This is a genomic window from Curtobacterium sp. LFS079 (genome assembly GCF_047977865.1).
In the GTDB taxonomy this organism is placed as follows: domain Bacteria; phylum Actinomycetota; class Actinomycetes; order Actinomycetales; family Micrococcaceae; genus Arthrobacter.
Genome location: NZ_JBFPFO010000001.1, coordinates 111158 through 224231, shown reverse-complemented (window position 1 = coordinate 224231; position 113074 = coordinate 111158). Strand labels below are relative to the sequence as shown.

Genomic DNA, 113074 nt, shown 5'->3' with positions numbered 1-113074 from the left:
CACAGGGTGTTCCATGCGCTGCAGGACGTTGGCGGTGTCGTAGACGATGCCCGTCACGTCCGGGCCCACAGCCTCCACAAGGCGGACCAGTTCGAAGCTGGTGATCTCCTCGTGGGTCTCCAGGTTCATGTGGATGCCCAGGTCCCGGGCGATGGGGGCCAGCCGCTTGAGGAACTTCTCCGTCGCAGCCAGCTGGTCGCTCCAGTCCACATCGGTGCGGAAACGGTCGTAGGCGAAGCGGCCGAAGTAGGAGCCCTTGAAATTGGCCGTCGCCACCCACAGCTCACGGCAGCCGATGGCGGCACTTGCCTCCATCATCCGGCGGAAGCCGAGCACGATATCCCCGCCTCCGATGGCCCGCAGCTCGGGGGCCTCCGGATTGGCGTAGGGGTTTACCTTGCCCAGGCCCGTCTCCAGGTACAGGTCCAGCTCATCGGCCCGCTGCCGGATCTCCTGCAGTTCAGCGGAGTCCAGGGTGGGGCTCATGTCCAGGACGGTCCGGAAGAACAGGCCGTCCATGCCCAGCTCGTGGGCGTGGGAGACGGTGGCCAGCGGGCCGCGCTTGGCGGATTCCGGAATCTTCTTGCCGTCGACCCCGACGCGGACGCGGTGGGTCTGGGTTCCGGCGGAACCGTTGACGTCGGTCATCATGCAACCTTCTCGTTGATTCGTTCCAGCGCGCGCTGGCGGGCGATGGTCGGGTTGGGGTTCGGTACGGCGGCCAGCAGGGCTTTGGTGTACGGGTGCGACGGCGCCGCCAGCACCTGCTCGGAGGGGCCTTCCTCAACGATCTGGCCGGTCTGGATGACGGCCACCTGGGAGCAGATCTGCCGCACCACGGCGAGGTCGTGGGCGATGAACAGCACCGTGAAGCCAAGCTCCTCCTGCATGTCCTGCAGCAGGTTGAGCACCTGGGCCTGGACCGATACGTCCAGGGCGGAGACCGGCTCGTCGCAGACCAGGAGCTTCGGCCCTACCGCGAGCGCCCGGGCGATCGCGATGCGCTGGCGCTGGCCTCCGGAGAAGGAGCGCGGGTACCGCTCCAGGTCGCGGGTGCTCAAGCCCACCATGGTGAGCAGTTCCGCAGCCCGCTCGCGGCGTTGCGCCCTCCCGGAGGCGAGCTTGTGGACCAGGAGTCCCTCGCCCACCAGCTGCTCCACGGTCATGCGCGGATTCAGGCTGGAAGTGGGGTCCTGGAAGACGAACTGGACCTCACGCCGGATCCGCTTGAGCGTGTCCCCCTTGGCTTCGGGGATGTTGATGCCGTCGTAGGTGATCGTGCCGCTCGTGGGCTTTTCCAGGCCCATGATGCTCTTGATGATGGTGGTCTTCCCGGAGCCGGATTCCCCCACGAGGCCGGTGATGGTTCCGGACTCGACCGTGAGATTGATGTCCTTGAGGGCCCTTACGGGCTCCCGTCCGAGGGCGTGGAAGGTCTTGCACACGTCACGCAGTTCAAGGAGGCTCATGATCCTTGTTCCTTTCCGGAGTCGCCGTAGAGGTGGCAGGCCACGACTCCGCCGTCGGGCGAGGGACGGAGTGCCGGCGATTCCACGAAGCACAAATCGAACGCCTTGGGGCACCGCGGGTTGAACGCGCAGCCGGTGGGGCGGCTGAGGGGGTGCGGCGGCGCCCCCGGGATGGTCAGCAGGCGCGGGACCGTCTGGTCGATGCGCGGCACCGCCTGGAGCAGCCCTTGGGTATACGGGTGGGCCGGGTTGCTGAAGAGCGAGTCCACCGTGGCCTCGTCCACCTTGCGGCCGGAGTACATGACCGCCACGCGGTCCGTGAACCCGGCCACCGTGCCGAGGTCGTGGGTGATCAGGAGCACGGCCAGGCCGCGTTCCTTCGAGACCTTGTCCATCAGGGTGAGCACCTGCTCCTGGACGCGGACGTCCAGGGCGGTGGTGGGCTCATCCGCGATGATGAGGGACGGCTCGGAGATGAGCGCCATCGCCAGGACGACCCTCTGGCGCATGCCGCCGGAGAACTCGTGCGGGTAGGCCCTCATGCGGGACTCGGCGTTGGCCACGCCGAGCTCCTCCAGGACGGACTTGGCCCGGCGCTCGGCTTCGGCGCGGTTCACTCCGGCGATCCGGAGCGGCTCCATCACCTGTTCCCCGATGGTCATGAGCGGGTTGAGCGCGCCCATGGGGTCCTGGAAGACCATGCCGATCTTGTGCCCGCGGACGGCGACCATCTGCTTCTCATTGAGCTTCAGGAGGTCCTGTCCCTGGAAGTCGACGGTTCCGGAAAGCCGGAAGTCAGGGTCCAGGCGCATGATGGCACGGGCCGTGACGGACTTTCCGGAGCCCGATTCGCCGACGAGGGCCACCCGGTCGCCGGGGGCCATGTCCAGGCTGAAACGGTCGACGAGGCGCACGGCGAGTTCGTCGGACCCTGCCTCGATGGTGAGGTCCCGCACGGACAGCAGGACGCCAGGTTCAGGACGGCGTCCGCCGGTCTGTTCTGCTGGGGTGTTGGTCATAGTTTTCATTTTCCGGTCCTACCGTTTGCGGAGTGCAGGATTGAAGCGGACCTGGAGGATGTCACCCAGGAGGCCGAACGCCGTCGCCGTGATGGCGATGGCGATGCCGGGGGTGAACGCCGCCCACCATGCGGTGGCGATGACACCCTTGGCGCTGGTCACCATGGCGCCCCATTCCGCGCTCGGGGGCTGTGCGCCCACGCCCACGAAGGAGAGGCCACCGAGGATCAGGATCGTGTTGCCCACGTCGCCGGCCCATTTGACCACCAGGACGTCCAGGGAGTTCGGAAGGACGTGCCGGAGCATGAGCCGGGTCCGCGAGACGCCCAGGACACGGGCGTTCTCGACGAACGGCTGGCTCATGGTTTCCTTCATGACGCCGCGCAGCACGCGGGCCGTGACAGGCCAGCCGGTGAGGATCATGGCGATGATCGCCGAGCTGAGGCTCGGACCGAGGGCGGCGGCGACACCGAGGGCGAAGATGATCGGCGGGAACGCCAGGGCGGCGTCGACGATGCGCATCAGGACTTCGTCCGCCCACTTGCCGCCGAGGGTGGCCAGGGTTGCCACCAGGACGCCCACGAAGGAAAAGCCTGTGACGATTGCGACGGCGGACAACAGGGAGGACTGTGCGCCGGCGATGATGCGCCAGAAGACGTCGCGGCCCTGTTCGTCGGTGCCGAGCCAGTGTGCGCTGCTCGGCGGAGCGAGCGCGCTCAGGATGTCGGAGCGGTAGACCATTGCATCCGGGGCGATCAGGGGCCCGACGACGGCGAGCAGCAGGAGGAGCGCCACCACGGCCGGGACGACCAGCTGCATGCCTGGGAGCCCGCTGATGGCGCGGCGCCAGTTCCGTCGCTCGGGGGCGAATACGGGAAGGGTTGCGGCCACGGTCATGCTCCTAACTGGCCGGCCCGCAGGCGCGGGTCACGGATCAACTGCAAGATATCTACGACGAAGTTCGAGACGACCACCAGCGCACCGATGACGAGGACTCCGCCGAGGACTGCGAAGGTGTCCTTCTGGCCCACGGCGTTGGTCAGGTAGGAGCCGATTCCCACCAGGCCGAACACGGACTCCACCAGCACCGCGGCACCCACCATGGCTCCGAACTGGATGCCGACCAAGGTGATCGAGGGACCGATGGCGTTGGGCAGCACGTGCTGCATGACCAGCTGCCGCCGGGGGACACCCTTGGCACGGGCGACAGTGAGGTGTTCACGCGCCAGGACCTGGATGAGCTCGGCCCGCAGCATCCTGTAGAGCTGTGCCCCGAAGGGCAGGGCGAGGACGACGGCCGGCAGGATGAGGTGTTGGAGACCATCCCAGGCGGCCAGGGGGTTCCCGGCCAGGAGGGAGTCCAGCACCACGGAACCGGTCCGGGTCGGTACGTGCATGCTGCGGGACAGGCGCCCCGAGATGGGGAACAGCTGTGCCTTGGTGCCCAGCCCGTACTGCAGGAGCAGGGCGAGCCAGAAGGTGGGGAGGCCGGCGCTCACGATCACGAGGATCTTGAAGGTGTAGTCGGTCTTGCCGTCCCGGTGCAGGGCCGAGACCGTGGCCAGCGGGACCACCACGGTGACCACGATGAGCACGGCGAGCAGGACCAGTTCGATGGTCTGGGGCAGCACCTGCTGGATGCCTTGGGTGACCGAGACGTGGGTGGTGATGGATGTTCCCAGGTCGCCGTGCAGGAGGCGGCCGATGAAAGCCACGAACTGCACGGGGATCGGCTGGTCGAAGCCCAGGCTGTGGCGGATCGCTTCCACCTGTTCGGTGGAGGCGTTCTCACCTGCGGCCACGCGGGCTTCGTCGCCCGGGATGAGCTTGACCATCATGAAGACGAAGGCACTCAGGCCGACCAGCGTGATGAAGGAGGACGCAGCCTTTCTCAGCAGGAAGACTGCCGTCTGCTGTTTCGGGTTGTTGGCCACTTTTGTCACCCCACCCGGACGTTGAAGTAGGACATCGGGGTGGCCGACCAGTCGAAGACGATGCCCTTGAGGTCCTTGCGGTAGCCCACGGGGAACGTCACTTGGTAGAGGTTCGCGGAGACGGAGTCGGACGCAACCTGGGTTTCGACCTGCTTGTAGACCTCGCAGCGCTTGGTCGGGTCGGAAATGGTGCGGGCCTGTGCCAGGAGGCCATCGACTTTCGGGTTGGAGTACGCGCCCTTGTTGGTGCTGCCGATGTTCTTGGAGTTGTACAACTTATCCAGGCTGGCGCCGGGATCCGGGGTCAGGATGTAGTCGTTCAGCAGCATCAGGGACGGGATGGTGGACGGGCTGGAGAGCGTCTTCAGGTAGTCCGGGTAGGCGATCGGCACGAGGTTCACAGTCACTCCCAGGTCCTTCAGATTGGACTGGAAGAGCGTGGCGAGCTGGGTCTGCACGGAGTCGACGGACTGGTAGCGGAGCTCCAGGGGCTGGGATCCGAGGCTGGCCAGCAGCTGCTTGGCCTTGTCCTTGTCCTGGGCCGACGGTGCGGAGTTCTCCGGACGGCAGGTGAAGGCGTCGGAGATTGTGCCGGAGGAGATGGCGCCGTTGCCGTTGAGGATCTTCTGGAAACCGCCCGCGTAGTCAAAGGCCAGCTTGAGGCCCTCGCGGACCTGCGGGTTGGCTGTGGCGCCGGTGGAGGTGTTGAAGAACAGCTGGGTCTGGCCGGAGGTCTTGAGGAAGGCGACATCCACGTTCTCCCCGCCCTTCAGTGCGGCGGCGTCGACGGCCGAGATGCCGAATGCGACGTCTACGTTGCCGGCCTTCAGTTCGTCACGTTCCGTGGCGCTCTCATCGATGCGGCGGAAGACGATCTGCGTGGGACGCTTCTCGTCGAAGGCCCAGTACTTGTCGTAGCGGGCGACCGTGGCGCCGTCGGCCGAAGAGGTTCCGGTGCCCTGGAACGGGCCGGTCCCGGCTTCGTGGGACTGCAGCCAGCCCTGGGCGTCGTCAGAGCCTGCGTTCTTGGAGACCACGTCGGCCTCCATGATGTAGACGTTGGCCAGCCCGTTGATGAAGAAGGCGTTGGGGGCCTTGAGGTTGACCACCACGTGCTTGTCGTCCACCACCGAGGTGGACGCGTAGCCCTGCAGCTGGGATGCGACGCCCTGGCCGAGGCGGGCGTACCGGTCGAAGCTGAACTTGACGTCCTTGCCGGTGAGCGGGGTGCCGTCGTGGAAGGTCACGTTGTCGCGGAGGGTGAAGGACACCGACTTGGCGTCGGCCGACACCTTGAACTCGGTGGCGAGGGCGCCGACCATGGTGTTCTTGGCATCGAACTTCACGAGCGGCTCGTAGACGACGTTGTCAACCATGTTGGTCTGGGCGTAGTCGGAACGCAGCGGGTCCATGGTGTTGAACTCGTGCTTGAACGCGGCGACGATCGACGTTGCACCGCCGCTGGCGTCGCCGCCACCGCCGCCGGCGCCACCTGCGGTGCAGGCCGTCAGCATCGACGCAACGAGGGGAACGGTCAGGATGGCCGCACGGCCGATGGTCCGTGAGCGGTGGGAATTTGAGATCATTTGGGGGCTCCTGGGAGACTTTTCAGTGGGGTTCTGAGGGGTTGAGCGGCACGGAGATGCTGCTGTTTTGTTGTCGCCGAACAGGCGGGTCCTTGGGGCAGGTCCGCTGAGCGAAGATGTTCTTTTGTTGGTTCCGGCGGGTCGGGGCGCCTTCGATCCTGACCCGCCGGGTACGGGGATCAGAGTTCCCAGATTCCGCGGGGGGACTCGGTGATCCATTCGGCGCCGTCTTCCGTCACAAGGGCCATGTCGCCGGCGACGATGCAGCCCAGTCCGGGAACGGTGAAGTTCGGGTGGACTTCGATGACCATGTTGGGTTCGATCAGAACGCCGTCGGGGTCGAGTGACTTGTCCCGGAGGGGGTTCAGGTCCCGGGCCATGCCGGGCTCGACGTAGCTGAGGCCGAGTCCGTGGCAGCTTTGGAATCGGAAGGGGTCTGTCTCCCTTGTATAGGGAGCGTGCTGCGCGTACAGCTCCTCGATGACGTCGATGACGCGGTGCAGTGGCTCACCGGGGCGCATTGCCGCGAGGGCGGCGTCCTGGATGTTCAGGAGGATCTCGCCGTACTCCGCGAGCTCCCGGCCCGGCGTTCCCCTGACTCCCATCCTGAGGCACTGGCCGAAGTATCCTTCGTAGGCCGTGGTGGTGCCCATCTGAACGCGGTCACGCGAGGTGACCTCCGTGGGCAGTTCCATGAACTCGAAGTACGTGGTGGGAGGAGCCTCTCCCACGGACAGCCAGCAGTTGGCCAGATCGGCGCCGAGGAGCCGGCCGGTGTGTTCGATCTCCGCCATGATGGAGGGACCGGAAGCTCCGGTGCGGGTCGACTCCGCGAAGGCGGCCGCGACCATCGCGTCGGAGATCTTCGCGGAGATGCGGAACATGTCCACCTCCTCCGGTGCCCGGGTCAGGCGCAGGCGGTCCAGCAGGGCGTCCGCGGCGACGGTTTCGTAGCCGCCAAGTTCCTGCTCCACCGCGAGGTAGCTCGCGTGGTTCAGCTCATCGGTGCCGATAAGGCCCACCCGGGATCCGGGGGTGATCCCCGTGTCCGACAGGAACCTCGCGGCGGCGCCCGGGTGGGATCGTTGCTCGCCGGCCTGGATGATCTCTCCCAGCCAGCTGGAGCGCAGTCCGAACTCGCGGGTTTCGTGGTTGCCGAAGGTCAATACGGCCGCGCCCGATGCAGTGAGCACGACGGTGGAGGGGGTCGGCTTGGAGGCGAATCCCGCCAGGTACTGGACGTATCCGGTGGTCCGGGTCCGGGAGCCCAGCAAACGTGGGCTGGCGAAGACCACCAGGGCGTCGATGCCCTGGGCCTTCAGCGCGGCGCGGACCCTGGCGATGCGTTCCTTTAGGACAGTGACGGGAAGCTTGGCAGTGAAGCGCTCCAACACCGTGGCAGCGCTGTTCTGCGGGGTCATTCGATACCGTCCAGGGTGATCCCGGGGCGGGTGGATTCGGTGCCATTTCTGGCGATCAGTGCTGGGGAAACGCGGAGCGGAATGAACGTCGCTCCCGTCTCCCATAGCGCCGAGCTCGCCTTCGGCGCTGCAGAATCTGAAATGTTCATGATTCAGAGCCAATCTGTCTTCGTTGACGTCCCAGTGAGGGGTGGATTCAATGTAAGCCTCATCACATTTTTCCGCAAGAGAGAATCTAAATTTCACATAGCGAAATTCTTACCCTGCGAGAAACAGACCGGCCCGGGCACGCCAGAAGCGCGGATTTCCGCGGAGGGACCCTGAATACTCGCCGCCGGATCCTGCCTGCCCCTGCACGCCGCGGGCATTCTCGACGATTGTGACCGGCGGCAGGTACGGTCACAATCGGTGCCGCCGGGGATAAGGTGTCCACATGAACGGCATGTCCGAAACGGTCACGATCGGCGTCCTGCTCGCCGCTGGCGCCGGGACACGGCTCGGCCTAGGCCCCAAGGCGCTCCTGCCGTTCCGCGACCGGACCTTGGTGGAAGTGCTGGCCGATGTGCTGCTCGACGGCGGCTGCGGTGAGGTTATTGTGGTGCTCGGCGCCGAGGCGGACACCGTACGTTCCCTGCCCGGCCTCGCGCGCCACCGGACTCTTGAGAACCCCCAATGGCACGACGGCATGGCCAGCTCCTTCCGGACAGGGGTCGCTGCCGCGGCCGCCGGTACCAACGTGATGGTGGCCCTGGTTGACCAGCCGGGCCTGAGTCCGCAGGTGGTTGCGCGGCTGCTGGCCAGGCACCGCCCGGGCCGTGTTACCGCCGCCGCCTACCCGGACCTCTCGGGCGCCCTCCGCCGGGGACACCCGCTGATCATCGATGCCGCCTTGCGCGGGCAGGCGGCGGAGTCCGCGGCCGGCGACGTCGGAGCGCGGCACTTCCTCAAAGCCCACCCCGGGTTGGTGGACCTGGTGGATTGCGGCGACCTCGCCGACGGCGGGGACGTGGACACCAAGGCGAACCTCCACCTGCTGGACTGAGTTCCCGGACGGTTTCCCCAGCGCTTTTAAAGCAGTCTCCAGAGTCATTGAAAGTCATTGACAGCACCCTTCCCGGGGCCTACCTTGAACCCGTCACAAGAGTCTGATCCCTTCCGACAGGTCTCAGTCGGCTGGCCCCCACGAATGAGTGCTTTTGGCTAACCTTCGGAGTATTTGAGCGGCGCACGAAGCCTGCGAATACACGCAGACTCAACGGGAGACGTCCAGACACCGCGGGTGATCGCACACCTGGGAGCCACGTTTTCGGCTCAGCTCTTCAATTCACGATTGGAGAGAACAATGATCCGCACCATCGGCACCTTGGCAGCCACCGCCGCCCTGGTTGCAGGAACCGCGGTCGCCGCATCGGCGACGACCAGCACCACAACACACGGCACCGTCATTGACGCGGCAATACCTGTTACCTGCGTGGGCCCTGGCCTTACGAGCTACACCGGCACCGGTCGCTGGATACAACACCTGACAGTCAACAATGCGGACGATACTTGGTACACGGAAACAACCGAAGGCAACGTCACGCTGTGGACCACAACCCTCGACGGCCAGCGCACCTCGTGGACCGGGCACGTCCAGGAATGGTTCGGCGATGAAGAGAACAACAAGAACACGGTCCAGCATGCCACGTTCAACTTCCAAGGCGTCAGCACCACCGACCCGTCCAAGACCCTGAGCATGCACGCCGCGTTCACCGCAACCACCAACGCCAACGGCGTGCTGGTCGTCAACAACCAGACGGTTACCTGCAGCTAGACCCCGGCAACCCTCCGCGCTCTGCACGAGAGCGGTGCGAACATCTACATCCAGGACTGAGGAGGGGACTTTCCCGTTAAACGGCTCTCCCCGGCCGCCGGAATCCGGTGGCCGGGGAGAGCCGTTTAAGGGTTACTCAGCGCGAGTGCGCCCCCGCGTAGGCGGTGGGTGTGGCGAGCCCCGCATCCTTCAGCCCGAGGTAGATCTTGTCCCGGGCGATCGGCAACTCGGCGAAGCGCACCCCTGTGGCATTGCGGATGGCGTTCGCGAGCGCCGGCGCCACCGGGTTGAACGGGCTTTCGCTCATCGACTTCGCACCCAGCGGACCGAGTTCGTCGTTCGTTGAGGCGAAGTACACCTCGCTGCGCGGCACGTCCGCGAAGGAGGGGATGTGGTACTGCCGGAGGATGTCCGTGGTGACGCGGCCGGCGTCGTCCACTTTCACTTCCTCGTACAGCGCGACGCCGATCGCCTGCGCGATCCCGCCTTCGATCTGCCCGCGGCATTGGCGCGGATTGACCACGACGCCGGCGTCGGCCGCCTGCACGCTCTGCAGGATCCGCAGCTCGCCGGTGCCGGTGTTCACGGCCACGCGGAAGCCGTGGACGTTGAACGCGACCGAACGCGGGGTGCCGCCCCAGCGGCCCTCGGCGGAAAGTTCGACGCCGGCCCGGTGCGCCGCACTATAGACCTCGCTGAGCGGAAGCCGCGTCATGGGGGCACCCGGCCGGGCGCAAAGGACCCCGTCGCCGTCGAGCACGCAGTCCGCCTCCGGGGCACCGCTCAGCGCGGACGCCACGGTGCGGATCCGGCGGGCCAGTTCCTGGGCTGCGAGCAGCGTTGCCTGTCCCGCCACCACGGTCCCGGCGGAACCGAAGGCTCCGGTGTCGTGCTCAACGAGGTCCGTATCGGACTGCCGCACCGCCACCTGCGGGGCCCGGGTTCCCAGGGCAGTCGCCGCGAGCTGGGCGTGCACCGTGGTGGTGCCGTTGCCGAATTCTGCGGTCCCGACGGCGGCACGGTACGTGCCGTCCGGCAGCAGGCTCAAGCGCGTGTGGGCGTAGTGGCCACGCGGCGGAACGGTGTCGATCATGGACAGGGCAGCGCCGGTGCCGGTGACCCATTCAGGGCCGGGCTCGTCCAGGCCGGCGTTCCGGTAGCGCTCTCCCCCGCGCTCGAGCGCGTCGCGGACCAGCTTGATGCATTGTTCGAGGCCGTAGCTGCCGTAGTGCACGTCCTCTTCGGGCTCCGGTTGGGTGGAGAGCATGTGGTCGCCGGGGCGGACCATGTTCTTCAGCCGGAAGTCGAGGGGGTCCATGCCGATGCCTTCGGCGAGCTCGTCGATGGCGGATTCGATCGCGAAGATCATCTGGCTGAGCCCGTAGCCACGGAAGGCGCCGGCCGGAACGGTGTTGGTGTAAACGGCCCGGGCGTCCACCTTCTTGTTGGCGCAGTTGTATACCGCGAGGGATTCGCCGCAGCCGTGGAACATGACCCCGGGCGCATGGTTTCCGTAGGCCCCGGTGTTGGTGACCACGTCCAGTTGCAGCGCGGTAAGCAGGCCCTCCCTGTTGGCCCCGGCCTTGAGCTTGATGGTGAACGGGTGGCGCGTGGTGGTGGCGGTGAATTGCTCGGTGCGTGTGAACTCCACCTGCACGGGCCGGCGCAGCTTCAGCGCGGCGAGGGCCACGAGGTCTTCGGTCAGCACCTCCTGCTTGCCGCCGAAGCCGCCGCCCACCCGCCCCGCGACCACCCGGACGCGGTCCTCGGGCAGGTCGAAGACCCGGGCCAGGGTGCGCTTGACCAGGAACGGCACCTGGCTGGAACTGCGGACCACCAGGCGGTCCTCGTCGTCGAGCCAGGCGATCGAGGCATGCGTTTCCATGGCCACGTGCTGTACGCGCTGGGTGCGGTAGGTCTTTTCGTGGATGACATCGGCGGCGGCGAAGCCCGCAGCCACGTCGCCGAGTTCCGAGTGGACCTCGGCCACCACGTTTTCCAGGGGCCGGGAGATCCGGCTGGCTTCGCCGTCCTTGTCGCCGTGCACCGACGGAGCCCCGGGCTGCAGGGCCTCTGCCGGGGTGAAGACGGCGTCCAGCAGTTCGTATTCGACCTCGACGGCGCGTGCCCCGGCTTCCGCGGCGGAGACCGTGTCGGCGACGACGGCGGCAACCCGCTGCCCGATGAAGCGCACCACGTCATCCAGCACCCGGGTGTCGTCGGGGTCGTCCGTGTAGAGCTCGTGCTGGGCGCTGGAGAACAGCTGCTCCGGGGCGTCCTCGTGGGTGAAGACGGCCACAACACCGGGAACCCGCAGGGCCGCCGCGGTGTCGATGGACACGATCCGCGCGTGGGCGTGCGGCGAGCGCAGCAGCTTCAGGTGCAGCAGGCCGGGAAGCTGCTCGGGCGGGACGTCGAGGGTGTAGCGGGCGGTGCCGGTGACGACGGCGTGCCCCGCCGGGGCGGGAACGTTGTCGCCGAGCTGGCCGGAACCCGCGGAGACGGCTGCGCCGGAACCGGCGCCCGCGATTGCACCGGTGCCGCAGACGGCGTCGGCGATGGAGCGGTAGCCGGTGCAGCGGCAGAGGTTGCCTTTGAGGCTGCGGGGCAAGTTGCCTTTCTGCTTCTCGTCGAAGGTGGCGGCGGTCATCATCATGCCCGCCGTGCAGAAACCGCACTGGAAGCCCTGGTTTTCGAGGAACTGCTCCTGCACCGGGTGCAGCTCCCCCTCGGCGCAGCCCGCGGAGGCGGGCAGGCCTTCGATGGTGGTGACCGAGTGACCCTCGGCGCGCACCGCTGGATAGATGCAGCTGTGCACCGGGGTGCCGTCCACGTGGACCGTGCAGGCTCCGCAGTCGCCGCCGTCGCAGCCCTTCTTGACGCCGAAGTTTCCCTGTTCGCGCAGGTAGGTCCGCAGGCACTGGCCCGGGCGCGGCGCCTCGCCGGCGGGGGTTCCGTTGATCTCAATTGCCATTCGGGGCCTCCTTCGTGGGGGCGGAAGACTGTGCGGCGGGGGTCTGTGCTGCGGGGACCGGCGCAGCGGGGACCGGCGCAGCGGGGATCGGTGCAGCGGGGATCGGTGCAGCGGAAGGCTGCGCGGAAGTGGCGTGCGGTTTTCCGGAAGGGCTCCAGAAATCGCCGGACACCCGGATTCCTTCGCCCAGGAGTTCCGCGCGGATTTCCTCCGCCAGGCGGAATGTCATGTCGCGGCGCCAGGCGGGCAGGCCGTGGATGTCGTCGTGGTACAGCTCCGCCGGGATGGAGCGCTCGACGGCGGCGGCCAGCTGCCCGGCGTCCGGCAACTCCCCTGCGGCGAAGCGCAGCTGCACTGGGCGTTTGGTGGCGGCCGTGACCGTCAGGACCAGTCCGCCGTCGGGATCCAGCCGGCCGGCCAGCAGCACGCCGGAGCGGCCGAGGTTGCTCAGCGAGAGCCGCCGGAATGCCACCTTGGCGGACAGCGCGGACGCCGGCAGGAAAATGCTGCGCAACAGCTCGCCTGGAGCCAGGCAGTTCCTGGCGTCACCGGTGACGAAATCCGCCACGGGGACCGTGCGGGTGCTGCCGCCGGAGCCGAGGACGGTGGCAGTGGCGTCGAGCCCGGCGCACAGGGAGATCATGGGCCCGGCGGGCAGGGAGGTGCATATGTTCCCACCCACGGTGGACATGTTCCACACCTTGAAGGAGGCAACGAAGGAATCGCAGCACGGCCGGACAAGGTCCAGCGCGGGCCAGTTGCGGCCGGCGACGGACGCGGAATCCGGCAGGGCGTAGAGCTCCGCCACGGTGCAGGTGGCGGCGAGTTCGATGCCGGCGTTGCCCACGGTTACCGGAGTCCAACCGGCTTGTCCGAGGTCCAGCAGGCGCCGCAACGGCCCGCCGTCGGAGACGGAACTGCCGAAGGCGAAGCTGCCGTAGGAGAACAGGACCGTTCCGCCTGCCAGCCACGCGTCGCCGTCGCGCCATTCGGCCGGGTCGGTGGTGGGCACCACCGCCTCGATGGTGTTCATGTCCATGGCTGTGCCTTTCGGGCCGTCTCTGTTGAAGTTGTTGCGTGGATGGGGCCGCTGCCGTCCCGGAGGGGCGCGGCCGGGGCGTTGCCGCGGGACGCGATGATTTCCGCCGTGACGGACACCGCCACCTCGGCGGGGGTGACCGCGCCCAGGTCCAGGCCGATTGGCGAATGGAGCCGCTGCAGGGCCTCGGCCGTGGTGCCTTCGGCCAGCAGCGAGTCCACGCGCTGGCGGTGGCTGCGCCGCGAACCCATGGCACCCACATAGGCAAGGTTCAGGTCCAGGGCAGTCCGCAGCAGCGGAATATCGAACTTGGGGTCGTGGCTGAGCACGCACACCACGGTCCGTGCGTCGATCCGGCCGGCGGCGGCCTCGGCGGCGAGGTAGCGGTGCGGCCAGGTGGTGGCCAGCTGGTCGGCGGCGCGGAAGCGTTCCTGGCTTGTGAACGCCGGCCGGGCATCGCACAGGGTCACGTGGTAGCCGAGCAGCTTGCCGGCCGGGATCAGGGCCGCGCCGAAATCGTTGGCGCCGAAGACCAGCATGCGCGGTGCCGGCAGCCGGCTTTCTACGAAAAGCGTGAGGGGTTCCGTTTCCGGATCACAGCCGCCGGGCGATTCGAGCCGCACCAGCCCGGCCCGGCCGCCGCGCAGCAGCGGTTCGAGCTGGGCAGCAGCCGCGCTGAGCACCTCGGGATCGTTGCCCAGCAGGTGCGCCAGTTCCGGCGAAGCGGCGGCGCGGAAGGCTGCGGGGTCATCGACGACGACGGCGCCCGGGGCGTCGAGCCTGCGGATGAGTGCCAGGGCCGCGCCTGCGTCCCTGCCGGCCAGCGCGCCCAGGCCCGCGAGTTCGGCCGGGTCGGCCGGCTGGATGTGGACTTCCAGCTCGCCGCCGCAGCTGAGCCCGGCGGCGAACGCGTCCTCGGCACTGTAGCCGAACAGCTCACGGCGGCTGCCGCCGTCGCGCATCGATTCAAGCGCCGCCTCGACGACGGCACCTTCGACGCAGCCGCCGGACAGGCTGCCCAGCACCTCGCCGTGTTCGGAAACCAGCATCGAGGTGCCCGTGGGCCGCGGAACGGAACCGCCGCAGGCCACGATGGTGGCCACCGCGCAGCGCTGGCCGCTCAGTGCGGGTTGCCAGCTGCCAAGTGTCGGCATCAGATCCAGCATGGAAAACACTTCCTTTACCGTGACGTTCCGGGCGGGAGGCCCCGCCCGGAACGGTTCGCGATCCTGCCCCTAGTCTTGTTCTTCCCCCCGGTTCTGGGAAGAAGGCAGGCTGGGCAGGCGCCGGCTAGACGCCGAGCAGGGTGTTGATGGGGCCGCGCGCAAAGTAGACCAGGAAGCCCACGGTGACCACCCACATGAGCGGGTGGACTTTCCGGGCCCGGCCGGAGGCGGCGCTCACCACGGCGTAGGAGACGAATCCGACGCCGATGCCGTTGGCGATCGAGTAGCTCAGCGGCATGGTGACGATAGTCAGGAAGGACGGCAGCGCCACCGAGAACTTGGTGAAGTTGATCTCCCGGATCTGGGCCATCATCATCGCCCCGACCACCACGAGGGCCGCGGCGGCCACCTCGATGGGGACCACGGAGGTCAGCGGGGTGAAAAACATCGAGCCCAGGAACAGCAACCCGGTGACCACGGAGGCCAGGCCCGTGCGGGCGCCTTCGCCGATGCCGGCGGCGGAGTCGATGTATACGGTGTTGGACGAGCCGGAGGTGGCCCCGCCCATCACGGCCCCCATGCCCTCGACGATGAACGCCGACTTCAGCCGCGGGAACGTGCCGTCCTTGTGGGCCACGCCGGAGCTCTTGGCCAGGCCGGTCATGGTGCCCATCGCATCGAAGAAGTTGGTGAACACGAGCGTGAACACGAGCATGGTTGCTGCCAGGCCGCCGATCCGGGCGAAGGAGCCGAAGAGATCGAAATGGCCCACCAGGCCCAGATCCGGCATAGCCACCAGTTGCCCGGAGAGCACCGGGGTGTTCAGGTGCCAGCCGCCGGGGTTGTCCTTGCCGCCCGGGCCGAGGTGCATCACGGCTTCGACGACGGCGGCCAGCACCGTGGTGGCCACGATCCCGATCAGCAGCCCGCCCTGGATCTTGCGTGCCACCAGGATGCCCATGACCAGCAGGCCGACGACGAACACGAGGGTCGGCACGGCGGTGATGGAGCCGTCCGTACCCAACTGCACCGGCGGCCCGCCCGCCGTGGGGCGGATGAAGCCGGAGTCCACAAAGCCGATGAAGGCGATGAAGAGCCCGATGCCCACCGTGATGGCGGCCTTGAGTTCCTTGGGCACGGCCTTGAAGATCGCGGTCCGTGCCCCGGTGATGCCGAACAGCACGATCAGGATGCCGTTGATGACCACCAGGCCCATGGCTTCGGGCCAAGTGACTTCCTGGATCACGGCCACAGCCAGGAAGGAGTTGATGCCCAGGCCCGCGGCGAGGCCGAACGGGAGGTTCGCGATGAGGCCGAAGACGATGGTCATGACGCCGGCCGTGAGCCCGGTGACGGCACCGACCTGCGCTGCGGGCAGCCAGCCACCGACGACGTCGGCGGGGGCGTTTGCTGCCGAGAACCCGCCCAGGATCAGCGGATTGAGGATGACGATGTACGCCATCGTGAAGAACGTGACCACGCCGCCGCGGAACTCGCGGGCCAGCGTGGAGCCACGCTTGGTGATCTGGAAGAAGGAATCCAGGAAGGAGGTGGGCGGCGCCGGGTTGGGGACCGGCGTCGGGTTGGCCGCTTTGGCGGCTTCCTTGGCGGCCTTGGCAGCCGCTTGCTTCTCTGCGGAGTTGTCCAGGATTGTCATTTCAGACACCGGGTCCTAGTAGTCGATCCTGGAATCGAGGGTGTTCCAGGTATTGAACGGCTGGAGGATGTCCGGAGCGCCCTGGGCGAGATCGAGTTTCCGGACCGGCATGAGCTGGTCGCGGTCCTTGTTGTCGAAGTATTCGTAGAAGACTGCGTCGTCGAAGCCGACGGAGGCGGCGTCATGCCGGTCCGCGGCGAAGACCACGTTTCCGATCCGTGCCCAGAGCGCCGAAGCCAGGCACATGGGGCAGGGTTCGCAGCTCGTGTAGAGGGTGGCGCCGCTCAGATCGAAGGTTCTGAGTTCGCGGCAGGCGTTGCGGATGGCGGTGACTTCAGCATGGGCCGTGGGATCGTTGCTGGCCGTGACGCGGTTGACGCCTTCGAAGGCCCTGCCGTCCGCCGTGACGACGACGGCGCCGAACGGCCCGCCGCTGTTCAGGACATTGGCAGTTGCCAGTTCGATGGAGGTGGCCAGGAAATTTTCGGCCGTGACGGTTGTACTCATTGTGCGACTTCCTTTTGCTGTGGAAGCGCTGGTGACCGAAAAACACCAAGGGAACGGAACTGTGCCGCGGTTACCAGGCTTCAGCATTTGCGATGAAGGTTGAGTTACGCCTGGTAGATAGCTTCCCGGAGTCCGGGTGCCCGCCTTTGGCAGTTAGAGATTAGCATCGCTTTGTGAGCCGCGCCATAGTTTTTTGAAAACTTAATTTCGTCATGTGAAATCTGCGTTTCGCGGGTCTCACTTTGCAGGAAGCCCCTCCCGCCCTAAGCTGGCGCTACCTGGATCAGCAGACAGGGCCTAACTGAGCTGGCACGCTTTCCGTAAACAGCCGAAGGAGACCCTCATGGCCCCCATCCCGCCCAAGGCACCTGCCCCGTCCAGGCTCTGGATCAAGAACCCCCTCGCCGTCTTCACCGCCAACGCACTCGACGCCGGCGGCGGACTGGTGGTCAGCGAAGGACGAATCGCCGAGCTCGTGCCCGCCGGCGGGCAGCCGTCCGCTCCGTGCGATGAGACCTTCGACGCCCGCCGGCACGTCCTGCTGCCGGGCCTGGTCAACACGCACCACCACTTCTACCAGACCCTCACCCGCGCCTGGGGGCCGGTGGCCAACGCGCCGCTGTTCCCCTGGCTGCAGAACCTCTACCCGGTCTGGGCTCGGCTGACCCCCGAAAGCCTGGAAGCTGCCGTCGAGGTCGCCCTTGCCGAGCTGCTGCTCTCCGGCTGCACCACCGCGGCGGACCACCACTACCTGTTCCCCGCCGGGATGCAGGACGCCATCGACATCGAAGCCGGCGTGGTGCGCCGGATGGGCATGCGCGCCACCCTCACCCGCGGTTCGATGACCCTGGGCGAGGACGACGGCGGGCTGCCCCCACGTTCCACCGTGCAGCGCCCTGAAGAGGTCCTGGCCGACAGCGAACGGCTGATCCGGGAGTACCACGAACCCGGCGAAGGCGCCGTCATCCAGATTGCGCTGGCGCCGTGCTCGCCGTTCTCGGTCACCAAGGAGATCATGGCCGAAAGCGCGGCCCTCGCCGAAAAGTACGACGTCCGCCTGCACACGCACCTGGCCGAGACCCTGGACGAGGAGGACTTCTGCCGCGAGATGTTCGGCCTGCGCACCGTGGACTACCTGGAAAGCGTCGGCTGGCTGGGCAAGCGCACCTGGCTGGGCCACGGCATCCATTTCGACGACGGCGAGATCGCCCGGCTGGGAGCCGCCGGCACCGCCGTCGCGCACTGCCCGACGTCGAACATGCGGCTGGCGTCCGGCACCGCGCGCGTGCTGGAGCTCGAGGACGCCGGGGTCCCGGTGGGATTGGGCGTGGACGGATCGGCATCCAACGACGCCTCGAACATGATCCTCGAGGCCAGGCAGGCGCTGTACCTGCAACGCCTGCGTTATGGCGCCGACGTTCCGGTGGAGCGGGCGCTGGGCTGGGCGACCCGGGGATCGGCGGCGGTGCTGGGGCGCACCGACATCGGGCAGCTGGCACCGGGGCTGCAGGCGGACCTGGCCATGTTCACCCTGGACGAGCTGCGGTTTTCCGGCAGCCACGACCCCGTGGCCGCACTGCTGCTGTGCGGCGCGGACCGGGCCGACCGCGTGATGGTCGGCGGAACGTGGCGGGTGGTTGACGGCGCAATCCCGGGCCTGGACGTCGCGGCGCTGATGGCGAGGCATTCGGCGGCGGCCCGGAAGCTCATCGCCGGCTAAGGGCGTACCTCCGCAAGCGATCGGCGGGATGATGCTTCAGCGCAGGCGAGCCGCAGCGGCCAGGTTTCCCTTGGCTCGATAGCAGCGCGCAGCCTCCGCAAGAGCGGCGTCACCACCGGCACGGTCGCCGCGGGCGAAGCAAACGTCGGCCACGATCCGGTGGATATCACCGCGCAGGTTCGGCATCTCGGCTGGCGCCCATCGAAGCGCCTCGAAGGCAAGATCAAGTGCCTTGTCCGGGTCGCTCGAGGCCACGGCCATCGCGGACGCCGCTGCCGAGAGGGCCTGTGCCTCTACGCCCTCGGCAGGTGCGGTCGCGGTTGCCCGCGCGGCAAGCCCGGCAGCCTCGTCGAGGCGCCCCATTTCGTGCAGGAGCAGCGACAGACGGGCGGCGGCTGCCGGCAAATTGTCGCTCTCGCCGGTGCGTCGAGCATGGTTGAGACGGGTCCGCAAAGCCGCCTCGGCCGCGTCGAGGTCACCCGCGAGGAGCTCGGCAGTTCCGCGGGCCGCTGCCACGAACATGAGCAGACGCGGCGCGTGCAGGTCCTCCTGCACCGCCCGCTGCGCTCGGTCGAGCAGTTCCCGGCCCTCGTCGAAGCGGCGCTCCATCGCGCAGAGGACGCCCGCGTGCATAAGCAACCCGGGGTGCTCCATGCCGGGGAGAGCGAGGGCATCGATCTCGGCCAGGCACTGTTGCGCCGGTACCGGACCGGTGGCCAGCACTTCGGCGAGCATCCAGCGGGTCGCCAGCCGCTCACGCACGTCGCCAGCCCGGTCGGCGAGCACGATGGTGGCCCGGAATGCCCGCTCCGCTTCGGTGAGGCGTCCCTGCCTCAGCCGGACACAGCCCTCCAGAAAGATCGCGCGGCCGCGGCCGCCGTCGTCGCCTCGCAGGGCGGAGAACGATTCCGCCTCGGCGGCTTCCCGCTCGATCGACGACAACGGCACCGGGTCCGGACCGATGATGAACTGGATTCGGGCGTGCTCGAGCCGGGCCGCCCGTGCGGCGACCTCTTCGCCCGCGGCGTCGGCACTCCGGGCGAGCTCGAGCAGGAGTTGCTGTGCTTCCGCGAACCGGCCGAGCACGAGCTCGACTTCGGCAAGGCTCTGGGTGAGCGTTGCCCGCGCCGGGTCGCCGCTTGCCATCATGGCCCGAGCCCGGGAGAGCAGATTCTGGGCCGCGCCCTGGTCGGACCTGGCGACGGCGCGTCCTCCCGCGCGGGAAAGGTGTGCAGCCGCTTGGGTCGCCAGGGACCCGTTGTCGGCGCGGATGGCTCGAAGGCTGATCACCGCCTGCTCCAGGTGGTAGCCCACGACTTCGTCGAGCTCCGGTGGCCGCTGCGGTGCGCCACGAAGGAGCCACTCGGCGTAGCGCCGGTGGAGCGCGGCGCGGTCCGGGTGAGTCAGCGAACGGTACGCCGCCAGCCGGATCAGCACGTGTCCGAAGCGGACGCTGTTGTTCCCGCACGTCAGCAGCCGCCGGCGCTCGAGGGCGGAGAGATGCCGCTCGACGTACGCCGTCGCCTCGTCCGGCAACAATGCAGCCAGCGCGTCGCGGCCACAGTCGTCGCCGACGACGGCGGCCACTCTGAGCAGATCCCGCTCGCCGGGTCCGAGCCGGTCCAGGCGCGCTGCGAGAAGCGCCCGGAGCGACGCCGGGAGTGCGTCGAGGTCTGCCTCCTCCTGCGCTGCGAGGAGCTGTTCGGCGAACAGCGGATTCCCGTGGGCGCGGTCGACAATGGCGGTGACCGCCTCGTCGTCGACCCCTGGCGCCCGGCCCCGCAGCAACGTCGCCACATCATCGGCGGGGAGCGGCCCGAGGAAGAGCGCGTCGGTCCAGTCGGGGCGTTGGTCGAGCAGCTCGGGACGGCCGAGGCAAAGCACGAGCAGCCGGCCTTTCCCGGACTCGACGACTTGGTCGACGAGGTCGAGCAGTGTCGGCTCGGCCCAGTGCAGGTCGTCGAGGACCAGCAGGAGGGGTTGCCTGGCGGAGAGCGCATCCAGCAACCGGACCGTTGCAAGCAACATGGCGGGCACATTGTCCGTGCCCGCGGCCAGACCCAAGCCAGCGGCCACAACGGCGGAGTCCTCTGGCACGAGCTCGGCCAGCGCCGGCCACCCACGGTCGCCGGCGGCGTCAAGGAGAGCCTCACGGAGGGGCAGGAACGTGATGCCCTCGCCGTACGACGCACAGCGACCCCAGGCCACTAAGGCCTCGCCATCGACGCTTTCGGCGAAGTCTGCGGCGAGCCGGGTCTTGCCAATGCCGGCCTCGCCCACCACCGTGAAGCGCCCGGGCACGCCGGCCCGGCCGGCCGCGCGGAATGCAGCGCGTATCCTGGCCAACTCCTCCGCCCGTCCCACGATCGCGGAGTCACGGCGGAGCCTGCCGTGGGAGTCGTCCATCATCCCGATGACCCGCCACGCTGCGGCCTCACCCGGCACGAGTACCACAACGGCCGCACCGCGCACGAGCTGCAGCGTGCGCGGGCCCACAACGACGTCACGGTCGCGTACGAGTCGCTGGAGCCGGAAAGCGGAGGTGACCGCCGGACCCGACACCATGTCCGCGAGCAACCCTCCCGATCCACTCACCACGATGTCGCCGGTTTCGACGACGACCCGCGCGGCATGGCGAACGACGGGCTCCTCGACGGTAGCGACCCGGTCGCGGACCTCGACGGCGGCACGCACCGCTCGCACGGCGTCGTCCTCGTGCGCCACCGGGAACCCGAAGAACGCGACCGTCCGGCCACCCACGACCGGCTCCACGCGTGCGCCATGGGCCTTCAGCACCGCAGCGGCAACCTCGTTGGCACGCGCACCGGCTGCTGTCAGGGCTTCGGCGTCCACGTCGTCGTCCGCCGCAGGCACGATCTCGAGACCGACCACCGTGACCATGCGGCGTTCGTGGGGCAGCCAGCCTTCGGCCATGCCCCGCGCCGGGGGCAGCCCCCTGAGGGAAGGGTCCTGGCGGAGCACCGCGGCCTCGATCTCGCGCAGATCGGGACCGGGCTCGATGCCCAGCTCGTCCACGAGCAGGTCCCGGGCGGCGCGGTACACCGCGAGCGCATCGGCCTGCCGACCCGCGCGGTAAAGGGCGAGCATCTGCAGGCAACGCAGCCGCTCCCGGAAGGGATGTTCGGCGACGAGCTGATCGAGCTCGGTGACCAAGCCGTGCTCCCGGCCGATCTCGAGGTCTGCCTCGATGCGCGCCTCAAGCGCGGACAGCCTCAGTTCTTCCAAGGCAGCGATGGTGCCCTGGGCGAACGGATGGAAAGTGAAGTCGGCCAGTGCCGGGCCGCGCCAAAGTGCCAGTGCCTTCGCGAGGAGTCTGGAGCGCGGCTCCGCCGGCTGGCCGGCAGCCTGGTCGAGGAGCTGCCTGAAACGACCGGCGTCAACATCCCCCGGGCTAATTGCCAGCCGGTAGCCGCTTCCCTGGGTGACCAACAGCGTCGAGCGTCCGAGGGCATCCCGGTCAGGCTCAAGCAGCTTACGCAGTTTCAAGACGTGCATTTGCACGACGGTATTCGCGGTGTGAGGGGGCTGCTCGCCCCACAGCTCGTCGACAAGACGCTCGGAAGGGACGACGTCGCCGGCATGCAGGACCAGCATCGCGAGGAGGGCACCGGCGCGTCCGCCCGGTACGTCGAGGCGCCGGGTACCTTCGCGAACCTCCATCGGCCCGAGGATGCGGAATTCCACCGACAGCCGCCTTCGCCAGATTCTCCCGTGCACCAATTTAGCACCGCCGGATCCCCGCCGGATCCGGCTTTAGCGAGGCGTTAGCGGCAGGGCAGACCATGAAGACACCCAACAAGAGAAAGGAGAGACACCATGAACGGAACATTCGTATACGTCGGCAATTGGACGATCAAAGAGGGCAAGGTCGAGGACGCGAGGAAGTACCTGGCTGAGCACACCGAGTTCGTCGAGATCAACGAGCCGCGGCTCATTTCGTTCAACTTCTACATCGACGAGGAAACCCGCCGCGTGACCTGCGTCCAGGTCCACCCGGATGCAGACTCCATGGCGACCCACATGGCGCTGATCAGCAAGCACCTCTCGGGTGGCATGGATTGGATGGACACAATCGAGCTGGAGCAGTACTACGGCGAGAAGTCGCCGCGGCTAGCCGAGCTACTGGAGCCGTGGTCGGGCCCGCAGATCCCCGAGCGATACCTTCCGGAACGCTTGGCGGGCTTCACCCGCAGCACGGTCCGCTAAGGAGGTCCTCGAGACCGAAAGCCGTTGAGCTGGCACAGATTCCGCCGGGCGCGGAAAAGCGGGCGGCACCTCCCCAGATGCCGCCCGCTTCATGGCTCTGTTGCGCAGAGTCCGTACGTCTCCCAGGGGCAGGACCCTAGGGACGCTGCCGGCCGAACACCGGGAGCGCACGGAGCCAGCGGGAAAATCCGCCGGCGGTGCGGTCGCAGTCGGCCGGAATGTAGAAGTCCGGGTCCGTGGAGCCGAACGGCAGGTACAGCTCCTGGCCGGGGGCCGGGAATTCCACGACATTCTTGTTCTCCTGCTGGTCCATCTGTTCCTCCTCGTTCGCAGTCCACAGTTTTTCCGCATTTCGGAAAACTTTTTCTGTTATGTGAAAAGGGTAAACAGCCTCGCGCACCGCGTCAAGAGCCGTCCGCGAGCCGCGCGGCACCGTCGGGTCATATTCGGAAAGTTGCCGGCGATTTGGTGACCCCCTTCACAAGAACGGAAACCCGCGCTAGTCTTTTCAGCAACTCGTGACTCAGGTCACGAAACCTGGGAGCAGCAGGCAGGGTCGTAATGAGCTGGCATCGATGGATGCCGGCTCTTTTTTGTTGCCGGCGTCCGCCATAACAGGCGCCGCGAGGCGCACGACACCAGACGGTGGACGGCACCCGCCCACCAGGAAAGTTGAGACAGACCATGAGCAGCAAGATCGTCCTCGGCAAGAACCAGTACGGCAAGGCGGAAAACCGCGTCGTCAAGATCACCCGCGACACGGACCGCCACGAGATCGAAGACCTCAACGTCACTTCCCAGCTCCGCGGCGACTTCAGCGCAGCCCACCTCGAGGGCGACAACGCCCACGTGGTCCCCACCGACACCCAGAAGAACACCGTTTACGCCTTCGCCCGTGACGGCATCGGTTCCCCGGAGCAGTTCCTGCTCCGGCTGGCCAAGCACTTTACGAGCGAATTCGACTGGGTGACCGGCGGCCGCTGGGAAGCCGAGCAGTACGCCTGGGAGCGGATCATCGCCAACGGCAAAGAGCACAACCACTCCTTCGTCCGCAAGGGCCAGGAAGTCCGCAACGCGGTTGTGGTCCGCGAAGGCGATTCCACCTATGTCATCTCCGGACTGAGCGACCTCACGGTCCTCAAGTCCACCCAGTCCGGCTTCGAGGGCTACCCGAAGGATAAGTACACCACCCTGCAGGAAACCTCGGACCGCATCCTGGCCACCGCCGTTTCCGCCCGCTGGCGCTACAACAACGACGCGGTCACCGAAGGCAAGATCGACTACAACGCTGCCTACGAGTCCGTGAAGGCCCTGCTCCTGGAAGGCTTCTCCGAGCAGTACTCCAAGGCCCTGCAGGAAACCCTCTTCCAGATGGCGCAGAAGGTCCTGGACGCCCACCCGGAGATCGACGAACTCCGCTTCTCCACCCCCAACAAGCACCACTTCGTGGTGGACCTGAGCCCCTTCGGCCTGAACAACCCGAACGAAGTGTTCTTCGCGGCAGACCGTCCGTACGGCCTGATCGAAGCCAACTTCGAGCGCGACCTGATCTCCGACCCGGGCAACGCCTGGGATGGCATCGCCGGCTTCTGCTGAACCAACGCCCCCGTCAGCTCCAACTGACTCGCAGTAAGGGCCGTTTTGGCCACCCAAAACGGCCACAACTGCGAGTCAGTCGGGCTTCGCCATACCCAAAAGCCGTTCTTCGGCTCGGATTGTTAGCCAGACATATCAGCCAGACAAAGGTGTCTGCCCCAAATCAGGAAGTCTGCCATGAACACCAAGAAGAAAACCCGCCCCGCAGGGAGTGCCAGCGCCCGGCCCGAAGACCAACGCCTCTCAATCGGCAGCACCTTCGCCTACGGATTCCAGCATGTCCTGACCATGTACGGCGGAATCATCGCTCCGCCCCTCATCATCGGCGCCGCCGCTGGAATGTCCGCGCAGGACATCGGCCTTCTGATCGCTGCCTGCCTATTCGTCGGCGGGCTCGCCACCATCCTCCAGACCGTGGGCATCCCCTTCTTCGGATCCCAGCTGCCCCTCGTCCAGGGCGTCTCCTTTGCCGGCGTCTCCACCATGGTGGCGATCGTCAACGGCGGTGGCGGCATCCAGGCGGTCTTCGGCGCCGTCATCGTCGCGTCACTGATCGGCCTGGCCATCACCCCCCTGTTCGCGAAGATCATCAAGTTCTTCCCGCCCGTAGTGACCGGCACCGTGATCACCACCATCGGCCTGACCCTGATGCCCGTGGCCGCCAACTGGGCCATGGGCGGCAACGCCAAGGCGGCCAACTACGGCAGCGTGGCGAACATCGGCCTCGCCGCCGCCACCACCGCCGTCGTACTCCTGCTGAGCAAGGTGGGCAATGCCGCCATCTCGCGGCTCTCGATCCTGCTGGCCATGATCATCGGCACCGTCATCGCCGCCGTCACCGGCATGGCCGATTTCTCCAAGGTGGGCCAGGGCGACATCGTCGCGTTCCCGACCCCCTTCGCGTTCGGCATGCCCACCTTCGAGATCGCGTCGATCGTCTCGATGCTGATCGTCATCCTGGTCACCCTGACCGAGACCTCCGCGGACATCATCGCCGTCGGTGAAATCGTCGACACCAAGGTGGACTCCAAGCGCATCGGCAACGGCCTGCGCGCCGACATGCTCTCCAGCGCCATTTCGCCGGTTTTCAACTCCTTCACGCAGAGCGCCTTCGCCCAGAACGTCGGCCTTGTGGCCATCACCGGCGTCAAGAGCCGCTTCGTGGTCAGCGCCGGTGGCCTCATCCTGGTGATCCTCGGCCTCCTGCCCGTCCTAGGCCGCGTAGTCGCGGCGGTTCCGACCCCCGTGCTCGGCGGGGCCGGCGTCGTGCTCTTCGGCACGGTGGCCGCCAGCGGCATCCGCACCCTGGCCAAGGTCGAATACCGCAACAACATGAACCTGATCGTTGTGGCAGCGTCCATCGGCTTCGGCATGATCCCGATCGCCGCTCCCAAGTTCTACGACCAGTTCCCGTCCTGGTTCTCCACGATCTTCCACTCCGGCATCAGCTCGGCGGCCGTCATGGCCATCCTGCTGAACGTGCTCTTCAACCACTTCAAGAAGGGCAACTCGGACAACCAGTCGGTGTTCGTGGCCGGCACGGCACGCGTGGTGACCGAGGCCGACCTCGCATGCCTGGCGAACGGCGACCGTTTCGAAAACGGCAAGCTGATCGACCGCGACGGCAACGAGGTCCCCATCAAAACATCCGCCGAGCACTAGGAGGTTCATCGACGAAGCTTCATTTTTGAATGGGAAGAGCCGCCGGACACCAAGGTGTCCGGCGGCTCGCTTCGTGAGACGGTTGTTTCATGAGGATCGACGAGCGCATCGGACGGCACTATCCGGAGCTGGGGCCGCAGGAACAGAAGGCGGCAGACACCCTGCTCGACCACTTGGGCGACCTCGCCGTGTACAACGCCGCCGAGCTCTCAAGGCTCAGCGGCGTTTCCAAGGCCACCATGAGCCGGCTGTTCCGGCGCCTGGGCTTCGCGGACTTCAACGAGGTCAAGGAGCACACCCGGACGCTGCGCGCCAGCGGGGTCCCGGTGGCCGCCCATGAGGACGGCGACCCCGCCGCGCACCTTGCGTACGAACTGGAGAATCTCCGCCGCACCTTTGAACAGCTCGACGCCGGCCGGCTCGCCGCCGCCACGGAAGCGCTGGCCACGGCCAGGCAGCTGCTCGTGATCGGCTTCCGCAACAGCTTCCCCCTCGCGCTGCACCTGCGGCAGCAGCTGCTGCAGTGCCGGGGAAACGTGGCCGCCGCCCCGCAGCCGGGGCAAAGCATCGGCGAGGAACTGGCAGGGTACGGTGCGGACGACGTCGTACTTCTGCTGGGATTCCGACGGCGGCCGGCGGCTTTCGCTGCTGTCCTCGAGGCGGCTGCGGCCCGCGGCGCCACCACGGTGCTGATCGGTGATCCGAGCGCCCGCCGCTATGCGGCCCGGGCGGGCATCTGGCTGGAGTGTCCGGTGGACAGCGTCTCGGCCTTCGACAGCTATGCCTCGGCCATGAGCCTCATGAGCGTGCTGGCCAACGGGGTGCTCGCTGTCCGTGCCAAGGCCGGCCGGGACCGGATCCGGGAGGCGACGGCCATCTTCGGCGCCCTCGGCGAACTGGAGTCCTGAGCCCCGCAATTCCGCGCGAACGTACACTTGGGGCCCTGAATTCGCAGATTCCAGGGCCCCAACTGTACGTTCGCGCAATTTCGTAATACACAGACTCTTCTTCCAGCCGAAACAGCCATGTAACATCCGTTCCACAAGCTTGAGCTCATGAAACGGACGATCCGTTCAAGGACCTCCTCCCCAAAGGAACAACATGGCTGAACTTGAGACCGCTGCCGGCATCGGCGCCGTCAAGCCCGGGTATGACCACCGCCTCGCCAACGAGGACCTTGTTCCCCTGAAGGAACAAGGCTGGGGCGCCTACAACATCTTTGCCTTCTGGATGTCCGACGTGCACAGCGTGGGTGGCTACGTCACCGCCGGCAGCCTCTTCGCCCTGGGCATCGCGAGCTGGCAGGTGCTGCTGGCCCTGCTCATCGGCATCCTGATAGTCCAGGCCTTCACCAACCTGGTGGCCAAGCCGAGCCAGAAAACCGGCGTGCCCTACCCCGTCATCAACCGCGCCATCTTCGGCGTCAAGGGAGCGAACATCCCGGCGATCATCCGCGGCCTCATCGCCATCGCCTGGTACGGCGTGCAGACCTTCCTCGCTGCCGAATCGCTGAACATCATCTTCCTCAAGTTCATTCCCGGCACCCACGCCCTGGCCACCGAGTACTCATTCCTGGGACTTTCCGCCCTCGGTTGGATCTCCTACGCCATCCTCTGGGTAGCGCAGGCCGCGGTGTTCTGGAACGGCATGGAAACCATCCGCAAGTTCATCGACTTTGCCGGCCCCGCCGTGTACGTGGTCATGATCGTCCTGGCGATCTACCTGGTGTCCCAGGCGGGCTGGGACAAGGTCAGCCTGGACTTGTCCGCGGGCGAGCCCCTGGACTTCTGGGGCTCCATCCCGGTGATGCTCAGCGCCATCGCGATCGTGGTGTCCTACTTCTCCGGACCGATGCTGAACTTCGGCGACTTCGCCCGCTACGGCAAGTCCTTCAAGGCAGTGAAAAAGGGCAACCTGCTCGGACTCCCGGTCAACTTCCTGTTCTTCTCGCTCCTGACCGTCATCACGGCGTCGGCCACTGTTCCGGTGTTCGGCGAGCTCATCACGGACCCCATCCACACCGTGGAGCGGATCGACACCCCGTTCGCCATCCTGCTGGGCGGCCTGACCTTCGTCACCGCCACCGTGGGCATCAACATCGTGGCCAACTTCATCTCGCCGGCGTTCGATTTCTCCAACGTGGCCCCGCACCGGATCAGCTGGCGCACGGGCGGCATGATCGCCGCCGTCGGCTCGGTGATCCTGCTGCCGTGGAACTGGTACAGCAACGCCACCGCCATCCACTACACGCTCGGGGTGCTCGGCGCACTGATCGGCCCGCTGTTCGGGGTGCTGATCGCCGGGTACTACCTGGTGAGCCGGCAGAGGGTGTGGGTGGACGAGATGTACACCATGGATCCGGCCGGCAAGTATTGGTTCAAGAACGGCTACAACCCCAACGCCATCCTGGCCGTGGTCCTCAGCGGCGCGGTATCGATCGCCTCGGTCATCATTCCCAAGCTGCTCCTCGACACCGGCGCCACCACGGTGGATGCCACGTGGCTGGGCAACTACAGCTGGTTCCTCGGCTGCGGCCTGGGCCTGGTGCTCTTCCGTGCCCTCGAGACGAGGTCGCCCATGATCAACCTCGACGCCGATGGCGAGGACGTGAACGACGGATCCCTTCCCGAGGCCTAGGCAGTTGGCCGAACGTACAGTTGAGGCCCTGGATCCGGAGAATTCAGGGCCTCAACTGTACGTTCGCGCCGGGTTGCAGACGCAAAAAAGGGGGGTCAGTTCCGGTTCAGCTCCAGCGAAATCGCCTGGGCCGCTTCGCGCAGCATGGGCACGGCGCGGTCGGCGAAGCCCTGGTCCACGCGGGTGACGGGGCCGGAAACGGAGATGGCCGTGGGCGTCGGGGCGTTGGGAACGGCCATCGCGAAGCAGCGGACGCCGAGTTCCTGCTCTTCCTCGTCGATGGAGTAGCCGCGTTCCCGGATCAGCTTGAGGTCGCGCAGCAGCGCATCGATGTCCCCGATGCTCTTGGCCGTCGGGGTGGGCATGCCGGTGCGCGCCACGATTCCGCGGACCACCTCGTCATCCAGCTGCGCCAGGATTGCCTTGCCAACGCCGGTGTCGTGGGTGTGGGCGCGGCGGCCCACCTCGGTGAACATGCGCATGGAGTGCGGCGACGGGACCTGTGCCACATAGATGACCATGTCCGAATCCAGCACGGCCATGTTCGACGTTTCACCCAGGCGGTCCACCAGGGACTTCAGCTGCGGGCGGGCCAGGGCGCCGAGCTGCTTGTTGGCGCCGTCGCCGAGGCGGATCAACCGCGGCCCCAGTGCGTAGCGGCGGTTGGGAAGCTGCCGGATGTAGCCCAGCGCCACCAGGGTGCGCAGCAGGCGGTGGATGGTGGGCAGCGGAAGATCGGTCGACGACGACAGTTCGCTGAGCGTGACGTCACCGCCGGCATCCGTGATCAGTTCCAGCAGTTCGAAGACGCGCTCGACGGACTGCACGCCTCCCGAGGGCTTTTCGGCCATTCCGTTGTCTCCTATGGCTCGGAATCCGACAACTCTTATCCGCATCGTGAGAAAAGTTGTATAGGTCTTCAAGATACCGCACCAAACCCCCCTTGCGGTCACCTTCGGCGGAAAGCTTGTGTTTCCACTTTGTAGATAATAATATCCATAATACGAAAACACTAGCGAGGTACACCGGTCCTATTCGGACCCGCAACAGGAGGACATTCAATGGCGAACCCGGGCCCCGGAAACTCAATCACCTTGCGCGTCGCCGCGCCGTCGAGCTTCACTGCCACCAGTGAGATCGCAGCGGCCGTCGCGGCCGCCGGCGCAGCCGTTACGGCGCTGGACGTCACCGAGTCCCACCACGACACCATCGTCGTAGACGTCACGTGCAACACCACCGGCGAGGAGCACGCCGAAGAGATCAAGAACGCCCTGAACGCCCTCGACGGCGTCAAGGTCCAGCACGTCTCGGACCGCACCTTCCTCATGCACCTTGGCGGCAAGCTCGAGGTGGTTCCGAAGGTGCCGCTGCGCAACCGCGACGACCTGTCCCGCGCCTACACTCCCGGCGTTGCACGTGTCTGCCTGGCCATCGCCGAAGACCCGTCCGCCGCCCGCAACCTGACCGTCAAGCGCAACACGGTGGCCGTCGTCACGGATGGCTCCGCCGTCCTGGGCCTGGGCAACATCGGCCCCGCCGCCGCCCTGCCGGTCATGGAAGGCAAAGCCGCCCTCTTCAAGCAGTTCGCCAATGTGGATGCATGGCCGGTCTGCCTGGACACCCAGGACACCGAGGAAATCATCCGCACCGTCAAGCTCCTGGCCCCGGTCTTCGGCGGCGTGAACCTCGAGGACATCGCCGCTCCCCGCTGCTTCGAGATCGAGGCGCGCCTCCGCGAAGAACTCGACATCCCGGTCTTCCATGACGACCAGCACGGCACCGCAATCGTCACCCTGGCCGCACTGGTCAACGCCTTGCGCGTGGTGGACAAGAAGATCGCGGACGTCAAGATCGTGGTCTCCGGCGTCGGCGCCGCCGGCTCCGCCATCATCCAGCTCCTCAAGGCGCAGGGTGCACAGCACATCGTGGCTGCCGGCCGCTCCGGCGCCATCCACCACGGTGAAAACTACGACGACCAGCACCGCACCTGGATCGCGGAAAACACCAACGAAGAGGGCTTCTCCGGCAGCCTGCACGAGGCCCTCGTGGGTGCGGACGTATTCATCGGCGTCTCCGCCCCGAACATCCTCGGCGAAGAGCACGTGGCATCCATGGCCGAGGACGCTATCGTGTTCGCCATGGCCAACCCCACGCCCGAGGTGGACCCGACCATCGCCTCCAAGCACGCCGCCGTCGTGGCCACCGGCCGCAGCGACTTCCCGAACCAGATCAACAATGTCCTGGCCTTCCCCGGCCTGTTCCGTGGCCTCCTGGACGTCGGCGCGAGCGACATCACCCCGGACATGCTGGTCGCCGCCGCCGAGGCAATCGCCAAGCGCGTCGCTGACGATGAGCTCAATGCGAGCTACATTATTCCCAGCATTTTCGACCCGCACGTGACGGCCGATGTCGCAACAGCCGTTGCGAACGCAGCACACGCCGCCGCTCAGTCCACTGCAGCCGTTCCGGCCGCCGCACACTAGGAAGGATCCTCTCCATGGCTCTTACCGTCACCGATCCCCAGCCGATCGAACGTGCCGAAGAAATCCTGACCCCCAAGGCCCTGGCCTTCGTCGAGGAACTCCACAAGCGCTTCGCGGGCACCCGTTCGGAGCTCCTGGCGGCCCGCGCCGCCAAGCGCGAGGAAGTTGCCCGCACAGGCCGCCTCGACTTCCTTCCCGAGACGAAGGAAATCCGCGACGGCGACTGGAAGGTCGCCGAGGCACCGGCAGCGCTGCAGGACCGCCGCGTCGAAATGACCGGCCCCGCTTCCCCGGCCAAGATGGCCATCAACGCCCTCAACTCGGGCGCCAAGGTGTGGCTCGCCGACCTCGAGGACGCCAGCACTCCCACCTGGGCCAACGTCATCGACGCCATCCTGAACCTCCGCGATGCAGCTGCGGGCACCCTGGCCTACACCTCCCCCGAGGGCAAGGAATACCGCCTCCGCACGGACGCACCGCTGGCCGTCGTCGTCACCCGCCCCCGCGGCTGGCACATGGACGAGCGCCACCTGCTCCTCGACGGCGAACCGACCGTGGGCGCGCTGGTGGACTTCGGCCTGCACTTCTTCCACACCGCCAAGCAACTTCTCCTGAACGGCCACGGACCGTTCTACTACCTGCCCAAGATGGAGAGCTACCTCGAAGCCCGCCTCTGGAACGACATCTTCGTCTTCGCGCAGGACTATATCGGCATCCCGCAGGGCAGCATCCGCGGCACCATGCTGATCGAAACCATCCCGGCCGCCTTCCAGATGGAAGAGTTCCTGTACGAACTGCGCGACCACGCCTCGGGCCTGAACGCCGGGCGCTGGGACTACCTGTTCAGCATCGTGAAGTACTTCCGCGACGCCGGCGACTCCTTCATCCTGCCGGACCGCGCCTCCGTGGTCATGACCGCGCCGTTCATGCGTGCGTACACCGAACTGCTGGTCAAGACCTGCCACAAGCGCGGTGCCTTCGCCATGGGCGGCATGGCCGCCGTCATCCCGAACCGCCGCGAACCGGAAGTGACCGCCCAGGCCTTCGAGAAGGTCCGTGCGGACAAGACCCGCGAAGCGAACGACGGCTTCGACGGTTCCTGGGTAGCGCACCCGGACCTGGTCTCCACCTGCCAGGAAGTGTTCGACTCCGTGCTCGGCGACAAGCCGAACCAGCTCGACAAGCAGCGCCCGGAAGTCTCCGTCACCGCCGAACAGCTCCTGGACGTCCCGTCCGCCGGCGGCGAGGTCACCGAGGCGGGCATGCGCCTGAACCTCTACGTCGCCGTCGCCTACACCGCGGTGTGGCTTTCCGGCAGCGGCGCCGTCGCGATCCACAACCTCATGGAAGACGCCGCGACGGCGGAAATCTCCCGTTCGCAGGTCTGGCAGCAGATCCGCAACAAGTCCGTCCTGGCCGACACCGGGAACACAGTCACCCGTGAGCTCGTCACCAGGATCCTGGGCGAGGAGACCGAACGGCTGCGCGGCGAAGTGGATGCCGAGGCATTCACCAAGTACTACGAGCCCGCCAGCCGCCTGATCGCGGACATCTGCCTCTCCGAGGACTACACGGACTTCCTCACCACCCCCGCCTACGAGCTGGTGTAGGGATGGCAGCACACTCCCTCAGCGCGGCGGACCTCGCAGCCATCGATTCACGGCTGGCCGCCACGGACCAGTTGCTGGAACGCAACTACCCCGGCGACAGCGGCAGCCGCCAGCCCGTGCACACAGTGTACGTTCCGGCGGACCGCTTCACGCCGTCGCTCGCTGCCGAATGGGGCGCCCAGGCGCTCGCGACGGCGGAAGAGCACGGCGGCCTTGAGAAGCTCGGCGCGCTGCTGGGCCAGGAGCCCGGGCTGGCGGCCGCCGTCGCCGGCCGGGTCGCGGCCAAGCTGCGCAGCGAGCCGATCGAGGACCTGCGCCTGGACTTCGAGGACGGCTACGGGGACCGCGGCGACGAGGCGGAAGACGTGGCTGCGGTGGCTGCGGCGCAGGCCGTCAGCGAGGCCGTGGCCGGCGGTTCGGCCCCGCCGTTCATCGGCATCCGCTTCAAGTGTTTCGAGGCGCCCACCCGTGCCCGCGGCCTGAAGACATTGGACCTCTTCGTCTCCACCCTGGCCTCCGCGGGCGAACTGCCCGAGGGCCTGGTGCTGACGCTGCCCAAGGTCACCACGGTGGCCCAGGTCGAGGCCATGGACTTCGCCGTCTCCCGCTTGGAGGAAATCCACTCGCTGCCGGCCGGCCGGCTGCGCTTCGAGGTCCAGGTGGAAACCCCGCAGCTGATCCTCGGCCCGGAAGGCACCTCGCCGGTGGCGCAGCTGCCGCACGCGGTTCCCGGGCGCATCAGCGGCCTGCACTACGGCACCTACGACTACTCCGCGTCGCTGCAGATCTCGGCCGAGTACCAGTCCATGGAGCACCCCGTGGCTGACTTCGCCAAGGAAGTCATGCAGCTGGCCGTAGCCGGTACGGGCATCCGCCTTTCGGACGGCTCCACCAACATCATCCCCGTGGGTGACAACGTGGAGAACGCCTGGAAGCTGCACGGCCGCCTGGTCCGCCGCTCCCTGGAACGCGGTTACTACCAGGGCTGGGACCTGCACGCCAACCAGCTGCCCAGCCGCTTCGCCGCCACCTACGCTTTCTACCGTGAAGGTCTTCCGGCCGCGGCGGCACGGCTGCGGAACTACGTGGAACGCACCGAGGGCGGCGTCATGGACGAACCGGCCACGGCACGCGCGCTCGCGGCGTTCATCCTGCGGGGCGTCCAGTGCGGCGCGGTCGGTACCGAAGAGGTGCTGGCGCTTGCCGGCGTCGAACTCCCCCGGCTGACCGTCCTGGCACACCCGCGACTCGCCACCACTTCTAAGTAAGGAACTCCTGCATGAGCGACTACTACTACCCCACCGGCGGCCTGCCGCCGCAGACCCACCTGACCACCGAGCGCGCGATCGTCACCGAGGCCTACACGGTCATCCCCAAGGGCGTCATGACGGACATCGTGACAAGCCTGCTGCCGGGCTTCAGTAAGACCCGTTCCTGGATCATCGCCCGCCCGATCTCCGGCTTCGCCACCACCTTTTCCCAGCTGATCGTCGAGGTGGGCCCGGGCGGCGGCGCGCCGAAGGCCGAGTTCGAGGCCGGCGTCGAAGGCGTCATCTTCGTGGTCAAGGGCACCCTGAACCTGGACCTCAAGGGCGAGAAGCACATCATGGAGGAGGGCGGCTACGCCTACCTCGCCGCCGGTGACGAGTGGGGCGTGGAGAACACTTCCGACGACATCGCCACCTTCCACTGGATCCGCAAGGCCTACGACCGCCTGGAAGGCTACGAGGCGAAGTCCTTCGTGACCAACGAGAAGGACGTGGAGGGCACGGCGATGCCGGATACCGACGGCGTCTGGAAGACCCAGCGCTTCGTGCCGTCCGACGACCTGGCACACGACATGCAGGTCAACATCGTGACCTTCCAGCCGGGCGGCGTCATCCCGTTCCCGGAGACCCACGTCATGGAGCACGGCCTGTACGTCCTGGAGGGCAAGGCAATGTACCTCCTCAACAAGGACTGGGTCGAGGTGGAAGCCGGCGACTACATGTGGCTGCGCGCCTTCTGCCCGCAGGCCTGCTACGCCAGCGGTCCGGGCCAGTTCCGGTACCTGCTGTACAAGGACCAGAACCGCCAGATCAAGCTCACCGGCGCACCGCTGCCGGGCTGATCCGCGTTTGCCTTAGGCGCCGCCCAACTGGCTCGCAGTTTGGCCGTTTTGAGCCCAAAACGGCCACAACTGCTAGTTAGTTGGGCGGTTTCGTTTCTCCCCACGGCGCCCGGCCCAGACGGCCCCTGCCCAGAACGCCAGGAGCAGCAGTCCGGCGACGGCGGTCAGGTAGCCGTTTTGCGTCATCGGGCCAACAAGGGCAGCGCCGCTCGTGCTGAACGGGTTATTGGCCAGCGGTGCATAGGCGACCCAGCCGAACTCGAGGGCCTGGGTGCTTCCGATCCAGGCGATCACCACGCCCGTGATGACTACCGCCGCGCCCAGTAAAGGCACGACGACGGCGGCCGCCGCCATTCCGTTATTGCCCGGCTTGCGCGGTTCTTCCGGATTGTTGTTTTCCCCCAAGGATTCCATGCCCGCCAGCGTAGCAGCGGGGTGCGTGCAGGGCCTCTACTCTCCTGGCCCGCCGGCAATCCGGTAGGACTCCTCCAGCAGTTCGCGGAGTTCGACGACGTCGATCCCCGGCAGGCGGACCAGCACAAGTTGCGGGGAACGCTCGTGATGAGGGGTCCAGAAATACGTCTCAGGCTCGATACCCGCTAGCGCCTCGCGTTCCTCGGATTTCACGGTCAGGACCCCGTCCTCCCATATCCGGGCCATCAGCGTCTTGGCGAACCAAGCCGGCCGGCCCCAGCTGGGCCGCTCGCTCACCCCGGGCAATTCGAGGCAGATCCTGCGGACATCGTCTTCGCTGGCCATGCACCTTACTGTGGCACCGCTCCCGCGCCCCGCACAACAGCCCGTCCCCGCCCTGCTAGGGTCACTGTGCATGGATGAAAATTTGGGGAAATTCATCAAAGACTTCGGCGCCTTGGTCCAACTGACCCAGTCCGGAAGGGAAGAGTTTCCGGACGGCAACCAGCTGTTCCAGGCGCTCACAAACCATCTCGGAACCGCCGCGACGGAGTTGTCCGTCGTGGTGGAGGAGATCCAGGCCCACCGCCTCGTGGACGTGGACATCCTGATGGAAGCCGTTGCCGGCAGGGAGCCCGGGCACCGCCTGCTAGGGATCGGCGGCGGAAACCAGCGCAACCACATGTCCCTGAGCGACATCCTCCAGCACTCCCGGATGTACCCGTCGTTTCCGCTGGCCCGGCCGGATTACGCCAACCTGGCCATCGGACCCGACGAGCAGCGCCAGGTGGTCGCACTGGGCCTGTGGCTCTTCAGCTACGACGGCGCACCGCTGGCCGTCCTGCAGCGCGAGGCCAATCCGCAGTACGGCCGGCACACGGCTACGCTGGAGGTCATCGCCGAGGAAGCCGGGACGGCCGCGGCCTTCCTCTCCGAAATCCGCAGCAGCCTGGAGCACAACAGCGTTTTCAAAGGCCAGGTCATCGCCCTGACCATGGGCGACTACGGCCCCACCATGGGCGGGGTCACCTTCATCCGGCGCCCGGAACTGGGCAAACGGGATGTCGTTCTCCCGGACGGGCTGCTGGACCGCGTTGAAGACCACACCCTTGGCATCGCGCGCCAGGCACCGGTCCTCCAGGCGCACGGCCAGCATCTCAAACGGGGACTGCTGCTCTACGGGCCACCGGGCACCGGCAAGACACACACCGTGAGGTACCTGCTGGGCCAAAGTGAAGGCACGACGTCAGTGCTCCTCTCGGGCGGCACCCTCGCCAGGGTTTCCGAAGCGGCGCGGATCGCACGGGCGCTCGCTCCGTCGATCGTGGTGCTCGAGGACTGCGACCTGATCGCCGAGGACCGCAGTTTCGGCCACGGCCCGCAGCCCCTGCTCTTCGAGGTGCTGGACGCCATGGACGGACTGGACAGCGATGCCGACGTCGCCTTCGTCCTCACGACCAACCGGGTGGACATGCTTGAACGCGCCCTGGCACAGCGGCCCGGACGGGTGGACCTCGCCGTCGAGATCCCGCTGCCCTCGGACCATGAACGCGAAAGGCTCCTCGAGCTGTATTCCCCGGGCCTGGGCTTTTCGGAAGCCGCACTCAAGGCGGCGTCGGCCCGCACCGCCGGGACCACGGCGTCGTTCGCCAAGGAACTGGTGCGCCGCGCGGTGGTAGCCGCGGCACTGGCCGGTGAGCCGCCGTCGGACGCCCATCTGGAGGTCGCGGTGGAGCAGCTGATGGCCGATAGTGAGGCACTCACCCGCAGCCTGCTGGGCAGTAACGGACAGGGTCCCGACGACGGCGCCCCGGCGGCATACTTTCCCGGTCCGCCGCCGTTTCCTGGACAGAGTTTTCCTGGACAGAGTTTTCCTGGACGGAGTTTTCCTGGACGGTGAGCAGTTGCTCAGTCCGCAGAATCCTCCGCGGCATCCTCCGGCGAACCACCGGGTCCTGGCGGGGTCCAGCTGAGCTTGACGGTGACGCCGTCGTTGTCCTCGTCGATCTGTAACTGCAGTTCCTCGCCGAAGAGGAACTCGTTCTCGAAGGTCTGTCCGTCAATTCGGGCAGCCTCAAGGAGCCTGTCCATGGCGGTTGCCATGGCCCGGCCCCAATCGTGGGGGTGCTTGCTGGTTGCCTTTTCGAGCGCGGAGTAGCTCGCCATGGATTCAATTGTTCCCCGATGTGGCCGGTTCTGCCAGACCACCGGCCGAACTAGGAGTCCCCTCCCGCGCGATCTCCGATCGGCACGTTGCTGCGGTGGGTCATCCCGCGGTCCAGCTGCATGGCGCTTGTCACCAGCGCAAGATGGCTGAAGGCCTGGGGCATGTTGCCCAGTTGCCGGTGGGCCGCCGGGTCCCATTCCTCGCTGAGGAGTCCCACGTCGTTCCGGAGGGAGAGCAAGCGCTCGAACAGTTCGGTGGCTTCTGCCGCCCGGCCGATACCCAGCAACGCATCCACCAGCCAGAAAGAGCAGGCAAGGAAAACACCTTCCCCTCCAGGCAGTCCGTCGTCGGCCTCCTCGTTGCGATACCGCAGCACGAAACCGTCCACGGTCAGCTCCCTTTCGACGGCCTCGATCGTGCCGATCACCCGCGGATCGTCATACGGCAGGAAGCCCACCTTGGGGATCAGCAGCAGGCTCGCGTCCAGCTCCCGGCTCCCGTAGGACTGCACGAAGGTGTTGCGCCCAGGGTCGAAACCTCGCTCTATGACCTCCCTGTGAATGGTGTCGCGCAGGGCTGCCCAATGCTCCAGCGGACCCGGCAGCCCGTTCTCGCTGATCCCTTTGACCATGCGGTCCACGGCAACCCAGGCCATCACTTTCGAATGCGTGAAGTGGCGCCTCGGTCCGCGCATCTCCCACAATCCGTTATCCGGCTGGATCCAGATTTCTTCGAGATGGCTCATCAGCGCCAGCTGGAGGGGCCAGGAGTCGTCAACCTGCCCGCCGTCGACGGCCAACAGGCTCGCCCTGGTCAAGGAAAGGCAATCCAGCACCTCGCCCCAGACGTCCAGCTGCAGTTGTTCGGCGGCCGCGTTGCCCGTGCGCACGGGCAGCGATCCCTGGTAGCCGGACAACCAGTCAATGCCGCCCTCCGGCAGCCGGCGTTCACCATGCAGCCCGTACATGATCTGCAGGTCCGCGGGGTCGCCGGCCACGGCGCGCAGCAGCCAGTTCCGCCAGGCCGCGGCTTCCTCGGTGTACCCCGCGGCAAGCAGGGACTGCAGCGTCAAGGTGGCATCGCGAAGCCAGCAGTAACGGTAGTCCCAGTTCCTCGGACCGCCGATCTGCTCCGGAAGGGACGTGGTTGGCGCAGCGACGAGCCCGCCCGTAGGCGCGTAGCTAAGCGCCTTCAGCGTGATCAGGGAACGTTCGACGGCGGCGTGGTGCGGACCGGCGTCCGTGCACCGCGCGGACCATTCGGTCCAGAACTGCTCGGTGTCCGACAGTGCGGCAGCGGGGTCGACGAAGCGCGGGCGCGGCAGGTGGCTGGGGGCCCACGTCAGGACGAACGGGACCATTTCACCTTCCTCGACAATGAATTCGCTGACGGTCCGCATGTCCATGCCCTTGAGGGGCGCCGTGGTCCTCAGATAGGCCGCATCCGGGCCTGCGACGGCACCGATGCCGTGCCGATCCCGCCGGACCCACGGAACAACATGCCCGTAGTCGAAGCGAAGGACCAGTTCCCCGCGCATCCGTACAGTGCCCCGGATTCCCTCGACAATGCGGACAATATCGGCAACTTCATCCCGCGGCGGCATGAAGTCGGTCACCCGTACGTGGCCCTCGGAGTTCTCCCATTCGCTTACCAGCACCAGGGTTCCCTTGCGGTAGCTGCGCCTGGTGCAGGCGGCGCCGTCCGCGGGTGCCAGCAGCCAGCGCCCGGCATCCGGCGTATCCAGCAGGGCGGCAAAGCACGCCGGGGAGTCGAAATGCGGCAGGCATAACCAGTCGATCGAGCCTTTGGTGCTGACGAGGGCGGCCGTGTGCAGGTCGCCGATCATGGCGTAGTCCTCTATGCCGACAGCACCGTCGGAAGCCGCCGCGCTGCCGTTCACCGCGCTGCCGTTCACCGCGCTGCCGTTCGCCGCGCTGCCGTTCACCGCGCCGCCGTTCACCGCTTCGTTCCCAGGAAAGATCCGACGGCGGCGATGGCCCGCTCCGTGATCGCCGCCCTGTCTCCGCCGCCGTCCACCTCCACCACGATGCCGCGCTCTGCATACGCGGTCACCACCGGCAGGGTTTCCTCCTGGTACAGCTCCAGTCGACGGCGGATCACCGTGGCGGTGTCATCGCTGCGTCCTTGTTCCCGGGCCCGTTGGAGGAGCCGCTGGACCAGTTCCTCCTCATCGAGGGCCAAGTGCACGACGGCGGCCAACCGTTTCCCCTGTGCCGCCAGCATGGCGTCGAGCGCCTCAAGCTGGGCCACGTTGCGCGGATAGCCGTCCAGCAGGAAGCCGCCGCTGACGTCGTCGTCCGCGAGGCGGCCGGCCACCATCGCATCGGTGAGCCGGTCCGGCACCAGCTCGCCTTTGTCCATGAACGCGCGGGCCTCGGCTCCCAATTCCGTCAGATCCCGCACGTGGGAACGGAAAATTTCGCCCGTGGAAATGGCAAGGATGCCGAAATGGGCGGCAAGATATTCGGCCTGGGTGCCCTTTCCGGAACCGGGCGGGCCGACGATGATCATGCGGGTCATGCCTGAGCCTAGCAACGGGCAAGCCCATTGGCACCTGTCCCGCGGAGCCGGCCGACTTTGACGCCGCCCGGGGGAATTTATCTAAACGCCGGACTAATTACGTGCTAGCACGGAAGCGCAGGCCACCGCCCTGGGAGCACCATTGATTTCGGGCCAGGAACCCTTGGCCCGGAGCGGAGGACCCGCATCGAAGGGACCTCCACTGATTGCCGGAAGGCCGGGGCACACAGCACCGTCCGCGGATGTCCGTTCACCTCCGTACAGCCCGGTTCACATCCCACCCCAGGAGAGAAATGCGCACCAACACCACGTCCCGGCCCAAGCGCGCCCGGATCATCTCAGCACTCGCCCTCACCCTCGGCCTTGCCGGAGCCGGCCTGGCCCTCGGCGCACCCGCCCAGGCCAGCACGCTCTATTCGTGTACGGTCACACCGTTGAAGCCGATCTTCGCGTACATCGACTCAAACGGCGTGAAAGTCCTCGACTACCGGATCACGGCGAGCTGCACGGGCGACCGCTCCCTCTACATCCAGCAGGAGCGCTGGGAGGAAGACGACTGGCCCAACGCCGACGATTACCTGGGCAGCACAAGCTTCAGCCGCTACCTGAGCGCCGGCACCAGCACCACCATCCACAACTACCGCACCCTGGTGGACGGCGAAATCGGCTACGAGGAGGTCTACCAGAAGGTGCGCTTCCAGGTGGGCAGCGGCGGCGTCTGGTCGGGCTACACGGGCTGGGAGAACAGCGCGGTCCTCTCGATCTCGAACTAAAACTCCTACATAAGGACCGGCCCGGTACGCATGGCGTACCGGGCCGGTTCTGCGTTCAACTGGCTCCTCAGCGGCCGCCTGCGGAACGCAGGTAGCTCAGGACCGCCAGGACCCGGCGGTGGTCTTCGGGTTCCGGCCTCAGGTTGAATTTCACGAAGATGCTGCGGATATGCGCTTCCACCGTCCGTTCACCGAGGAACAGGCAACGGCCGATCGCCTGGTTGGTACGCCCCTCGGCCATCAGCTCAAGCACGTCCCGCTCCCGGCTGCTCAGTTCCTCGCCTTGCCGGGCCTCCTGCGGGCGCGAAACCAGGCGGGACACCAGATCGGGGTCGACGGCGGTGCCCCCGGCAGCCACCCTTCGCAAGGCGTCCATGAAGTCCTCGATGTCCGAGACGCGCTCCTTCAAGAGGTAGCCGAGGCCCCGTGCACCATCAAGACCGGCATCGGGACCGGCGCCGTCCGCTCCCCCGGCGAACAAGGACATCGCGTTCTCGGTTTCCACGTACTGGGACAGCAGAAGCACCCCGGTTTCGGGGTGTCTTCGCCGGATTTCCCTGGCGGCTTCGATCCCTTCCGTGGCATAGCCAGGCGGCATGCGGATGTCCACGACGGCGGCATCCGGACGTTCCCGGTCGACGCAGCTGAGCAGCTCAGCGGCGTCGCAGGCTTCGCACACCACGGTCATGCCTTCGGCCTGCAGCAGTGCCGCCAGCCCCCTGCGCAGCAGTGCGGAATCGTCCGCGATGGCAATCCGCAAGGTCATGGCAGGCCTCCGTCATTCACGGCCGGCGAGGGCCCCGGAACCGGCGCAGTGTCCGCGGCGAACGGCAGCACAGCCGTGACGGTGGTGCCCCGCCCCGGCGCGCTGACGACGTCGAGGGTGCCGCCCAGCGCCGCCGCACGGTCCGCGAGTCCCATCAATCCGCCGTCGGGCCCGGGAGCGGCCCCTCCCCTTCCGTTGTCTTCGACCGCCACGGTCAGCCGGTCCGCCGTGCCGGTGGCGCGGGCGCGGATCAAGGTTGCTCCGGCATGCTTGGCCGTGTTGGTCACGGCCTCGGCGCAGATGAAGTACGCGGCAAGTTCCACCGCTGGCGGCACGGAAGCGGCAAGCTCTACCCGGACGTCCATGGGCACGGGGGTGCGTTCAGCGAGGGCGGTCAAGGATCCGGCGAGGCCGCGTTCGCGCAGGGACGGCGGATAGACCCCGCGGGCCAGCTCCCGGAGCTCGGCCAGCGCCGTGTTGAGTTCAGCGGCCGCGCGCCCGATCAACTCCCGGACGTCGGCGTCGGCAGCCAGCCGCCTGGCCCGGGCAAGTTCCATGGCGACGGCCACCAGCCGCTGCTGGGCGCCGTCGTGCAGGTCGCGTTCGAGCTGCCGGCGGCGGGCATCCCCGGCAGTGACGATGCGTTCGCGGGAGCGGCGCACTTCGATCAGCTGTTCGCGCAGCTGCTGCTCCATGCTGCGGTTCTCCAAAGTAAGGGACGTGGCGCTGCGCACCGCTTCGAGCAGGCGGGGCTGGTCGCGGAGCGCCTGGTCGAACACCAGCGCACCCACCGGGCTGCCCTTGCGTTCCAGGACCATGGCAGCGCGCCCGCTGTGTTCCTCCGGCAGCTCGCGGGACCTGCCGTGCCCGTCGACGAAGCCGGGCTCTCCGGGGGACCACTGCCACAGTTCCAGGCTCGGGTCCCGGACCGTTTTCCGCAGCGCTTGGGTGAGCCGGTCGTTGAGCGGAGCCGCGCCGATCTCCACCATGAGTTCGCCGAGGGAACCGCGGGCGAAGCGGTAGCGCCACAAGCCCAGCAGGACAGCCAGCGGGACCAGCGCCGTCGCCGGGTATTGCCACAGGAGCGCCTCGGATGCCTGCGCGCCGGAGAACTGGACGACGGCGGCGGCACCCCAGATGGTTGCCGCGGTTTTGAGAACCAGGGCGAAGCCGAGGGGGAGGAAAGAGCTTCGGTACGCTGCCGTGCCGGCGTACCAGCGCATCCCCAGGAGCAGCAGGATGCCCAACCCCGCGCAGATCTGCACCACCCGGGCGGCGTTGCCGATGGCCGTGGTAAGCCCGAGGTCGTCCCGCAGCAGGAACAGGTTCTGCGAAGTCGATTCTCCCGCGGCAACATGCAGCCGCGGATCGAAAAATGCCCAGTTGGCCACGGCGATGGCCAGCCAGAGGGAGAAGAAGAAGCCCACGGCCGCTTTCTGGAGCCGGGTCTTGAGCTTGCCCGTAGGGAAACTGAGCGCCAGCTGCAGCAGCGGCGGCTGGTACATCAAGGTGAGGGTCACCCCGATCGTGAAGGCCAGGGGATCGCTGGAGCGGCGCAGCCCAGCGGCCAGCCAAAGCCAGCCCGCAAGGACCAGGAGGAAGCCGGGACCGGCGTTCGGCTGGCTCCGCCACGCGGCCACACCCGAAAGGACCAGCCCCAGCCCCACGGCCAGGAACATCGCGAATTCGAGGAGGCTGAAAGGAACCCTGTCCGCGATTCCGCCCAGGTGCACAACCCCTTGGGCATTGAGCAGCCCGAGAGTCCGGGCCGGGTCATGCAGTGCGGGCGGCGACCAGTCAACCGCCAGCAGCACGACGACGGCGAGGCCGGCGGTCACCGCCAGCACCAGCGCCGCCTGCCGTGGAGTCACCGCGTCTCCCCCATGCGCCACGGCTTAAGATTCCCACGCCGGAGGGCGGCGGGCTACAGGAAATTCAGCGGCAGTTCGGGGCGGAGCCCGGAAGCGGCGTCAGTCTTCGCGCTGGAGCCGGGCAAGCGCGATGCGGCGCAGCTCGGCAAGGTTCTTCAGCAGCGGCTCGGCGATTCCGGCGTCGTGCGTTCCGCGGTAACGGCGGTTGATGTCCAGCAGGGAAAAGGCCACGGCCACCGGCGAGAGCACCACGGCGGCATAGATGAAGATCATCCAGGACAGCACCGTCAGGGGCGACTGGCCGCCGCTGAGCCAGCTCAGTCCGCCCAGCAAACCCACCGTCCAGAACAGCAGGACTCCGCCAAGCACAACCCCTGCAGGGAAGTACTCGCTCCGCACCACACGCATCAGCTTTTCCATCAGCCGAACCCCATCTCCAACACCCGGATTTCACAACAACCAACACAAGTATGCAGCCGCCAAATCGCCGTTTCAGCCGTTTTCAGGCAGAGGTGATGAAGCTAACTCCGCGACCTCCGGACAGGCCGAAACCGGCATCCCCGGCAGCCTCCCGGACGGTCCCCGGAGCGGTCTCCCACAGCCTCCCGGAACGGCAGATATTGTGAGCCACCTCACCGTGGGGTACTCTTTTCTTGAACCGCATATCGTACAAACGTTCGTCATGCGAACATTGCAAGCAAGAAATGACCCTAACACCGTCTTTCAGCGCGGAAGGACTCCCGGAATGACCAATCTCGCAAGCGGCCCTGCCGTTTCGGCAAACGAGCGCCAACTCAAGCGGGCCAGGAAGGCGGCCCTCGCCGCGTTCCTGGGTGGCGCCCTCGAGTACTACGACTTCTTCATCTACGCCACCGCGGCATCGCTGGTCTTCTCGAAGATCTTCTTCCCGGCTGGTGATGAAACCATCGCCCTGTTGGCGTCCTTCGCCACGTTCGGCGTCGCCTATGTGGCCCGGCCCTTCGGCGCGGTTGTATTCGGCCACCTGGGCGACAAGATCGGCCGCAAGAACACGCTGGTCCTGACCCTGGTGCTCATGGGATCCGCCACTTTCCTGATCGGTGCGCTGCCCGACTTCAATGCTGTCGGCTACTGGGCGCCGGCATTGCTCGTGCTCCTGCGCCTCATGCAGGGCCTGTCCGCGGGCGCCGAAACCGCCGGCGCCTCGGCACTGTCCACCGAGGAGGCCCCCGAAGGCCGCCGCGGCTTCTTCGCCAGCTTCGCCATGAGCGGGATCTCCGCGGGCATCGTGCTCGCCTCCCTTGCCTTCCTGCCTGTGGCCGCCATGGGCGAAGCCGAGCGCCTCGCCTGGGGCTGGCGCATCCCGTTCTGGCTGTCCCTCGTGGTGCTGGTGGTCGCCTACCTGGTGCGCCGCTCCCTCGAGGAACCGGAGGTCTTCGAGGAGAAGCACGACCACGGCGAGCTGGTGAAGCTGCCGTTCACCAAGATGTTCCAGACGCACCCGGCACAGTTCTTCCAGGTGGCCCTGATGTCCTTCGAAACGGTGACGAACACCTTCATGCAGTCCTTTGGCCTGGCCTATGCCGTGTCGGTCGGTGTCCCGGCGGCCACCATGCTGTGGGTGAGCATCCTCGGCAACGTGATCGCCATTGCCTCGCAGCCCCTCTTCGCGCGGCTTTCCGACCGCTTCGGCCGGCGTCCTGTCTTCATCGGCGGCGTGCTCGGTTCCGGTGCCATGATCTTCGTGTATTTCTCGGTGATCTCCACAGCGAACATCCCCATGATCTTCCTGGCCAGCACCCTGATCACCGCCGGCACGTACTCGATGTCCAACGCCATCTACCCGGCCTGGTTCTCCGAGCTCTTCAACGTGAAGGTCCGTTACTCCGGCATGGCCATCGGGCTGCAGATCGGCATCCTCTGCGCCGGCTTCACTCCCCTCCTGGGCGCGACGCTGGTCGGCGCGGTGAAGGCCAACTGGGGACCAGCCGCCTGGATTGTGGCCGCTTCCTCGCTGCTGGCGGTGGCCGGTGCGCTGTGGGCACGGGAAACGAACAAGACCCCGCTGCGCCAGTTGGGCAACCCGGTTCCGTAAGCTAGCGGCCCCGCGGCCTTCGCCGCCACCATGGGCTGGCTGGCGGGGGCTCCGGGGGCGGCTGCGCAGCGGCGGCGGCTGCCCGGCGGGCGCGCCAGCGATCCAGTTCGACGGCGACCTCCCGGGTCTTGGTGATCACGGGAGGTCCGCCCTGGAGCTGGCGGCGGGCATTGACCACCCGGGCGTTGAAGTCCTCCAGGACGGCCCGCACCCGTTCCTCGGTGGATTGTTCATCCAGCACGGCATCAAGACCGGCGTCTTCGCTGCGCAGCAGGATTGCCTCCGGGCCGAGGCCGCTGAGGTGCTCGCGCTGGATGAGGCCCTTGACCCACCAGTCCGGGTCGTAGCTATCGCCGAGGCCCGGAATCGGCTTGCCGGCGTACTTGAGGTTGTCGAACTTGCCGTGCGCCATGGCATCGCGCACCAGATAGTCGGCGCGCGAGGCACTGTCGACCTTACGGCGCTTTTCCTGGAGCTCGTCGTCGGCTGCGGCAGCGGCGGTTTCCTCCGGCGTGAGTCTTCCGGAATACCGGGCCGCCCGCAGTTCCGCCGCCCGTTCCAGCCGCCGCCTGGCGCCCCGGTCCCTGGCGTCCTCGTCCATAACCACAGGGTACTGCGGCCCCTTAATCCCTTAAAGACAGACGACGACGGCGGGAGTCTCCCGCCGTCGTCGGCTGCTGTTTGCGCTTAGGCGCCTGATTATTCGGCGAGGATGGCGTCGATCTGGCCCATCGCCTCGTTCATGCCCTCTTCCATGCCCATTTGGAGCATGGTGGCCATCTGTTCTTCGGATTCGAAGGTGGACTGGACGGTCATCCGGGTGCGCCCGCCCAGGTCCTCCAGGGTGACGACGGCGTGGCCTGCACCTATTTCGGCCACGGGCTCGCCGTTGTCGTCGGCAAAGCCGTCATCGAATTCAAGGCGGTCCGGTGCCTCGACGGATGTGAAGCGCCACCAGCCACGGGGCTTGTCGCCGTCGGGGCCGGTCATGTAATACGCTGCGGTCCCGCCGGGCTGGAAATCGAACTGCTCGAACGTGGCCGGATAGCTGGGTGGGCCCCACCAGCGCTCAAGCTGGCGCGGATCTTCCCAGATCTGCCACACGCGTTTGACGTCGGCGTCGAACTCGGCAACGAGCGTGAGGCTAAGCGCCTCGGGATTCTTGGTGGAACTGATGACAGTCATTACTGAACCCTTCCGTTCTACTTCGGTTGTTCTCCGAGGATGTCTGCGATCCGGGCCGCGCGCTGCCGCCAGATCTCCTCATACTCATCAAGCAGCCGGCGGACATTCTGCAGTCCTTCGTGATTGCCCCGCACGATCTGCTCCCTTCCGCGCTTCTCCTTGCTGACCAGGGAGGCACGCTCCAGTACCGCCACATGCTTCTGTACGGCGGCAAAACTCATGGCGTAAAGCGCAGCGAGACCGGACACCGAGTACTCCCCCAGCGTCACCCGGCGCACGATGTCCCGGCGGGTGGGATCCGCAAGCGCCTGGAACAGGCGGTCGATCCCGGCGTCATCCAACTGATCTACAACCATTTGGTTGTAGAATATGACAGGCGCCGGGATGTGTCAATGATTTCCCGCGGCTCGTCCTGCGGCCTTGAAGCCAGGCGGCAGTGCTGGCGAAAATGCCGGGCCAAACGCAGCACACCTGATGAAATTTGAGCCTGTGATCAACGTTTCAACCGGTATTTGGCCCGCACCACTGAGGCCGCGTAAGGCCGCCGGAGCTTGATCCGGAGGATAATTTGGTGCCATGACTTATCGCTACGAGGTGGACGTCCTGCACCTCCTGGTCTCGCCGGGGCACGCCTATTTCGGCCGGGCCAAGGACGGGGCCGCCGAGGTCCCCGCCACCGACGCCGCGCAGGTGGAGCTGGTGGCAGGCAAGGGAATCGTGGGCGACCGCTTCTTCGGCAAGGCCGCGCACATGGACGCGGCGGTCACACTCTTCGCCGTTGAAGCCCTCGAGTCCATCGCCGCGGAACTCGGCACCGGCCCCCTGGACCCCCTGCTGACCCGCCGCAACGTCTTCCTGCGCGGTGCCGAGCTGGCGCCCCTGCTCGGCCACGACTTCGTCCTGGAGTCCGGCGGGGAACAGGTGGGCCTGCATGCCGGGCGGCCTGCGCATCCCTGCGCGTGGATGGACCGGATGCTCGCACCGGGCGCCCACAAGGCGATGCGCGGGCGCGGCGGCATCCGGTGCCGGGTCCTGTCCGGCGGCGTCCTGCACCGCGGCCCGGCCGTGCTGCTCAGCCCCGTGCCGCTGGACCCCGGACGCGCCGGCGAGGCGACAGTCCTGCGGCCTTCGCGGCTGCCCTGAGGCCTGAACCTGTGCGCAATGGCGGCCGAGCCGCGAAGACATGCTGCGGTGGCCAGGGGGAGCTCCAACCGAGGCCACCACAGCAGAGCAGCTATCGTGCTGCGTTCTGAGGCAGCCAATCCTCGAATCGGGTCGCGAAGATCTGAGCGTTATCGCCGGGGAGGAGCTCGCGCTCGGTCAGCCGCACAAAATTGTAGTAGCGGGCTTCGGGGTCTGAGATGACTTCGCGTGGATCATTGTGGAAACTCAGGGCCTTGCGGACGAGTTCGTCGAGACCAAACTGGTCCGGACCTGCAATCTCGAGGATGCCGTTCAGCGGCTCACCCCCGGCAGCATGCCCAACTGCGCTCGCGACATCGTCTGCCGAGATCGGCTGGATGAGCGCCGGCGACATGCGAATGGTGTTGCCCACGGCGCCGGTTTCAGCGATGCTCCCTACGAACTCGAAGAATTGGGTCGCGTGGACGATCGTGTAAGGGATGCCCGATTCCTTGATCAGCTTCTCCTGGACGCTTTTCGCCCGGAAGTACCCGCTCTCCAACAGGCGGTCGGTTCCAACGACCGACAGTGCAACATGGTGTCCGACGCCGGCGACGGCTTCGGCCGCCAGAATGTTGCTGGTCGAGGTCCTGAAGAAGTCCATCACAGCTTCGTCTTCCCATGCTGGCGAGTTCGAGGCATCCACCACCACCTGCGCACCCACAAGAACCTCGGCGAGTCCTTCACCGGTAAGGGTGTTGACTCCTGAGTTGGGGGAGGCGGCAACCGCCTCATGTCCATGCTCGGATAATTTTCCAATGAGCTTTGAGCCGATCAGTCCCGTGCCGCCGATTACTACGATCTTCATGATGAGCCTTTCAACCTATGCCCGAGGCGCTGAATGCCTCCGGTCATCAGCTAAGACCGGACAACCCCGCGTTTTGTGACACGGCCTGCGAATATTGGCTCCTGGTCTAAGGGGTAATTCCGCCGAGCTTTTCCGGATTCATCATCCACAGCACCTGGTCGATTCCCTGCTGTGACACGGCGACCGTCACGACGGCGAACGGGAACCCCTCGTCTTTGCGTGCGAGCACCATGGATGCCTGGCCGTTCGCCTGTACTTGGCTAACCGTAACGCCGGCCCAGAACCGGTCTGCAAAGGCACGTATGTACTTCGCCACCCGCTCCCTGCCGAGAACAGGAATCCGGGATGCCCGCACAATTCCGCCACCGTCGGAGTAGCTGACAACGTCTGCCGAGAAGAGTTGCTCCAGTGTCGAGAGGTCGCCGGTCCGCGCGGCCGCCATGAAGGCTTCCAGCAGCCGTTGCTGTTCCTGCGCAGCAACGGGCTTACGCCGCTCAGTCCTAATATGCTTCCGGGCACGGCTGACGAGTTGGCGAGCCGTCGCTTCCGTGGCCTGGATGATTTCGGCGATCTGCTGATACGGGTAGTCGAATGCCTCACGCAAAACGTATGCGGCGCGTTCGGTCGGCGATAGCTTCTCCAGAATGAGCAATACAGCGAACTCCAGCGCCTCAGCCCGCTCCGCACCCAGCGCCGGGTCCTGGCTGGTGTCCACCGGCTCGGGAAGCCATGGACCGACGTAGGTTTCATGCCGCGCTCGAGCCGTTTGCGCCATATTGATCGCGATCCGGGTCGTCGTCGTTGCGAGGAACGCTGCCGGGTTACGAACGGCGTTGCGACTGTCGTAGCCCTGCCACCGAAGCCAGACATCCTGGACGATGTCTTCGGCGTCGCTGACACTGCCGAGCATGCGGTAGGCGATGCCGAACAGCCTTGGTCGCACCCCGTTGAAGACAGCAGCTGCAGTGCCGAGATCCTGCCCGGCGGCAGGATCCGTGGCTGCCAACTGTGATTCTTTCTTAGCTGTCATGGTGTTCTCCGCACTCCCCACCCCGCATGCTATCCCGGGAAGCGCGTTCTCCAGCGCTCGGGCCTACCCGCGCTCGGCGATCTCCTTCACGCTAGCCACGAGGCTGTCCCACATCCCCTTGGAGTGCTCCGCTTCCTCGGCACTGGCGTTGTTGTCCTGCGAAAGGGTCAGCTTCGTTCCGCCGCCCTCGTCCTCCAGTGTCCAGGTGAGCGTGTGGTAGTTCTCCGGCTTGTCCTCCTGGCCGCTCAGCGGACTGAAATGGGTCATGACCAGCCGGTTCCCGGGGTCGAATTCGAGGATCCTGCCACGGTCCGCGTACTCCTTGCCTTCCCATTCGCCCCGCCAGGTGATGCTGCCGCCAAGCGACCAGTCGGTCTCCACATCCGCACCGAACATGAATTCCTTGATCGCTGCGGGGTCCGTGAGGACGGCCCAGACCCGGTCTGCGGGTGCCGCTATGGTGATGTCCGATGTCGCCACATAGTTCTCACTCATGGCCCCGACCCTACCCCGGAGCCGGAGCAGCCGTAAGCCTTGAGTGTGAGCAGGATCACGCGCCCCTGTGATCCAGTCGATTGAGCCGCCCGGGCGCCGCCGTGCACCATGGAAAAGTTGGCCTGGATCCTGATCCGGGCCCCCGGCTCCGCACTGGCGCGTGGCCGGGCAACCGAATTCATGATTGGAAGCCGAACAATGACGTTTGAAACTGCCGAATCCGTCACCCTCAAGATCTGGGACCGCACCGCCGTGCACCACACACTCGACGCCTTGATCAGCGAGCTCTCGGTCCGCCACAACACCTGCACCAGCAAGATCGCCGTCACTGCCAGCGGCCCGAACACCTTCACGGTCGCCGTCCCGGCTTCCTAAACAGCGCTCCGAGGGCCCCGGTATAAGCGTCGTCCCGAGGGCCCCGACGCGAGCTTGCGAGCGTTGGGAAGGGACCAACGCGCGGCGGGAGGTTACCTCCCGCCGTCGCTCGCGTTAAGGGCTCCCTCAGACTTCCGCCGCCGGGGCCGCGAACTGGGCCTCGTACAGCCGCGCGTAGGCGCCGCCCGCGGCGAGCAGCTCCGCGTGGTTTCCCTGCTCCACGATCTGCCCGGTCTCCATGACCAGGATGAGGTCGGCGTCGCGGATGGTGGAGAGGCGGTGCGCGATCACGAAGCTGGTGCGCTCGGAGCGCAGGGCCCGCATCGCGTTCTGCACCAGGACCTCGGTACGGGTGTCCACAGAGCTCGTGGCTTCGTCCAGGATCAGCACGGACGGCCGGGCGAGGAAGGCCCGGGCTATGGTGAGCAGCTGCTTCTCGCCGGCGGAGATGTTGCCGCCTTCGTCGTCGAGCACGGTGTCGTAGCCCTCGGGCAGGGAGTGCACAAAGCGGTCCACGTAGGCGGCGCCGGCCGCTTCCATGATCTCGTCCTCGGACGCGGCGGGCCTGCCATAGGCGATGTTGTCCCGGATGGTGCCGCCGAACAGCCAGGTGTCCTGCAACACCATGCCCATCCGCCCGCGTACGTCGTCCCGGCGCATCGAGGCGATGTCCACGCCATCGAGCGTGATGCGGCCGGCGTCGAGCTCGTAGAAGCGCATCATGAGGTTCACCAGGGTGGTCTTGCCCGCCCCGGTGGGTCCCACGATCGCGATGCTCTGCCCCGGCTCAGCCACCAGGCTCAGGTCCTTGATCAGCGGCTTGTCCGGTGAGTAGGAGAAGGAGACGTTCTCGAACACGAGCCGGCCGCGCGCTGTTGTCGGGGACGCGGCAGGCGCGGGATCGGGTGCCTGTTCCTCGGTGTCCAGCAGCTCGAACACGCGCTCGGCGGAGGCGACGCCGGACTGCAGCAGGTTCGCCATGGACCCCAGTTGCGCCAGGGGCTGGGTGAACTGGCGGGAGTACTGGATGAACGCCTGGACGTCGCCGAGCTGCATGGCTCCGGCGGCCACCTGCAAGCCGCCCACCACCGCGATTCCCACGTAGACCAGGTTCCCGATGAAGGTCAGGGCCGGCATGATCAGGCCACTGATGAACTGGGCACCGAAGCTCGCGGCGAACAGCTCAGCGTTCTTCTCCCGGAAAATCTGCTCCACTTCGCGCTGCCGGCCGAAGACCTTCACCAACGCGTGTCCCGTGTAGCTTTCCTCGATCTGCCCGTTGAGTTCGCCGGTGTTTTTCCATTGGGCCACGAAGAGTTTCTGCGAGCGCTTGGCGATCAGGATGGTGGTCACAAGCGTCAGCGGCACCGTGACCAGGGTGAGCAGCGCCAGCAAGGGCGAGAGCAGCGTCATCATGAAGATCACGCCCACCACGGTCAGCAGGGAGGTGACCGCTTGGCTGATGGACTGCTGCAGGCTCTGTGAAATGTTGTCGACGTCGTTCGTGACCCGGCTGAGCAGTTCACCTCGCTTCACGGAATCGAAGTAGCGCAGCGGGAGCCGGTTGATTTTCGCTTCGATCTCTTCGCGCAGGCGGTAGATGGTGCGCTGGACGACGCCGTTGAGGATGTACGCCTGCATCCAGCCGAATGCCGAGGCCAGCACATAGAGCACGAGCACCCAGAGCAGCACCGAGGACAGCGCCGTGAAATCGATGCCCTGGCCCGGCGTCAGCTTCATGGGGCCGAGCATGTCCGCCCTGGCGCCCTGCCCTGAGGCCCGCAGCCCCTCGATGAGCTGTTCCTTGCTTACGCCGGGAGGCAGGTTCTTGGACACGACGCCGGCAAAGATCAGGTTGGTGCCTTCGCCCAGCAGCCTTGGCCCGATCACCTGGAGCGCAACGCTCGCCACGGACAAGGCCAGAACCAGCACGAGCCACAGGCGCTCCGGCTGCAGGGTGCCCAGGAGCCGTTTGGCGGACGGCAGGAAGTTCAGGGCCTTCTCGGCCGGGATGTTCATTCCGGCGAAGGGGCCGCCGCGTCCGGGTCCCATCATCGGCCGTTGCGGCCGGCCCTGGCTGGAACTCTCAACCCTCGTGGTGCTCATGCCGCCTCCTCCGCCGAGAGCTGGGAGGAGACGATCTCACGGTACGTTTCGGACGTCTCCAGAAGCGAATGGTGGTTGCCGCGCCCCACGATCCTGCCGTCGTCGAGCACCAGGATCTGCTCGGCGTCGATGATGCTTGAGACGCGCTGGGCGACGATCACGAGGGTGGCTCCGGCGGTGCTGCGCTTGAGCGCCTGGCGGAGCCGGGCATCGGTGGCGGTGTCCAGGGACGAGAAGGAGTCGTCGAAAATGTAGAGTCCCGGCTGCTTCACCAGCGCCCGGGCGATCGCAAGCCGCTGCCGCTGCCCTCCGGACAGGTTGGTGCCGCCCTGCGACACGGGCGCGTCCAGGCCCCCGTCCATCTCCTCGACGAAGTCGCGCGCTTGGGCGATGGCGAGCGCGGCCCAGAGCTCGTCCTCTTCGGCGTCCGGTTTTCCGTACAGCAGGTTGCTGCGCACCGTACCCGAAAACAGATAGGGCTTCTGCGGGACAAGCCCGATGTGGCCCCACAGGAGGTCCGGATGCAGATCGCGGACATCGACGCCGTCCAGGCGCACCGAGCCGCTCCCGGCGTCGAACAACCTGGGCAGCAGGTTCACCAGGGTGGTCTTGCCCGCGCCGGTGCTGCCGATGATCGCCGTCGTCTGCCCCGCAAGGGCGGTAAAACTGATGCCCTCCAGCACCGGCTGCTCGGCACCCGGGTAGGAGAATCCGACGTCGAGCAGTTCCAGTTCGCCGCGGCCGGCACTGCTGAGCACCGGGTCCAGCGGCGGCCGCACGCTCGACTCGGTCCGCAGCACCTCTCCGATCCGGTCTGCAGACACCGCGGCCCGCGGAATCATTACTGCCATGAACGTGGCCATCATGACGGACATCAGGATCTGCATGAGGTAGCTGAGGAAGGCGATGAGGGTGCCCACCTGCATGGAGCCGTCTTCGATCCGGAAGGCGCCGAACCAAATCACGGCCACGCTGGAGATATTCAGGACGAGGATCACCACGGGGAACATGAGCGCCATGAGCCGGCCGGCCCGCAGCGCCATCTCGGTGACGCCCGCGTTCGCGGCGGCGAAGCGTTCGGTCTCCATGCCTTCGCGGACGAAGGCCCGCACCACGCGGATGCCGGCCAGCTGTTCGCGCAGCACCCGGTTGACGGTGTCGATCCGGGTCTGCATCTTGCGGAACAGCGGCACCATCCGCGAGACGATCAATCCGACCGCGATCAGGAGCACGGGAACGGCGACGGCGATGAGCCAGGACAGCTGGGCGTCCTGCCTGATTGCCATGACCACTCCGCCGATGCTGAGGATCGGGGCTGCCACCAGGAGCGTGCAGGTCATGAGGACCAGCTGCTGGACCTGCTGGACGTCATTGGTGGTCCGCGTAATGAGCGAAGGGGCTCCGAAATAGGCCACCTCCTGCTCCGAGAATTCCCCGACCCGGGCGAAGATCGCATTGCGCACGTCCCTGCCAAGTGACATGGCGGCCTTGGCGCCGAAATAGACCGCGGTGATCGCACACCCGATCTGCAGCAGGGTGATGAGCAGCATCCAGCTGCCGGTACCCAGGATGTAGCCGGTGTCCCCCGTGGCCACACCGTGGTCGATGATGTCGGCGTTGAGCGTGGGCAAGTAGAGGGAGGCTATTGATTGGGCCAGCTGGAACACCACTACGGCGATCAGCAGCCGTTGATGCGGCCGCAGGTACTGAACCAAGAGTTTCCAGAGCATCCGTATTCCGCTCGATTCCGCTCGCCGAAGTGATCCTGCAAGTCAGTTTACGGCTGGTTGCTGTGGGCAACTAGAGGGAATTCCTGCGGCTGCCTGCACCCACCCCTCTTCAAGCAACGCGGGGTGCCCCCCGCAGCGGGCCAGGGCCTGGGCCCGGCGTCGTGAGTGGTGAGCACTGTCGTCGCGGGCTGCCACGGTTCCGGTTCGAGGGCTACGTCGCTTCCCCAGGCCGCCGGCTAAAGGCCGGGCTTCAAGATCTCGAGCTGGGACGACCAGGAATATGGCTAAGAATAGATTTGGAGAAGCCACCATCGACGCAGATGTCCTGTCCGGTGACATAAGCCGATAGAGGGCTTACAAGGAATTCGATTACATTCGCGATGTCCACGGGGTCGCCGATCCTTGACAGCGGGATGATATCCTCCCTTGCTTTCTTGATCTTGGCATCGGCATACATCTTCTCAGTCATCCTCGTATGAGTCATACCCGGGGATACCACGTTTACACGAATTCCGTCAGGCGCCCATTCCAACGCCAGCGTTTGCGCCAGCATTGTCAATGCAGCCTTGCTCGGGCTGTAGGCGCCTGATCCGGCATGTGGTAGCTGGCCTGACATTGAAGACGTAAAACAGGCGGAACCGCGGCTATGCCTCAAATGCGGGTAGCTTGCTTTGGCAAGAAGCCACGCGCCACGGAGGTTAACGGAGAACATGCTGTCCCAGTCCTCAAGGGAAAGGTCACAGATGGCGCCAGGGCTAGCGATTCCGGCATTCGCTACCAATGCATCCAGGCCGCCAAATTCGGCTACCGCATCTTCAACCAACCGACTTGGCACATCGGGATCCCCGAGGTCGCCCGCCAATGCGATGGCGGTACCTCCCATTGACTGGATTGAACGAACAACTTGATCTTGGCTACCGTTCGATTCGTGTCCACATACGGCAATCATCGGGTGCACGCCCCGAGCAAGAGCTGCCTCTGCGAGTCTCAGGGATGTCGACGCTCCTATGCCGCTACTTCCGCCACTGACCAAAGCCCTCATCACACACACACTTTCTAACAGGGATTCGGATGTAACCCGATTCCATTCTTCTTTAGCAGCCATTGGCTGATGCGCCGCGCTCCCAGTCGCTGGATCTAGCTTCCCAGTTCCCAGCCTTGATTCTTGAGGTCCTGCATCGCCTTCTCAAATTCGTGTACAGGGTTCTCTTCGCGAATGATCTCAAGGACGACGTTATTGACTCCGCATGTTTCTTTGACAGCATTGCCCAATCCGTTCCAGTCGATCACTCCAGTGCCGATTGGATCGTGCCCCCAGGTTTCAGTGCCGGTATCGGAAATATGCACCAGTCCAATTGATTCGCGGTTGGAGAGCAAGCCATCTACGGGATCCTCTCCAATGTAAGCAGCATTCGCGACGTCGTACACGATCTTGAGAGAATCGTCGTTAATGGTATTTACGACTCCTACCAGATCTCGGATCGTAGGGGTGAAGCAGTAAGGAGTGTTTTCGAAAAGGAGTCGTACGCCGGCCTGCTTGGCCAGTGGAATCAGATTCTCCAGACTCTCGTACAACCACCCGTAAGTCTTTTCGAGTGAGGGCGAGATCATTGGGCGTCTGGTGCCGGGGGATATCACAACATCGGGAACGTCCCAAGCTACAGCCAGATCAATAACTGATTTGATGTGTTCGACACTTTTGCGGCGCATGTTGGCGCCAGGGCTGGCCAGATTGATGTCATATCCGCCGGCGTTCAGCGACCTGATTTTGGCGCCGTATTCATTGAGCCTTGCATGAGTTGCCGAACGCTCCGAGGTGGAGATCTCATCCGGCCAACAGTGTGGAGAGCTGATTGGAACTTCAAAAGTTCTATATCCGTGATCGACCAACTCGGCGATTGCTTCAATCGCCGCCGATGACCAGAGATAGGAAAATGTATTAATAATCATTTCGTTCATTTAAAGGCATCCTCTCAGTTCTGCGCATGGAGAAAAACCGTTTCATTCGTAGCGCAATTTTGAAGTTCGATCTGTGCAGGGGATCGCACCCTTGGCGGCTCGACGAGACCTGGGCAGGACACGCCCGTTCTTGTCTTGTCGAGCCGCCGCAACTTCCTAGGACAAGCGTGCCTACTGGGAACGCTTCGCGTCGTCGGTGGCCGAGCTCAGAAGCAGGTGCTCGCCTTCGATTACCTCGTGGTCGGCTGGAGCAACTGTGACGCGGCCGGCCCGGCTGCCTGTCTCAGGCAGCGTGAAGTAGACGACGAGGCAGAGAGCAACGACGACAATCATGTAGACCGCGACGAGCATTGGCTGTCCGGCGCCCACGAACGCGGCGGCGATAAGCGGCGCGGTGCCGCCGAAGACGGCAATCACGATTTGGTGTGCGAAGCCGATGCCAGATACCCGGACGGATGCCGGGAACAGTTCTGCCTGGATGGTCGGGTAGACGGCCTGCCAGATACCGAGGACCACCCACCCGGAGGCCGACACCAGAACGTAAACGCCGAAGCCTGGCTGGTTCAGCAGCAGGAGCAAAGGGTAGAAGAGGACGATCATGCCTATGGCGCCGACGATTGGAAAGATTTTGCGCCGGCCGAGCCGATCAGAGAGCGCCCCGCAGACCGGCACGATGACAACGAGCAAGGCCAGCCCGATAACGTTCCCGGTCAGGGTGGAGGCCAGGTCCCGGCCTGTGGTCAGCTTGGCGTAGGTGGGAAGGAAGGTGGCCCAGGTGTAGTAGGCCACGGCCGGGGCAGAGAGTGCTGCTGCCTGCAGCAGCGCCTTTGGATGTTCCCGAAGCAGGTCAATCAGGCGGGCCGCGGCGGACTTTTGATCTACGAGGGCAGTTGCCTCAAACTCGGGGGTCTCTTCTGCCCGGGCCCTCAGGATCAGGCCGACGACGCCGAGGAGGCCGCCCGCGACGAACGGGATGCGCCAACCCCAGGCGGCAAGGTCCGCTGGAGCAAAGGCTGATGTCACCATTGCCGCGGCGCCGGTCGCTGCAAGGGTCGCGAGACCGCTGGCGGTATTGGAAAATGAACCGAACAAGCCCCTCCGGTTCGCGGGAGCGTGTTCGACCATGAATGCGATGGCGCTCTGCGCCTCACTGCCGGCGGAGATTCCCTGGAGGATGCGCGCAACCAGGAAAAGAATCGGTGCTGCATAGCCGATGGTCGCAAATGAAGGCGTGAGGCCGATGATCAGAGCACCGAGCGCCATTCCGGAGATGGACAGAGTCAGGATGAGCCTTCGGCCGAAAAGGTCGGCCAGCGGAGAGATGATGACTCCGCTGAGCGGGCGCACAACGAACCCGACCGCGTAGGTGAGCAGTGCTGCTATGAGGGAGGCGAACGAGGAACCGCTGGGAAATATCTGTGACGAGAACACCGCCGCCAGCAGCCCGTAGATGTACCAGTCGTACCACTCCACGAAGTGGCCAATCGTGCCTGCCACCATATTGACGGTGCGGCGAGGGTGCTCAGACACTTCGGGATGCTCCGAAGGGTCTGGACTGCCGACGGCTTCTTTTGAGGTCTTCATTGAACTCTCCATATTTTCACGTTTACTGCGGAGGGGTATTGGGATATTGCCTGGGCGCCGCTTTGAACTTGCAGCGGGAAGGAGGCTGGTCCAGCCTCATTCCTTCAATGAGATCGATTGCAGTAATCTCATCAATGAGATCGGTTGCTGAGATCGGTTGCAAGCAACGATACGTAGGCGGGACTACTCTGTCAACGGTTTTTTTCGATTCAGAAACCGGAGGCCCGAACCATTTGCCGGCACCTGGCGGGAAGACACACGGGGGTTGATCCACACGAGCCCGGCCAAGGCGTCACCCTTGGATTGGCAGGGTTTTCTCGTTGTTGATATCAAGGAACCGGACCCCGGACCAGGCACAGTTCAAGCTGCCGTACGATGCCCAGTACTCGTCCCAATGCGCGAGTTTCCACCGGTCCCTCTCCAGACCCCGCTGAATAAGCCGTTCCCGGAGAACATGCTGCGGGAGCCGCACCCGTACCACCGTGGTCTCGGAGGGAGGCCAGTGGAATTCTTCTGCAGCGCGCATCAGATAGTCCGGCATGGCGAAGTACGCGCCGAAGGGGGCATCGAGTACTACCGATCGCCCCAGTCGCAGGTTCGCTCCGGCCACATCCATGAGCGTCTCGTACTCCAGGGGCAACACATTTTCCCGGTAGAACCCGTTGGATTCCCGATCGGTGGGGTCGTGCCCGGCCGCCTTCAGGGCAAACTCGACCAGGCGGCCGCAGATCCGGTCCTTGTCCAGATACGCGGCATCGTGCTCCTTGGCCGTTTGCTGGGCAATGGTCGTCTTTCCGGATCCTGCGGGGCCGATGACAATGAAGACTCTGGGTGCCGTCATTGACGGGCCTCAGCTACTGCCGAGAGAAACTCCCTGGCGGCCTCGGTAACACGGGTGAAGTCGCCGTCGGGCTGCCATGCTTTTGTCACGGCACTGCCGACTCCAACGCAGACGACGCCGGCGGCGAACCATTCAGAGACATTCCCCGGGGTGACGCCGCCTGCCGGCATGACCGGCAGGTGCGCCAAGGGGGCAAGGACCGATTTTACGTACGGAATGCCGCCGGCTTCGGTGGGGAAGAGCTTGAGGATGTCGGCGCCGGCTTCAGCAGTCTCAACAAGTTCGGTGGGCGTGTAGGCGCCGCTGACGGTGGGCACCTGGTACCGGTTGGCCGTCCGGATCATGGCGGGGTTGAGCTGGGGACTGACCAGGAAGTCAGCGCCGGCGCGGATGCATTCGTACGCAGAGTGCTCATCCAAAACCGTTCCGGCTCCAACCGCTACCCCGCTGGGCCCGTGCTTGGCAGCGAGGCGCCGGATCACATCCACGGCGCCCGGGATCGAGAGCGTGATTTCCAGAGCCCGGAAACCTCCGGCAATTGCCGCCTCCGCCACGCGTTCTGCCAGATCCGCGCTTTCAAGCCGCACGATCAGGACGGCGCCGGACTCGTGGATGGTTTGCAGGGTGCGAAATTTCTTGTACATTGCTGGCCTTTCTTCTGACCCAGGAAGCTTCTCTGCTCCGAGGCATCGTGGGTCGCTTTTGAAGTGTCGTTGGCGCCACTCTTGAAGTGTCGTTGACAAACTCTCCCACCATCCATACTGTTATTGCAACCGATCTCAGCAATCGATCTCATACTTAGCAAAGGGGCTGGCAGATGAGTAGACCACGCACGGTCATCCTTGGCGCTTCACACTGGCACGTTCCGCTCCTTGCCCGGGCGGTCGGAGAAGAACACCAGGTCGTGGGCATCAGCGACGAGAACGCATCGCTGGTCAAGGAACTCGCGGAAACGTGGGGTGCTCCCGTCGAGGCTGACTGGCGGAGCCTGGTGGACCTGCCGGACCTTGAGCTTGCCTATGTATTCGGCCCGCACAATGGCATGGCAGAAAAGTGCTTTGCGCTCATCGAGCGTGGCATTCCGTTCGTGGTGGAGAAGCCTCTGGGTACCTCCCTTGCGGAACTTTCGCAGGTGCGGAAGGCTGCGGAAGCGGCCGGTGTACCCGTAACAGTCCCCCTCGTTCAGCGGGGCGGCCCGGTTGAACGCTGGCTGGCCAAGGCCGGCCGCCCGGCGTACCAGAGAATCTCCTTTATCGCCGGGCCGCCCTCACGCTACTTGCATAACGGCAATTCCTGGATGCTGGACCCTGCTGCAGCAGGTGGCGGGTGCCTGGCGAACCTGGCACCGCACTTTGTGGATCTTTTCCTACAGGGCAGCAACGAGACAGTCCAGAACGTAGATTCCCGGCTGTCTTCCGTTCTGCACGGCGCGGGTGTTGAGGACCATGCCAGCCTCATCATCACTACCCCAAGCGGCCGTGAAGCCATCGTCGAGGTGGGGTATGCGTTCCCCGATTCGCCGCTGAAGCGCTACTGCAGCTACACCTCGGCAGGCGAGGCAGGATTCGCCTCCATCGGCTCGGACGGTTCCGCCACCTTCACCACCGTGGATGGAGAGACGGAATCCGCCGTGCTCAACGTGGACAGCGACCCTCTCTACGATTCGTTCGTACGCAGTGTCGCAAGGACGCTGGAAGATGGATTCCAAGGGCTGCCAACCCTGGCCCAGCTTGAAGATGCGATGCGCCCGATTTGGCAGGCATATGACGACCACGGAGGAAGACAAAATGGCAGACCTTAGCATTGACGTTGTCGCGAAGGCCGCAGGCGTCCACCGCTCTACGGTTTCCCGGGCATTCTCCAAGCCGGAGGCAGTCAAGAGCGAAACCCGGGAACACATTCTCCGGGTCGCCGAGGAGCTCGGCTACACCATGAGCCCGCTCGCCCAGGCCTTGCGTCGAAAGACCAGCACCTTCATCCCACTGATCGTGCCTGACATCACCAACCCGTTCTTTGCAGAACTTGCCAAGACCATGACGCAGGCCGCTGACGAACGCGGCTACCAGCTGCTGCTGTGTGTCACGAACGGAGACCCCGCCAAGACCGAAGGGTACTTCACCGCGATGCAGGCCATGTACGCCCCCTTCGGAATCGTCGCGCCCTCCACGAAGGTCGATACCGAGGCCCTCAAGCGCTTCGATTTTGGCCACAAGGTGGTTGTGATCGACCGCGTGGAAGACGACTCCTCGGTTCCAACAGTCACCGTCGACAGTCGCCGCGGAATAGTCCTCGCCCTGGAGCACCTGCGTTCCCTGGGGCATACCTCGATCGGCTACGTTTCCGGTATCTCCGGGACCCACACTGCGCAGGACCGGATGGACGCATACCTGGAGCTGTCAACGGAAAGCGGCAATACGCCCGTCGTCCTCGACAGCGGCTCCGACCCGGACGCGGGGGCCCGCGCGGCAAAGCACTATCTGGAGATGGAAAACCCCCCGACGGCGATTATCGCCGCCAATGACATGGTCGCCTTCGCGGTGATCTCGGCGCTGGGCCAAAGCGGTATCCGTGTGCCGGAAGACGTATCGGTCATGGGCTTCGACGGCCTGGCATTGGGTTCCCGTTTCAACCCGGCCCTGACTACAGTGCGGCAGCCGATCGACGAGATGGGAAGCATCGCGATCGAGCTGGCAGAAAAGCAGAACCTGAACGGTTCGGTAGACCACGTGGTTCTGGAGCCTGTTCTTCTGGTGCGCTCCTCCACCTCGGGACCGCGCAAATGACCGGGGCCAGCGCGAAGACGCTGCGCCGGCTGCCCGGGCTGCAGTACACCGACCACGTCGGCCTGACGGTTCCGAACCTCGAGGACGCAGTCACCTTCTTCGTCGAGGTGCTCGGCGCGGAGGAACTGTACCGCTCCGAGCGCGGACCCGACTCCGAGTTCATGCCCACGAACTTCGAAGTCCCTGCCGATGCGAAGCTCACCCTCGCCATGCTGCGGATGCCTCCGAACCTGAACATCGAGCTTTTCGAATGGAGCAGCGCCGAACGGCGGGAAAGCCCGCCACGGCATTGCGACGCAGGCGGGCACCACCTGTGCTTCGTCGTCGACGACGTGGACGACGCGGTTGCCGTGCTGCGGGAAACCCCCGGAGTGCGCGTGCTCGGAGAACGCAAGGAAGTCGCCGGCGACAGTCCCCGCGTGGCGGGCAACCGCTGGACCTATTTCGTTACCCCCTGGGGGCTGCTGATGGAGATCGTCGACCGATCCCGTGTCGCAACCCCACCACGCCTGGTCGGCCCCGCGGATTGGGCAACAACTCAAGACACTTTCAGAAAGGACGTGTAAGTATGCGACTGGCAGGCCACACACTAGGCACCCCAAACCATACAGTCCCCCAGGCAATCAAACTTTTCCGGGCCGCAGGGCTCGATGCCGCAGAAGTCATCTACCAGGATGGCTACACCTCGGGTCTCCCCCAGGGCGACCGCCGCGCTGCCATGGAGGCGTTGAAGGCAGCAGAAGATGAGGGTCTGCCCATTCTTGGCCTGACGCCCTACACCACGGCCATCAACTCCCTGGACGAGGGTGAATGGCGCGGCGGAGTGGACGAATTCCGCGGCGCCATTGAGACCGCGCATCTGCTCGGGGCCGACCGGGTGCGCGTGTACGCGGGATCCTGGCACCCGGGTAACAGCGATCACGCGGGGCACTGGGCGAAGCTGCGGGAAGCCCTGCAGACCCTGGCGCCTGAGGCCGAGCAGGCCGGGGTACGCCTGTGCGTGGAGAACCATTTCGGCACCATGACCCAGACTGCGGCCGAAACCGCGGCGCTCGTCCGGGAGGTTGCCCACCCGGCCGTCCGTGTTCTCTACGACCAGACCAACCTGACCTTCACCCACGACGAGACCTACGAACAGGCCTTTGCCGTCCAAGGCGATCTGATCGGCCACGTACACGTCAAGGACCTCGTGTTCACTGACCCGAACGCGGCCTTCCGTGCCACGGAAACGGCCCGCGTCAATGCCTCCGAACGGGCCGTCCGGTCAAGGGTTGTGGGGAACGGCATCCTGCCCTGGCCCCAGATCCTCGCTGCGCTGCTGCGCCACGGCTACGATGATCTGCTCAGCATCGAGTACGAGTACCGCTGGCACCCGCAGGACCTCCCGAGCCCTGAGGACGGGTTCCGGGAATCAGCAGCCGCCCTGCGCGCAATGCTTTCAGATCTCGCCGAAGTGCAGGAGGCACGATGAACACCCAGCGTTTGCGGGTCGGCGTGATCGGCGCCGGCAATATCGCCACGATTGCCCAGTTGCCCACTCTCGTACAGCGCGACGACGTTGAGCTGGCTGCACTGGTGTCCCGGCGGGAGGATCCGGGAAGCCTGGTCCGGCGCTGGGGTTTCGGTTCCGCATACCGCTCGGTGGAGGACATGCTGGCCGCCCAGAAGCTGGACGCCGTCTTCGTCCTCACTCCGCGGTCCGAGCACGCGCATGCCGTCCAGCTGTGCCTGGAGAACGGCGCCGACGTGTTCTGCGAGAAGCCCCTGGCCCCGGCCACCGAGGAGGCAGAACGCCTGGCGGACCTCGCCGACGAACGCGGCCGCATCCTGATGGTCGATTTCAACCGCCGCTACGCACCTGTCTACACGGCAGGCCGCGAGGCGTTCGGGGAGAAGGGCGCTACCTTCTGCGTCGCCCAAAAGAACCGGCCCGGTTCGGAATACCGCGCAACGTTCGAAAACGCCATCCACATGGTCGATCTGCTCCGCTGGTACTGCGGCGGCGAACCCGTGGACGTGGCCGCGCATGCAGCCGGCGATGATCCGTGGGAAGAAGACGGCGTCGCAGCAGTCATCCGCTTCAGTACCGGCAACACCGGTGTGCTGATGGCAGCCCGGACCGCCGGCGCCTGGAACGAAAAGCTGGACGCCTATGGCGACGGAAAGACCGTGGAAGTGCGCGCGCCCGAAACGGTGTCCACCACTGTCAACGGAGTCACCACATCACGCGAACTCAGCGCCGAGGCCTACGGTTGGGCCACCGCGACCGACACTCTGGGCTTCTCCGCCGCCGTCCACCATTTCCTGGACCGCGTCGCCGACAGGGCGCAGCCCCTCACCTCGGGCCGCGAAGCCGTTCATACCCAGCGGCTGCTCGATCGGATCCTCACGGCCTCCGGGCTGCCCGCGGAGGAACAACAAGGCCGGCAATGGCAAAGCCACGCCACGAACGGAGATACCAAATGAGCCTCAAAGACCAGGTGGTTCTGGTAACCGGATCGAGCGGCGGGATCGGCAACGCAGTGGTCGATGCCCTTAGGGCCGAAGGAGCCTTGGTCGTTGGCGCGGACCGGGCGCCCAAAGAGGGCCAGGACTTGGCCGCTTTCTTCCCGCTCGACGTCACGTCCGAAGAGCAGTGCGCCGCCGTCGTCAGGGACACTGCAAGCAAGTACGGGCGCGTCGACGCGCTCGTCCATGCAGCGGGAGTACTCGGCACCACGCCCGGCATCATGGAGACAACGACTGAAGAGTTCGATTCCATCCTGCGGATCAACGCTTCTGCGACCTTCTCGATGGTGCGGGAGACAGCCAAATCAATGCTTGGGACCGGCACGGCCGGTGCCATCGTCATCCTCTCATCCGTGGCAGCCAAAGAAGCCCGCCTCAATTACCTGCCCTACAACGCAAGCAAGCTCGCCGTACTGCACATCATGTGGTCCTTCGCGGAGCTGCTAGGCCCCAATGGCATCTCCGTCAACGCCATCGCCCCCGGCCCCGTGAACACACCCATGCGGGCACAGTTTGACAAGGATTCAGGCCCGGATGCGGCCGCCAGCCGTGCAGCGAGAGCCGCACAACTTCCAATGCGCCGGTTCGCCGAACCCGACGAGGTTGCCCGCGCCATCCTTTTCCTGGCCGACCCCGACAATCGCTACATCACCGGCGTTTCCCTGGATGTGGCCGGCGGAGCGCATCTCGGCATGGGGACCTGACCCGGGAAACCTGGCTCACCGCGCTTCGTGGCAGGACACTAGGCTGGGGAACGATCGTCATCCTCACCGAAAGGACGCGTTGCCATGGCCTACATCACCGTCGGAACCGAGAACAGCACGGACATCGAGCTCTATTACGAAGACCACGGCAGCGGGCAGGCAGTGGTGCTGATCCACGGCTATCCGCTGGACGGCTCCTCCTGGGAGAAGCAGACGGTCGCCCTGCTGGACGCCGGATTCCGCGTCATCACCTACGACCGCCGCGGCTTCGGCAAGTCCAGCAAGCCCACCACCGGCTACGACTACGACACCTTCGCAGCGGACCTGAAGACCCTGCTGGACACCGTTGACGTGAACGACGCCGTACTGGTCGGCTTCTCGATGGGCACCGGCGAGGTGGCCCGGTACATCTCGGCCTACGGGTCGGCGCGGGTGGCCAAAGCCGTGTTCCTCAGCTCGCTGGAACCGTACCTGCTGGATCCGGAGGAAGGCACCGACGGCGTTCCGCAGGAGGTGTTCGACGGACTGCTGGCTGCCGTGAAGGCGGACCGCTACGCCTTCTTCACCGAGTTCTTCAAGAACTTCTACAACAGCGATACATTCCTGGGCACCGAGCGGCTCAGCGAGGAATCCGTGCGGGCGAGCTGGAACCTCGCCTCACAGTCCGGGGCGCTCGCGTCCGTGGCCGCCCAGCCCACCTGGCCGACGGACTTCCGTGCAGACATTCCCAAGATCGATGTCCCGGCCCTGATCGTCCACGGCACTGCGGACAACATCCTGCCCATCGACGTCACCGGCCGGCCGTTCTCCCGCGCACTGCCGGATGCCGAATATGTGGAGATCGACGGCGCCCCGCACGGCCTGCTGTGGACGCACGGCGCGGAGATCAACGAGGCGCTGCTGGGCTTCCTCCGGAAGTAGCCGCTCCCGCGGATTCCGCGTCGACCCCCTCATGGCCGCCGGCCCGTACTTCGGGCCGGCGGTCATATTTCGTCTACGGCCAAGGCATTGAAAATTTGGGATCCCAAGTTGTAATCTGAGTCACACATCACCCGAATGAAAACTCATTTTCGCATCCCGGAACGCGCTGAATAGGCGCCGACGGACCCTCCCAGCTCAGTGAGGAGCACAGCGTGGATAGAAAGACTTCCCCGGAAACCGCCACAACGCCGGCCGGCGGCCCGGACACCGGCCCCCGCACAGCTTCCCTGGCCCAACAGATCGAAGGCGCCTACCAGAAGATCGGCGTCACCGGCGCCCACCGCCAGATCGTCTTCATGATCCTCCTGGGTGTCTTCTTCGACGCCCTGGAACAGAACGCCGTCGGCATCACCGGCCCCATCCTGCGGCAGGCCTGGGGCCTGGGCGGCGCCGAGATCGGCCTGCTGAACACCATGACCTTCACGGCCACGGCGCTCGGCCGCCTGGCCACCGGCCTGATCGTGGACAAGTACGGCCGGCGCCAGATGCTGGTCATCAACCTGATCGTCTTCGCCGGCGGCTCCCTGCTGTGCGCCATCGCGCCCAACTATCCGGTCCTGGCCGTGGGCCGCTTCGTCGTCGGCTTCGGCCTGGGCGGCGAGATCGCCGTCGCGGTCATCATGATGGCCGAATTCTTCGCGGCGAGGCACCGCGGCACCGCCGTCGGCCTCATCAACGTCACGGCGGCGGGCCTGGGCAACATGCTCGCACCCGCTTTCGGCATCCTCGTCTTCACCCTCTTCGACGGCCCGGACAAGTGGCGGTGGGTCTTCGGCCTGCTCTTCATCCCGGCCCTGCTGGTCATGTTCTTCCGCCGCTTCGTCCCGGAAACCCCGCGATTCCTGGCCTCGAAGGGCCGGCTCGACGAAGCCAACCTCGTCATCACCCGGCTTGCCCGCAACAAGCTCTCGGGGCAGATCAGCGACCCCGAGCAGTTCATCACCGCGCCGCCGGACCCCGTAGAGGCCAAGTCCACCGGCCACTGGAAGGACGCCCTGCGCGGCAAGCTCCTCAAGCGCACGGTGCTGCTGTGCATTGCCGTCTGCATGTCCTACGCCGCCCAGATCTCCATGCTCACCCTGATGCCCACCATCCTGGTTTCGCGCGGCTATGCCGTGAACACCAGCCTGTGGTTCACCCTGATCATGCAGTCCGGCTCCCTGTTGGGCGCGTGCACCGCGGCGTTCCTCGCCAGCCGCCTGCCCCGCAAGAAGGTCCTCACCGCCGCCGCAATCCTGGGCTGCGCCGCCGGCCTGTCCATGGCGTTCCTGGCCGACAGCATCGTGCTCGTGGTGATCTTCGGTGCGCTGTTCAACTTCTCCGTGATCATCCTGAACACCACCATCTGGCTGTTCGCCCCGGAGCTCTACCCCACCCGCACCCGCGGCTTCGGCACCTCGATCATCCTGGCCGCCGGCTCACTCTCCGGCGGCCTCTTCCCGCTGATCTCCGGCGCGGTCTTTGACGCCGCAGGCCTGGGCGGCATGTTCGCCACCCTTGCCGCCCTGTTCATCGTGCTGGCCGTCGCGGTCCAGTTCCCGCCGGAAACCTTCGGCAAGCCGCTGGAAGAGGACGGCGACGCTTCCGGCGAGGAGGAGGCGGCAATCTATGGGCACTGAGTCTGCCGGCACTGGGTCTGTGGGCACTGGATCAGCAAGCAGGCGCACCGTCCTGCTGGTCAACCCGAACAGTAACTCCCGCACCACCGCCATGATGGCCGAGCTGGCCGCAGAGGCGCTCAAACCATGGGGCTTCAACGTCGTCGGACTCACGGCGGCCGATGGCCCGGCCATGATCATCGACCCGGAGTCCCTGGCTGCTTCCGCGGCGCATGTCCGCTCCGCGGTGCTTGACTATCTGGCAGGGCCCGACGGCGGCACGGCGGCTGCGGTGATCGTCTCCGCCATCGGCGACCCGGGCCGCGAGGTCCTGGACCAGGAACTGAAGGAGCTGGAGCTTCCGGTGTTCGGCATCGGCCAGGGTTCCATCTACCAGGCTTCCAAGGGCGGCCGCCGCTTCGGGATGGCCACCAGCACCCCGCTGCTGGCGGATTCACTTGCCGCGCTGGTGGGCTCGCATGGCAAGTCCGAGACCTTCAGCGGGGTCCGCCTCACCGCTTCCGAACCCCTGGTGCTCGCCGCGGATCCCGAACGGCAGTACCGGGAGCTGGCCGCCGCCGTCGGCGAATCCACCACGCTGGACGGCGCGGAAGCCGTGATCATCGCGGGCGGTCCGCTGAGCGAAACGGCCCGCCGCCTGGCGCAGACCACCTCTGCCGAAATCATCCAGCCGATCCCCAGCGCCTGCGCGCTGCTGCTGGAACGCCTCGGAATGCCCGACTCTTAGCGGCGCGCTGCACGTCCCAAAATGGGCCGATTCAGGCCTCCACGCCTTCGATATTTTGCTCTACAATTTCGTCTACGGGGGAAACAGTAAGCATGCTTATGATTGGCTGGATGAGAGGTCAGACCCGGACCCGGGCCTGACCTCCCGGGAGACGGAGATACCGCCATGGCCTACCTGGCAACCTTCGAGGAAATACTCCGGCGCACCTATTTACTGCTGGGCGACGCCGAAGACGAACTACGTTCGGACTGGAGTTCGGAAAGAGGCCCGACCCGGGAGCAAGCCAAGGCTTCCCGGGAAGCGCAGGAGCTGATCTCACAGGCGAAGGCCGCACTTGTCAGGGCGGCCCAATAATCAATCGGAGCGCCGGGCGGACCACAGACCAAACTCGGTTGTGCTGGTCTGTCCGGCCATAAGCCACAATTCAATCCAACAGCGTCGGACCACTCCCATGAAAACCCCCCGCGCTTCCCTGGCGGAAGCACTCCCTCTGACAATTCTTGCCTTCCAGGTCAACAGTCCCAGCCTGAACCTGATCGGCGATTCCTGGTCCCTCACCTTGATGTGCCCCTGGATGATCCGCCCACCCGACTCACAGTTCGACTGGAGTTCGCCCGAGCTGGAAACAAGGCTTCAGGACCTGGTGGGACGCAGGCTTGTCGACGCGGAAGCCGACAGCGAAGAACTGATCGACCCCGTCTTCATCCTCGACGACGGGACACGAATCGATCTGTTCGCGGGCGAAAATCCCCATCCGTGGGCCATGGAACTTCCGGGCGCCGTGCTTATCGGCGTGAGCCGCGAGGCCGCACAGCCCCAGGAGTGAGGATCCTGCGCACCTTGCGGGGCGCCCCTGGGCTTGCACTGGCGCACGCTCCCCCAACGCAGCCGCCCGGGCAAAAGTTCCTCTTTGTCTTCACACTACGGGATATATACACAACTTTTGTCAAACAGGTCACACTTTGTTGTCACTATTACCGGCATTTTCCTTGAGTTAAGAGGTCTGTATTCCCGAGCCAAGGAAAACCATGCCCCATTCATCAGATTCCGCCACTGTTCCCAACGACGCCCACAGCCCGCCGAAGAAGGTGCCGGGCAAGAACGTGCCTGGCAAGAACCCGGCCAAGGCCGGCCGGCTGGTTCTCCTCAACACACTGCGCGCCGACCTTCCCGCTTCCCTCGTGGTCTTCCTGGTCGCCCTCCCCCTTTCCCTCGGTATCGCCGCAGCCTCGGGAGCGCCGGTCATGGCCGGGCTCATCGCAGCGGCAGTCGGCGGAATCGTCGCCGGCAGCCTGGGCGGCTCGCCCCTGCAGGTGAGCGGCCCCGCGGCCGGACTGACCGTCGTCGTGGCAGGCCTGGTGGACGAGTTCGGCTGGCAGGTGACATGCGCCATCACCGCTGCGGCCGGCGTCGTGCAATTGCTCCTGGGTGTCAGCCGCGTGGGCCGCGCTGCCCTGGCGGTGTCCCCGGTGGTGGTGAAGGCCATGCTGGCCGGCATCGGCATCACCATCATCCTGCAGCAGCTGCATGTCCTGCTGGGCGGCCAGGCTGCCGGGTCCGCCATCGAGAACCTCACCGCGCTTCCCGCAGCGATCACCAATGTGGAGCTCCATTCAGCCCTTCTCGGCCTCGCCGTCGTGGCAATCCTCTTGGGCTGGAAGTTCCTGCCCGCAATCGTGCGGAAGGTTCCCGGGCCGCTTGCCGCCGTCGTGGTGGTCACCGCTCTGTCCGTGCCAGTGGCGCCGGGCGTTGAACGCATCAGTTTCAGCGGTTCCCTGTTCGACGCCGTCGCCCTGCCCGGCCTGCCGGACGGCAACTGGCGCGCCGCCGCCATGGCCGTCCTCACCGTGGCGATGATCGCGAGCATTGAATCGCTGCTGTCCGCCGTCGCAGTGGACAAGATGCATTCGGGGCCGCGCACCAGGCTCAACCGCGAACTCGTGGGGCAAGGCTCCGCGAACATGGTCTCCGGCATGCTCGGCGGCCTCCCGGTAACGGGCGTGATCGTCCGCAGCGCCACCAACGTGGAGGCCGGAGCCGCCAGCCGGGCATCCGCCATCCTGCACGGCGTCTGGGTGCTGGCGTTCTCCGTCCTGTTCGCCGGCCTGATCCAGCTCATCCCGCTGGCCGTGCTGGCGGGTCTCCTGCTGGTGATCGGCGCGAAGCTGATCAAAGTGGCCGACATCAAGACGAGCCTGCGGACCGGAGACCTCCTCGTCTACGTCGTGACGCTGGGCTGCGTTGTCTTCCTCAACTTGCTTGAAGGCGTCATCATTGGCCTTGCGCTGGCTGCAGTCTGCGTTCTCTGGCGCGTGCTCCGGGCGCAGATCCACGTGCACGAACCGGCCGCAGACTCCCTGCCGTGGCGCGTCACGATCGCCGGCTCGTGCAGCTTTTTCGCCTTGCCGCGGCTCAGCCACGTCCTTCACTCAGTCCCCGAAGGCCAGGACACCGTGGTGGAGCTCAACGCTGACTACCTCGATCACGCGTTCCGTGAGGCTTTGGTAGTGTGGCGGTCGCAGCACCGTAGTTCCGGTGCTGCAGTGGTCCTCGAGGAGCACGGCACCACCGCCTTCAGCGATGCCGCGGACAACACGCCACAGCGCCAGGACCCGCGCGAGTTCCCGCTGCCGCCCCGGACTTCCTGGCAGCCGTCACCTTTGGACACGGCGCACCAAGCTGAGGACGACGACGGCGGGACGCCTCCGCTGCGGTCAATCCTCCTTGGCATCGACAAATACCACCGGCGCCACGCAGACAAGGTCCGGCCGCTGGTGCAGGACCTGGCCGAAAGCCAAAACCCGGACACCCTCTTCGTTGCCTGCGTCGATTCCCGCGTGAACCCGAACCTGATCACCAGCAGCGGTCCCGGCGACCTGCTGACGCTCAGGAACATCGGCAACGTGGTGTGCAGCGATGGCCATGATGCCTCCATTGACTCGGCACTGTCGTTTGCGGTCAAGGGATTGTCCGTTGACTCGATCGTGGTCTGCGGCCACTCGAACTGCGGCGCGATGAAGGCGGTCCTGGAAGATGCCGAGGGCGCCGGAAATGCGGCCCTGGGCGAAGGTTTTGATGCCTGGCTCGGACATGCCCGCCCGAGCTACCGCGAGCTGATGGCGGGCCACCCCGTCGCGTTGGCCGCCGAGGCTGAAGGGTACAGCCGCCTCGACCAGCTCAGCATGGTCAACGTCGCCGTCCAGCTCCGGAAGCTCGAAGAGCATCCGGTCACCGGCCCTGCCCTGGCTTCCGGACAGGTGCAGGCTACCGGGCTGTTCTATGACATCCGCACGGCGCGGGTGGTCCTTGTGAAGCCGGAGGGCATCGAACAGCTGGTCCCGAGCATGGCAATCCGCTGAGTGGCGCGGCCCCGCATCCGCGACCGGGTGCGGGGCCGGGTGCGGGGCCGAGGATCGAACAGGATGCTATGGACCGCCGACGACGACCGGCGTAACTTAACATCCAAACAAACACCATGCCGGGGAGGTGAGTGTTTGGCCAGGTACTTGGGGCACCGCGGCATTTCCCTTCTTCGTTCTGCCCTTCTCGCCCTTTTTGGCGCATTGGTGTGGTTGGCGTGGCTGGCCGGCCCGTCGCAGGCCAGTGACATCCTGCCCCCGGTTCCGGCAGTTCCCCCGGTACCTGCCGTCCCCGCCATTCCGTTGCCTGCCGTTTCGCTGGACCCGGCCCCGGATCCGGACCTGGCTCCGGCCCTGGACTTGGCTCCGGCTCTGACCGTGGTTCCGGAGGTGCCTGTGGTCCCACAGGTGCCATCGGTACCTGCCGTCCCCATCACTCCGTCTCCTGCCGTTTCGCTGGCCCCGGCCCCGACTCAACTAACCGAGATTCCGCAAGCCGTCATCAATGAGCTGACGGGCGCCGTCGTCGCACCTGTCGCCGGAGTGATTGACGCGGTGACGCCCGTGATTGACCGCGCCGTCGGGAACGTGACGACGTTGCCATCAGTGCCCGAGCTACCGCCCTTGGCAGTGGCACCCTCCCTGGCCGTGTTACCGTCCCTGGCTCCCGGTTCCGGGGCCCCAGGGTCCGCCGCGTCCAAGGCCGGACCACCGGAGCTGGCTGCCACCACCACTTTTCTCCGTAAGAGCGCACTTCCGCGAAACGTCCAGGCCGGACCGGCAACGAACACAGGGAGCCCCGGATTCATCCCGCAGATGCTGGTCGTTGTGCCCGCTGCATCGTTGGCGACGGCAGAAATACCGCCTCCTGCGGGTGCGCCGCCGGGCAAACCGCTCCCTCCGTCCGCGCCCCCGGTCCAAGCCGGGGCTACGAACGGACCACAGCTCGGCTCGGCCCATGGCGCCGCAGATCTTCCTGATCAACGGGCTCTGGCACCACCGACGGGAAACGCGGCCGTCCTTGACGGCCGGCGGAGCCCCGCAGCCGGACCCGCGTTCGATCCGGGGTCTTCTCCCGACTGAGCAGGCCGTCCCTGCCCCAGGGCAGGCACGACCACCTGCGCCACATGGCGCAGGGACAGGCCTCAGTCAAGAAGAGAAGCCATGAGAGACCATATCCAAAAGCAAGATCGCAGCAGTCGCATCAACGCATTCATCGGCAATTGGCCCGACCCCATGCGGAAGGGAGCAAAATAGCCACCACCGGGGGCGCCCAGGCTCCTGAAGGCAAGATCACCTGAAGACAAGAACGACGCCGGCCGTGCAGTCAGCCTGACTGCACGGCCGGCGTCGTTGTGGTGGAGCAAGGTGTGCTTGCCCTCTACGCTATTGCGGACTCCCGTAGCGGTTCACGAAATTCCGCAGGATCTTCATCGGCTCGGTGACCGCGTGTTTCCGTGCTTCGGCGATGAGCCGTCCGGCGTCCTCCGGCGGGAAGTAGCCCGCGTGCCGGTAGGTGTTGATGCGCAGGGCCAGGCCGTCGACGTCGAGTTCGGGATGGAACTGGGTGGCGTACAGGTTCCGCTTGATCCGGAACATCTGCACCGGGCAGGTCGCTGAGCCGGCCAGGAGCACGGCATGGCCGGGCAGCACCGTGCAGGCTTCCTTATGGCCGACGAACGCGGCGAAGCGCTCGCTCAGGCCGGCCAGCAAGGGGTCCTGCATCCCGTCGGCGGTGAGCTTGATGGTCACCCCGCCCAGTCCTTCACCATAGGTGCGGTCGATGACGGCGCCCTGGTGGCGGCCCAGGGTGCCCACCCCGTAGCAGGCCCCGAGGAACGGAAAGTCCCGGGCCACAATGCGGTCCAGCAGCCCGGCGAGTTCGCCCTCCACGCGGTGCTGGGTTTCAGTCTTTTGCTCCGCGGGATCGCTGGACGTGAACGGGCTGCCGCCGACAATCACACCCGAGTAGTCGGACAGCTCAAGGTCCGGCAAGGGGCCCGCTTCGAGGCGGATGCGCCTCAGCTGCGCCTCTTTCAGCCCGCCGAAACGCAGATAGGCGCGGTACTCCTCATCGGCTGCAATGTCTTCGGCGCGGGAGGCGAGCAACAGGAACGGCTTCACACAGCAAGTTTGCGCCCGTGCCGGACGCTGCGCCAGAGGGCGGAATGCAGGTGAGCCGGGGTTTACACGGAGGAAACGTCGGGCCCCGCCAAGCCGTAAACGGCAGCCAAAAGGCACGCCGAAACATGCTTGAAACACTGCTGTCACGCGGTCTTCACCTGGCTCGGATTTCTGTAACTTGGCGGCAATTTTTCCCAACATTTCCTGAAACACAAGCCGTGAACCATTGATGCGGGGATGAATACGGGAGGCAAGGCCTCCCCGGACGGACTGCTGACGGAGAAGGGACACGCAAGTGCACATCACTGCGGAACAGATTTGGATGATGGTGGCGGCCGCCCTCACCCTCATGATGACCCCGGCCCTGGGTCTCTTCTACGGCGGCATGACCCGCGCCAAGTCCTCCCTCAACATGATCATGATGAGCTTCCTGGCCGCTGCCATCGTCGGCGCGGTCTGGGCACTCTGGGGTTACTCGATGATCGGCGGCGAGGGGTTCCTCGGCCTGTTCGGCAACCCCTTCGCCCATTTCGGCCTCGGCAACCTCATCGGCTCCCCCGATCTCATCAAGGTCGGCTACAGCGCCACCTTTGCGATCATCACCGTCGCCCTGATCAGCGGCGCCATCGCGGACCGCGCCAAGTTCAGCTCCTGGGCGGTCTTCGTCCCCGTGTGGGTCACCCTGGTCTATTGCCCGCTCGCCTTCATGGTGTGGGGCGGCGGCCTGATGAGTGCCGGCGGGGCGCTCACCTCGGTGTTCGGCCAGGTCATCGACTTCGCCGGCGGTACGGTCGTGGAGATCAGCTCCGGTACCGCCGCGTTCGTCCTGGCCATCATCCTGGGCAAGCGACACGGCTTCGGCAAGGACCCCAACCACCGCCCGCACAACATCCCCTTCATCATGCTCGGCGCCTGCCTGCTGTGGTTCGGCTGGTTCGGCTTCAACGGCGGCGCCGCCACCAGCGCGGAGCAGGCGGGACTGATCTGGGTCAACACCATGCTGGCACCATGCGGCGCCATGATCGGCTGGCTCGTCACCGAGAAGATCCGGCACGGCCACCCCACCTCCCTGGGCGCAGCCTCCGGCGTCGTCGCCGGCCTCGTGGCCATCACCCCGTCCTGCGCAAACATCAGCCCGGTGGCCGCCCTCGGCCTGGGCGCGGTGGCCGGCGCGGCCTGCGTGGTGTTCGTGGACCTGAAGTACAAGTTCGGCTTCGATGACTCCCTCGACGTCGTCGGCGTGCACCTGGGCGCCGGCCTGATCGGCACCCTCGCCCTCGGCTTCATCGCCATGCCCGTTGACGGCGTAGGCGGCGGCCTCTTCTACGGCGGCGGCTTCGGGCAGCTGACGGCCCAGACCGTGGCAGTCGTGATCACCGTGGCGGTTTCCGCCGTCATGACCGCCGCGATCGGCCTGGTCATCAACAAAACCATCGGCTTCCGCGTCAGCCACGAAGCCGAGACCGTGGGCGTGGACCTCTCCGAGCACGCCGAAACCGCGTACGAGTTCGGCGAGCTGTCCCGCAGCCGCTTCCACTCGGTACTGCACGCGCCGGCGCCCGCACAGGACTGAAGTGGCCCGGGCGAGGTGCCGGCCCAGGACTCAGTAGGTCGAGACGCCTCTGTTGCACGGCTGAAGAGCCCGTGTGGCCAGATGTTCAAAGGGTCAGGTCCACGACAGCGTGCTCATCCTTCTCTCGGCGCTCGGCAATCCTGGATGCCACTGTCCAGGGTGTGTTCATGGTGGCGTTTGATTTGCTGCCGCGTACGCGGTCGCGATATCGAGAAGCTCTGGCTACCCAGGAATATGCGACGAAGGCGACGTGGAGGCCGCATGTCGCAGCTAATGCGAACCAGAAGAAAGCTCCGTGGGGCGAAAGGTCGTGCACATTGACGTACATGAGTTCGTAGTCGACTGTGTTGACCCTGTAGGTCCTAACACTGCCGACAATGACGATAAGGAGCGAGTTGAAGATAAACCAAAGCAACGCCAGGACTGTGGGGAATGAAAATAGGCGCAGGGCCTTGTGGTCGACTTTGGATACGACCCAGCCGCAGAGCACGACGGGTAAGGCTAGTATCGCCGCGAATGGCGTGGTCGGCAGGGCGGTTTGCCTGAACAGATCAAAGTTGACCACGATGGCTCCCACGAGCAGAAGCTCTGCCAGCGAGCAGAGGAGAACTGGTAGGAGGATGCCTGGGGGTCGATCGCGGAACTCCACGGACAAGTAGCAGCGTTCGGGAATGATGCCCGCTGTCGCCGCCGTGGAAGACTGGTCGAGGTCGCGTGCATAGGCGTGAGCTTGCTGCAGCCCTAGTCCGTCCGACATTTTCACCGACGGCCACCTCGGTTGCGTCTCGGACCTGCCAACGGCGCCTCTCACCACAGCGGGCTCGGCTTTCTTTTGCGCCTCACTGTCGGTCTGAGGCTTGCGTCGTAAAGCGTTCAGGATGCGGCTGCCCAGCTCCCAGATTCTTTTCAACATCGTCGGCTTACCCTCGCCGCTCGCGAGTTGGGCGACGACAGCGGTGTGGATGTACAGATCCTCGGGGGCGTGGACCGTCACGTGAAGGCTTCTGCTCGAAGCAGCAGACGTAAGAGGTATGTGGCACCAGCGATCGGTCATCGTTAGAGCGCTTCGCGCCATTGAAGCGATGGGATGGTGGAAAGGCAGGGTCGCGGCGCGAACGCGCTCAACGTAGGTGCACTCTGCCATGGTTACGCCTTGTTCAGCTATGGGCTTGCCGGCGTCGTTTTCGCTGTCCTTCTTGTCGCGCTCCGGCCTGGCAAGTATGAAGTAGCCCGTGCTGAAAACGTCCAGCAAGTATTCAAACGTAGACGGCAGGACCTCCACTTCGAGATCGGCGACAAGATCCTGCTTGAGTGCCTCCAGCTCGACTGCCGTTGGCGCGTATCCAATGCAGGTGTACGTGTCGAGTCGTTCCCACACGGAGATGTCCTTGGGTGGCCTGTGAAACGCGTCGTTGAAGGCTTTCCTGATCATGAGGTGAGTCAGGCCCACTACCTCGCGAAAGTCCAAAGGCGCTGCCGGCTTGGTGTCCAAGTCCACTGAAAGTTCATCGAGGATGTGGGTCTTCGGAACAAAGAGCAAAGGCAGAATGGCGTCGGCGGGTGCGCCCATAAACCTAAAGAGATCATGGCGTTTGGTATGGCCGGTATAAGGTTCATGGATCTCGTGCAGTCTGGTCAGGTACTTTGATCGATCCGTTATGAGGCTCAGTGTTGCCTCTATAGCGTTCGGGTTCGCGTCGACGCGTCGGAAGGCTAGAACACAGTGGTCAAGGTAAGACTCAAAGGAGTTCGCTGTATCGCCCCACCGTGGTATCTCTTCCTTGCCGCTGGCACGGTGGGCCAAAAACGTCAGCCGTTTACCCCGGAAAACAGGCGGTTTATGCACATTCTTGCGCTCACTAAGCCGATAACGCACGAAAAAAGTAACGGCTGAAACCACCAACAGCGCAAGACCCTTAGAGTTGGCCTCATCACGCGATACGCCAAAGTAGTCTTCAGCCCCAAGGGCCAAGAACGTCACGCCTGCAACGGCAAAAGATGAAGCCGCCCAGGAAACGAGAAAACGCCACCGCCCAGTCCTCATAATGTCTCCAGTCAACGAGTGTGTGTTGATATTACTTTCTGTGCGCCTGGGGCAATCAGTGTTTAGGCACATGACGATGGCCAACGCGTGAGGAAGCCCGGAACCAAGGCATTGGATGGCGGAAGGAGCTCAACTCGCTTTTCGAGCCACTCATCGGGGCGGCTGTTTCCGAACTTATTCGGTGTTCTTGTGTCCGCAGCGGCGGCACAGTCCCGCACGGACAGCTTCCCCTGCCGCCGATTGTCCCGCCCGGACCCTAACTTGCGCAGGCAGTTGCGGGGACTTCCTCCCCGGATTATCACCGCTGCAGGTGGCGACGGCGCCAGCGCAGGACTGAGGGCCCGGGCGAGGACTAGACCTGCCGGCACCCGCCGCTACCCGTCCGGAATGCGCCCCCTCCGTATGGTGTTGCCGCAGATATGACGACAATCGGAATCATCGGTGCAGGACACATCGGCAGCCAGGTGGCACGCAAGGCGGTTGAACTCGGCTACGACGTCGTGATCAGCAATTCACGCGGGCCGGAGACCCTCGCGGCGCTCGTAGCGGAACTCGGCCCCAAAGCCCGCGCGGCGAGCGCCGCGGAGGCAGCGGCGGCAGGCGATTTCGCCGTCGTGACCGTCCCGTTCGTGCACTACCGGGACCTTCCGGCGGAACCGCTTGCGGGCAAAGTGGTCATCGACACCAACAACTACTACTGGGAGCGGGACGGCCGCGTCCCCGCGCTCGACGCGGGCGAGGCCACCACCTCGGGACTGGTCCAGGAACACCTCGCAAAGTCCAAAGTGGCCAAGGGTTTCAACCACATCCGCGCACGGGAGATCACCACCGACGGCAGGCCCTCCGGGACACCGGGCCGGCGCGCCCTGGCCACGGCCAGCGACTACCCGGAAGCCAGCGAACTGGTCACCAGGCTCTACGACGAATTCGGCTTCGACACCGTGGACATCGGGCCGCTGTCCGAGAGCTGGCGGGTCGAACGGGACCGCCCCGCCTACGTGGTCCGGCAGGACGCTGCCGAGCTGAAGGCCAACCTGGCCAGGGCGCCGCGGACCATCTGAGGCGGAAGCAAACGACACATTCGATCCGGCATTTCCGTGGATGACCGGAAGCGAATGCGGCTTGCTGGATACGAGGACTGCCGATCGCTTTAGCCTCTTCGGAAACGTGATCGGAAGATTGGAAACGCTATCCCACTATCCGCGCCCGGCCAGAACCTGTTCGGCTCGTTGTACTCGCCCTCGTCTTCGGTTTCAACAGCGAGGCTGGCGACCACGAAACCCTTTCGACGGCTGCACTCGATGTCGAAGAATTTCGTGCTGTCGTCAGGCAAGAGTCTAGTTTCATCGCTGATCCTCACCGCCGCCCCGCGTTCGGCGTGGGTGATTACTAGGCCATCCATGCTGGTTGGCAGGTTCATAGCCTTCACGTTCTGGAAGTAGACGTCGATCCGTGTCGTGAAATTCTCCCTGTCGGAAGACACCGACTTAGTGCTTCGCAGGAGGAGCCTCCGCATGGAGACCGAGTACGCCCAGACCTGAAAATGACGATCAGGGCGGTCTATCAGCCGCTTGCTCATGACGCGGCGCCCGGATTCTCAGGTTGACGCCCGTTCTGCACGAACGCCTTGTAACGGAACCTGCCAGCTTGAAGCAATTGCCAACCTCCTATTCAGGAAAGCGGACGACGGCGGGATTCACCCGCCGGCGTCCGCTTCTGTTGTGTGCCGCTAGAGCGAGTGGCGTGACTGACGCGCGCCGTCCGCGCGGATCGGCGAGCCCAGCACGGTGAAGCGGTGGCCGCCGTTGTCGCCGGAGAGCAGCGGCATGGCCTCGCTGATAGCAGCCCGGGCACCCTCCAGCTGCAGGGATTCCCGGTGCGCCTCTGCGGACTCCCACAGCTCGCAGACGAACACCGTGTCCGGAACCTCGTCGTTGACGCCCACTTCGTAGAGCAGGCAGCCGGCGTCGCGCAGCTCGGGCTTGGGCCGGAGCAGGATCTCCACGAGGGCGTCGCGCTGGCCGGGCTTGGTACCTAGGGTCCCCACATTCGCAAAGGTCATGGGGCCATCATGGCATGCCCGGCCCGCGGATCGGCTGAGTCGGACCGGTTCAACCCACCGGCACCCCGTCCAGGAGCGTCGCCACCACCGGCGTCCGGGCCAGCTCCTCCGCGGAGACCTCCAGCGGGTCGCGGGCGAAGACCGTGAAGTCGGCCCGCTTGCCCACCGTGATGGAACCGGCTACGGCTCCGAGCCCGGCCGCCGCCGCGGCGTGGCTGGTGTAACCCTCCAGGGCCATGAGCGGGGTGAGTGCCTGTTCGGGCTGCACCGGCGCGGTGCCCGGGCGCTCGACGGGGCGGCGCAGGATGGAATCGGCCATCATCGCCCGCGGATCGTAGGGCGTGATGGGCCAGTCCGAACCCAGCGCCACGGTCACCCCGGCCTCGCGCAGGTCCCGGCAGCGCCAGCCGCGCGATGCCCGTTCCTCCCCTAACCGCACGGACCAGTTGTCGCTGCGGTCGGCCTTGGTGTGGTGCGTTCCATGGATGGGCTGCATGCTCGCCGCGACTCCGAGTTCGGCGAAGCGGGCCACCAGCTCGTCCGGGATGGTCTCGATGTGCTCGATCCGGTGCGCCGCGAGTTTCCGTGCCTCGCCCGCCCCTTCCAAGGCCTCAAGCACGTAGCGCACGCCCTGGTCCCCGATGGCGTGGGTGGCGGTGGGAATGCCGCGCTCGACGAAGAAACGCAGGGCCTTCTGGAAGTCAGCAGGATCGGTCCACACGGATTCGGTGTTCTCGCCGTAGGCATCGGGATGTTCCAGCCAGGCGGAGCCGTTGTCGATGGTGCCGTCGATGAAGAACTTCACCCCTTCCACGACCCAGCGCCGCCCGCCGGTGCCCTGCAGCGCCGCGACCTCCTCCAGTTCCGCGAGCGACGCCCCGGCGTTGGCCATCGGCGAGAACCGCAGCCGCAGCGGCAGCTCGCCGTCGGCCTCCAGCCGGGTGAGCAGTTCCGCGGAACCTTCCACGAAGTCCATCACGTGTGTAGAGGTGATCCCGACGGCGGCCATCGCCTTCAGCAGTTCCCCGAGCCGCGCGGCACGGCTGGCAAGGTCCTCCTGCGGCATGACCTTCGTGGCGAGGTCCATCGCGCTGAACTCCACCAGGTATCCGGTGGGCCGGCCGTCCCCGTCGACTCCCACCGCGGACTCGTCCGGGAAGTCGACCGGACCGGTGATCCCGGCAGCGGCGAGCGCCGCGGAGTTGACCACGGCGGAGTGGCCATCACGCATCCGCAGGAACATGGGCACCTGGCCGGTGGTGTCGTCGAACAGGCGTCCGTTGAAGCCGGTCTCCGTGAACAGGTTGGGGTCCAGTCCCCAGCCGGTCACCCACTCGCCGGGCTTGGTGTTCCGAGCCGCCCCGGCCACGATCCGCTGCACTTCGGCGAGCGGGCCGAGGTCGGTCAACTGCACGCCGCGGGCCAGTTCGAGGCCGTAGACCACGTGGGTGTGGCTGTCGTTCAGGCCGGGAACGATCGTGGCGTCCCCATAGTCAAGCACGGTGGTCGCGGAGCCGCGGTACGCCTCCAGTTCGGGCAGGCTCCCGACGGCGGCGATCCGGCCGTCCGTGACGGCGACGGCGGTGGGGGCCGGCCGCGCCGGGCCTGTGTTTTCGGGGTCAAGGGTTTCGGGGTCGAGGGTGTGGATGCGAGCGGCGAGGATGAGGACGTCCGCGGGTTTCGTCACTGCTGCGCTCCTTGGCTGACGGGGGCCTTGCTCTTAAGGCCATCGAACAGGGCGTCCACGCGGTGCTGCTCCGCCGCCGTCGCGGGCTTCAGGAAGGAGACCGCCAGGTACACGGCGAGGTTCACGATCAGCCCGGCCACGCCGGAGGTGAGCCCGCCCAGCCACGGGATGGACAGTGGGCTGGGGTACATCAGTTCCAGAACTGCGGCCACCAGGATGCCGGAAACCATGGCGGCGTTCGCGGCAGCGGCGGTGCCGCGGCGCCAGAAGATGCCCAGCAGCAGGGTGGGGGCGAGCTGGCAGATGGCCTGGTAGGAGACGAAGGCGATGGCGATCAGCCCGGACACCTGGTTGGCGGTGAACAGCGCCACCGCCGCTGACACCAAGGTGACGGCGGCGACGGCGATCTTGGCGCCTTTCGCCGACTCGACACGCTCGTGGCTGCGGGCACCGACGATGTCGTTGGCGATCTGGGTGCCAAGGGCCTGGAGGTTGGCGCCCACGTTGCCCATGGTCGCAGCCACCACGCACACCCCGGCCACGGCCACCAGGCCCACGCCGCCGATGCCGGCCATGATGAACCAGACCGTATCGGGTGCGTCGGACACTCCGGGGACGCTGGAGGCAAGCAGGGACACTGTGGTGAGCGCGGCGGAGAAGATGAACAGCAGCGGAGCGGCCTGGACGGCGGACTTTTTCACCGTCCGCGGGGTGCGCACGCTGAACATGCGCACGAACAGGTCCGGCCAGCACCAGGCGCCCATCATGCCTGTGAACATCAGGGAGAACAGGTAGAACGGACCGGCGGGGCTGCCGGGGCCGGGCAGTTCCAGCAGCGCCGGTGCCATGGCGCCGAAGCCGTGGCCGTTGTTCACAAGCCACACGAGCATGCCCAGGATCACCAGGAAGCCGATGCCGTAGGCGAAGAGGCCCTGGACCATGTCGGAAATGATGAGGCCGCGGGTGCCCAGCCTGACCGTCCAGATCTGCCGGGCGGCGATGAACAGCACGCCGATCACCACGGCCAGGTACGGGGACACTTGCCCGAAGGAAAGCGTGGAGAAGACCAGGCCGAGGGACTGCATGCCCAGCACCACCCACGGAACGGAGGCCAGCACGCCGATGATGGCGGCGATGACGCGCACCGAGCGGGAGTTGTAGCGCAGGCCGAGCAGGTCCGCCTGGGTGCGGAGGTCGTGGGTGCGGCCCCATTTGTTGACCGGGGTGCCGAGGAAGAACATCAGCACCACGCTGAGCAGCGAGTAGGACAGGGAGTACATGCCGATCACTCCACCGCTGGCGGTCAGTCCGGCGAAGGCCACGAACACGGTGCCGGCCAGCCAGGTATTGAGGAACGCCATGGTGCCGAACCATGAGTTGAAGGAGCGCCCACCGGTGGCGTACTCGCTCATCGAGGAGTCCGCGCGGTGGCTGCGGTTCATGACCACCACAACGAGCACGGTGAAGGCGAGAATGGCGCTGTAGCCGATCATCATGTTCATGCTGATTCCCCCTCATCGCTGCTTTTTGCCCAGAGGGCGAAAAGGGACAGGGTCACCAGGGCGTTGGCCACCAGGAAGTACCAGAAGGCGGACTGGCCGCTGAAGAGCCAGTGCACGGGCGGGGCGAGCAGGATGAGCAGGTCGGCCACGAAGATCGCGCGCCGGAGCCTGCTTCTGCGCTCAGTTGCGGGAACGGACAAGGAGGACATTGGGAGGATTCCATTCTTCCGGGGCGTCGTTGGCCGGATGCGGACGGGTCTGGTGTTGGGGAGATTTGCGGTTTTTGCGGAATTTGCGGGAACGTTCCCGCAAATGAAAGTGTGGGACGTCACAGGGGCCGTTGTCAAGCACTTAGGATGAGGGCATGGCGAGAACCCGGGCAACCATCATGGACATCGCGCGCGAGCTCGGACTCTCGAAGACCACCGTCTCCAGCGCCCTGGGCGGAAGCGGCCGGATCTCGGAGGAAAAGCGTGCCCTGATCCGCGAAACGGCGGACCGCCTGGGCTACGTGGCGAACCGCGCGGCCCGCAGCCTGCGGGTCAACCGCGTCGGGACCATCGGCCTGTACATTCCGCCCATCGCCCGCAGCCTGGCCTTCTACATGGATTTCGCCTTCGGAGTCACGGAGGGCGCGGCCGCCGCCGACTATGACGTGACCCTCTTCGCGCGCGGACTCACCCCGCAGCGGGCCTTCCATGTGGACGGCGTGATCGCGATCGACCCCTCCCCCGGCGAGCCCTTGGTGGCAGCCCTGCTCGACGACGGCATCCCCACCGTTTCGGTCGGCCGCTACACCGGCCCCGGCGAGGAACGCGTCCTCGGCACACTCGAGGCCCATCACGCCGAACTGCAGACCCAGGTCCTGGACCATCTGCTCAGCCGCGGCCGGAAGCGCCCGGCGCTACTCGCCGTCGACGACGCCATTTCCTCGTCCTGGGCGGTGGACACCCTCAACACCTACGTTCAGTGGTGCCGCCGCCACGGCATCGAGCCGCTCGTCCACGAGGTGGAAGGCAACGCGACGCCGCGGGACCTGGTGTCCGCGATCGCGTCCGCCGTCGATGCCGGCCAGGCCGACGCCCTGGTCTGCGGGGCGCAGGGACATGCCGCGCAGAGCCAGATCGTCCTCGAAAGCCGCGGCCTCACGGTGGGCCGGGACCTGGACATCGCCTCCTTCGCCGGCGCCGCCGCGCTGGAGACCGGCAATCCGCTCATCAGCTCGATCGACCTGGCGCCGCGGGAGTACGGCTTGGCGGCGACGGAACTGTTGGATGCCGTCGTCCGCGATCCCGACGCCGGGCCGGTGCACCGCTGGTTCGAGGGGGCGAGCGTGCAGCTGGCTGACTGAAGCAGCCCACTTATTGGCCCACACGGCGCGAAAATCCGAGGTGTCTTGGGGAGCGGCCGACCAAGAGATGGGCGGGTTCAGTCACCTACTACCCGGCTGAAGCCCGCAGCGAACCGCGGGCGGCGCCCACCATGCCTTCGACGGCGCGGGCCAGGTGCGTGCCGCGGTCGCTGACCCCGCCCCAGCGCACCAGGGACTGGGCGGTGAGGCCGTCGATCATGCCGAGGATCTGCCAGGCGAGCGAGGCGGCGTCGGCGGTTTCGAAGTGGCCCGCCGCAACGCCGTCCTCCACCACTGCCTGCAGCACGGCCTGCCAGGCGTCCATCTGCTCACGGACGCACGCGGCGAGCGCCTCGTTCCGGCGGCCCAGGGTCCAGGCCTCCACCCAGACGGCGGTGACATCGAGCCGACTGCCGTCCATGAGGGTGTCCAGCAGGAAGGCCAGGCGCTCCAGCGGACCCGGAAGGGCCGCGAGCATGCCCGCCACCTCCTCGGTTTCGGCCGCGACGATCGCGGTGAAGGTCCCCGCGACCAGGGCATCGACGTTCGGCTGGTAGTGCGCCACAAGGCCCGACGCCACCCCCACCCGCGAGGCGACATTGCGCAGCGTGATGGCGGAAAGCCCCTGCTCCAGGGCGATTCCGCGGGCGGCTTCGGTGATTTCGGCAGCGCGCTCGACGGGGGACTTCCGGGTAGCGCGCTTCTGCGTGGTGCTTGACATCACAGACCAGTCTAAAGTACTTTTTCAACATTATTGATCGCATGATCAACAAGCCGCAATACAGCAGCAGCAGCACAGCGGCTTAGGTTCAAGCAGTACAGAGGAGTCTTCATGGCTTGGAAAATGCCGGCCGAAACCGCACCCCACGAACGCACCTGGATGGCGTTCCCCCGCCCCGGCCTGACGCTCGGCGACGACGCCGCTTCGGCCGAGGAAGCCTACGCGGCCTGGACCGCGGTGGCCCACGCCGTCTCCGAATTCGAACCGGTCACCATGGTGGTTGACCCCAGCGAGCGCGGGCGTGCCGCCCGCATGCTCGACAACGGCATCGAACTGCTCGAGGCGCCGCTGGACGAATACTGGATGCGCGACGTCGGACCCACCTTCGTGCTCGACGACGAGCGCCCCGGCGTGCTCGGCGCCGTCGACTGGGTCTTCAACGGCTGGGGCGCCCCGAAATGGGCCGAATGGGAGAAGAGCGCCGGAATGGCCCGCTTCGTGGCGGAACAATCCGGAGCCGAACTGGTCAGTTCCCTGTTGGTGAACGAGGGCGGTGCCATCCACGTGGACGGCGAAGGCACGGTGCTGATCACCGAAACCGTGCAGCTGGATCCGGGCCGGAACCCGTACGCGGACAAGGCCCGGGTGGAGGCTGAGCTGGCCCGCACCATCGGCGCCACCAAGGTCATCTGGGTTCCGCGCGGCCTCACCCGCGACTACGAGGACATGGGCACCCGCGGCCACATCGACATGGTGGCCACCCTGCCCACCCCCGGCCGGATCCTGCTGCATTCCCAGAGCAACCCCGAGCACCCGGACTACGAGGTCAGCCGCAGCCTGCAGGCCTTCCTGGAAACCCAGACGGACGCCGCCGGCAAGCCCTTCGAGATCGTCCAGCTGCCGGCACCGGAGACCCTGCGCGACGAGGAAGGCTTCGTGGACTGGAGCTACGTGAACCACCTGGTGGTCAACGGCGGCGTCATCGCCTGCGGTTACGGCGAAGAACGCGCCGACGCGCTCGCCGCCGAAATCCTCGCCGACGCCTACCCGGGCAGCCGCGTGGTCACGGTGGACGCCCGGCCCATCCTGGCCCGCGGCGGCGGCATCCATTGCATCACCCAGCAGCAGCCCGCCCTCCCCGCTTCGACCAGGAACCCCTCGAACAGCGCAGTCAACGGGAGCGCGGCGTAATGGCGCGCTTCGACGTCGTCGAGGCGTCCATCGCGGACCTGCGGGCAGCCCTCGAGTCCGGCGAAACCACCTCAGTTGAGCTCCTGGACGCGTACCTGGAACGCATCGAGGCCTACGACCGCAACGGCATCAAACTCAACGCGATGGTGGTCATGAACCCGGAGGCCCGGGCCGACGCCATCGCCTCCGACGAGCGCCGCACCCGCGGGGAGGTGCGCGGTCCGCTGGACGGCATCCCCTACACGGCCAAGGATTCCTACCTGGCCAAAGGCCTCACCGCGGCCGCCGGTTCGCCGGCATTCAAGGACCTCGTGGCCCAGCGGGATGCCTTCACCATCGAGCGCCTGCGCGAAGCCGGAGCTGTGCTGATCGGGCTGACCAACATGCCGCCCATGGCCAACGGCGGCATGCAGCGCGGCGTCTACGGCCGGGCCGAGAGCCCGTACAACGCAGACTTCCTGACGGCGGCATTCGGTTCCGGGTCCTCCAACGGTTCCGGCACCGCGACGGCGGCCAGCTTCGGGGCCTTCGGCCTCGGCGAGGAGACCTGGTCCAGCGGCCGCGCACCGGCGTCGAACAATGCTTTGTGCGCGTACACGCCCTCCCGGGGCGTCATCTCGGTGCGCGGCAACTGGCCGCTGGTCCCCACCATGGACGTGGTGGTGCCGCACACCCGCACGATGGCGGACCTGCTGGAACTGCTGGACGTGATCGTGGCGGACGACGCCGAGACTCGCGGCGACTTCTGGCGCGTGCAGCCGTGGGTGGAGATCCCGAAGTCCTCCGAGGTGCGGCCCGACTCGTACCCGGCGCTCGCTCCGGCGGATGCCGACGGCGGCCGGGCGGCCCTGCGGGGCAAGCGCTTCGGGGTGCCGCGCATGTACGTGAACGCCGACCCCGAGGCCGGAACCAGCGACAAGCCGGGCATCGGCGGGCCCACCGGACAGCGCATCGAAACCCGCGCCTCGGTGATCGAGCTGTGGGAAGCAGCCCGCCGCGACCTGGAAGCCGCCGGCGCCGAGGTGGTGCTGGTGGACTTCCCCGTGGTGAGCAACTATGAAGGCGACCGGCCTGGTGCGCCCACTATCGCCACCCGCGGCCTGGTGAGCCCGGCGTACCTGCAGCGCGAAATCGTGGACCTGTCCGCCTGGTCCTGGGATGACTTCCTGGCCGCCAACGGCGACCCGGCCCTGCATTCGCTGGCACAGGTGGACGGCGCCGCGATCTTCCCGCACCCGGACGGCGCCCTGCCGGACCGCTACGCCGGGTTCGACGACGACATCGCCGAATACCCTGACCACATCCGCGCCAACCCGGTGCAGTCCGTGACGGAGATCCCGGAACTGGCAGCGGGCGTCCGCGGACTGGAGCTGACCCGCAAGCTGGACCTTGAGGAATGGATGGACGGGCTGCGCCTGGACGCGGTGCTGTTCCCGGCGTCGGCCGACGTCGGGCCGGCGGACATGGACGTCAACCCGGCGTCCGCGGACCTCGGCTGGCGCAACGGCGTATGGGTGGCCAATGGCAACCTGGTCCCCCGCCACCTGGGCATTCCCACGGTCACTGTGCCGATGGGAACGATGTCCGACATCGGCATGCCCGTGGGCCTGACCTTCGTCGGCCGCGCCTACGACGACACGGCGCTGCTGGCCCTGGCGGCCGCGTTCGAAGCAACCGGCACCCGCCGCACCGAGCCGCAGCGCACACCGCGACTGGGGTAAAACCTCCAACGCGGGGTCACTTACGGCCCATTTTGCCCAGCGGATTGGGCCGTAAGTGACCCCGCGTTTGCCGGTCCCGGGAACTCCATCGCCTCGTGGATCTGCAGGGCGAACCACAGCTGGGCGAGCGTGGACGTTTCACCCATGTCCAGCCCCGTCAGCTCGCCGATCTTGCGGATGCGGTAGATCACCGTCTGCCGGTGGGTGAAGAGGAGTGCCGCCGTCTTCTGCCAGGAGCGCTGCGTGTCGAGGAAGACCTTGAGCGTGTGCATCAGGTCCGGTTCCCGGCCCCGCTCATAGTCGATGACCGGGCCCAGCAGGCGCCGGACCAGCGCCGCGCCCTCTTCGTGACGCGTCAGTCCCAGCCAGGCCGGGCCCTCCGGGTACCGCACCAACTGCCTGCCGCTGCTGGCCGCCGTTCCGAGCGACCACAAGGACTCCTGCAAAGCGGTCTGGATCCCCGACGGCGAAGCCGGGGAACTCACCCCGATCCGGACGTGCTCGCTCACGACGTGGCGCATCAGTTCCTGGGAGCATTCATTCGACACCAGCAGATGCAGGCGGTTGGCCCGGTTCAGACAGGCCGACGGGAAGCCGTGGCCCCAAAGGTCCACGTGGACGTTGGCAAGGTCCTCTCCCTCCCCGGACATGGACACCACCACAAAATCCTGGGCCGGGATGCCGAACTCACCCAGCCGGCTTTCGAGCTCGGCCACGCCGTAGCGTCCCTCAAATGCCTGCAGGAGGAACTCGGACCCCAGCCTGCGCTGGCCTTCGAGCGCCAGCACCGTCCGTGACAGTTCCAGGCCAAGGACCGTGGCGGCATGGAGGAGGACCACCGCGTCAGGACGCTGCTCCGAATCGGGCAGCACCAGCAGCAGGGCGTTCACGTGGGTGGGAATGTCCATCATCAGGACGTGCTGTTCGCCGAAGCGCAGCCATCGGAAGCCCTTGACCGTCCCCGTTGAAGACTTTCCGACCCGCTGGGCAAGCCAGGCGGACAGCTCGGCCGGCGGTCCGTCCCACCCGGGGTGCCACGGGTCCAGGCACCGCCGGTCGACGACGAACAGCCTCGAGGCAAGTTCCGCGGCAAGGCCCTGGAGCAGGCTGCGTCCGTTGTCCTCGGCACCGGAGAGGCGCAGCAGGTCGTAGATCCTGGCCGTCTGCCGCAGCCGGCGCGACTCCTCGATCAAGGAGGCCTCCGCGACAGTCCTGGCAATGGCGATGAACGGCAAAGGGTACGGAATGTTGATCAGCGGAAGCGGCAGGGAATTGCAGGCCTCGATCAGTTCGGGAAGGAGCTCGGGCGCGTGCATCTTCTCGCCCACTGCCAACGCGCTCGCCCCCGCCTTGACCAGTTCCTGAGCCAGCTCCACCTGCCCCTCGGCATCGGACGGAATGGACAGCCCGTTCGTCATCATGATCTCGCCGCCGGTGGTCCATTCCCACAGCCGCGGGAGGTCCGAGGTGTGTGCCCAGGTGATGCGGTTTCCCATGCCCCCGGAGCCAGCCAGGAGCCGCAGTCCCAGCTGCGGCTCCGCGAGCAGCTCCGCCACTGTAATCGCCATTGTTGACCACGTTCCCTTGTCTGCACGCCGTCCGGACACCGCCCGGACGCCCGGAATTCCGGCCCTCTTAGACAAAGGTATAGGCGGCCCTGCTATTTGTAGTCAATCGATAGATATGCGGCGTGACGTGCATCACTAATGATTGGAGAACCTGCAGAGGCAGCAGGAACCAGCGCAAACGTGAAGGATTCCCCCATGACTGTCCACCAGCCCGTCGGCCCCGTCGATGCCACCAAGGTTCCACGCTTCGCGGGACTCGGCACCTTCGCCCGGCTCCCGCAGATCGACCGCGTCCCGGACTACGACATCGCCGTGGTCGGCGTCCCGTTCGACGGCGGCACCTCCTTCCGTCCCGGCGCCCGCTTCGGTCCGGCGGCCGTCCGTGAAGCGTCGCGGCTGCTGCGCCCCGGCTACCACGTGGAGCTCGACGTCGAACCCGTGCGGGAAGTCCAGGTGGTGGATGCCGGGGACATCGTCTGCACGCCTTACGACATCGCCCGGGCCGTCCGTGAAATCGAGGAGCAGGCCCTGCCGCTGCTCGGTGAAGGGAAACGGCTCATCTCCATCGGCGGCGACCACACCATCGCCTTGCCCATGCTGCGGGCGCTCAACACCGTGCACGGACCGGTGGCGCTGCTGCATTTCGATGCCCACCTGGACACCTGGGACACCTACTTCGACCAGCCCGTCACGCACGGCACCATCTTCCGCCGCGCCTTCGAAGAAGGCCTGCTGGTCCAGGACCGCTCGATGCACGTGGGCATCCGCGGACCGGTTTACGACCGGAACGACTTCCTGAGGGATCACGAGTTCGGCTTCCAGATCATCCGCTGCTCCGACCTGGACACCCTGGGCGTCCCGGCCGCCGTCGAGCAGGTCAAGGAACGCCTGGGCGACACTCCCGTGTACGTTTCGATCGACATCGACGTCCTCGATCCGTCCTACGCACCCGGCACCGGCACCCCCGAGATGGGCGGCCTGCATTCCCGCGAGCTGCTCGCCCTGCTCCGCGGACTGGAGGGCATCAACATCGTGGGCGCCGACGTCGTCGAAGTCGCCCCGGCCTACGACCACGCGGACATCACCTCGGTGGCGGCGGCGACCCTCGTTTTCGACCTCCTCGGCCTGATGGTGAAGGGCAACCGCGGAGCCGGCGAGGCCCTCTCGCTGGCGGCACGGAGCGCATCATGAACACCCCCGGCAGCTCCCCCGCCGTCAACGAGGTTCCCCGGCTGGAGGACAAGACAATCCAGCCGATCCCGCTGAACGAGCGGCACGGCAAGGCAAGGGACCTCTTCACCATCTGGTTCGGGTCCAACATCATGATCATGACGATCGTGACAGGCGGGCTCGCAACCACGGTCTTCGGGCTCGATATCGTCTCCGCACTCGTGGGCATCGTCGTCGGCAACCTCATCGGGGCCGTATTCATGGCCCTGCACTCGGCCCAGGGGCCGCAGCTCGGCGTCGCACAGATGATCCAGACCCGCGGCCAGTTCGGCTCCTTCGGCGCACTCCTGATCGTCCTCATCGTGGTCATCATGTACGCGGGCTTCTTCGCCGCCAACCTGGTGTTCGGCGGCGAGGCCATGGCGGCGGTCAACCCCGGCATCAGCGTCGACGCCGGCATCGTGATCATCGGCGTCGTCAGCGTCATCGCCACTATCTTCGGCTACCGGATCATCCACGCGTACGCGAAGTTCCTCAGCATCGTGGCCGGCCTGGCCCTGGTGCTGGCGTTCATCTGGATCCTTGTGGTCCAGGGGCTTCCCGCCGGCTTCCTCGAGCAGGGCGACTTCAACTGGGTCGGCTTCATGGGGACGATTTCCGTCTCGGCGCTGTGGCAGCTGGCGTACGCCCCGTACGTGTCCGACTACTCCCGCTACCTTCCCCAGGGCACCGGTTCCCGGAGCGCCTTCTGGGCCTCGTACTCCGGCTGCGTGCTCGGAACGCTCTTCCCCATGGTGCTGGGCGCCGTCGTCGGGAGCGTGGCGCTTGCCCTCTCCAGCGATCCTTCGAGCATGGACATCGTCGGCGATCTCGGCATCCAGCTCCAGCCGCTGACCGTGGTGATCATCGGCATCTTCTGCCTCGGCGTGGCCGCCTCGAACGCCATGAACCTCTACTGTGGCGTGCTGTGCAGCCTCACCGTCGGCCAGACCTTCAAGCCGGACTGGATGCCCAAGGCCAAGACCCGCACCGTCGCCGCCATCCTCCTCTTCGCCCTCGCGGTGTCCGTTGCTCTGTTCGCCCGCGACAACTTCATCCTCTTCTACACGAACTTCCTGTCCTTCCTCATGTACGTGCTGGTCCCCTGGACGGCCATCAACCTGGTGGACTACTACCTCCTGCGGCACGGCGACTACCGGGTTGAGGACTTCTTCCGGCGCGACGGCGGCGTGTACGGCAGGTTCAACTGGGCCGCGATCGGCTGCTACATCGCCGGAGCCCTCATCCAGCTCCCGTTCTCCGCGACAGCGGTCTACACCGGTCCCCTGGCCGCGGCGATGGGCGGAGTGGACCTCTCCTGGATCGTCGGGCTGGTGGTTGTAGCACCCCTGTACTACTACGTTGCCCGTGCGTCGCAGAAACCCCGCAAAAGCGCGGAAGCCGCGCCCGTCCCGCCAAAGAAGCTCGTCGGCGATCCGGCCTGACAGCCCGGCACACCCAAAGACCCTCTAGCACCCAGATTGGAACCACTCCCATGACTACCACTGACACCGCCCTGCCGGGCACCGCGCCCTTCGCCGTCCGCCGTCCCGCAAGCCAGGGAACCCCCGCCGGGCTGCCGCCCGTGGGACATTTCATCAACGGCGCCTTCGTGCCGGGCTCCTCGCCTGAGCTGCTCGACGTCGTCAACCCGGCCACGGAAGCCGTGCTGGCTTCGGTTCCCGCCGGCACCGCCGCAGACGTCGACGCCGCGGTGGAGGCCGCCGTCGCCGCCCAGGTTTCGTGGGGCGCCACCACGCCGCGGGAGCGTTCCGAAGTCCTGCACCGCATCGCCGACATCCTCGAGGCCAACCGCTCATCCCTGGAAGACCTCGAATCCGCCAACACCGGCAAGCCCCGCAGCGTCGCAGAGGACGACGTGGCCAGCACCATCGACACCTTCCGCTTCATGGCCGGCGCCTGCCGCACCCTGACCTCGCTGGCCGGCGGGGACTACGCCGGCGGGCACACCTCGGTGATCCTGCGCGAACCGGTGGGCGTGGTGGGTGTGATCACGCCGTGGAACTACCCGCTGCTTATGGCCGCCTGGAAGATCGCCCCCATCCTGGCCGCGGGCAACAGTGTGATCCTTAAGCCGTCGGAGCAGACCCCGCTCTCCACCCTGAAGCTCGCCGAGCTGGTGGCCGGGCACATCCCGGACGGCATCTTCAACGTCGTCACGGGCCAGGGCCGCACCGTCGGCCAGCGCCTGTCCGAGCACCCGGACATCGCTCTGGTGGCGCTGACGGGCAGCGTGGCAAGCGGACAGGCCGTGGCTGCCACCGCGGCCCGTTCCGTCAAGCGGGTCCACCTGGAGCTCGGCGGCAAGGCGCCAGTGGTGGTCTTCCCCGATGCGGACCTCGCCGCGGCAGCCGCAGGCGTGCGCAGCGCCGGTTATTGGAACGCCGGCCAGGACTGCGGTGCCGCGTGCCGCGTGCTGGTGCACGAATCGGTGGCTGAAGAGTTCACCCGGCTCCTCGTCCAGGAGGTGGCAAGCCTGGTGGTCGGCGCCCCGGACGCCGGGGACGACGTCGAAATCGGACCGATGATTTCCCGCCAGCATTTCGAGCGGGTCAAGGAAGCCCTGGCCGACGCGAAGGCAGCCGGGCTGCGGACCGCCGTCGGAGGCTCGGCCTTGGACGGCCCGGGCTACTTCATCGAGCCGACGGTGATCGCGGATGTTCCGGCGGGAGCACCGATAGCCAGCCACGAGATCTTCGGCCCGGTGGTGACGGTGGAAACCTTCGCCTCCACCGAGGAAGCGGTCAAGCGGGCCAACGAAACCCCCTACGGCCTCTCCGCCTCGGTGTGGACCCGCGATTCGGCCCTGTCCCTCAGCGTCCCCAAGCAGCTGGACTTCGGTACCGTGTGGGTGAACGCCCACCTGGTCCTGGCCAACGAGGTGCCGTGGGGCGGGTTCAAGGGATCCGGCTACGGCAGGGACCTCTCCCTCTACGCCTTGGACGACTACTCCCGGACCAAGCACATCATGATCAACCACGGCGCCTGAGCCCTGACCCGAAGATCGGAACCTGAAATGAGCAACGCGCCCACCCGCGGACCCCTGGCCGACGCGGCCGTCCCGCCGGTCCCGTTCGGCACGGACGTGCCGTGGAGAAACTGGGGAGGAAACCAGCATGCCACGCCCGCTTTCACGGTGCGGCCGGGCAACGAACAAGAGGCCCTGGACGCGGTGCGCTTCGCCATCAAGGAAGGGCTGCCGGTCCGCGCCGTGGGCTCGGGACATTCCTCCTCCCCGCTGGTCCAGACGGGCGGGGTGCTGCTGGACATGTCGGCCATGGCGGGAATCACCGGAACCGACCGCGAAAACCGGCGCGCCCGCGCCCTGGCGGGGACCACCATCAACGCCTTCGGCGATCCCCTCTGGGAACAGGGCCTTGCCCTGGCCAACCAGGGCGACATCGACAAGCAGCAGATCGCAGGCGCCCTGTCCACCAGCACCCACGGCTCGGGAATCGGGCTGGGCAGCTTCTCCTCCGCGCTGCGCTGGGTGAAGCTGATCGACGGCCACGGGGAAATCGTCGAAATCGGCGAAGGCCAGCTCCGCGAACTCAGGGCAGCACAGGTAGCCCTCGGAACGCTGGGCATCTTCCTGGAGGTGGAACTCGCCGTCGAGAACGCGTACTACCTGCAGGAGGAAATCACCTACCCCGATTGGGCCGAGACCGTGGCCGGCTGGGATGCGGACATCGCCGGCAACAGGCATTACTCCTTCCTGTGGTGCCCCAGCGAAGGCTCCGCGGAACTCCTGGACCTGCCCGGCGCTCCCGGCGAGCGCATGACCAACCGGAGCTACACCAAGCGGTACAACGTCGTCGGCCTCAAGGACGAAAGCGGGATTTCCAGCGTCGAAGGCAAGCGCCTGGACCGCTCCTACCGGATCTATCCGGGCGGCTTCACCACGCCGTTCCACGAGCTGGAATACTTCGTCCCGACCGAGCACGGGCTGGCGGCCACGGAGGCCATCCAGGACCTTATCCGCACCAAGCATCCGGACCAGCAGTACCCGGTGGAGGTGCGGTGGGTGAAGGCGGACGAGGGCTACCTGTCGCAGTTCCAGGGCCGGGACACCACGGTCATCACCCTCACCACGGAACCCGGGACGGACTACTGGCCGTTCTTCCGCGACGCCGATGCCCTGCTGCAGGAGTTCGAGCCCCGCGCGCACTGGGGCAAGATCCATTTCATGAGCCGCAGCCGCCTGGAAAGGCTCTACCCCGAGCTGGATACCTTCATCCAGGTCCGCAGGGAATTCGATCCCCGCGGAGTGTTCCTCAACGACCACACGCGGGCGCTAGTCGGCTGATTCGCCCCCAACGCGGGGTCACTTACGGCCCATTTTGCCCGGCGGAATGGGCCGTAAGTGACGCCCTCGCCCAAGGGGTACGGCTTCCGATTTCAGCCAAGGCGACGGATACCTTCGTGGGCCAACCCACGGTCTGGACCCTCCGCTAACGAGCGTAAAGGTCACCGACCTCACACACGGCCCAACCGCGCCAGACCTGATGGCCATCGATATCGACGGACAAGTCCGACCCTGGGGCGAGAGCGGCGCGCGCTATCAGGGCCTTCATTTCCAGAAAGTCTGGATCGCCCTCAGAACCGGGGCCAAAATGAACATCACCGTGCCACTGGCGATGCAGGACAAGATGCGGATCGGCTGGTCGAACGACGGATACAGGTTGGCCAACGAGTTGAAGGTCCCCGGTTGCGAATCAGATCCGGCAGGCGCGCAATGGGTAGCCTACCCCGGTGGATTCTGGCTGAGGGAAGCTGGTTGCGTACCGCTGACCATCACGACAGATACAGTGACCAAGACCGTCCACGTACCGCTCGGCAAGAGCTGTCCGTGATCGCCGGAAATTACAGTTGCCTGCCCCGACGGTCCAGTTCGGCTCTTCGAGCTTCTTCCTCGCTCCAGAACGGGGCGTCATTGCGGTGGACCCGTAGTAGATACAAGAACCGGATGGCATTGATCAGTACGACCAGAGAAAAGATCCATGCTGCTTCGGTGTCCCATCGCTCACGTCCGCCGAATTTGGTAATGGCCAAGGGAGAGAAACCGAGAACCATAAGTCCAGATGACCAGATTGAGAGACGCCAACTACCGCGCGTCATTCTCGGCTGGAGGCGCTTTTGACCCTCTAACTCCGACATGCCGGCAGCCTACGGCAGTTGCAACTGGAAACAACGGCCAGTATGTGGATCGTCCACCCTGGTCTAGTGCCCCGCCGGGCCATCCTGCTTCGGCTTGGCAGCGGCAGCCGCCTCCCGGGTAGATGCGGTGACGTCCGCGAGGATCCGCTCGTGGATCTGGGCGGTGAGCTTGTGAATCGCACGCGTTAGCTCGGTATTCTCCTCAAGCAGCTGCTCCTGGGCGTTGTAGTCATGGTCTGCCTTCACCTGTTGGAAAGCCGCTTGACGGTTCTGTCCGATCATGACGAAGGTCGAGAGAAAGATCGCTTCGAGCGAGACGATCAGCGTCAACGTCGGCCATGGGCTTTGCTCGAACACGAGCATCCACACAGCAAAAAGCAACACATGCAAGTAGACGAAGTTCATCGATCCGGCGAAGGCCGTGATTGCATCCGCGACTCGAAGCTGAATGCTTGCGGCCCGGCGCTCGGCCTCGGCCAGGACCGATGGGTGCAGCTTCGCCCGCTCGCTTTGGGAGAGCAACCGCGTGGGCCTCAGATACGATCGCGGGTGCGCAGGAGCGCCCGTCGTAGACGTCGGTTTGGTTCCAGTCTGTTGTGTCATGGGTTCAATCCCTTGGCTAGCGGCGAGCCCGTCCCGCCTCTGAGAGCGAGCCTAGCGCCGCCATGCGCCTAATCGCAGGACCAAGCGATGACTCACGAACCAGAATGTACGCGTGCCAGCCACACATGACAGCTTGGGCACTAAACTGGCCGCATGACCCCCCAGGAACTGGCCAACCTTGCGCACCTGCGCCGGGCCAAGGACCTGATCGACCGCGAGTACGCCCGTCCGCTGGATGTTCCCACCATGGCGGGCGGCGCGCTCATGTCGCCGGCGCATTTCTCCCGCCAGTTCAAGGCCGCATACGGGGAGACGCCCTACAACTACCTCATGACCCGGCGGATCGAGCGGGCCATGGCCCTGCTGCGGGCCGGCAGCAGTGTCACCGATGCCTGCATGGAGGTGGGCTGTACCTCGCTGGGCTCCTTCAGCTCCCGCTTCACCGAAGTGGTCGGGATGACGCCCAGCGCCTACCGGGACCGGGAACACGAGGCGGTCAAGGCCATGCCTTCCTGCATCGCCAGGCAACGCACCAAGCCGGACCGCAAGCCGAGCAGGATTGAAGAAGCATCTGCCTGAACGCAGCAATACGTTTGAGGCATGAACATTTCACTTCAGTACGCACAAATCACCGTCAACGACCTCGACGAATCGCTCGCCTTCTACCGCGACACCCTCGGTCTCGACGTCCGCAACGACGTCGGCTCCGACGGGCAGCGCTGGGTCACCCTGGGCAGCGCCTCCCAGCCGGACCTGGAACTGGTGCTGTCCGAGCCGCACGCCGGCCGCTCCAAGGACGACGGCGACGCCCTCCAGGTGCTCCTGACCAAGGGCGTCCTGCCCGTGATCGTTTTCCGCACCGACAACGTCGACGCCACCTTCGAACAGCTCCGCGCCGCCGGCGCCGAGGTGCTGCAGGAACCGATCGACCAGCCGTGGGGCCCGCGCGACTGCGCCTTCCGCGACCCGTCCGGCAACCACGTCCGCTTCAACCAGATGTCCTAGTTTCCTGCAAGAACGCACGACGCCGGTCCCTCCACGTGAGGGCCGGCGTCGTGTGTTGGGGTGGATCCGAAAGCTTAGCCCTTCGCTGCTGCGCTCAGCCGCGGGTCGTCGTCGGGCAGGTCTTCCTGGCTCAGTTCCTCGTCGGAAAAGCTGACGCCGGAACCTTCCGCGGGCGCTTGATCGACCGGTTCCAGCGCCTGGAACAATTCCTCATAGAGGGCGGGAACGACGTCGTCCGCCGCATCCGCGGGAGGTGTCACCGGAGCCGCGGCAGCCGCCGCCGGAGCAACCGTGGGCGCGAGCGGCACGCGCTGGGCTGGATATTCGGGCGTGCGGTATTCGGGAGCGCGGTATTCCGGTGCGTAGTACGCCTCTTCGAGGGCAGCGCGCTCACGCTCGGCTTCGAAGAGTTCGGCTTGTTCCTGGACGGCCCGCTCGTGGTGCAGTTCGGCGACCTCCGCGCGCTTCTGGTACATGTGCACCGTGAGGTGGGTGATGGCCAGGAGCACCACCGGCGGCATGGCGGCCACGAGCGCGGAGACGATCGGCGGGATGCCCGAACGGATCGCGTCCACCGTGAGGATGGCATGGACGGAGTTGGCGGCAGTGGAGACGATCGCGCCGAAGAAAAGCAGGGTCCACGGGTAGACCATGGCCCGGCGGCTGTGGCCGTTGAGCGCCACGATCGCCACCGTGGAGGCCACGATCATGCCGTCCACGATGATGGGCCAGATCCAGGCCAGGTGGGCTTCGATCCCGGAGCGCTGCGCAAGATCGGTCAGCGCCGCGAAGGACAGGATGAAGGCGCCAACGGCGATCACCACTGTGGTGCCAACCGCGGTAAGGAGGACGGCCTTGTGCGGCTCGTTGGGGATCCTGGTGTTCACCGGATGATCTTACCGGCCGGAGGTGCCCTCGATTTCCCGTGGCTGCGGCTATCCCGGGCCCTCTCCCCTTGTGGAGGATTCCGGGCGTAATCTGGCGTTAAGCCGGTAGTACGGAATCCGGTACAGGCCAATTGCTGGGAATTGGGTTGGGGCATGACGATGCGGAATGGTCCAAAGTTCACAGTGGCGGCGACTCTCGGACGGGTCTTCGGATACTTAGTCCTGAGTGCCATCGGCGGCGTCCTGTCGGCCAGCCTGGTGGTGCCGGTGGTCGCGGCGACAGGGTTCGCCGTCAACGGTTCCGTCTCCTATTTCAACGGACTGCCCGCAGAGCTGACCGTGGGACCGCCATCGCAATCCAGCAAGGTGCTGAGCGCTGACGGCAAGCTGATCGCCACCTTCTTCACCGAGAACCGGGTGCCGGTCAAGCTGGAGAACATCTCGCCCTTCGTCCGCAACGCGGTGGTCGCGGTGGAAGACAGCCGCTTCTACGAACATCCCGGCGTGGATCCGCAGGGCATCCTCCGGGCTCTCCAGGTCAATCTCAGCGGCGGGGACCGCCAGGGCGCCTCGACCATCACCCAGCAATACGTGGCCAATGTGCTCAACGAGCAGCGCCTCTCTGCCGGGCACATCGACGAAGTGGTGCTGGGCGGCCAGAAGACCATGCTGGACAAACTGCGCGAAATGAAGCTTGCCCTGGAACTGGAGAAGAAGTTCACCAAGCAGCAGATCCTTGAGGGATACCTGAATATCGTGTTCTTCAACCGGGACGCCTACGGGATCGAGGCCGCATCCCGGCTGTTCTTCAGCACGTCAGCCAAGAACCTCACCCTTCCGCAGGGCGCCCTGCTGGCCGGGCTGGTCAACAGCCCCAGCGCCTACAACCCGATCGCCAATCCGCAGACCTCCGTGCAGCGGCGGAACGTGGTGCTGTCCAAGATGCTCGCCCAGGGCATGATCGGGCAGAAGACGTACGACGCCGCGGTCGCCACGCCCCTGAAGCTGAAGATCACGCCGGCCCGGCAGGGTTGCGCCAACGCTGCAATAGCAACGTACTTCTGCGATTACGTGTCGCACCTGATCCTGAACAACAAGGCCTACGGGGCCACCTTCGATGACCGCGAGAAGCTGTTGTACCGCGGCGGGCTGACCATCACCACCACACTGGACAGCCGCCTGCAGGCCGCGGCCCAGACCCAGGTGAACCTGTCTGCAGGTGCCAACCCGGACAAATGGGGGGCATCGCTGATCACAGTGCAGCCAGGCACCGGAAAGATCCTGGCGATGGCCCAGAACAGCGTGTTCCTGCCTGCGCCCGGGAAGTTCGACACCCAGCTTAATTTCAACGTCGATGCCCGGGATGCCAACGGCTACGACCTCAGCGGCGCGGGCGGTTTCCAGCCTGGATCCACCATGAAGCCGTTTACCTTCGCGGAGTGGCTGAACGAAGGCAAGCCGCTGAACGCGATCGTGGATGCTTCGCGTCGGGTCTACCCCGTGGGGTTCCCGTGGCGTTCCAGCTGCGGCGGGCGGGTGCTGGGCGGCTACAGTTCGGCGCAGAAAGCCGCCAATGAAGGTGCCGACGACGACCTGCAGAACAACGACCCCGGCTACTACCGGCCGATGCCCATCAATTACGGCCTCTTCAACTCGATCAACACCGCAACCTTCGCCACCGCGGCCCAGCTCGATTTCTGCGGCATCCAGAAAATGGTGGACGCTGTGGGCCTGCACAGCGGAGTGGACCGGGCGCAGATCAACATGCACCAGCTGGGCAACCTGCTCGGCGCCACCGGTGTTTCGCCCCTCGACCTGGCCAGCGCCTTCGCCACCTTCGCCAATGACGGCCGCTACTGCGAGCCGATCGCCTTGGTCTCGGTGATCGCTCCGGACGGAGAGCGGCTGGCCGCGGATCGCGCGAGCTGCCGGGACGCCGTGAAACCGGAAGTGGCCCGCGGCGTCAATGCTGTACTCCAGGATGTCCTGGTCCAGGGTTCCGGCTGGTACATCCACCCGAAGGTCCAGGATCTGGTGCCCACGGCGGCGAAGACCGGCACGTCCAACACCAACGGGGCCACGTGGGTGGTTGGCTACACGCGCGCGCTTGCCACGGCGTCGTTCTTCGGCGATACCTCCAAGGGCCAGAAACGCGAGGGCCGGAACGTCACCATCAACGGCAAGTTCTACCCGGTGCTTGATGGCTACATGATCGCAGGGCCGCAGTGGGCCAACTACATGGTGAAGGTCGTCCGGCTCTACCCCAGCGGGAAGTTCCCGGATCCGCCGGAGTCGATGATGCGCGGCCCGGGCCCGCGTCCGAGCAAGGTCGGTCCGCCGCCGGAACCCGTGCAGAAGGCGCAACCGGCGCCCGCGCCTGAATCCTCGCCTACTCCGGCGCCGACTCCCGCCCCGGCGCCCGCGCCCGCTCCGAAACCCAAGCCCTCCCCGAAGCCGCCCAAGCACTGAGGCACCGGCCGCAAAGGCGGACGACGACGGCGGAAGGACCCGCCGTCGTCGTCCCGTTTTGCCGTCGGCTCACTCAGCCGGTTCGAGTTCCGCTTTCTGTCCGCCTTCGGCGACAGGGGAAGCCTTTGCCGCGCCGCCCATCGCGACGTAGTACGCCGCACCGGCGGTGACCAGGCCGACCGGCCAGGCGAAGGCGGCCACGGCCCCGAGCCCCGGCGCGAGGGCCAGGATTGCGGCGAGGACCGCCGTCGGGATGAACACCCCGATCGCCTTCGGGTTGACGCCCTTGCGGAAGAAGTACGTACCCGATTCGTCGGAACGGTAGAGGTCCTTGATCTTGACGATTCCGCGGTTCACCAGGAAGTAGTCCGCGGCCATGATCCCGAACAGCGGACCGAGGAAGGCGCCCAGACCGCCCAGGAAGTAGTTGACCACCACGGGGTTCGAGTACAGGTTCCACGGCATGACGAGCAGGGCCAGGACCGCGCTGATGATGCCGCCGCGCTTGAACGTGATGTGCTTGGGCCATACGTTGGCGAGGTCGTAGGCCGGGGAAACGAAGTTCAGCACCACGTTCACGCCGATGGTGGCCACGATGAACATCACGGCGCCGAGGACCAGCACGGAAGTGTCGGGAACTTTGGCCAGGATCAGGGCCGGGTCCGTGATGGCCTTGCCGAACACCACCACGGTGCCGATGGTCATGGTGATGCTGATGGCCGCGAACGCCGCGAAGTTCACGGGGATGCCCCAGAAGTTGCCGCGGATCACGGACTTCGCCGAGGTGGCGAAGCGGGTGAAGTCGCAGTAGTTCAGCAGCATGGTGGCGTAGGTTGCCACCAGGAGGAAGGCACCGGTCAGCACGCCCAGGACCGAGTCGCCGCCGGACAGCGGGGCGATGGACATGTCCATCGGGATGTTCCAGCCCGCCTGGGCGAAGAGCCAGACCGCCATGGCCAGCATGACCACCCAGACGATCGGGCCGGCCCAGTCCTGGAAGCGCCGCACGGCCTCCATGCCGCGGGTGATGACCACCAACTGCAGCACCCACAGCAGGATGAAGCAGGCCCAGCCCAGCAGGGAAAGGCCCAGGAAGCTCTGGTTCTGCCACTGCTGCAACTCCGGATCGATCCTGAGCAGCAGGACAACCACGGCCATCGAGGCCAGGTAGGTCTGGATGCCGTACCAGCAGATGGCGATGACCGCGCGGATGAGGGCGGGGATGTTCGCGCCCCAGATGCCGAAGCTGATCCTGGCCATCACCGGGAAGGGAACACCCGTGCGCTGGCCCATCCGGCCGGCCCAGTTCATGCCGAAGAAGAGAATGCCGGTGCCTATGAGGATCGCGGCCAGCACCTGCCAGCCGGTAAGGCCGATCACGAAGAGACCGGCAACGAAGGTGTAAGTGCCGATGTTGTGGATGGCGGACATCCAGACGGCGAAGAAGCTGTAGGTGCTCCACTTCCGCTCGGTGGCCGGGGCGAGGTCTTCGTTGTAGAGGCGGCCCGAGGGGTCGAGTGCGGCGAGGGATTTGTGGTCGGAATCCATGGTGGCTCCTGGACAGTACGGACACGGTTCACATGGGATCCCAACTTGGGATCCCATGTGAAGTGTTGTGGGTCACACCATGGAAGTCAATGGATCCGGGCTGAAATGACGAATGTGACCGGCGGGGGCGGCGCTTCCGGGAATCCGAGCTACGGCCAGGACGCAAAGATTGAAGTTACCCTCACGGACGCCGCCGGAACAGAGGTCTTCAGACAGACCGCGCCGATGAACAACGACGGCGGATTCACCTTTTCATTCAAAGTCCCTGCCGGGATGAAGCCCGGCAAAGCCGGTGTCACCGCCGTGCCTTACCGGCTCGACTGGTGCGATGACACCGGCAGGAACAACCGGCTCACGCGTCAGGGTGCCGGGGACATTGCCAGAACTTCATGCGTCATTCCCATTTTTCCGCTGACGATCAAACGGTGGGCAACCTCGTAAGATCGCCGTCCCATATGGTTCGATCGGCCGACCCTATAATATTCGCCCGTCCGCATCATATAAACCGATCCAACGATCGTTCCGCTTTAGAAGTTTTCCTTGGGCGATCGAATTAGCCACCCAAATGTCCTTGGTTCGATTGCCTCAGCGATCGGTGTTCCTCATCAAGGAAGCGTGCCCATCGTCGCAACAGTCCGATCTCCCCGACTACTTCACTCGGATGGGAAACCGGCATGTACCTGACCAGCGAGGAAATTGCCGGCGGATAATCGAAGTCTGCGTAAATCTCTTCGACCGCCCCGAGAGGATCCGTCAAGGCCTCCCGCTGAAGGTAGGCAGCCTTCAACTGCATGTATAGCCACTTCCGGGCAGAATCACGCGGGTCATCGAACCTTCCGGGATAGTCGAGTTCCTTGAAGATCTCGGGTATTCGTTCAACTTCATCGAGTAACAGCACCGCTAGCTCGTAAAGCAAGGGGTCTGAATTACCGCGCTGGACTTCACCGACCGCTATGTCAATAACGGTCCGCTCCTTAATGAAGGACCGCTCCAGGCCGTAGCGCAGGTCGCCGGCTACAAGAGGGATTTGTTGAGACAGCACGAAATCCGAATCAAGTTCAAAGGTAATAGTCATGGCAGCTGGTTTGGGAAACCTGTTACGTTTCCTCTGGGATGAACCGCTGATCGGTAATCACCGGACTCTTTCCATTACGATCGATAATCCATTCAAAAATTCCAGGCTTTTCATTCACCCCTCCATTGAGTTGGAAAAGCTCGCGTTTCATTCCGTCCCCCCGTGATGACAAATCGTGTGGCCGCCGGATCACCGACCACAGGATCCAAACTGGCGCTCAGGAATTCTCCGCATGTTTGGCGCGGAACGGATCCGCGGCGTATACGCCGAGGATCCGTACTTCCGTGGTGAAAAATTCGAGTTCTTCCAGCGCACGGCGGAGCCGGGGATCTTCCGGATGGCCTTCGACGTCGGTGATGAACATGGTGGCCGCGAATTCGTTGCCCACCATGTAGCTTTCCAGCCGGGTCATGTTCACGCCGTTGGTGGCAAATCCCCCGAGGGCTTTGTACAGGGCGGAAGGGACATTGCGGACCCGGAAGACGAAACTCGTGATCGCCGGGCCGGGCAGTTCCTGCTTGGTGGGAAGCGGGCGCTCCTGCGTGAGGACAACAAAACGCGTGGTGTTGCTCGGATCGTCTTCGACGCCGGAGGCCAGGACCTCGAGGCCGTACAGTTCCGCCGCGAGGGGCGGAGCGAGGGACAGCTTGCGTGGATCGTTCCACTCGCTTACTTCCCGCGCGGACCCCGCGGTGTCGCCTGCGATGACCGGCTTCAGCCCCGCCTCGCGGATGATCCGCCGGCATTGACCCAGCGCGTGGATGTGGCTGTGGACCTCGGTGGCTTCCTCGATGCTGCTTCCCGGAACACCCATCAGGTCGAAGCGGATGGGCAGGAAGTACTCTCCGACAATCTGCAGCTTGGACTGCGGAAGCAAGGCGTGGATGTCCGCCACCCGGCCGGCGATGGAGTTTTCGATGGGGATCATCCCCAGGTCGACGGCTCCTGTCGAGAGCAGCTCAAATGCGTCCTCGAAGCTGGCACACGGAACGCTTTCGGCGTCGGGGAACATTTCCCTGCAGGCAAGGTCCGAGTTCGCTCCCGGCTCCCCCTGGTAGGCAATCTTTTGAACCATGCTGCCCATCGTTTCATTGAGCCCGCCGGGCGACCCAAACGGCGCAGGTTCATGACCAAACGGCCACGGTGAACCGCCGCGCCTGCTGAGAGCGAACGGCTAGTTCGTTCCTCCACCCTCGGCCCGCAGGGGTGCAGTGGATTCGCGGACCACCAGGTGCGTTGCGAGTTCCACCCGGCGCGAGTCCAGGGTGTCGCCGCGCATCTGGCGCAGCACGAAGCGCAGGGCGGCGCGGCCCATTTCCTGCAGCGGCTGGGACACGGAGGTCAGCGGCGGCACTGATTCCTCGGCCTGGTATGTTCCGTCGAATCCCACCACGCTCATGTCCTCAGGGATGCGGACCTTCTGCCGGCGCGCCTCGGCGAGCACACCGAGGGCGATGCTGTCGCTTGCGGCGAAGACTGCGGTGGGCCGCTGTTCGAGCTGGAGCAGGGCTTTCATGCCCGCCACCCCGTGCTCGGGACGGAAGGGCCCGGAGAAGATGTAGCTTTCCTCCACCGGCACGCCCTCGGCCATGAGCGCGGCCATATAGCCGTGGAGCCTGGCCTGGTTGCATTCCGCGGCCTCCGGCCCGCCCAGGTAGGCGATCCGGCGGTGGCCGAGACCCAGCAGGTGGGTGGTCGCAGCCTTGCCTCCGGCCCAGTTGCTGGCACCGACACTGACCACGTCGCCCTGCGGCGGGTTGAGCGGGTCGATGACGACAATGGGAATCTTCCGCCGCAGGAACGGCTCCAGCTCGGCCGAGCTGAAGGCCGATGTCACCACGATCATGCCGCTGCGCCCCTCATCGATGATCCGCTGTGCCCGCTGCTCGGGGCTGAGGGGCGACGCCCCCTGGACGCCCGTGACGTTGAGGAGGACTTCGACGTCGGACACCGCCGCGTGCTCCAGCACGCCGTTGAGCACCTCCACCCCGTAGGCGGAGTTCAGGCTGTCGAGCACCATTTCCACAACTGGCCGGCGCCAGGCCATGTTCTTTCGCTGCAGGGGCGACTTGTAGCCGGAGCGTTCGAGCGCGGTGAGAACCTTGGCACGCGTGTCCGCGGCTACGTCCTCTCGCCCGTTCACCACCTTCGAGACGGTGGGTGCGGATACGCCCGCTTCCCGGGCAATCGCCGCCAACGTCAACTTGGCTGGGCGTTCATTGCCGGCCATGCACACCTCGACTCTTTCGAAATATTTCGGTGGCACCAGTCTGTGTTCACTGGCCCGGGAAGTCAACCGGCATTTCGTAAACGACGTGAACTTTATGCCGGGAAGTCCTTGACCGTGACTCGGACCACAGTTAGATTTGCGTTACGGACCGAAAATACTGTCGAAATATTTCGAGTCGAAAAGCACCCCGTACCACCGGCACGGTGACCTCCCCGAGGGCCAGCCCCCAAACCAACAGCCGGGCAATCAGCGTCGAGCCCGAAGGACGAATGGAAATGCACATGCTAAAACTCACGTTGCGCTCAGCAGCGATCGCCGCCACTGCCGCTGCCGTCTCGATCTCCCTCGCGGCCTGCGGATCCAGCGGACCGGCAGGTTCGGCAGGGAACGCCGATTCGGCCACGATGTGGGGGCTTACGGGTGGCAACCAGCCGGTGCTCCAGAAGTCGGTGGACGCCTGGAACAAGGCACATCCCGAGGAGGCCATCAAGCTCGACTTCTTCGCGAACGATGCGTACAAGACCAAGGTGCGCACCGCCGTCGGCGCCGGGCAGGGACCCACCTTCATCTACGGCTGGGGCGGCGGCGTCCTGAAGTCCTATGTGGACGCCGGCCAGGTTGCCGACCTCTCGGACTTCGTCAAGGACAACCCGGACGTCAAGAGCCGCTACCTGCCCTCCGTCCTCAAGAACGGCACGATCGACGGAAAGACCTATGCCCTGCCGAACAACAACGTGCAGCCCGTGGTCCTGTATTACAACAAGGAAGTCTTCGACAAGATCGGCGCCCAGGCCCCCAAGACCTGGGACGACCTCATGGCGCTCGTGCCGAAGTTCAAAGAGGCAGGCGTGGCCCCCTTCTCGCTGGGCGGCCAGTCCAAGTGGCCCGACTTGATGTGGCTCGAATACCTCGTGGAGCGCATCGGCGGACCCGAAGTGTTCGCCAACATCGCCGCCAACAAGCCCGGCGCCTGGTCAGACCCCGCCGTCAAGGAAGCCCTGGGCAAGATCCAGGAACTGGTGGATGCCGGCGGATTCATCAACGGCTTCTCCTCCATCGCCGCCGACAGCAACGCCGACCAGGCCCTCCTCTACACCGGGAAAGCCGCCATGATCCTGCAGGGCGGCTGGATCTACCAGGGCCTGAAGAAGGACGCGGCCGGCTTCGTCTCAAGCGGCAAGCTGGGCTACACCACCTTCCCCGCCGTCTCCGGCGGCAAGGGCGACCCCGCCAACGTGGTGGGCAACCCGTCCAATTTCTGGTCGATCTCGTCCAAGGCCACTGACAGCCAGAAGAAGGCCGCCCTCGAATACGTCAAGAGCGGCATGTTCACCGATGCCGACACCCAGGCCCTGATCGATTCCGGAGCCGTCCCTGTCACGACGGGCATCGAAGGCAAGCTGGCGGCCTCGCCGGACAAGGACTTCCTGAGCTACGTCTACGGCATGGCCAAGAACGCGCCGAACTTCACCCTCTCCTGGGACCAGGCCCTCAGCCCCGCACAGGGCGATGCCATGCTGGCGAACCTGGACCAGATCTTCCTCAAGAAGATCACCCCCGAGCAGTTCGTCTCCACGATGAACGCGACGATCGGAAAGTAAGAAGTGTCCATTTCAACCGGTTCTTCCCGGCGGGTCCTCGAAAAGGGCCCGTCGGGGTGGCTGGCCGCTCCAGCCTTGTTCTTCTTCCTGTTGTTCGCCATCGTCCCCCTGGCAGGCGTGTTCTTCCTCAGTTTCACCAAATGGGACGGACTGGGCGAGATCAAGCTGGACGGCCTGTCGAGCTGGACGACGGTGCTGACCGACCCGGTCACCGGGAACGCGCTGTGGGTCACCGCCAAGATCATGTTCTTCTCGTTCATCGTCCAGGCACCCATCAGCCTCCTGCTCGGCGTCTTCACCTCCGCCTCCCAGAGATACCGTGCAGTCCTCGCGGTCCTGTATTTCGTGCCGCTGCTGCTCTCCTCGGCCGCCGTGGCCATCGCCTACAAGGCCCTGCTGGACCCGAACTTCGGCCTCGGCCCGGGCGTGGGTGTCCCGCTGCTCGCGCAGGACTGGCTCGGCAATTCGGACCTGGTGCTGTTCGTGGTGGTTTTCGTCATCGCCTGGCAGTTCGTGCCGTTCCACACGCTGATCTACCAAGGCGGCGTGCGGCAGATCCCTGCGTCGCTGTATGAAGCTGCCCAGATCGACGGCGCCGGACGCGTCCAGCAGTTCTTCGCCATCACGCTGCCCCAGCTGAAGTACACGATCATCACGTCCTCCACCCTCATGGTGGTCGGCTCGCTGGCCTACTTCGACCTCGTCTTTGTCCTCACCGGAGGCGGCCCCGGGTACTCCACCCGGCTGCTGCCCCTGCACATGTACCTGACCGGATTCAAGGCCAACGACATGGGCGCCGCCAGTGCCCTGGGCGTCATCCTCGTGGTGATCGGCCTCGTGCTGGCCCTGGTCCTGCAACGCCTCGGCGGCAAGAACCGCAACGCAAGCCAACTGGAAGGTGCCTGATGGCTTCCACAACCCAGCTTCCCGTTCCCCCGGCCACCCGGACAACGCCGAACCGCAAAGCGGTCCCGCGGAGCAAGGGCCCGGGCCGCTCCCGTCCGAACTTCCTCGGCGGCCTGGGCGGCTGGCTGTGGCTGGCCATCATCATCGTCCCCATCTATTACGTGGTGGTGACAAGCCTGAAGAACCAGGCCGGCTTCTTCACCTCCAACCCGATGATGCCGCCCGCCGAGCCGACCCTGGACAACTACAAGCTGGTTCTGGACAACGACTTCGCGATGTACTTCGCCAACAGCCTGATCGTCACAGTGGGCAGCGTTGTACCGGCACTCCTGGTCTCGTTCATGGCCGCCTACGCGATCGTCCGTGGCAAGAGCCGTTTCCTGACGTGGACGAACAACACGTTCCTCCTGGGCCTGGCCATTCCGCTGCACGCCACGATCATCCCCATCTACTGGATGATCACCAAGGCGCACCTCTATGACACCCTGCTTGCGTTGATCCTGCCGTCGATCGCCTTCGCCATTCCCATCTCCGTGCTGATCCTGGGCAACTTCATGCGCGACGTCCCGAACGAACTGTTCGAGTCCATGCGGCTGGACGGCTGCTCGGACTGGGCGATGATGTGGCGCCTTGCGCTGCCCATGACCCGTCCCGCCGTCGTGACCGTAGGCATCTACAACGCACTCGGCGTCTGGAACGGCTTCCTCTTCCCGCTCATCCTGACCCAAAGCCCGTCCACCCGGGTCCTTCCGCTGTCCCTGTGGACGTTCCAGGGCGAGTTCAGCGTGAACATCCCGGCGGTCCTGGCCTCGGTGGTGCTCGCCACCCTGCCGCTGCTGGTCATCTACGTGGTGGCCCGCCGCCAACTGATCAGCGGGCTCACAGCCGGTTTCAGCAAATAGAAAGGTCTCCCTATGACAACCACTACGCCCCTGCGCGTCGGCATGGTCGGCTACTCCTTCATGGGCGCCGCCCACTCCCACGCCTGGCGCACAGCGCCGAGGTTCTTCGATCTCCCGCTGGACCCCCGGCTCACCGCCCTGTGCGGAAGAAACGACGACGGCGTCCGGGCAGCCGCTGCCAAGCTCGGCTGGGACTCCGTGGAGACTGACTGGCGGCGCCTCATCGAGCGCGACGACATCGACCTGATCGACATCTGCACCCCGGGCAACACCCACGCCGAAATCGCGATCGCGGCCCTTGAGGCCGGGAAGCACGTCCTGTGCGAAAAGCCGCTCGCGAACTCCGTGGCCGAAGCCGAACGCATGACCGAGGCCGCCCGGGCCGCCGCGGAACGCGGGGTGTTCTCGATGTGCGGCTTCAGCTACCGCCGCACCCCCGCGTTGGCGCTGGCCAGGCGGATGGTGACCGAAGGGCGCCTGGGCCGGATCCGGCACGTGCGGGCGCAGTACCTGCAGGACTGGCTCAGCGACGAAAACGCGCCCATGACCTGGCGGTTGGACAAGGCCAAGTCCGGGTCCGGCTCGCTCGGAGACATCGGAGCACACAGCATCGACGCCGCCCAATGGGTCACCGGACAGAACATCAGCGGCGTCTCCGCCGTCCTGGAGACCTTCGTCCACGAACGTCCCCTCGCCGGCGACCTCGTGGGCCTGGGCGGTCACGGCGACGTCGGCGCCGATGCACCGCGCGGTACCGTCACCGTCGACGACGCGGCGATTTTCAGCGCCCGGTTTGACGGCGGGACAGGGTTCGACGGCGGGCCAGGGTTCGACGGCGGGACAGGGTTTGACGGCGGCGGCACCTCCGCGGGCGCCGTCGGGGTTTTCGAAGCCACCCGTTTCGCGCTGGGACGCAAGAACGCAATGCGCCTGGAGGTCAACGGCACGCTCGGCTCGCTCGCCTTCGACTTCGAGGACATGAACGTCCTGTCCTTCTACGACGCCGCCGAGTCCCCGGACGCCGGGTTCCGCCGGATCTTCGTCACCGAACCGGAACACCCGTACGTCGGCAACTGGTGGCCCACCGGCCACGGCCTCGGCTACGAGCACGGCTTCACCCACCAGGTGGTGGACCTCGTGACCGCGATCGGGGCAGGCGAGCAGCCCTCGCCGTCGTTCGCGGACGCACTGCAAGTCCAAAAGGTGCTCGCCGCCGTCGAAGCGAGCGCCACCGAAGAGAGCCGCTGGACCAAAGTTGAAGGAGCCTGACATGGCACGACCGATCACGCTGTTCACCGGCCAGTGGGCCGACCTGCCCTTCGAAGAAGTCGCCCGGCTGGCGGGCGAATGGGGCTTCGACGGGCTGGAGATCGCCTGCTGGGGCGACCACCTGGACCCGGTCCGCGCAGCCGTGGACGACGCCTATGTGCAGGACCGGCTCGACATCCTGAAACGGAACGGCCTGGAGGTCTTTGCGATCGCCAACCACCTCACGGGACAGGCGGTCTGCGATGACCCGATCGATGAACGGCACCGGGACATCCTCCCGGAGCAGGTGTGGGGCGACGGCGACGCAGAGGGGGTGCGGCAGCGCGCTGCGGAGGCGATGAAGGCCACCGCCCGCGCCGCCGCGCGGCTCGGCGTCCGCACCGTCACCGGGTTCACAGGGTCGTCGATCTGGAAGGCCGTGGCCATGTTCCCGCCGGCCTCTGCTGGCATGATCGAGCGCGGCTACCAGGACTTCGCCGACCGCTGGAACCCCATCCTGGACGTGTTCGACGAGGCCGGGGTCCGTTTCGCGCTGGAGGTCCATCCCTCCGAGATCGCCTACGACTACTGGACCGCCAAGCAGACCATGGAAGCGATCGGCCACCGGGAAAGCTTCGGGCTGAACTTCGATCCCTCGCACTTCATCTGGCAGGACCTGGATCCGGTGATGTTCCTCCAGGACTTTGCGGACAGGATCTTCCACGTGCACGTCAAGGAATCGGTGCGCCAGCTCAACGGCCGCAACGGCCGGCTCGGCTCGCACCTGCCCTGGGCGGACCCGCGCCGCGGCTGGGACTTCGTGACCGCCGGCCACGGCGACGTGAACTGGGAACCGATCTTCCGCACCCTGAACGCGATCGGCTACGAGGGACCCACCAGCGTCGAATGGGAGGACGCCGGCATGGACCGCCTCGTCGGGGCTCCCCAGTCCTTGGCCATGGTGCGGGAACTTGCCCGCATCGCTCCGCCCGCCGCCGCCTTCGACGCGGCCTTCAGCAGCAAAGGAAACCATGACTGAGAAGAAGACCGCCCTGGTGGTCCGCGGCGGCTGGGACGGCCACCAGCCGACCGAGGCGACGGAGCTGTTTGTTCCATTCCTCAAAGAGAATGGGTACGAGGTCCGGGTGGAGGAATCCCCCAAGGTATATGCCAATCCGGAATACATGGCCGGTGTGGACCTGGTGGTGCAGTGCGTGACGATGTCCACCATCGAAAAGGACGAGTTCGAAGGGCTGCGCACCGCCGTCGAGAATGGTACGGGCCTGGCCGGCTGGCACGGCGGGATCGCCGATTCCTACCGGAACACCTCGGACTACCTGCATATGATCGGCGGCCAGTTCGCCTGCCACCCCGGCAACCACCCGGACGAACGCACCGGGGAACAGGCTGACAACTACGTGCCCTACATGGTGAACATGCTCCCGGCCGCGGCATCGCATCCGATCACCGAAGGCATCGGCGATTTCGAGCTGGTCACCGAGCAGTACTGGGTCCTGGCGGACGACTACATCGACGTCCTCGCCACCACCACCCAGAAGGTCCGGGACTGGGACCCGTGGAACCGCGAAGTCACCTCGCCGGCGATCTGGACCCGGCAGTGGGCCAAAGGCCGGATCTTCGTCTGCACCCCCGGCCACAACGTGGAAGTCCTCCAGGACGCCAACGTCCGCACGATCATCGAAAGGGGCATGCTGTGGGCAAGCCGCTAAACACGGGCAAACCGCTGAAGGTGGGAATCATCGGCTGCGGCAAGATCGTCGATCAGTACCTCAGCAACTTCCGCCGGCTCGACTCCATCGACCTGGTCGCCGTCGCGGACCTGGACTTTGCGCGGGCACAGGCAGTTGCAGATTCCTACGAAGGTGTCCGTGCCCTCTCTGTGGATGAGCTCCTGGCGGCGGACGACGTCGAACTCGTCCTGAACCTCACCGTCCCGGCAGCGCACGGGCCGATCGCGCTGAAGGCGATCGGCGCCGGAAAGAGCGTGTACGGGGAGAAGCCGCTCGCGGCGACCACCGCAGAAGCCGGGCGGGTACTCGACGCCGCGCGGGAGGCCGGCGTCGTCGTCGGCTGCGCCCCCGACACCGTGCTGGGCACCGGGATCCAGACCGCCCGCAAGGCGATCGACGACGGCCTGATCGGCTCCCCGATTTCGGCCACTGCCACGATGGTGACGCCGGGGCACGAGCGCTGGCACCCGAATCCGGACTTCTACTACCAGCCAGGAGGCGGGCCGCTGCTCGACATGGGTCCGTATTACGTCAGCGCCCTGGTTACGCTGCTGGGCCCGGTGGTTTCGGTTATCGGGGCGGCAAGCCACACCCGCCCGGAGCGGGTGATCGGCTCGGGCCCGCGGGAGGGCGAGGTGATTCCGGTGGACATCGATTCGCACGTCACCGGGGTCCTGGTGCACGCCTCCGGGGCCCTGTCGACGCTGTTCATGAGCTTCGACGCTGCCAAGTCGAAGTCCGCCAACATCGAGGTCCATGGTTCGCTCGGGACGCTCGCTGTGCCGGATCCGAACCATTTCGACGGCGACGTGGAACTTTTCGCGCTCGGCGCCGACTCCTGGCAGACGCTGCCCGTCTCGGCGGGTTACATCGACTCGGGCCGCGGTTTCGGCATCGCAGACCTCGCGGCCACTCCCGCCGGTGAGGAGCCCCGCGCGGGCGGACGGCTGGCCTACCACGTGCTGGAGGTCATGGAATCGGTGCTGGCGTCCGCGCACAGCGGCTCGGCCGTGCCCATCAAGAGCACGGTGGCACGGCCGGAACCTGTGGAGCTGGCCGCATTGGCGAATGAAGTTCCGGTAGGTGGAGGTCAGGGAATCAGTTCGTAGGGGCTGGCGAGGATTCTCCGGACCGAGGTGGCGGCGGCGCCGACGAGCGCCCCCGTCCGCCCCAGTCCGGAGAACGCCACGTTCCCTCCGGGGACGAGTCCCGGCGCGTAGTGGTCCAGGCTCCGGCACAGTGCGGGGGCGATCCATTCCTCAAGCGCGGCGAAATGCCCGCCCAGCACGACGGCGGAGACGTTCGCCACCCGCGCCGTCGAGGCCACCGCGATTCCGAGGTACTGCCCGGCCCGGTCCACGGCCGCTACCGCACCCTCGTCGCCGTCGGACAAGCGGTGCAAGAGCCGCCCCATGCGGGGCGCATCCTGCTCTATTCCGGCGGCGGAATATATGGCGTCCTGGCCTGCGAAGGTCTCAAGGCATCCACGTCCTCCGCAAGCGCAGCGGGGCCCCTCGGGATGCACCACGATGTGCCCGATCTCGCCGGCATGTCCCTGCGGACCGGAGAAGAGCCGGGAGTCAATCACCAGCCCGCCGCCGACCCCGACCTCACCCGAGACGTAGAGAAAATCGCGGAAGGTCCTGCCGTGTCCGTGCCAGAGTTCGGCGAGCGCTGCGCTGTTTGCCTCGTTCGAGAGGGAGACG

The 113074-nt window shown here is 65.9% G+C and carries 103 protein-coding genes (2 of these 103 cut by a window edge); 50 read left to right on the top strand and 53 right to left on the bottom strand.

Going from position 1 to position 113074, the window contains the following annotated elements:
* The 8 genes from ACNQPB_RS01055 to ACNQPB_RS01020 all read right to left on the bottom strand — a co-directional run.
* On the bottom strand, positions 1–651 hold the 5' portion of the coding sequence (locus ACNQPB_RS01055) for a sugar phosphate isomerase/epimerase family protein (RefSeq protein ID WP_498748372.1). It extends 498 nt beyond the left edge of the window; only the first 651 of its 1149 coding nucleotides appear in the window; it begins with the start codon at positions 649–651; its stop codon lies beyond the left edge, outside the window.
* Positions 648–1469, bottom strand: coding sequence for an ATP-binding cassette domain-containing protein (locus ACNQPB_RS01050; protein WP_498748370.1), 822 nt, complete (start codon positions 1467–1469; stop codon positions 648–650). Before ACNQPB_RS01050 ends, ACNQPB_RS01055 begins: the two co-directional genes overlap by 4 nt.
* Positions 1466–2488, bottom strand: a complete 1023-nt coding sequence (locus tag ACNQPB_RS01045; RefSeq protein WP_498748368.1) for an ABC transporter ATP-binding protein — start codon at positions 2486–2488, stop codon at positions 1466–1468. Before ACNQPB_RS01045 ends, ACNQPB_RS01050 begins: the two co-directional genes overlap by 4 nt.
* A gap of 18 nt (positions 2489–2506) precedes the next feature.
* Entirely contained in the window at positions 2507–3379 is an 873-nt protein-coding gene (locus ACNQPB_RS01040) for an ABC transporter permease (RefSeq protein ID WP_498748366.1), read from the bottom strand.
* 2 nt (positions 3380–3381) lie between these two features.
* On the bottom strand, positions 3382–4422 hold the full coding sequence (locus ACNQPB_RS01035; RefSeq protein WP_498748364.1) for an ABC transporter permease: 1041 nt from the start codon (positions 4420–4422) through the stop codon (positions 3382–3384).
* Between the two features lie 5 nt (positions 4423–4427).
* Positions 4428–6008, bottom strand: a complete 1581-nt coding sequence (locus tag ACNQPB_RS01030; protein ID WP_498748362.1) for an ABC transporter substrate-binding protein — start codon at positions 6006–6008, stop codon at positions 4428–4430.
* Between the two features lie 179 nt (positions 6009–6187).
* The gene (locus ACNQPB_RS01025) at positions 6188–7429 is read right to left on the bottom strand and encodes a M24 family metallopeptidase (protein ID WP_498748361.1); all 1242 of its coding nucleotides are present in this window, start codon (positions 7427–7429) and stop codon (positions 6188–6190) included.
* Complete coding sequence (locus ACNQPB_RS01020; protein ID WP_498748359.1) at positions 7426–7578, bottom strand: hypothetical protein; 153 nt, start codon at positions 7576–7578, stop codon at positions 7426–7428. The genes ACNQPB_RS01025 and ACNQPB_RS01020 overlap by 4 nt, the downstream gene beginning before the upstream one ends.
* Before the next feature lie 284 nt (positions 7579–7862).
* Here ACNQPB_RS01020 and nboR point away from each other — a divergent pair, with 284 nt between their 5' ends.
* Together nboR and ACNQPB_RS01010 are read left to right on the top strand one after the other, a co-directional pair.
* Entirely contained in the window at positions 7863–8471 is a 609-nt protein-coding gene (gene nboR / locus ACNQPB_RS01015) for a nicotine blue oxidoreductase (RefSeq protein WP_498748357.1), read from the top strand.
* A gap of 300 nt (positions 8472–8771) precedes the next feature.
* Complete coding sequence (locus tag ACNQPB_RS01010) at positions 8772–9242, top strand: hypothetical protein (RefSeq protein ID WP_498748355.1); 471 nt, start codon at positions 8772–8774, stop codon at positions 9240–9242.
* 136 nt (positions 9243–9378) lie between these two features.
* Here ACNQPB_RS01010 and ACNQPB_RS01005 read toward each other — a convergent pair whose 3' ends face one another.
* The 5 genes from ACNQPB_RS01005 to ACNQPB_RS00985 form a co-directional block, all read right to left on the bottom strand.
* Positions 9379–12216 (bottom strand): molybdopterin-dependent oxidoreductase, encoded by a 2838-nt coding sequence (locus ACNQPB_RS01005; RefSeq protein WP_498748353.1) that lies wholly within the window; start codon positions 12214–12216, stop codon positions 9379–9381.
* Positions 12206–13255, bottom strand: a complete 1050-nt coding sequence (locus ACNQPB_RS01000; RefSeq protein WP_498748351.1) for an FAD binding domain-containing protein — start codon at positions 13253–13255, stop codon at positions 12206–12208. The genes ACNQPB_RS01005 and ACNQPB_RS01000 overlap by 11 nt, the downstream gene beginning before the upstream one ends.
* A complete protein-coding gene (locus tag ACNQPB_RS00995) occupies positions 13246–14421 on the bottom strand; it encodes an XdhC family protein (RefSeq protein WP_498748349.1) in 1176 nt (391 codons plus the stop codon). The genes ACNQPB_RS01000 and ACNQPB_RS00995 overlap by 10 nt, the downstream gene beginning before the upstream one ends.
* A gap of 124 nt (positions 14422–14545) precedes the next feature.
* A complete protein-coding gene (locus ACNQPB_RS00990) occupies positions 14546–16078 on the bottom strand; it encodes an NCS2 family permease (RefSeq protein ID WP_498749056.1) in 1533 nt (510 codons plus the stop codon).
* Positions 16079–16093: 15 nt separating this feature from the next.
* Positions 16094–16585, bottom strand: coding sequence for a nucleoside deaminase (locus ACNQPB_RS00985; protein ID WP_498748347.1), 492 nt, complete (start codon positions 16583–16585; stop codon positions 16094–16096).
* Positions 16586–16928: 343 nt separating this feature from the next.
* On the opposite strand from ACNQPB_RS00985, the gene ACNQPB_RS00980 reads away from it, so the two are divergent.
* The gene (locus ACNQPB_RS00980) at positions 16929–18305 is read left to right on the top strand and encodes an 8-oxoguanine deaminase (RefSeq protein WP_498748345.1); all 1377 of its coding nucleotides are present in this window, start codon (positions 16929–16931) and stop codon (positions 18303–18305) included.
* Between the two features lie 36 nt (positions 18306–18341).
* Here ACNQPB_RS00980 and ACNQPB_RS00975 read toward each other — a convergent pair whose 3' ends face one another.
* On the bottom strand, positions 18342–22010 hold the full coding sequence (locus ACNQPB_RS00975; protein WP_498748343.1) for an ATP-binding protein: 3669 nt from the start codon (positions 22008–22010) through the stop codon (positions 18342–18344).
* A gap of 132 nt (positions 22011–22142) precedes the next feature.
* On the opposite strand from ACNQPB_RS00975, the gene ACNQPB_RS00970 reads away from it, so the two are divergent.
* Positions 22143–22532: an NIPSNAP family protein gene (locus ACNQPB_RS00970; protein ID WP_498748341.1), complete on the top strand. Its 390-nt coding sequence runs from the start codon at positions 22143–22145 to the stop codon at positions 22530–22532.
* A 136-nt stretch (positions 22533–22668) separates the two neighbouring features.
* On the opposite strand, the gene ACNQPB_RS00965 is transcribed toward ACNQPB_RS00970, so the two are convergent.
* Positions 22669–22845 (bottom strand): hypothetical protein, encoded by a 177-nt coding sequence (locus tag ACNQPB_RS00965; RefSeq protein WP_498748340.1) that lies wholly within the window; start codon positions 22843–22845, stop codon positions 22669–22671.
* A 371-nt stretch (positions 22846–23216) separates the two neighbouring features.
* On the opposite strand from ACNQPB_RS00965, the gene pucL reads away from it, so the two are divergent.
* From pucL to ACNQPB_RS00945, 4 genes are all read left to right on the top strand, one after another.
* Entirely contained in the window at positions 23217–24128 is a 912-nt protein-coding gene (gene pucL / locus ACNQPB_RS00960) for a factor-independent urate hydroxylase (RefSeq protein ID WP_498748338.1), read from the top strand.
* A 177-nt stretch (positions 24129–24305) separates the two neighbouring features.
* Complete coding sequence (locus ACNQPB_RS00955) at positions 24306–25790, top strand: nucleobase:cation symporter-2 family protein (RefSeq protein WP_498748336.1); 1485 nt, start codon at positions 24306–24308, stop codon at positions 25788–25790.
* Between the two features lie 89 nt (positions 25791–25879).
* The gene (locus ACNQPB_RS00950; protein WP_498748334.1) at positions 25880–26698 is read left to right on the top strand and encodes a MurR/RpiR family transcriptional regulator; all 819 of its coding nucleotides are present in this window, start codon (positions 25880–25882) and stop codon (positions 26696–26698) included.
* Between the two features lie 193 nt (positions 26699–26891).
* Complete coding sequence (locus ACNQPB_RS00945; RefSeq protein WP_498748332.1) at positions 26892–28427, top strand: NCS1 family nucleobase:cation symporter-1; 1536 nt, start codon at positions 26892–26894, stop codon at positions 28425–28427.
* 95 nt (positions 28428–28522) lie between these two features.
* Here ACNQPB_RS00945 and ACNQPB_RS00940 read toward each other — a convergent pair whose 3' ends face one another.
* A complete protein-coding gene (locus ACNQPB_RS00940) occupies positions 28523–29278 on the bottom strand; it encodes an IclR family transcriptional regulator (RefSeq protein WP_498748331.1) in 756 nt (251 codons plus the stop codon).
* A 210-nt stretch (positions 29279–29488) separates the two neighbouring features.
* Between ACNQPB_RS00940 and ACNQPB_RS00935 the strand changes: the two genes are divergently transcribed.
* From ACNQPB_RS00935 to ACNQPB_RS00920, 4 genes are read left to right on the top strand one after another with little or no spacing between them, the layout of a single operon-like run.
* The gene (locus ACNQPB_RS00935) at positions 29489–30910 is read left to right on the top strand and encodes an NAD-dependent malic enzyme (RefSeq protein ID WP_498748329.1); all 1422 of its coding nucleotides are present in this window, start codon (positions 29489–29491) and stop codon (positions 30908–30910) included.
* A 14-nt stretch (positions 30911–30924) separates the two neighbouring features.
* The gene (gene aceB / locus ACNQPB_RS00930; RefSeq protein WP_498748327.1) at positions 30925–32520 is read left to right on the top strand and encodes a malate synthase A; all 1596 of its coding nucleotides are present in this window, start codon (positions 30925–30927) and stop codon (positions 32518–32520) included.
* A 2-nt stretch (positions 32521–32522) separates the two neighbouring features.
* On the top strand, positions 32523–33788 hold the full coding sequence (locus tag ACNQPB_RS00925) for a DUF6986 family protein (protein WP_498748325.1): 1266 nt from the start codon (positions 32523–32525) through the stop codon (positions 33786–33788).
* 11 nt (positions 33789–33799) lie between these two features.
* A complete protein-coding gene (locus ACNQPB_RS00920; RefSeq protein WP_498748324.1) occupies positions 33800–34630 on the top strand; it encodes a bifunctional allantoicase/(S)-ureidoglycine aminohydrolase in 831 nt (276 codons plus the stop codon).
* 72 nt (positions 34631–34702) lie between these two features.
* Here the strand turns inward: ACNQPB_RS00920 and ACNQPB_RS00915 are convergent, their stop codons facing one another.
* Positions 34703–35044: a hypothetical protein gene (locus ACNQPB_RS00915; RefSeq protein WP_498748323.1), complete on the bottom strand. Its 342-nt coding sequence runs from the start codon at positions 35042–35044 to the stop codon at positions 34703–34705.
* Positions 35045–35080: 36 nt separating this feature from the next.
* Positions 35081–35389, bottom strand: coding sequence for an MmcQ/YjbR family DNA-binding protein (locus ACNQPB_RS00910; RefSeq protein WP_498748321.1), 309 nt, complete (start codon positions 35387–35389; stop codon positions 35081–35083).
* A gap of 70 nt (positions 35390–35459) precedes the next feature.
* Here ACNQPB_RS00910 and ACNQPB_RS00905 point away from each other — a divergent pair, with 70 nt between their 5' ends.
* Entirely contained in the window at positions 35460–36944 is a 1485-nt protein-coding gene (locus ACNQPB_RS00905) for an ATP-binding protein (RefSeq protein WP_498748319.1), read from the top strand.
* Positions 36945–36952: 8 nt separating this feature from the next.
* On the opposite strand, the gene ACNQPB_RS00900 is transcribed toward ACNQPB_RS00905, so the two are convergent.
* The 3 genes from ACNQPB_RS00900 to ACNQPB_RS00890 all read right to left on the bottom strand — a co-directional run bounded on the left by ACNQPB_RS00900 (position 36953) and on the right by ACNQPB_RS00890 (position 39752).
* Positions 36953–37210, bottom strand: coding sequence for a hypothetical protein (locus tag ACNQPB_RS00900; RefSeq protein WP_498748318.1), 258 nt, complete (start codon positions 37208–37210; stop codon positions 36953–36955).
* 50 nt (positions 37211–37260) lie between these two features.
* The gene (locus tag ACNQPB_RS00895; protein WP_498749054.1) at positions 37261–39072 is read right to left on the bottom strand and encodes a glycoside hydrolase family 15 protein; all 1812 of its coding nucleotides are present in this window, start codon (positions 39070–39072) and stop codon (positions 37261–37263) included.
* Positions 39073–39167: 95 nt separating this feature from the next.
* A complete protein-coding gene (locus tag ACNQPB_RS00890; RefSeq protein WP_498748316.1) occupies positions 39168–39752 on the bottom strand; it encodes an adenylate kinase in 585 nt (194 codons plus the stop codon).
* Between the two features lie 293 nt (positions 39753–40045).
* Here ACNQPB_RS00890 and ACNQPB_RS00885 point away from each other — a divergent pair, with 293 nt between their 5' ends.
* Complete coding sequence (locus ACNQPB_RS00885) at positions 40046–40525, top strand: hypothetical protein (protein WP_498748314.1); 480 nt, start codon at positions 40046–40048, stop codon at positions 40523–40525.
* 67 nt (positions 40526–40592) lie between these two features.
* On the opposite strand, the gene ACNQPB_RS00880 is transcribed toward ACNQPB_RS00885, so the two are convergent.
* The 3 genes from ACNQPB_RS00880 to ACNQPB_RS00870 form a co-directional block, all read right to left on the bottom strand.
* The gene (locus ACNQPB_RS00880; protein ID WP_498748313.1) at positions 40593–41291 is read right to left on the bottom strand and encodes a response regulator; all 699 of its coding nucleotides are present in this window, start codon (positions 41289–41291) and stop codon (positions 40593–40595) included.
* Positions 41288–43162 (bottom strand): sensor histidine kinase, encoded by a 1875-nt coding sequence (locus ACNQPB_RS00875; RefSeq protein ID WP_498748311.1) that lies wholly within the window; start codon positions 43160–43162, stop codon positions 41288–41290. Before ACNQPB_RS00875 ends, ACNQPB_RS00880 begins: the two co-directional genes overlap by 4 nt.
* A 99-nt stretch (positions 43163–43261) precedes the next feature.
* Entirely contained in the window at positions 43262–43582 is a 321-nt protein-coding gene (locus ACNQPB_RS00870; RefSeq protein ID WP_498748310.1) for a hypothetical protein, read from the bottom strand.
* A gap of 325 nt (positions 43583–43907) precedes the next feature.
* Between ACNQPB_RS00870 and ACNQPB_RS00865 the strand changes: the two genes are divergently transcribed.
* Positions 43908–45236, top strand: coding sequence for an MFS transporter (locus ACNQPB_RS00865; RefSeq protein ID WP_498748309.1), 1329 nt, complete (start codon positions 43908–43910; stop codon positions 45234–45236).
* A gap of 1 nt (position 45237) precedes the next feature.
* Here the strand turns inward: ACNQPB_RS00865 and ACNQPB_RS00860 are convergent, their stop codons facing one another.
* The 3 genes from ACNQPB_RS00860 to ACNQPB_RS00850 all read right to left on the bottom strand — a co-directional run bounded on the left by ACNQPB_RS00860 (position 45238) and on the right by ACNQPB_RS00850 (position 46777).
* Positions 45238–45837: a DnaJ family domain-containing protein gene (locus ACNQPB_RS00860; protein ID WP_498748307.1), complete on the bottom strand. Its 600-nt coding sequence runs from the start codon at positions 45835–45837 to the stop codon at positions 45238–45240.
* A gap of 98 nt (positions 45838–45935) precedes the next feature.
* Positions 45936–46421, bottom strand: a complete 486-nt coding sequence (locus ACNQPB_RS00855; protein WP_498748305.1) for an SRPBCC family protein — start codon at positions 46419–46421, stop codon at positions 45936–45938.
* Between the two features lie 17 nt (positions 46422–46438).
* Positions 46439–46777: an ArsR/SmtB family transcription factor gene (locus ACNQPB_RS00850; protein ID WP_498748303.1), complete on the bottom strand. Its 339-nt coding sequence runs from the start codon at positions 46775–46777 to the stop codon at positions 46439–46441.
* A 220-nt stretch (positions 46778–46997) separates the two neighbouring features.
* Here ACNQPB_RS00850 and ACNQPB_RS00845 point away from each other — a divergent pair, with 220 nt between their 5' ends.
* Positions 46998–47564: an MOSC domain-containing protein gene (locus ACNQPB_RS00845; protein ID WP_498748302.1), complete on the top strand. Its 567-nt coding sequence runs from the start codon at positions 46998–47000 to the stop codon at positions 47562–47564.
* Between the two features lie 91 nt (positions 47565–47655).
* Here the strand turns inward: ACNQPB_RS00845 and ACNQPB_RS00840 are convergent, their stop codons facing one another.
* From ACNQPB_RS00840 to ACNQPB_RS00830, 3 genes are all read right to left on the bottom strand, one after another.
* The gene (locus tag ACNQPB_RS00840; protein ID WP_498748301.1) at positions 47656–48411 is read right to left on the bottom strand and encodes an SDR family oxidoreductase; all 756 of its coding nucleotides are present in this window, start codon (positions 48409–48411) and stop codon (positions 47656–47658) included.
* A 106-nt stretch (positions 48412–48517) separates the two neighbouring features.
* Entirely contained in the window at positions 48518–49441 is a 924-nt protein-coding gene (locus ACNQPB_RS00835; protein WP_498748299.1) for an RNA polymerase sigma-70 factor, read from the bottom strand.
* Positions 49442–49504: 63 nt separating this feature from the next.
* A complete protein-coding gene (locus tag ACNQPB_RS00830; protein WP_498748297.1) occupies positions 49505–49936 on the bottom strand; it encodes an SRPBCC domain-containing protein in 432 nt (143 codons plus the stop codon).
* A 198-nt stretch (positions 49937–50134) separates the two neighbouring features.
* Here ACNQPB_RS00830 and ACNQPB_RS00825 point away from each other — a divergent pair, with 198 nt between their 5' ends.
* Entirely contained in the window at positions 50135–50311 is a 177-nt protein-coding gene (locus tag ACNQPB_RS00825) for a hypothetical protein (RefSeq protein WP_498748295.1), read from the top strand.
* A gap of 126 nt (positions 50312–50437) precedes the next feature.
* Here ACNQPB_RS00825 and ACNQPB_RS00820 read toward each other — a convergent pair whose 3' ends face one another.
* From ACNQPB_RS00820 to ACNQPB_RS00790, 7 genes are all read right to left on the bottom strand, one after another.
* Complete coding sequence (locus ACNQPB_RS00820; protein WP_498748293.1) at positions 50438–52417, bottom strand: ABC transporter ATP-binding protein; 1980 nt, start codon at positions 52415–52417, stop codon at positions 50438–50440.
* The gene (locus ACNQPB_RS00815; protein ID WP_498748292.1) at positions 52414–54147 is read right to left on the bottom strand and encodes an ABC transporter ATP-binding protein; all 1734 of its coding nucleotides are present in this window, start codon (positions 54145–54147) and stop codon (positions 52414–52416) included. Before ACNQPB_RS00815 ends, ACNQPB_RS00820 begins: the two co-directional genes overlap by 4 nt.
* Before the next feature lie 250 nt (positions 54148–54397).
* Positions 54398–55189, bottom strand: coding sequence for an SDR family NAD(P)-dependent oxidoreductase (locus tag ACNQPB_RS00810; protein WP_498749052.1), 792 nt, complete (start codon positions 55187–55189; stop codon positions 54398–54400).
* A gap of 95 nt (positions 55190–55284) precedes the next feature.
* Positions 55285–56106: a sugar phosphate isomerase/epimerase family protein gene (locus ACNQPB_RS00805; protein WP_498748290.1), complete on the bottom strand. Its 822-nt coding sequence runs from the start codon at positions 56104–56106 to the stop codon at positions 55285–55287.
* Positions 56107–56277: 171 nt separating this feature from the next.
* Positions 56278–57636 (bottom strand): MFS transporter, encoded by a 1359-nt coding sequence (locus ACNQPB_RS00800; protein WP_498748288.1) that lies wholly within the window; start codon positions 57634–57636, stop codon positions 56278–56280.
* A 346-nt stretch (positions 57637–57982) separates the two neighbouring features.
* Positions 57983–58531, bottom strand: coding sequence for a P-loop nucleotide/nucleoside kinase family protein (locus ACNQPB_RS00795; protein ID WP_498748286.1), 549 nt, complete (start codon positions 58529–58531; stop codon positions 57983–57985).
* The gene (locus ACNQPB_RS00790) at positions 58528–59175 is read right to left on the bottom strand and encodes a bifunctional 4-hydroxy-2-oxoglutarate aldolase/2-dehydro-3-deoxy-phosphogluconate aldolase (RefSeq protein WP_498748284.1); all 648 of its coding nucleotides are present in this window, start codon (positions 59173–59175) and stop codon (positions 58528–58530) included. Before ACNQPB_RS00790 ends, ACNQPB_RS00795 begins: the two co-directional genes overlap by 4 nt.
* Positions 59176–59348: 173 nt before the next feature.
* Here ACNQPB_RS00790 and ACNQPB_RS00785 point away from each other — a divergent pair, with 173 nt between their 5' ends.
* The 12 genes from ACNQPB_RS00785 (at position 59349) to ACNQPB_RS00730 (ending at position 71212) form a co-directional block, all read left to right on the top strand.
* On the top strand, positions 59349–60332 hold the full coding sequence (locus ACNQPB_RS00785) for a Gfo/Idh/MocA family protein (RefSeq protein ID WP_498748282.1): 984 nt from the start codon (positions 59349–59351) through the stop codon (positions 60330–60332).
* Complete coding sequence (locus ACNQPB_RS00780; protein WP_498748280.1) at positions 60319–61314, top strand: LacI family DNA-binding transcriptional regulator; 996 nt, start codon at positions 60319–60321, stop codon at positions 61312–61314. The genes ACNQPB_RS00785 and ACNQPB_RS00780 overlap by 14 nt, the downstream gene beginning before the upstream one ends.
* Complete coding sequence (locus ACNQPB_RS00775; protein ID WP_498748278.1) at positions 61311–61880, top strand: VOC family protein; 570 nt, start codon at positions 61311–61313, stop codon at positions 61878–61880. Before ACNQPB_RS00780 ends, ACNQPB_RS00775 begins: the two co-directional genes overlap by 4 nt.
* A gap of 2 nt (positions 61881–61882) precedes the next feature.
* Entirely contained in the window at positions 61883–62785 is a 903-nt protein-coding gene (locus ACNQPB_RS00770; RefSeq protein ID WP_498748276.1) for a sugar phosphate isomerase/epimerase family protein, read from the top strand.
* Positions 62782–63780, top strand: coding sequence for a Gfo/Idh/MocA family protein (locus ACNQPB_RS00765; RefSeq protein ID WP_498748274.1), 999 nt, complete (start codon positions 62782–62784; stop codon positions 63778–63780). The genes ACNQPB_RS00770 and ACNQPB_RS00765 overlap by 4 nt, the downstream gene beginning before the upstream one ends.
* Positions 63777–64526, top strand: coding sequence for an SDR family NAD(P)-dependent oxidoreductase (locus ACNQPB_RS00760; protein ID WP_498748272.1), 750 nt, complete (start codon positions 63777–63779; stop codon positions 64524–64526). The genes ACNQPB_RS00765 and ACNQPB_RS00760 overlap by 4 nt, the downstream gene beginning before the upstream one ends.
* Positions 64527–64610: 84 nt before the next feature.
* The gene (locus ACNQPB_RS00755; RefSeq protein ID WP_498748270.1) at positions 64611–65447 is read left to right on the top strand and encodes an alpha/beta fold hydrolase; all 837 of its coding nucleotides are present in this window, start codon (positions 64611–64613) and stop codon (positions 65445–65447) included.
* 212 nt (positions 65448–65659) lie between these two features.
* A complete protein-coding gene (locus ACNQPB_RS00750) occupies positions 65660–67126 on the top strand; it encodes an MFS transporter (protein ID WP_498748268.1) in 1467 nt (488 codons plus the stop codon).
* Positions 67116–67853 carry an aspartate/glutamate racemase family protein gene (locus ACNQPB_RS00745; RefSeq protein ID WP_498748266.1) on the top strand — a complete coding sequence of 246 codons (738 nt, stop codon included), beginning with the start codon at positions 67116–67118 and terminating at the stop codon, positions 67851–67853. The genes ACNQPB_RS00750 and ACNQPB_RS00745 overlap by 11 nt, the downstream gene beginning before the upstream one ends.
* A 165-nt stretch (positions 67854–68018) precedes the next feature.
* The gene (locus ACNQPB_RS00740; RefSeq protein ID WP_498748264.1) at positions 68019–68207 is read left to right on the top strand and encodes a hypothetical protein; all 189 of its coding nucleotides are present in this window, start codon (positions 68019–68021) and stop codon (positions 68205–68207) included.
* Between the two features lie 97 nt (positions 68208–68304).
* Positions 68305–68679, top strand: a complete 375-nt coding sequence (locus ACNQPB_RS00735) for a hypothetical protein (protein WP_498748262.1) — start codon at positions 68305–68307, stop codon at positions 68677–68679.
* A gap of 202 nt (positions 68680–68881) precedes the next feature.
* Positions 68882–71212: a solute carrier family 23 protein gene (locus ACNQPB_RS00730; protein ID WP_498748260.1), complete on the top strand. Its 2331-nt coding sequence runs from the start codon at positions 68882–68884 to the stop codon at positions 71210–71212.
* A gap of 1386 nt (positions 71213–72598) precedes the next feature.
* On the opposite strand, the gene ACNQPB_RS00725 is transcribed toward ACNQPB_RS00730, so the two are convergent.
* Positions 72599–73336 carry a glutamine amidotransferase gene (locus ACNQPB_RS00725; protein WP_498748258.1) on the bottom strand — a complete coding sequence of 246 codons (738 nt, stop codon included), beginning with the start codon at positions 73334–73336 and terminating at the stop codon, positions 72599–72601.
* Positions 73337–73658: 322 nt separating this feature from the next.
* On the opposite strand from ACNQPB_RS00725, the gene ACNQPB_RS00720 reads away from it, so the two are divergent.
* Positions 73659–74909 (top strand): ammonium transporter, encoded by a 1251-nt coding sequence (locus tag ACNQPB_RS00720; protein ID WP_498749050.1) that lies wholly within the window; start codon positions 73659–73661, stop codon positions 74907–74909.
* An 85-nt stretch (positions 74910–74994) separates the two neighbouring features.
* Here ACNQPB_RS00720 and ACNQPB_RS00715 read toward each other — a convergent pair whose 3' ends face one another.
* Positions 74995–76968 carry a hypothetical protein gene (locus tag ACNQPB_RS00715; RefSeq protein WP_498748257.1) on the bottom strand — a complete coding sequence of 658 codons (1974 nt, stop codon included), beginning with the start codon at positions 76966–76968 and terminating at the stop codon, positions 74995–74997.
* A 404-nt stretch (positions 76969–77372) separates the two neighbouring features.
* Between ACNQPB_RS00715 and ACNQPB_RS00710 the strand changes: the two genes are divergently transcribed.
* On the top strand, positions 77373–78014 hold the full coding sequence (locus tag ACNQPB_RS00710) for an NADPH-dependent F420 reductase (protein ID WP_498748255.1): 642 nt from the start codon (positions 77373–77375) through the stop codon (positions 78012–78014).
* Between the two features lie 89 nt (positions 78015–78103).
* Here ACNQPB_RS00710 and ACNQPB_RS00705 read toward each other — a convergent pair whose 3' ends face one another.
* The 5 genes from ACNQPB_RS00705 to ACNQPB_RS00685 form a co-directional block, all read right to left on the bottom strand.
* Positions 78104–78532, bottom strand: a complete 429-nt coding sequence (locus tag ACNQPB_RS00705) for a hypothetical protein (RefSeq protein ID WP_498748253.1) — start codon at positions 78530–78532, stop codon at positions 78104–78106.
* A 150-nt stretch (positions 78533–78682) separates the two neighbouring features.
* Positions 78683–79015, bottom strand: a complete 333-nt coding sequence (locus ACNQPB_RS00700; protein WP_498748252.1) for a putative quinol monooxygenase — start codon at positions 79013–79015, stop codon at positions 78683–78685.
* Positions 79016–79064: 49 nt separating this feature from the next.
* Entirely contained in the window at positions 79065–80702 is a 1638-nt protein-coding gene (locus ACNQPB_RS00695; RefSeq protein ID WP_498748250.1) for an amidohydrolase, read from the bottom strand.
* A complete protein-coding gene (locus ACNQPB_RS00690; protein WP_498748248.1) occupies positions 80699–82204 on the bottom strand; it encodes a sodium:solute symporter family protein in 1506 nt (501 codons plus the stop codon). The genes ACNQPB_RS00695 and ACNQPB_RS00690 overlap by 4 nt, the downstream gene beginning before the upstream one ends.
* Positions 82201–82413, bottom strand: coding sequence for a hypothetical protein (locus tag ACNQPB_RS00685; protein WP_498748246.1), 213 nt, complete (start codon positions 82411–82413; stop codon positions 82201–82203). Before ACNQPB_RS00685 ends, ACNQPB_RS00690 begins: the two co-directional genes overlap by 4 nt.
* A 155-nt stretch (positions 82414–82568) precedes the next feature.
* Between ACNQPB_RS00685 and ACNQPB_RS00680 the strand changes: the two genes are divergently transcribed.
* On the top strand, positions 82569–83555 hold the full coding sequence (locus ACNQPB_RS00680) for a LacI family DNA-binding transcriptional regulator (RefSeq protein WP_498748245.1): 987 nt from the start codon (positions 82569–82571) through the stop codon (positions 83553–83555).
* A gap of 88 nt (positions 83556–83643) precedes the next feature.
* On the opposite strand, the gene ACNQPB_RS00675 is transcribed toward ACNQPB_RS00680, so the two are convergent.
* Positions 83644–84276 (bottom strand): TetR/AcrR family transcriptional regulator, encoded by a 633-nt coding sequence (locus tag ACNQPB_RS00675; protein ID WP_498748243.1) that lies wholly within the window; start codon positions 84274–84276, stop codon positions 83644–83646.
* Between the two features lie 111 nt (positions 84277–84387).
* On the opposite strand from ACNQPB_RS00675, the gene ACNQPB_RS00670 reads away from it, so the two are divergent.
* Both ACNQPB_RS00670 and ACNQPB_RS00665 read left to right on the top strand, forming a co-directional pair.
* A complete protein-coding gene (locus tag ACNQPB_RS00670) occupies positions 84388–85467 on the top strand; it encodes an agmatine deiminase family protein (protein ID WP_498748241.1) in 1080 nt (359 codons plus the stop codon).
* Positions 85467–87188, top strand: a complete 1722-nt coding sequence (locus ACNQPB_RS00665; RefSeq protein WP_498748239.1) for an amidase — start codon at positions 85467–85469, stop codon at positions 87186–87188. Before ACNQPB_RS00670 ends, ACNQPB_RS00665 begins: the two co-directional genes overlap by 1 nt.
* A gap of 20 nt (positions 87189–87208) precedes the next feature.
* On the opposite strand, the gene ACNQPB_RS00660 is transcribed toward ACNQPB_RS00665, so the two are convergent.
* Entirely contained in the window at positions 87209–88756 is a 1548-nt protein-coding gene (locus ACNQPB_RS00660; protein WP_498748237.1) for a PucR family transcriptional regulator, read from the bottom strand.
* Positions 88757–88951: 195 nt separating this feature from the next.
* Here ACNQPB_RS00660 and speB point away from each other — a divergent pair, with 195 nt between their 5' ends.
* The 5 genes from speB (at position 88952) to ACNQPB_RS00635 (ending at position 94839) form a co-directional block, all read left to right on the top strand.
* Positions 88952–89947 (top strand): agmatinase, encoded by a 996-nt coding sequence (speB, locus tag ACNQPB_RS00655; protein WP_498748235.1) that lies wholly within the window; start codon positions 88952–88954, stop codon positions 89945–89947.
* Positions 89944–91410: a purine-cytosine permease family protein gene (locus ACNQPB_RS00650; protein ID WP_498748234.1), complete on the top strand. Its 1467-nt coding sequence runs from the start codon at positions 89944–89946 to the stop codon at positions 91408–91410. Before speB ends, ACNQPB_RS00650 begins: the two co-directional genes overlap by 4 nt.
* Before the next feature lie 50 nt (positions 91411–91460).
* Positions 91461–92975 (top strand): aminobutyraldehyde dehydrogenase, encoded by a 1515-nt coding sequence (locus ACNQPB_RS00645; RefSeq protein WP_498748232.1) that lies wholly within the window; start codon positions 91461–91463, stop codon positions 92973–92975.
* A 27-nt stretch (positions 92976–93002) separates the two neighbouring features.
* Positions 93003–94292: a D-arabinono-1,4-lactone oxidase gene (locus ACNQPB_RS00640; protein ID WP_498748230.1), complete on the top strand. Its 1290-nt coding sequence runs from the start codon at positions 93003–93005 to the stop codon at positions 94290–94292.
* Between the two features lie 199 nt (positions 94293–94491).
* On the top strand, positions 94492–94839 hold the full coding sequence (locus ACNQPB_RS00635) for a hypothetical protein (protein WP_498748228.1): 348 nt from the start codon (positions 94492–94494) through the stop codon (positions 94837–94839).
* A 367-nt stretch (positions 94840–95206) separates the two neighbouring features.
* Here the strand turns inward: ACNQPB_RS00635 and ACNQPB_RS00630 are convergent, their stop codons facing one another.
* A complete protein-coding gene (locus ACNQPB_RS00630) occupies positions 95207–95746 on the bottom strand; it encodes a DUF1003 domain-containing protein (RefSeq protein ID WP_498748227.1) in 540 nt (179 codons plus the stop codon).
* 153 nt (positions 95747–95899) lie between these two features.
* On the opposite strand from ACNQPB_RS00630, the gene ACNQPB_RS00625 reads away from it, so the two are divergent.
* Complete coding sequence (locus ACNQPB_RS00625) at positions 95900–96325, top strand: helix-turn-helix transcriptional regulator (RefSeq protein WP_498748225.1); 426 nt, start codon at positions 95900–95902, stop codon at positions 96323–96325.
* Positions 96326–96346: 21 nt separating this feature from the next.
* Positions 96347–96751, top strand: a complete 405-nt coding sequence (locus tag ACNQPB_RS00620; RefSeq protein ID WP_498748223.1) for a VOC family protein — start codon at positions 96347–96349, stop codon at positions 96749–96751.
* A 74-nt stretch (positions 96752–96825) separates the two neighbouring features.
* Here ACNQPB_RS00620 and ACNQPB_RS00615 read toward each other — a convergent pair whose 3' ends face one another.
* Positions 96826–97638, bottom strand: a complete 813-nt coding sequence (locus ACNQPB_RS00615; protein WP_498748221.1) for a DUF2637 domain-containing protein — start codon at positions 97636–97638, stop codon at positions 96826–96828.
* 153 nt (positions 97639–97791) lie between these two features.
* Here ACNQPB_RS00615 and ACNQPB_RS00610 point away from each other — a divergent pair, with 153 nt between their 5' ends.
* Positions 97792–100107 carry a transglycosylase domain-containing protein gene (locus ACNQPB_RS00610; protein ID WP_498748220.1) on the top strand — a complete coding sequence of 772 codons (2316 nt, stop codon included), beginning with the start codon at positions 97792–97794 and terminating at the stop codon, positions 100105–100107.
* 69 nt (positions 100108–100176) lie between these two features.
* Here the strand turns inward: ACNQPB_RS00610 and ACNQPB_RS00605 are convergent, their stop codons facing one another.
* The gene (locus tag ACNQPB_RS00605; RefSeq protein ID WP_498748218.1) at positions 100177–101655 is read right to left on the bottom strand and encodes an NCS1 family nucleobase:cation symporter-1; all 1479 of its coding nucleotides are present in this window, start codon (positions 101653–101655) and stop codon (positions 100177–100179) included.
* Between the two features lie 105 nt (positions 101656–101760).
* On the opposite strand from ACNQPB_RS00605, the gene ACNQPB_RS00600 reads away from it, so the two are divergent.
* Positions 101761–102096 (top strand): hypothetical protein, encoded by a 336-nt coding sequence (locus ACNQPB_RS00600; protein WP_498748216.1) that lies wholly within the window; start codon positions 101761–101763, stop codon positions 102094–102096.
* 112 nt (positions 102097–102208) lie between these two features.
* Here ACNQPB_RS00600 and ACNQPB_RS00595 read toward each other — a convergent pair whose 3' ends face one another.
* The 3 genes from ACNQPB_RS00595 to ACNQPB_RS00585 form a co-directional block, all read right to left on the bottom strand.
* Positions 102209–102730: a DUF2247 family protein gene (locus ACNQPB_RS00595; RefSeq protein ID WP_498748214.1), complete on the bottom strand. Its 522-nt coding sequence runs from the start codon at positions 102728–102730 to the stop codon at positions 102209–102211.
* Between the two features lie 217 nt (positions 102731–102947).
* Positions 102948–103805, bottom strand: coding sequence for a prephenate dehydratase (locus ACNQPB_RS00590; protein ID WP_498748212.1), 858 nt, complete (start codon positions 103803–103805; stop codon positions 102948–102950).
* A 99-nt stretch (positions 103806–103904) separates the two neighbouring features.
* Complete coding sequence (locus ACNQPB_RS00585; protein WP_498748210.1) at positions 103905–104960, bottom strand: LacI family DNA-binding transcriptional regulator; 1056 nt, start codon at positions 104958–104960, stop codon at positions 103905–103907.
* Between the two features lie 281 nt (positions 104961–105241).
* Between ACNQPB_RS00585 and ACNQPB_RS00580 the strand changes: the two genes are divergently transcribed.
* Genes ACNQPB_RS00580 through ACNQPB_RS00550 form a run of 7 tightly spaced genes read left to right on the top strand, consistent with a single transcriptional unit; the run spans position 105242 to position 112477 of the window.
* The gene (locus tag ACNQPB_RS00580) at positions 105242–106561 is read left to right on the top strand and encodes an extracellular solute-binding protein (RefSeq protein ID WP_498748209.1); all 1320 of its coding nucleotides are present in this window, start codon (positions 105242–105244) and stop codon (positions 106559–106561) included.
* 3 nt (positions 106562–106564) lie between these two features.
* Entirely contained in the window at positions 106565–107467 is a 903-nt protein-coding gene (locus ACNQPB_RS00575) for a carbohydrate ABC transporter permease (RefSeq protein WP_498748207.1), read from the top strand.
* Entirely contained in the window at positions 107467–108369 is a 903-nt protein-coding gene (locus ACNQPB_RS00570; RefSeq protein ID WP_498748206.1) for a carbohydrate ABC transporter permease, read from the top strand. Before ACNQPB_RS00575 ends, ACNQPB_RS00570 begins: the two co-directional genes overlap by 1 nt.
* A 12-nt stretch (positions 108370–108381) precedes the next feature.
* Positions 108382–109638, top strand: coding sequence for a Gfo/Idh/MocA family protein (locus ACNQPB_RS00565; protein ID WP_498748204.1), 1257 nt, complete (start codon positions 108382–108384; stop codon positions 109636–109638).
* Between the two features lies 1 nt (position 109639).
* Complete coding sequence (locus ACNQPB_RS00560; RefSeq protein ID WP_498748202.1) at positions 109640–110656, top strand: sugar phosphate isomerase/epimerase family protein; 1017 nt, start codon at positions 109640–109642, stop codon at positions 110654–110656.
* The gene (locus ACNQPB_RS00555) at positions 110649–111347 is read left to right on the top strand and encodes a ThuA domain-containing protein (RefSeq protein ID WP_498748201.1); all 699 of its coding nucleotides are present in this window, start codon (positions 110649–110651) and stop codon (positions 111345–111347) included. The genes ACNQPB_RS00560 and ACNQPB_RS00555 overlap by 8 nt, the downstream gene beginning before the upstream one ends.
* Positions 111332–112477, top strand: a complete 1146-nt coding sequence (locus ACNQPB_RS00550) for a Gfo/Idh/MocA family protein (protein ID WP_498748199.1) — start codon at positions 111332–111334, stop codon at positions 112475–112477. The genes ACNQPB_RS00555 and ACNQPB_RS00550 overlap by 16 nt, the downstream gene beginning before the upstream one ends.
* Here the strand turns inward: ACNQPB_RS00550 and ACNQPB_RS00545 are convergent.
* Positions 112459–113074, bottom strand: partial view of an ROK family protein gene (locus ACNQPB_RS00545; RefSeq protein WP_498748197.1) — the 3' portion only. It continues 485 nt past the right edge of the window; the window shows 616 of its 1101 coding nt (coding positions 486–1101); its start codon lies off the right edge, out of view; its stop codon occupies positions 112459–112461. The genes ACNQPB_RS00550 and ACNQPB_RS00545 overlap by 19 nt on opposite strands.

What these genes read in the sequence shown, in the direction of transcription:
- ACNQPB_RS01050 (WP_498748370.1), bottom strand. Translation starts at nt 1,469, where the DNA reads ATGAGCCTCCTTGAACTGCGTGACGTGTGCAAGACCTTCCACGCCCTC.
- ACNQPB_RS01045 (WP_498748368.1), bottom strand. Translation starts at nt 2,488, where the DNA reads ATGACCAACACCCCAGCAGAACAGACCGGCGGACGCCGTCCTGAACCT.
- ACNQPB_RS01030 (WP_498748362.1), bottom strand. Translation starts at nt 6,008, where the DNA reads ATGATCTCAAATTCCCACCGCTCACGGACCATCGGCCGTGCGGCCATC.
- ACNQPB_RS01025 (WP_498748361.1), bottom strand. Translation starts at nt 7,429, where the DNA reads ATGACCCCGCAGAACAGCGCTGCCACGGTGTTGGAGCGCTTCACTGCC.
- ACNQPB_RS01020 (WP_498748359.1), bottom strand. Translation starts at nt 7,578, where the DNA reads ATGAACATTTCAGATTCTGCAGCGCCGAAGGCGAGCTCGGCGCTATGG.
- nboR (WP_498748357.1), top strand. Translation starts at nt 7,863, where the DNA reads ATGAACGGCATGTCCGAAACGGTCACGATCGGCGTCCTGCTCGCCGCT.
- ACNQPB_RS01010 (WP_498748355.1), top strand. Translation starts at nt 8,772, where the DNA reads ATGATCCGCACCATCGGCACCTTGGCAGCCACCGCCGCCCTGGTTGCA.
- ACNQPB_RS01005 (WP_498748353.1), bottom strand. Translation starts at nt 12,216, where the DNA reads ATGGCAATTGAGATCAACGGAACCCCCGCCGGCGAGGCGCCGCGCCCG.
- ACNQPB_RS01000 (WP_498748351.1), bottom strand. Translation starts at nt 13,255, where the DNA reads ATGGACATGAACACCATCGAGGCGGTGGTGCCCACCACCGACCCGGCC.
- ACNQPB_RS00995 (WP_498748349.1), bottom strand. Translation starts at nt 14,421, where the DNA reads ATGCTGGATCTGATGCCGACACTTGGCAGCTGGCAACCCGCACTGAGC.
- ACNQPB_RS00990 (WP_498749056.1), bottom strand. Translation starts at nt 16,078, where the DNA reads ATGACAATCCTGGACAACTCCGCAGAGAAGCAAGCGGCTGCCAAGGCC.
- ACNQPB_RS00985 (WP_498748347.1), bottom strand. Translation starts at nt 16,585, where the DNA reads ATGAGTACAACCGTCACGGCCGAAAATTTCCTGGCCACCTCCATCGAA.
- ACNQPB_RS00980 (WP_498748345.1), top strand. Translation starts at nt 16,929, where the DNA reads ATGGCCCCCATCCCGCCCAAGGCACCTGCCCCGTCCAGGCTCTGGATC.
- ACNQPB_RS00970 (WP_498748341.1), top strand. Translation starts at nt 22,143, where the DNA reads ATGAACGGAACATTCGTATACGTCGGCAATTGGACGATCAAAGAGGGC.
- ACNQPB_RS00965 (WP_498748340.1), bottom strand. Translation starts at nt 22,845, where the DNA reads ATGGACCAGCAGGAGAACAAGAATGTCGTGGAATTCCCGGCCCCCGGC.
- pucL (WP_498748338.1), top strand. Translation starts at nt 23,217, where the DNA reads ATGAGCAGCAAGATCGTCCTCGGCAAGAACCAGTACGGCAAGGCGGAA.
- ACNQPB_RS00955 (WP_498748336.1), top strand. Translation starts at nt 24,306, where the DNA reads ATGAACACCAAGAAGAAAACCCGCCCCGCAGGGAGTGCCAGCGCCCGG.
- ACNQPB_RS00950 (WP_498748334.1), top strand. Translation starts at nt 25,880, where the DNA reads ATGAGGATCGACGAGCGCATCGGACGGCACTATCCGGAGCTGGGGCCG.
- ACNQPB_RS00945 (WP_498748332.1), top strand. Translation starts at nt 26,892, where the DNA reads ATGGCTGAACTTGAGACCGCTGCCGGCATCGGCGCCGTCAAGCCCGGG.
- ACNQPB_RS00940 (WP_498748331.1), bottom strand. Translation starts at nt 29,278, where the DNA reads ATGGCCGAAAAGCCCTCGGGAGGCGTGCAGTCCGTCGAGCGCGTCTTC.
- ACNQPB_RS00935 (WP_498748329.1), top strand. Translation starts at nt 29,489, where the DNA reads ATGGCGAACCCGGGCCCCGGAAACTCAATCACCTTGCGCGTCGCCGCG.
- aceB (WP_498748327.1), top strand. Translation starts at nt 30,925, where the DNA reads ATGGCTCTTACCGTCACCGATCCCCAGCCGATCGAACGTGCCGAAGAA.
- ACNQPB_RS00925 (WP_498748325.1), top strand. Translation starts at nt 32,523, where the DNA reads ATGGCAGCACACTCCCTCAGCGCGGCGGACCTCGCAGCCATCGATTCA.
- ACNQPB_RS00920 (WP_498748324.1), top strand. Translation starts at nt 33,800, where the DNA reads ATGAGCGACTACTACTACCCCACCGGCGGCCTGCCGCCGCAGACCCAC.
- ACNQPB_RS00915 (WP_498748323.1), bottom strand. Translation starts at nt 35,044, where the DNA reads ATGGAATCCTTGGGGGAAAACAACAATCCGGAAGAACCGCGCAAGCCG.
- ACNQPB_RS00910 (WP_498748321.1), bottom strand. Translation starts at nt 35,389, where the DNA reads ATGGCCAGCGAAGACGATGTCCGCAGGATCTGCCTCGAATTGCCCGGG.
- ACNQPB_RS00905 (WP_498748319.1), top strand. Translation starts at nt 35,460, where the DNA reads ATGGATGAAAATTTGGGGAAATTCATCAAAGACTTCGGCGCCTTGGTC.
- ACNQPB_RS00900 (WP_498748318.1), bottom strand. Translation starts at nt 37,210, where the DNA reads ATGGCGAGCTACTCCGCGCTCGAAAAGGCAACCAGCAAGCACCCCCAC.
- ACNQPB_RS00890 (WP_498748316.1), bottom strand. Translation starts at nt 39,752, where the DNA reads ATGACCCGCATGATCATCGTCGGCCCGCCCGGTTCCGGAAAGGGCACC.
- ACNQPB_RS00885 (WP_498748314.1), top strand. Translation starts at nt 40,046, where the DNA reads ATGCGCACCAACACCACGTCCCGGCCCAAGCGCGCCCGGATCATCTCA.
- ACNQPB_RS00880 (WP_498748313.1), bottom strand. Translation starts at nt 41,291, where the DNA reads ATGACCTTGCGGATTGCCATCGCGGACGATTCCGCACTGCTGCGCAGG.
- ACNQPB_RS00870 (WP_498748310.1), bottom strand. Translation starts at nt 43,582, where the DNA reads ATGGAAAAGCTGATGCGTGTGGTGCGGAGCGAGTACTTCCCTGCAGGG.
- ACNQPB_RS00865 (WP_498748309.1), top strand. Translation starts at nt 43,908, where the DNA reads ATGACCAATCTCGCAAGCGGCCCTGCCGTTTCGGCAAACGAGCGCCAA.
- ACNQPB_RS00860 (WP_498748307.1), bottom strand. Translation starts at nt 45,837, where the DNA reads ATGGACGAGGACGCCAGGGACCGGGGCGCCAGGCGGCGGCTGGAACGG.
- ACNQPB_RS00855 (WP_498748305.1), bottom strand. Translation starts at nt 46,421, where the DNA reads ATGACTGTCATCAGTTCCACCAAGAATCCCGAGGCGCTTAGCCTCACG.
- ACNQPB_RS00850 (WP_498748303.1), bottom strand. Translation starts at nt 46,777, where the DNA reads ATGGTTGTAGATCAGTTGGATGACGCCGGGATCGACCGCCTGTTCCAG.
- ACNQPB_RS00845 (WP_498748302.1), top strand. Translation starts at nt 46,998, where the DNA reads ATGACTTATCGCTACGAGGTGGACGTCCTGCACCTCCTGGTCTCGCCG.
- ACNQPB_RS00840 (WP_498748301.1), bottom strand. Translation starts at nt 48,411, where the DNA reads ATGAAGATCGTAGTAATCGGCGGCACGGGACTGATCGGCTCAAAGCTC.
- ACNQPB_RS00835 (WP_498748299.1), bottom strand. Translation starts at nt 49,441, where the DNA reads ATGACAGCTAAGAAAGAATCACAGTTGGCAGCCACGGATCCTGCCGCC.
- ACNQPB_RS00830 (WP_498748297.1), bottom strand. Translation starts at nt 49,936, where the DNA reads ATGAGTGAGAACTATGTGGCGACATCGGACATCACCATAGCGGCACCC.
- ACNQPB_RS00825 (WP_498748295.1), top strand. Translation starts at nt 50,135, where the DNA reads ATGACGTTTGAAACTGCCGAATCCGTCACCCTCAAGATCTGGGACCGC.
- ACNQPB_RS00820 (WP_498748293.1), bottom strand. Translation starts at nt 52,417, where the DNA reads ATGAGCACCACGAGGGTTGAGAGTTCCAGCCAGGGCCGGCCGCAACGG.
- ACNQPB_RS00815 (WP_498748292.1), bottom strand. Translation starts at nt 54,147, where the DNA reads ATGCTCTGGAAACTCTTGGTTCAGTACCTGCGGCCGCATCAACGGCTG.
- ACNQPB_RS00810 (WP_498749052.1), bottom strand. Translation starts at nt 55,189, where the DNA reads ATGAGGGCTTTGGTCAGTGGCGGAAGTAGCGGCATAGGAGCGTCGACA.
- ACNQPB_RS00805 (WP_498748290.1), bottom strand. Translation starts at nt 56,106, where the DNA reads ATGAACGAAATGATTATTAATACATTTTCCTATCTCTGGTCATCGGCG.
- ACNQPB_RS00795 (WP_498748286.1), bottom strand. Translation starts at nt 58,531, where the DNA reads ATGACGGCACCCAGAGTCTTCATTGTCATCGGCCCCGCAGGATCCGGA.
- ACNQPB_RS00790 (WP_498748284.1), bottom strand. Translation starts at nt 59,175, where the DNA reads ATGTACAAGAAATTTCGCACCCTGCAAACCATCCACGAGTCCGGCGCC.
- ACNQPB_RS00785 (WP_498748282.1), top strand. Translation starts at nt 59,349, where the DNA reads ATGAGTAGACCACGCACGGTCATCCTTGGCGCTTCACACTGGCACGTT.
- ACNQPB_RS00780 (WP_498748280.1), top strand. Translation starts at nt 60,319, where the DNA reads ATGGCAGACCTTAGCATTGACGTTGTCGCGAAGGCCGCAGGCGTCCAC.
- ACNQPB_RS00775 (WP_498748278.1), top strand. Translation starts at nt 61,311, where the DNA reads ATGACCGGGGCCAGCGCGAAGACGCTGCGCCGGCTGCCCGGGCTGCAG.
- ACNQPB_RS00770 (WP_498748276.1), top strand. Translation starts at nt 61,883, where the DNA reads ATGCGACTGGCAGGCCACACACTAGGCACCCCAAACCATACAGTCCCC.
- ACNQPB_RS00765 (WP_498748274.1), top strand. Translation starts at nt 62,782, where the DNA reads ATGAACACCCAGCGTTTGCGGGTCGGCGTGATCGGCGCCGGCAATATC.
- ACNQPB_RS00760 (WP_498748272.1), top strand. Translation starts at nt 63,777, where the DNA reads ATGAGCCTCAAAGACCAGGTGGTTCTGGTAACCGGATCGAGCGGCGGG.
- ACNQPB_RS00755 (WP_498748270.1), top strand. Translation starts at nt 64,611, where the DNA reads ATGGCCTACATCACCGTCGGAACCGAGAACAGCACGGACATCGAGCTC.
- ACNQPB_RS00745 (WP_498748266.1), top strand. Translation starts at nt 67,116, where the DNA reads ATGGGCACTGAGTCTGCCGGCACTGGGTCTGTGGGCACTGGATCAGCA.
- ACNQPB_RS00740 (WP_498748264.1), top strand. Translation starts at nt 68,019, where the DNA reads ATGGCCTACCTGGCAACCTTCGAGGAAATACTCCGGCGCACCTATTTA.
- ACNQPB_RS00735 (WP_498748262.1), top strand. Translation starts at nt 68,305, where the DNA reads ATGAAAACCCCCCGCGCTTCCCTGGCGGAAGCACTCCCTCTGACAATT.
- ACNQPB_RS00730 (WP_498748260.1), top strand. Translation starts at nt 68,882, where the DNA reads ATGCCCCATTCATCAGATTCCGCCACTGTTCCCAACGACGCCCACAGC.
- ACNQPB_RS00720 (WP_498749050.1), top strand. Translation starts at nt 73,659, where the DNA reads ATGATGGTGGCGGCCGCCCTCACCCTCATGATGACCCCGGCCCTGGGT.
- ACNQPB_RS00710 (WP_498748255.1), top strand. Translation starts at nt 77,373, where the DNA reads ATGACGACAATCGGAATCATCGGTGCAGGACACATCGGCAGCCAGGTG.
- ACNQPB_RS00705 (WP_498748253.1), bottom strand. Translation starts at nt 78,532, where the DNA reads ATGAGCAAGCGGCTGATAGACCGCCCTGATCGTCATTTTCAGGTCTGG.
- ACNQPB_RS00700 (WP_498748252.1), bottom strand. Translation starts at nt 79,015, where the DNA reads ATGACCTTTGCGAATGTGGGGACCCTAGGTACCAAGCCCGGCCAGCGC.
- ACNQPB_RS00690 (WP_498748248.1), bottom strand. Translation starts at nt 82,204, where the DNA reads ATGAACATGATGATCGGCTACAGCGCCATTCTCGCCTTCACCGTGCTC.
- ACNQPB_RS00685 (WP_498748246.1), bottom strand. Translation starts at nt 82,413, where the DNA reads ATGTCCTCCTTGTCCGTTCCCGCAACTGAGCGCAGAAGCAGGCTCCGG.
- ACNQPB_RS00680 (WP_498748245.1), top strand. Translation starts at nt 82,569, where the DNA reads ATGGCGAGAACCCGGGCAACCATCATGGACATCGCGCGCGAGCTCGGA.
- ACNQPB_RS00675 (WP_498748243.1), bottom strand. Translation starts at nt 84,276, where the DNA reads ATGTCAAGCACCACGCAGAAGCGCGCTACCCGGAAGTCCCCCGTCGAG.
- ACNQPB_RS00670 (WP_498748241.1), top strand. Translation starts at nt 84,388, where the DNA reads ATGGCTTGGAAAATGCCGGCCGAAACCGCACCCCACGAACGCACCTGG.
- ACNQPB_RS00665 (WP_498748239.1), top strand. Translation starts at nt 85,467, where the DNA reads ATGGCGCGCTTCGACGTCGTCGAGGCGTCCATCGCGGACCTGCGGGCA.
- ACNQPB_RS00660 (WP_498748237.1), bottom strand. Translation starts at nt 88,756, where the DNA reads ATGGCGATTACAGTGGCGGAGCTGCTCGCGGAGCCGCAGCTGGGACTG.
- speB (WP_498748235.1), top strand. Translation starts at nt 88,952, where the DNA reads ATGACTGTCCACCAGCCCGTCGGCCCCGTCGATGCCACCAAGGTTCCA.
- ACNQPB_RS00650 (WP_498748234.1), top strand. Translation starts at nt 89,944, where the DNA reads ATGAACACCCCCGGCAGCTCCCCCGCCGTCAACGAGGTTCCCCGGCTG.
- ACNQPB_RS00645 (WP_498748232.1), top strand. Translation starts at nt 91,461, where the DNA reads ATGACTACCACTGACACCGCCCTGCCGGGCACCGCGCCCTTCGCCGTC.
- ACNQPB_RS00640 (WP_498748230.1), top strand. Translation starts at nt 93,003, where the DNA reads ATGAGCAACGCGCCCACCCGCGGACCCCTGGCCGACGCGGCCGTCCCG.
- ACNQPB_RS00635 (WP_498748228.1), top strand. Translation starts at nt 94,492, where the DNA reads ATGGCCATCGATATCGACGGACAAGTCCGACCCTGGGGCGAGAGCGGC.
- ACNQPB_RS00630 (WP_498748227.1), bottom strand. Translation starts at nt 95,746, where the DNA reads ATGACACAACAGACTGGAACCAAACCGACGTCTACGACGGGCGCTCCT.
- ACNQPB_RS00625 (WP_498748225.1), top strand. Translation starts at nt 95,900, where the DNA reads ATGACCCCCCAGGAACTGGCCAACCTTGCGCACCTGCGCCGGGCCAAG.
- ACNQPB_RS00620 (WP_498748223.1), top strand. Translation starts at nt 96,347, where the DNA reads ATGAACATTTCACTTCAGTACGCACAAATCACCGTCAACGACCTCGAC.
- ACNQPB_RS00610 (WP_498748220.1), top strand. Translation starts at nt 97,792, where the DNA reads ATGACGATGCGGAATGGTCCAAAGTTCACAGTGGCGGCGACTCTCGGA.
- ACNQPB_RS00605 (WP_498748218.1), bottom strand. Translation starts at nt 101,655, where the DNA reads ATGGATTCCGACCACAAATCCCTCGCCGCACTCGACCCCTCGGGCCGC.
- ACNQPB_RS00600 (WP_498748216.1), top strand. Translation starts at nt 101,761, where the DNA reads ATGACGAATGTGACCGGCGGGGGCGGCGCTTCCGGGAATCCGAGCTAC.
- ACNQPB_RS00595 (WP_498748214.1), bottom strand. Translation starts at nt 102,730, where the DNA reads ATGACTATTACCTTTGAACTTGATTCGGATTTCGTGCTGTCTCAACAA.
- ACNQPB_RS00590 (WP_498748212.1), bottom strand. Translation starts at nt 103,805, where the DNA reads ATGGTTCAAAAGATTGCCTACCAGGGGGAGCCGGGAGCGAACTCGGAC.
- ACNQPB_RS00585 (WP_498748210.1), bottom strand. Translation starts at nt 104,960, where the DNA reads ATGGCCGGCAATGAACGCCCAGCCAAGTTGACGTTGGCGGCGATTGCC.
- ACNQPB_RS00580 (WP_498748209.1), top strand. Translation starts at nt 105,242, where the DNA reads ATGCTAAAACTCACGTTGCGCTCAGCAGCGATCGCCGCCACTGCCGCT.
- ACNQPB_RS00570 (WP_498748206.1), top strand. Translation starts at nt 107,467, where the DNA reads ATGGCTTCCACAACCCAGCTTCCCGTTCCCCCGGCCACCCGGACAACG.
- ACNQPB_RS00565 (WP_498748204.1), top strand. Translation starts at nt 108,382, where the DNA reads ATGACAACCACTACGCCCCTGCGCGTCGGCATGGTCGGCTACTCCTTC.
- ACNQPB_RS00560 (WP_498748202.1), top strand. Translation starts at nt 109,640, where the DNA reads ATGGCACGACCGATCACGCTGTTCACCGGCCAGTGGGCCGACCTGCCC.
- ACNQPB_RS00555 (WP_498748201.1), top strand. Translation starts at nt 110,649, where the DNA reads ATGACTGAGAAGAAGACCGCCCTGGTGGTCCGCGGCGGCTGGGACGGC.